The sequence below is a fragment of the Pseudomonas sp. EMN2 genome (genome assembly GCF_009650555.1).
Lineage (GTDB): Bacteria > Pseudomonadota > Gammaproteobacteria > Pseudomonadales > Pseudomonadaceae > Aquipseudomonas > Aquipseudomonas sichuanensis.
Window position 1 is genome coordinate 54,692 of record NZ_VZZR01000037.1, and the last position, 98,504, is coordinate 153,195.

At 61.7% G+C, this 98,504-nt stretch carries 83 protein-coding genes and 1 pseudogene; 21 read left to right on the forward strand and 63 right to left on the reverse strand.

Annotated elements, in window-relative coordinates; translation table 11 throughout:
• Positions 1 to 150 precede the first annotated feature (150 nt).
• Positions 151 to 1,059, reverse strand: coding sequence for a 50S ribosomal protein L3 N(5)-glutamine methyltransferase (gene prmB / locus F6X61_RS12755; RefSeq protein WP_153786913.1), 909 nt, complete (start codon positions 1,057 to 1,059; stop codon positions 151 to 153).
• Between the two features lie 179 nt (positions 1,060 to 1,238).
• On the opposite strand from prmB, the gene F6X61_RS12760 reads away from it, so the two are divergent.
• From F6X61_RS12760 to F6X61_RS12780, 5 genes are all read left to right on the forward strand, one after another.
• Positions 1,239 to 1,829, forward strand: coding sequence for a cysteine hydrolase family protein (locus F6X61_RS12760; RefSeq protein ID WP_110992556.1), 591 nt, complete (start codon positions 1,239 to 1,241; stop codon positions 1,827 to 1,829).
• A gap of 89 nt (positions 1,830 to 1,918) precedes the next feature.
• Positions 1,919 to 2,239: a hypothetical protein gene (locus tag F6X61_RS12765; RefSeq protein WP_153786914.1), complete on the forward strand. Its 321-nt coding sequence runs from the start codon at positions 1,919 to 1,921 to the stop codon at positions 2,237 to 2,239.
• A gap of 128 nt (positions 2,240 to 2,367) precedes the next feature.
• On the forward strand, positions 2,368 to 2,928 hold the full coding sequence (locus F6X61_RS12770) for a Smr/MutS family protein (RefSeq protein ID WP_153786915.1): 561 nt from the start codon (positions 2,368 to 2,370) through the stop codon (positions 2,926 to 2,928).
• A 69-nt stretch (positions 2,929 to 2,997) separates the two neighbouring features.
• Positions 2,998 to 3,543, forward strand: a complete 546-nt coding sequence (folE, locus tag F6X61_RS12775; protein ID WP_153786916.1) for a GTP cyclohydrolase I FolE — start codon at positions 2,998 to 3,000, stop codon at positions 3,541 to 3,543.
• A 76-nt stretch (positions 3,544 to 3,619) separates the two neighbouring features.
• Complete coding sequence (locus tag F6X61_RS12780) at positions 3,620 to 3,985, forward strand: glutathione S-transferase N-terminal domain-containing protein (protein ID WP_153786917.1); 366 nt, start codon at positions 3,620 to 3,622, stop codon at positions 3,983 to 3,985.
• Positions 3,986 to 4,066: 81 nt separating this feature from the next.
• Here the strand turns inward: F6X61_RS12780 and F6X61_RS12785 are convergent, their stop codons facing one another.
• Positions 4,067 to 4,669, reverse strand: coding sequence for a glutathione S-transferase family protein (locus F6X61_RS12785; RefSeq protein ID WP_153786918.1), 603 nt, complete (start codon positions 4,667 to 4,669; stop codon positions 4,067 to 4,069).
• Between the two features lie 146 nt (positions 4,670 to 4,815).
• Between F6X61_RS12785 and F6X61_RS12790 the strand changes: the two genes are divergently transcribed.
• A complete protein-coding gene (locus F6X61_RS12790; RefSeq protein ID WP_153786919.1) occupies positions 4,816 to 6,006 on the forward strand; it encodes a benzoate/H(+) symporter BenE family transporter in 1,191 nt (396 codons plus the stop codon).
• Positions 6,007 to 6,091: 85 nt separating this feature from the next.
• Here the strand turns inward: F6X61_RS12790 and F6X61_RS27585 are convergent, their stop codons facing one another.
• The 3 genes and pseudogenes from F6X61_RS27585 to F6X61_RS12800 form a co-directional block, all read right to left on the reverse strand.
• The gene (locus F6X61_RS27585; RefSeq protein ID WP_371923700.1) at positions 6,092 to 6,964 is read right to left on the reverse strand and encodes a methyl-accepting chemotaxis protein; all 873 of its coding nucleotides are present in this window, start codon (positions 6,962 to 6,964) and stop codon (positions 6,092 to 6,094) included.
• Between the two features lie 33 nt (positions 6,965 to 6,997).
• Positions 6,998 to 8,029: pseudogene (locus tag F6X61_RS27590) on the reverse strand (methyl-accepting chemotaxis protein); the annotation flags it as partial.
• A gap of 117 nt (positions 8,030 to 8,146) precedes the next feature.
• The gene (locus F6X61_RS12800) at positions 8,147 to 9,544 is read right to left on the reverse strand and encodes a PLP-dependent aminotransferase family protein (RefSeq protein ID WP_153786921.1); all 1,398 of its coding nucleotides are present in this window, start codon (positions 9,542 to 9,544) and stop codon (positions 8,147 to 8,149) included.
• A 120-nt stretch (positions 9,545 to 9,664) separates the two neighbouring features.
• Here F6X61_RS12800 and F6X61_RS12805 point away from each other — a divergent pair, with 120 nt between their 5' ends.
• Positions 9,665 to 10,840 (forward strand): MFS transporter, encoded by a 1,176-nt coding sequence (locus F6X61_RS12805; protein ID WP_153786922.1) that lies wholly within the window; start codon positions 9,665 to 9,667, stop codon positions 10,838 to 10,840.
• 8 nt (positions 10,841 to 10,848) lie between these two features.
• On the opposite strand, the gene F6X61_RS12810 is transcribed toward F6X61_RS12805, so the two are convergent.
• Entirely contained in the window at positions 10,849 to 11,610 is a 762-nt protein-coding gene (locus F6X61_RS12810; RefSeq protein ID WP_153786923.1) for an SDR family oxidoreductase, read from the reverse strand.
• A gap of 178 nt (positions 11,611 to 11,788) precedes the next feature.
• On the opposite strand from F6X61_RS12810, the gene F6X61_RS12815 reads away from it, so the two are divergent.
• Positions 11,789 to 12,790, forward strand: coding sequence for an NADP-dependent oxidoreductase (locus F6X61_RS12815; RefSeq protein WP_153786924.1), 1,002 nt, complete (start codon positions 11,789 to 11,791; stop codon positions 12,788 to 12,790).
• 37 nt (positions 12,791 to 12,827) lie between these two features.
• On the opposite strand, the gene pyrF is transcribed toward F6X61_RS12815, so the two are convergent.
• Positions 12,828 to 13,529 carry an orotidine-5'-phosphate decarboxylase gene (gene pyrF, locus F6X61_RS12820; RefSeq protein ID WP_110992544.1) on the reverse strand — a complete coding sequence of 234 codons (702 nt, stop codon included), beginning with the start codon at positions 13,527 to 13,529 and terminating at the stop codon, positions 12,828 to 12,830.
• A gap of 183 nt (positions 13,530 to 13,712) precedes the next feature.
• Here pyrF and F6X61_RS12825 point away from each other — a divergent pair, with 183 nt between their 5' ends.
• Positions 13,713 to 13,880, forward strand: a complete 168-nt coding sequence (locus tag F6X61_RS12825) for a DUF2897 family protein (protein ID WP_110992543.1) — start codon at positions 13,713 to 13,715, stop codon at positions 13,878 to 13,880.
• A gap of 56 nt (positions 13,881 to 13,936) precedes the next feature.
• On the opposite strand, the gene F6X61_RS12830 is transcribed toward F6X61_RS12825, so the two are convergent.
• From F6X61_RS12830 to mtnA, 45 genes are all read right to left on the reverse strand, one after another.
• On the reverse strand, positions 13,937 to 14,263 hold the full coding sequence (locus tag F6X61_RS12830; protein ID WP_153786925.1) for a ComEA family DNA-binding protein: 327 nt from the start codon (positions 14,261 to 14,263) through the stop codon (positions 13,937 to 13,939).
• 165 nt (positions 14,264 to 14,428) lie between these two features.
• Positions 14,429 to 16,426, reverse strand: a complete 1,998-nt coding sequence (locus F6X61_RS12835; protein WP_178125811.1) for a nucleoside-diphosphate sugar epimerase/dehydratase — start codon at positions 16,424 to 16,426, stop codon at positions 14,429 to 14,431.
• A 92-nt stretch (positions 16,427 to 16,518) separates the two neighbouring features.
• Positions 16,519 to 17,529, reverse strand: a complete 1,011-nt coding sequence (locus tag F6X61_RS12840; RefSeq protein ID WP_153786926.1) for a glycosyltransferase family 4 protein — start codon at positions 17,527 to 17,529, stop codon at positions 16,519 to 16,521.
• Positions 17,526 to 18,494, reverse strand: a complete 969-nt coding sequence (locus F6X61_RS12845) for an SDR family oxidoreductase (RefSeq protein WP_153786927.1) — start codon at positions 18,492 to 18,494, stop codon at positions 17,526 to 17,528. The genes F6X61_RS12840 and F6X61_RS12845 overlap by 4 nt, the downstream gene beginning before the upstream one ends.
• 9 nt (positions 18,495 to 18,503) lie before the next feature.
• The gene (gene wecB, locus F6X61_RS12850; protein WP_153786928.1) at positions 18,504 to 19,631 is read right to left on the reverse strand and encodes a non-hydrolyzing UDP-N-acetylglucosamine 2-epimerase; all 1,128 of its coding nucleotides are present in this window, start codon (positions 19,629 to 19,631) and stop codon (positions 18,504 to 18,506) included.
• Positions 19,624 to 20,634, reverse strand: a complete 1,011-nt coding sequence (locus F6X61_RS12855) for a nucleoside-diphosphate sugar epimerase/dehydratase (RefSeq protein ID WP_153786929.1) — start codon at positions 20,632 to 20,634, stop codon at positions 19,624 to 19,626. The genes wecB and F6X61_RS12855 overlap by 8 nt, the downstream gene beginning before the upstream one ends.
• A 253-nt stretch (positions 20,635 to 20,887) precedes the next feature.
• Positions 20,888 to 23,506: a hypothetical protein gene (locus F6X61_RS12860; protein ID WP_153786930.1), complete on the reverse strand. Its 2,619-nt coding sequence runs from the start codon at positions 23,504 to 23,506 to the stop codon at positions 20,888 to 20,890.
• An 890-nt stretch (positions 23,507 to 24,396) separates the two neighbouring features.
• Entirely contained in the window at positions 24,397 to 25,254 is an 858-nt protein-coding gene (locus F6X61_RS12865) for an SDR family oxidoreductase (protein WP_153786983.1), read from the reverse strand.
• Positions 25,255 to 25,281: 27 nt separating this feature from the next.
• Complete coding sequence (locus tag F6X61_RS12870) at positions 25,282 to 26,751, reverse strand: oligosaccharide flippase family protein (RefSeq protein ID WP_178125812.1); 1,470 nt, start codon at positions 26,749 to 26,751, stop codon at positions 25,282 to 25,284.
• 8 nt (positions 26,752 to 26,759) lie between these two features.
• Complete coding sequence (locus F6X61_RS12875) at positions 26,760 to 28,109, reverse strand: hypothetical protein (RefSeq protein WP_153786932.1); 1,350 nt, start codon at positions 28,107 to 28,109, stop codon at positions 26,760 to 26,762.
• Between the two features lie 43 nt (positions 28,110 to 28,152).
• Positions 28,153 to 29,382 carry a glycosyltransferase family 4 protein gene (locus tag F6X61_RS12880; RefSeq protein ID WP_153786933.1) on the reverse strand — a complete coding sequence of 410 codons (1,230 nt, stop codon included), beginning with the start codon at positions 29,380 to 29,382 and terminating at the stop codon, positions 28,153 to 28,155.
• A gap of 15 nt (positions 29,383 to 29,397) precedes the next feature.
• Positions 29,398 to 30,507, reverse strand: coding sequence for an NAD(P)/FAD-dependent oxidoreductase (locus F6X61_RS12885; RefSeq protein ID WP_153786934.1), 1,110 nt, complete (start codon positions 30,505 to 30,507; stop codon positions 29,398 to 29,400).
• The gene (locus F6X61_RS12890; RefSeq protein WP_153786935.1) at positions 30,504 to 31,718 is read right to left on the reverse strand and encodes a glycosyltransferase family 4 protein; all 1,215 of its coding nucleotides are present in this window, start codon (positions 31,716 to 31,718) and stop codon (positions 30,504 to 30,506) included. The genes F6X61_RS12885 and F6X61_RS12890 overlap by 4 nt, the downstream gene beginning before the upstream one ends.
• A gap of 98 nt (positions 31,719 to 31,816) precedes the next feature.
• A complete protein-coding gene (locus F6X61_RS12895) occupies positions 31,817 to 32,932 on the reverse strand; it encodes a glycosyltransferase (protein ID WP_256671360.1) in 1,116 nt (371 codons plus the stop codon).
• Positions 32,933 to 32,961: 29 nt separating this feature from the next.
• The gene (gene asnB / locus F6X61_RS12900; protein ID WP_153786937.1) at positions 32,962 to 34,848 is read right to left on the reverse strand and encodes an asparagine synthase (glutamine-hydrolyzing); all 1,887 of its coding nucleotides are present in this window, start codon (positions 34,846 to 34,848) and stop codon (positions 32,962 to 32,964) included.
• Between the two features lie 6 nt (positions 34,849 to 34,854).
• Entirely contained in the window at positions 34,855 to 35,988 is a 1,134-nt protein-coding gene (locus F6X61_RS12905; RefSeq protein WP_153786938.1) for a glycosyltransferase, read from the reverse strand.
• Between the two features lie 20 nt (positions 35,989 to 36,008).
• The gene (locus tag F6X61_RS12910; protein WP_153786939.1) at positions 36,009 to 37,157 is read right to left on the reverse strand and encodes a glycosyltransferase family 1 protein; all 1,149 of its coding nucleotides are present in this window, start codon (positions 37,155 to 37,157) and stop codon (positions 36,009 to 36,011) included.
• Entirely contained in the window at positions 37,154 to 38,029 is an 876-nt protein-coding gene (locus F6X61_RS12915) for an NAD(P)-dependent oxidoreductase (RefSeq protein ID WP_153786940.1), read from the reverse strand. The genes F6X61_RS12910 and F6X61_RS12915 overlap by 4 nt, the downstream gene beginning before the upstream one ends.
• On the reverse strand, positions 38,026 to 39,435 hold the full coding sequence (locus F6X61_RS12920) for a flippase (RefSeq protein ID WP_178125813.1): 1,410 nt from the start codon (positions 39,433 to 39,435) through the stop codon (positions 38,026 to 38,028). The genes F6X61_RS12915 and F6X61_RS12920 overlap by 4 nt, the downstream gene beginning before the upstream one ends.
• Positions 39,436 to 39,463: 28 nt before the next feature.
• Positions 39,464 to 40,753, reverse strand: coding sequence for a glycosyltransferase family 4 protein (locus tag F6X61_RS12925; RefSeq protein ID WP_153786942.1), 1,290 nt, complete (start codon positions 40,751 to 40,753; stop codon positions 39,464 to 39,466).
• Entirely contained in the window at positions 40,746 to 41,492 is a 747-nt protein-coding gene (locus tag F6X61_RS12930) for a HisA/HisF-related TIM barrel protein (RefSeq protein WP_153786943.1), read from the reverse strand. Before F6X61_RS12930 ends, F6X61_RS12925 begins: the two co-directional genes overlap by 8 nt.
• Positions 41,492 to 42,094, reverse strand: coding sequence for an imidazole glycerol phosphate synthase subunit HisH (gene hisH, locus F6X61_RS12935; protein ID WP_153786944.1), 603 nt, complete (start codon positions 42,092 to 42,094; stop codon positions 41,492 to 41,494). The genes F6X61_RS12930 and hisH overlap by 1 nt, the downstream gene beginning before the upstream one ends.
• Entirely contained in the window at positions 42,091 to 43,236 is a 1,146-nt protein-coding gene (locus F6X61_RS12940; protein WP_153786945.1) for an N-acetyl sugar amidotransferase, read from the reverse strand. Before F6X61_RS12940 ends, hisH begins: the two co-directional genes overlap by 4 nt.
• A gap of 14 nt (positions 43,237 to 43,250) precedes the next feature.
• Complete coding sequence (locus F6X61_RS12945; protein WP_153786946.1) at positions 43,251 to 43,478, reverse strand: acyl carrier protein; 228 nt, start codon at positions 43,476 to 43,478, stop codon at positions 43,251 to 43,253.
• Between the two features lie 6 nt (positions 43,479 to 43,484).
• Entirely contained in the window at positions 43,485 to 44,414 is a 930-nt protein-coding gene (locus tag F6X61_RS12950) for a ketoacyl-ACP synthase III (RefSeq protein ID WP_153786947.1), read from the reverse strand.
• The gene (locus tag F6X61_RS12955; protein WP_153786948.1) at positions 44,415 to 45,002 is read right to left on the reverse strand and encodes a hypothetical protein; all 588 of its coding nucleotides are present in this window, start codon (positions 45,000 to 45,002) and stop codon (positions 44,415 to 44,417) included. It lies immediately after the preceding gene.
• The gene (locus F6X61_RS12960) at positions 44,999 to 45,640 is read right to left on the reverse strand and encodes a hypothetical protein (RefSeq protein WP_153786949.1); all 642 of its coding nucleotides are present in this window, start codon (positions 45,638 to 45,640) and stop codon (positions 44,999 to 45,001) included. The genes F6X61_RS12955 and F6X61_RS12960 overlap by 4 nt, the downstream gene beginning before the upstream one ends.
• Complete coding sequence (gene asnB / locus F6X61_RS12965) at positions 45,637 to 47,517, reverse strand: asparagine synthase (glutamine-hydrolyzing) (RefSeq protein ID WP_153786950.1); 1,881 nt, start codon at positions 47,515 to 47,517, stop codon at positions 45,637 to 45,639. The genes F6X61_RS12960 and asnB (F6X61_RS12965) overlap by 4 nt, the downstream gene beginning before the upstream one ends.
• 112 nt (positions 47,518 to 47,629) lie before the next feature.
• Complete coding sequence (locus F6X61_RS12970) at positions 47,630 to 48,775, reverse strand: DegT/DnrJ/EryC1/StrS aminotransferase family protein (RefSeq protein WP_153786951.1); 1,146 nt, start codon at positions 48,773 to 48,775, stop codon at positions 47,630 to 47,632.
• A gap of 5 nt (positions 48,776 to 48,780) precedes the next feature.
• Positions 48,781 to 49,755, reverse strand: a complete 975-nt coding sequence (locus tag F6X61_RS12975) for an SDR family NAD(P)-dependent oxidoreductase (RefSeq protein WP_153786952.1) — start codon at positions 49,753 to 49,755, stop codon at positions 48,781 to 48,783.
• Between the two features lie 14 nt (positions 49,756 to 49,769).
• On the reverse strand, positions 49,770 to 50,861 hold the full coding sequence (locus F6X61_RS12980) for a DegT/DnrJ/EryC1/StrS aminotransferase family protein (protein ID WP_153786953.1): 1,092 nt from the start codon (positions 50,859 to 50,861) through the stop codon (positions 49,770 to 49,772).
• Positions 50,858 to 51,442, reverse strand: a complete 585-nt coding sequence (wbpD, locus tag F6X61_RS12985; RefSeq protein WP_153786954.1) for a UDP-2-acetamido-3-amino-2,3-dideoxy-D-glucuronate N-acetyltransferase — start codon at positions 51,440 to 51,442, stop codon at positions 50,858 to 50,860. The genes F6X61_RS12980 and wbpD overlap by 4 nt, the downstream gene beginning before the upstream one ends.
• Positions 51,439 to 53,334 carry an acyltransferase family protein gene (locus F6X61_RS12990; RefSeq protein ID WP_256671356.1) on the reverse strand — a complete coding sequence of 632 codons (1,896 nt, stop codon included), beginning with the start codon at positions 53,332 to 53,334 and terminating at the stop codon, positions 51,439 to 51,441. The genes wbpD and F6X61_RS12990 overlap by 4 nt, the downstream gene beginning before the upstream one ends.
• A gap of 72 nt (positions 53,335 to 53,406) precedes the next feature.
• Complete coding sequence (wbpB, locus tag F6X61_RS12995; protein WP_153786955.1) at positions 53,407 to 54,357, reverse strand: UDP-N-acetyl-2-amino-2-deoxy-D-glucuronate oxidase; 951 nt, start codon at positions 54,355 to 54,357, stop codon at positions 53,407 to 53,409.
• 16 nt (positions 54,358 to 54,373) lie between these two features.
• Entirely contained in the window at positions 54,374 to 55,687 is a 1,314-nt protein-coding gene (wbpA, locus tag F6X61_RS13000) for a UDP-N-acetyl-D-glucosamine 6-dehydrogenase (RefSeq protein WP_371923699.1), read from the reverse strand.
• A gap of 311 nt (positions 55,688 to 55,998) precedes the next feature.
• Positions 55,999 to 57,447, reverse strand: a complete 1,449-nt coding sequence (locus tag F6X61_RS13005) for an MBL fold metallo-hydrolase (protein ID WP_153786956.1) — start codon at positions 57,445 to 57,447, stop codon at positions 55,999 to 56,001.
• Between the two features lie 101 nt (positions 57,448 to 57,548).
• Complete coding sequence (locus F6X61_RS13010) at positions 57,549 to 57,812, reverse strand: lipopolysaccharide assembly protein LapA domain-containing protein (protein ID WP_153786957.1); 264 nt, start codon at positions 57,810 to 57,812, stop codon at positions 57,549 to 57,551.
• A gap of 17 nt (positions 57,813 to 57,829) precedes the next feature.
• Positions 57,830 to 58,126 (reverse strand): integration host factor subunit beta, encoded by a 297-nt coding sequence (gene ihfB, locus F6X61_RS13015; protein ID WP_110992525.1) that lies wholly within the window; start codon positions 58,124 to 58,126, stop codon positions 57,830 to 57,832.
• Between the two features lie 222 nt (positions 58,127 to 58,348).
• Complete coding sequence (rpsA, locus tag F6X61_RS13020; RefSeq protein WP_110992524.1) at positions 58,349 to 60,025, reverse strand: 30S ribosomal protein S1; 1,677 nt, start codon at positions 60,023 to 60,025, stop codon at positions 58,349 to 58,351.
• 123 nt (positions 60,026 to 60,148) lie between these two features.
• The gene (gene cmk / locus F6X61_RS13025) at positions 60,149 to 60,835 is read right to left on the reverse strand and encodes a (d)CMP kinase (protein WP_110992523.1); all 687 of its coding nucleotides are present in this window, start codon (positions 60,833 to 60,835) and stop codon (positions 60,149 to 60,151) included.
• The gene (locus F6X61_RS13030; protein ID WP_153786958.1) at positions 60,832 to 63,072 is read right to left on the reverse strand and encodes a bifunctional prephenate dehydrogenase/3-phosphoshikimate 1-carboxyvinyltransferase; all 2,241 of its coding nucleotides are present in this window, start codon (positions 63,070 to 63,072) and stop codon (positions 60,832 to 60,834) included. The genes cmk and F6X61_RS13030 overlap by 4 nt, the downstream gene beginning before the upstream one ends.
• A 135-nt stretch (positions 63,073 to 63,207) precedes the next feature.
• Positions 63,208 to 64,302 (reverse strand): prephenate dehydratase, encoded by a 1,095-nt coding sequence (pheA, locus tag F6X61_RS13035; protein WP_153786959.1) that lies wholly within the window; start codon positions 64,300 to 64,302, stop codon positions 63,208 to 63,210.
• Positions 64,302 to 65,387 (reverse strand): 3-phosphoserine/phosphohydroxythreonine transaminase, encoded by a 1,086-nt coding sequence (serC, locus tag F6X61_RS13040; protein ID WP_153786960.1) that lies wholly within the window; start codon positions 65,385 to 65,387, stop codon positions 64,302 to 64,304. Before serC ends, pheA begins: the two co-directional genes overlap by 1 nt.
• A gap of 216 nt (positions 65,388 to 65,603) precedes the next feature.
• Positions 65,604 to 68,375, reverse strand: a complete 2,772-nt coding sequence (gene gyrA, locus F6X61_RS13045) for a DNA gyrase subunit A (protein WP_153786961.1) — start codon at positions 68,373 to 68,375, stop codon at positions 65,604 to 65,606.
• Positions 68,376 to 68,645: 270 nt separating this feature from the next.
• Entirely contained in the window at positions 68,646 to 69,722 is a 1,077-nt protein-coding gene (mtnA, locus tag F6X61_RS13050) for an S-methyl-5-thioribose-1-phosphate isomerase (protein WP_153786962.1), read from the reverse strand.
• A 111-nt stretch (positions 69,723 to 69,833) separates the two neighbouring features.
• Between mtnA and F6X61_RS13055 the strand changes: the two genes are divergently transcribed.
• The 4 genes from F6X61_RS13055 (at position 69,834) to F6X61_RS13070 (ending at position 73,483) form a co-directional block, all read left to right on the forward strand.
• Positions 69,834 to 71,159, forward strand: a complete 1,326-nt coding sequence (locus tag F6X61_RS13055; RefSeq protein ID WP_153786963.1) for a TRZ/ATZ family hydrolase — start codon at positions 69,834 to 69,836, stop codon at positions 71,157 to 71,159.
• 64 nt (positions 71,160 to 71,223) lie between these two features.
• Positions 71,224 to 71,922, forward strand: coding sequence for a bifunctional 2-polyprenyl-6-hydroxyphenol methylase/3-demethylubiquinol 3-O-methyltransferase UbiG (gene ubiG, locus F6X61_RS13060; RefSeq protein WP_110992516.1), 699 nt, complete (start codon positions 71,224 to 71,226; stop codon positions 71,920 to 71,922).
• Between the two features lie 2 nt (positions 71,923 to 71,924).
• Positions 71,925 to 72,596, forward strand: coding sequence for an N-acetylmuramic acid 6-phosphate phosphatase MupP (gene mupP, locus F6X61_RS13065; RefSeq protein ID WP_153786964.1), 672 nt, complete (start codon positions 71,925 to 71,927; stop codon positions 72,594 to 72,596).
• 146 nt (positions 72,597 to 72,742) lie between these two features.
• Positions 72,743 to 73,483, forward strand: coding sequence for a YciK family oxidoreductase (locus tag F6X61_RS13070; RefSeq protein ID WP_110992514.1), 741 nt, complete (start codon positions 72,743 to 72,745; stop codon positions 73,481 to 73,483).
• A 131-nt stretch (positions 73,484 to 73,614) separates the two neighbouring features.
• Here F6X61_RS13070 and F6X61_RS13075 read toward each other — a convergent pair whose 3' ends face one another.
• From F6X61_RS13075 to F6X61_RS13105, 7 genes are all read right to left on the reverse strand, one after another.
• Positions 73,615 to 74,400: a TenA family transcriptional regulator gene (locus F6X61_RS13075; protein WP_153786965.1), complete on the reverse strand. Its 786-nt coding sequence runs from the start codon at positions 74,398 to 74,400 to the stop codon at positions 73,615 to 73,617.
• Positions 74,401 to 74,438: 38 nt separating this feature from the next.
• Complete coding sequence (locus F6X61_RS13080) at positions 74,439 to 76,895, reverse strand: EAL domain-containing protein (protein ID WP_153786966.1); 2,457 nt, start codon at positions 76,893 to 76,895, stop codon at positions 74,439 to 74,441.
• Positions 76,896 to 77,141: 246 nt separating this feature from the next.
• Complete coding sequence (locus F6X61_RS13085; protein ID WP_153786967.1) at positions 77,142 to 78,974, reverse strand: ABC transporter ATP-binding protein; 1,833 nt, start codon at positions 78,972 to 78,974, stop codon at positions 77,142 to 77,144.
• Complete coding sequence (locus F6X61_RS13090) at positions 78,967 to 79,599, reverse strand: DsbA family protein (RefSeq protein ID WP_153786968.1); 633 nt, start codon at positions 79,597 to 79,599, stop codon at positions 78,967 to 78,969. The genes F6X61_RS13085 and F6X61_RS13090 overlap by 8 nt, the downstream gene beginning before the upstream one ends.
• Positions 79,600 to 79,602: 3 nt before the next feature.
• Positions 79,603 to 80,535: a rhodanese-related sulfurtransferase gene (locus F6X61_RS13095; protein WP_153786969.1), complete on the reverse strand. Its 933-nt coding sequence runs from the start codon at positions 80,533 to 80,535 to the stop codon at positions 79,603 to 79,605.
• 184 nt (positions 80,536 to 80,719) lie between these two features.
• Positions 80,720 to 81,016, reverse strand: a complete 297-nt coding sequence (locus F6X61_RS13100; RefSeq protein ID WP_110992508.1) for a BolA family transcriptional regulator — start codon at positions 81,014 to 81,016, stop codon at positions 80,720 to 80,722.
• A 10-nt stretch (positions 81,017 to 81,026) separates the two neighbouring features.
• Positions 81,027 to 81,545, reverse strand: a complete 519-nt coding sequence (locus F6X61_RS13105) for a DUF2059 domain-containing protein (RefSeq protein WP_110992507.1) — start codon at positions 81,543 to 81,545, stop codon at positions 81,027 to 81,029.
• Positions 81,546 to 81,698: 153 nt separating this feature from the next.
• On the opposite strand from F6X61_RS13105, the gene F6X61_RS13110 reads away from it, so the two are divergent.
• The gene (locus F6X61_RS13110) at positions 81,699 to 83,093 is read left to right on the forward strand and encodes a class II fumarate hydratase (protein WP_153786970.1); all 1,395 of its coding nucleotides are present in this window, start codon (positions 81,699 to 81,701) and stop codon (positions 83,091 to 83,093) included.
• A 114-nt stretch (positions 83,094 to 83,207) separates the two neighbouring features.
• Here F6X61_RS13110 and F6X61_RS13115 read toward each other — a convergent pair whose 3' ends face one another.
• The gene (locus F6X61_RS13115; protein WP_153786971.1) at positions 83,208 to 84,161 is read right to left on the reverse strand and encodes a DMT family transporter; all 954 of its coding nucleotides are present in this window, start codon (positions 84,159 to 84,161) and stop codon (positions 83,208 to 83,210) included.
• Between the two features lie 214 nt (positions 84,162 to 84,375).
• Complete coding sequence (gene pap, locus F6X61_RS13120; protein WP_153786972.1) at positions 84,376 to 85,869, reverse strand: polyphosphate:AMP phosphotransferase; 1,494 nt, start codon at positions 85,867 to 85,869, stop codon at positions 84,376 to 84,378.
• A gap of 178 nt (positions 85,870 to 86,047) precedes the next feature.
• Between pap and mnmC the strand changes: the two genes are divergently transcribed.
• From mnmC to F6X61_RS13145, 5 genes are all read left to right on the forward strand, one after another.
• Positions 86,048 to 88,012: a bifunctional tRNA (5-methylaminomethyl-2-thiouridine)(34)-methyltransferase MnmD/FAD-dependent 5-carboxymethylaminomethyl-2-thiouridine(34) oxidoreductase MnmC gene (gene mnmC, locus F6X61_RS13125; RefSeq protein WP_153786973.1), complete on the forward strand. Its 1,965-nt coding sequence runs from the start codon at positions 86,048 to 86,050 to the stop codon at positions 88,010 to 88,012.
• A 230-nt stretch (positions 88,013 to 88,242) separates the two neighbouring features.
• Positions 88,243 to 90,030, forward strand: a complete 1,788-nt coding sequence (locus F6X61_RS13130; RefSeq protein WP_153786974.1) for an N-acetylglutaminylglutamine amidotransferase — start codon at positions 88,243 to 88,245, stop codon at positions 90,028 to 90,030.
• A 3-nt stretch (positions 90,031 to 90,033) separates the two neighbouring features.
• A complete protein-coding gene (gene ngg / locus F6X61_RS13135; RefSeq protein WP_153786975.1) occupies positions 90,034 to 91,779 on the forward strand; it encodes an N-acetylglutaminylglutamine synthetase in 1,746 nt (581 codons plus the stop codon).
• A 108-nt stretch (positions 91,780 to 91,887) separates the two neighbouring features.
• On the forward strand, positions 91,888 to 93,072 hold the full coding sequence (locus tag F6X61_RS13140) for an osmoprotectant NAGGN system M42 family peptidase (RefSeq protein WP_153786976.1): 1,185 nt from the start codon (positions 91,888 to 91,890) through the stop codon (positions 93,070 to 93,072).
• Positions 93,073 to 93,318: 246 nt separating this feature from the next.
• Complete coding sequence (locus F6X61_RS13145; protein ID WP_110992499.1) at positions 93,319 to 93,699, forward strand: hypothetical protein; 381 nt, start codon at positions 93,319 to 93,321, stop codon at positions 93,697 to 93,699.
• On the opposite strand, the gene F6X61_RS13150 is transcribed toward F6X61_RS13145, so the two are convergent.
• A complete protein-coding gene (locus tag F6X61_RS13150) occupies positions 93,700 to 94,536 on the reverse strand; it encodes a S1 RNA-binding domain-containing protein (protein WP_153786977.1) in 837 nt (278 codons plus the stop codon).
• Between the two features lie 130 nt (positions 94,537 to 94,666).
• On the opposite strand from F6X61_RS13150, the gene F6X61_RS13155 reads away from it, so the two are divergent.
• Complete coding sequence (locus F6X61_RS13155; protein WP_153786978.1) at positions 94,667 to 95,527, forward strand: DUF6279 family lipoprotein; 861 nt, start codon at positions 94,667 to 94,669, stop codon at positions 95,525 to 95,527.
• A gap of 140 nt (positions 95,528 to 95,667) precedes the next feature.
• On the opposite strand, the gene aceK is transcribed toward F6X61_RS13155, so the two are convergent.
• Positions 95,668 to 97,383 (reverse strand): bifunctional isocitrate dehydrogenase kinase/phosphatase, encoded by a 1,716-nt coding sequence (gene aceK / locus F6X61_RS13160; protein ID WP_153786979.1) that lies wholly within the window; start codon positions 97,381 to 97,383, stop codon positions 95,668 to 95,670.
• 228 nt (positions 97,384 to 97,611) lie between these two features.
• Between aceK and F6X61_RS13165 the strand changes: the two genes are divergently transcribed.
• Positions 97,612 to 98,487, forward strand: coding sequence for a DMT family transporter (locus F6X61_RS13165; RefSeq protein ID WP_153786980.1), 876 nt, complete (start codon positions 97,612 to 97,614; stop codon positions 98,485 to 98,487).
• Positions 98,488 to 98,504 lie beyond the last annotated feature (17 nt).

Sequence of the window (98,504 nt, forward strand, 5' to 3'; positions counted from 1 at the left end):
GGAGCAATTGCCTTGTGTAGCTTGCACTGACCTCATCGCCGGCAAGCCGGCTCCCACAGGAATTACGCATTGTTTGGGTTTATGCGATCGGAGTGGGAGCCGGCTTGCCGGCGATGGGCCGCAAAGCGGCCCTAACTCACCAAACGCTGATCAAACCCGCGAAGCGAACAGTTCCTGATGCTGTCGGCACTGCTCGGCAGTCAGCATGAACACCCCGTGCCCGCCGCGCTCGAACTCCAGCCAGGCAAAGTCCACCTCGGGGTACAACGCCTCGACATGCACCTGGCTGTTGCCCACTTCGACAATCAGCAAACCTTTCTCGGTCAGATGGTCTGCCGCCTCGGCAAGCATGCGCCGCACCAGGTCCAGGCCGTCGTTGCCGCAGGCCAGGCCCAGTTCGGGTTCGTGGTGGTATTCGGCCGGCATGTCGGCGAAGTCTTCCGAGTCGACGTAGGGCGGGTTCGACAGGATCAGGTCGAAGCGCTGCCCCGGCAGGCCGGCGAAGCCATCACCCTGCACGGTGTAGACCCGCGCATCCAGCCCGTGGCGCTCGATGTTCTGGTTGGCCACTTCCAGGGCCTCGAAGGACAGGTCGCCCAGCACCACCTCGGCCTCCTGGAACACCTCGGCAGCGACGATACCGATGCAGCCGGAGCCGGTGCACAGGTCGAGGATGCGCGCAGGTTCCGCCGCCAGCCACGGCTCGAAGCGTTTTTCGATCAGCTCGCCGATAGGTGAGCGCGGCACCAGCACACGCTCATCGACGATGAACGACATGCCGCAGAACCACGCCTCGCCCAGCAGGTAGGCGGTCGGTACCCGCTCCTCGATACGGCGCTTGAGCAAGTGCATCAGGCGTACCCGCTCGTCGTCTTCCAGTTGGCAGTCCAGGTAGCTGTCGGCCACCTCCCACGGCAGGTGCACGGCGCCGAGCACCAGCAGGCGGGCTTCGTCCCAGGCATTGTCGGCACCGTGGCCGAAAAACAGCTCATGCTCATGGAAGCGGCTGACCGCCCAGCGGATATGATCGCGCAGGGTGCGCAGGCGGGATGTGATCACGGAGGACTCCTTTTCAGACAGGCCAAAAGTCTAACAGCCCACACCGCATAAATGCTCTCTCCGATAGCCGAATGGATAGCCACAGGCCAGTAACCATGCCGCCTGCAATGTCAACCATTCACATTGGCGCCAAGGCAAGGGAGAATAGGCACACAAAAGCCCTATCCAAGGAGCCCTTGATGTCCGTTCCAACCACGATGTTCCGCCTCAGCGGCCGCGACTACCCGCCGGCCAAGCTGGGCCAAGCCAGCCTGATCGTCATCGACGCGCAAAAGGAGTACCTGAGCGGTCCGTTGGCGCTGTCGGGCATGGACGAGGCCGTGGCCAACATCGCCCGGTTGCTCGACGCTGCCCGCAAGGCCGGGCGCCCGATCATCCACGTTCGCCACCTGGGCACTGTCGGCGGCCTGTTCGACCCGCAGGGCGCGCGCGGCGAGTTCATCCCGGGCCTGGAGCCGCTGGCCGGTGAAACCATCATCGAAAAGCGCATGCCCAACGCCTTCAAGAACACCAAGCTGCACGAAACGCTGCAGGAACTCGGTCACCTGGACCTGATCGTCTGCGGCTTCATGAGCCACTCCAGCGTCAGCACCACCGTACGCCGCGCCAAGGACTATGGTTATCGTTGCACCCTGGTGGAAGATGCCTCGGCGACCCGTGACCTGGCCTTCAAGGACGGGGTCATTCCTGCCGCGCAGATCCACCAGTGCGAGATGGCCGTGATGGCCGACAACTTCGCCTGCGTGGCCCCTACCGCCAGCCTGGTCTGAGCCAGGCACCGCCCGGCGGACGGGCGGAACCCGAGGGCGGGCAGCAGGTCGAAACCCGGATCAGCGACACCAGATCCCGAGGAATTCGAATGAAGCTCAAAGGCAGTTTCGATGCCAGACGCCTGCGCCAGCGCGAGCCACGCAACTGGGGCGCGCGCCTGGCCGCCGCCTTCTCCGTCCTGCTGGCTACCCTGGGCATCCTGCTCGCCATGGCCGGCATCGCCGGCCTGCTGGGCAACTACCCTGCCCTCGCCGAACTCAATGCCAACCGCCCGCTCGCGGCCATACTGACCGTGGTCGGGCTGTTGCTGCTGTATGTCGGCGTGCGCTTCTGGCGGCGCAGCCGTATTCGCCTGCGCCGCGGGCGTGAGCTGAACCTGTCGCCGCATTTGATGAAGAAGCACGACTGACGCCATCGCGGGGCAAGCCCGCTCCCACGCTATAGCCTGTGGGAGCGGGCTTGCCCCGCGATGGCGTCGGCCAAGGCAACACAACCCTGCCCCACTCGCGTAAACTACGCCGCCCACGTGGAGGCACCATGCAAGACGACGATTTTTCCCTCTTCCGCAGCGAAGTGCGCGGGGTCAAGCAGATCAAGCACGACCGCGCCGAAGTCGGCAAGGCCAAGGCCGATCGCAAGCAGCTGGCCGGCCTGCGCCAGGCGGCGACCATCCGCAGCGACCAGCCACTGGTGGTCGACGGCCTGTCCGACCAGTTCGTCATCGACGTCGGTGCCGAAGACGAGCTGATGTGGCGCCGCGACGGCGTGCAGGAAGGCCAGATCCGCAAACTCAAGCTCGGCCAGATCGCCTTCGAGGGCAGCCTCGACCTGCACGGCATGAGCGTGGAGAAAGCCCGCGAGATCCTCTGGGACTTCATCGCCGAGGCCACCAAGCTCGAAGTTCGCTGCGTGCGCGTCACCCACGGCAAGGCCGCGCGTATCGACGGCAAGCGCCCGATGATCAAGAGCCACGTCAACACCTGGCTGCGCCAGCACCCGCAGGTGCTCGGCTTCACCTCGTGCCAGGCCCGCCACGGTGGTACTGGCGCGGTGTATGTCATGCTCAAGCGAACCATGCTCGAAGGGCGCGACGAGTGACATCGCGCTTGCAGCGCCGCCGCCGCCGCCGTACCCTTCGCCTTTGCGAAATTTTCCACAGGTAGATCCATGTCCCTGGAACAGAACTACACCGAGATCCTCAGCCAACTGGGTGAGGACGTCTCCCGCGAGGGCCTGCTCGACACGCCCAAGCGGGCTGCAAAGGCCATGAAGTACCTTTGCCGCGGTTATGAGCAGACCCTGGAAGAAGTCACCAACAACGCGCTGTTCAGCTCCGACAACAGCGAAATGGTGCTGGTCCGGGACATCGAGCTGTATTCGATGTGCGAACACCACATGCTGCCGTTCATCGGCAAGGCTCATGTCGCCTACCTGCCTCAGGGCAAGGTACTGGGCCTGTCGAAAGTGGCGCGCATCGTCGACATGTTCGCCCGTCGCCTGCAGATCCAGGAAAACCTCAGCCGCCAGATCGCCGAGGCCGTGCAACAGGTGACCGGTGCCGCTGGCGTGGCCGTGGTCATCGAAGCCAAGCACATGTGCATGATGATGCGCGGTGTCGAGAAGCAGAACTCCACCATGCTCACCTCGGTGATGCTCGGCGAGTTCCGTGACAACGCCGCCACCCGCAGCGAGTTCCTCAGCCTGATCAAGTGATCGGCCCGTGATCCGCAGCCGACCCCCAGGGGTCGGCTTTTTGTTTTGTGCGCCTCAACCAGATCAGGAGTCAGTCATGATCGTCAAAGCCCTGCGGGTCGGCCTCGGCCAGCTCATCGTTTTCGGCGACTGGATCAGCCGCCCGGCCAAGAAGAAGCGTGATGCCTCGGCCCAGGCGCGCGTTGAGCAGGAAGCCAAGGGCCTTGCCCTGTATCAGTTCCACGCCTGCCCGTTCTGCGTGAAAACCCGGCGCACCCTGCACCGCCTCAACGTGCCGGTGGCACTGCGTGACGCCAAGAACGATGCCCAGCACCGCCAGGCGCTGCTCGAAGGCGGTGGCCGGGTGAAGGTGCCATGCCTGCGCATCGAAGAAGGCGACAAGGTGACCTGGATGTATGAGTCCAAGGACATCATTGCCTACCTGGACAAGCGCTTCGCTTAGAGGCTACAAGCCATCGCGGGGCAAGCCCGCTCCCACGCCAGATACCGGCGTGGGAGCGGGCTTGCCCCGCGATAACTCAACTCAATCCACCATCGGCACATGCCGCGGATGGCTGGCCACGCGCGCCAACCAGGCTTGCACTGCCGGATAGGCAGAAAGATCGAACCCGCCCTGATGCGCCACATGGGTGTAGGCGTACAACGCCACGTCGGCAATCGAATACTGGTCGCCGACCAGGTACGGCGTCATCTCCAGCTGCTTGTTCATCACCTTGAGCGCCTTGTAACCGCCCTTGTGCAGCCCCTTGTATTCCTCCAGTCGCTCGTCCGGCAGCCCCAGGTAAAACTGGATGAACCGCGCCACAGCGATATACGGCTCATGGCTGTACTGCTCGAAGAACTGCCACTGCAGCACCTGGGTACGCAGGCGTGGCTCGCTGGGCAGGAACTCGCTGCCATCGGCGAGGAAGTTCAGGATGGCGTTGGACTCCCACAGGCAAGTGCCATCCTCCAGCTTGAGCACCGGCACCTTGCCATTGGGGTTCATGGTCAGGAACTCGGGGGTTTCGGTCTCGCCCTTGAGAATGTCCACCGCCTGCCACTCGTACGGGCGGCCCAGCAAGCTGAGCATCAGCTTGACCTTGTAGCAGTTGCCCGATTGGTAATCGCCATACACCTTGTACATCGCCCCTCCCCTTTCACGCAGTTGCACAACCGTGGCCAATAGTTGGCGACTGTACGGCTAAATGCAATGCCTGCTGTATGGCAAGGATCAAGCCATGGCACGGTAGCCTGAAAAAAATGCTTACACCTGTACAAGGAATTCACCCTATGACCGATGCCACCACCGTGCCCCTGCGCCCGCTGGCAGACAGCTCCCCCTCGGCGGTAGTCGCCGGTTTCATCGCCATGCTCACCGGCTACACCAGCTCGCTGGTGCTGATGTTCCAGGCCGGCCAGGCGGCGGGCCTGACCAGCGCGCAGATCTCGTCGTGGATATGGGCGCTGTCGATCGGCATGGCGGTGTGCAGCATCGGCCTGTCGCTGCGCTACCGCACGCCGATCACGGTGGCCTGGTCGACGCCCGGCGCGGCCCTGCTGATCACCAGCCTCGGCGGCGTGAGCTACGGCGAGGCCATTGGCGCCTACATCACCTGCGCCGTGCTGGTGCTGATCTGCGGGTTAACCGGCAGCTTCGAACGGCTGGTCAAGCGTATTCCCGCGTCGCTGGCCAGCGCCTTGCTGGCGGGCATCCTGTTCAAGATCGGCAGTGAGATCTTCGTCGCCGCCCAGCACCGTACCCTGCTGGTGCTGGGGATGTTCTTCAGTTACCTGCTGGTCAAGCGCCTGTCGCCGCGCTATTGCGTGCTGGCCGCGCTGCTGGTGGGCACCGCGCTGTCCGGCGCGCTGGGCCTGCTGGACTTCAGCGGCTTCCAGCTCGAGGTAGCCACCCCGGTGTGGACCACGCCCAGCTTCTCGCTGGCGGCGACCATCAGCATCGGCATCCCGTTGTTCGTGGTGGCGATGACCTCGCAGAACATGCCCGGGGTCGCCGTGCTGCGCGCCGACGGCTACCAGGTGCCGGCTTCGCCGCTGATTTCGGCCACTGGCTTGGCTTCGCTGCTGCTGGCACCGTTCGGTTCGCACGGGGTCAACCTGGCGGCCATCAGCGCGGCCATCTGCACCGGGCCGCACGCCCATGAGGACCCGCGCAAGCGCTATACCGCCGCGGTCTGGTGCGGGATTTTCTACGGTATCGCCGGTATCTTCGGCGCCACCCTGGCGGCGCTGTTCGGCGCCCTGCCCAAGGAGCTGGTGCTGTCGATCGCTGCGCTGGCGCTGTTCGGTTCGATCATGAATGGCCTGAGCGTGGCCATGGGCGAGGTTCGCGAGCGTGAGGCGGCGCTGATCACTTTCATGGTGACAGCGTCGGGGTTCACCCTGTTCTCGATCGGGTCGGCGTTCTGGGGGATTGTGGCGGGGGTGCTGACCTTGCTTATCCTCAGCCCGCGCAAGGGCTGAAAACGCTATCGCGGGGCAAGCCCGCTCCCACGCATACCTTGCACGTGGGAGCGGGCTTGCCCCGCGATTGGATCACCACGGCCAATCACAAGCGGAAGTGCCCCACCATCCCCTTCAGGTCATCCCCCAGCCGCGCCAGTTCAACGCTTGAGCGGGCATTGTCCTCCATCGCCAGCGCCGCCTGATCGGCACTGCCACGGATCTGCGTGACACTGCGGCTGATCTCCTCGGCCACCGAGCTTTGCTGCTCGGCCGCCGCGGCGATCTGCTGGTTCATCTGCTGGATCAACGACACCGCCGCGGCAATGCTGCCCAGCGCGCTTTCGGTCTGCAGCGCATCGGCCACCGCCAGGCGCACCAGCTCGGTGCTGCCACGGATCTGCGTCACCGACTGCTGGGCATTGCCACGCAGGCTGGCCACCAGGCGCTCGATCTCTTCGGTGGACTGCCGGGTACGCCGCGCCAGGGCGCGCACTTCATCGGCCACCACGGCGAAGCCACGCCCCTGCTCACCGGCGCGAGCGGCCTCGATGGCGGCATTGAGCGCCAGCAGGTTGGTCTGCTCGGCGACACTCTTGATCACCTCCAGCACGTCGCCGATGGTGTGGATCTCGGCACTCAGGCTGTCGATCCCGCAGCTGGCGGTCTCGGCGGCGGCGGCCAGCTGCTCGATGCGCTGCATGCTCTGGCGCACCACCTGCTGGCCGGACTCGACCTTGTCGTCGGCGGCCTGGGCCGCTTCGGCCGCCTGCTCGGCATTACGCGCCACATCATGCACGGTGGCGGTCATCTGTTGCATGGCGGTGGCCACCTGCTCGGTCTCGTCCTTCTGGCTGCCGACTTCGCGGTTGGTCTGCTCGGTCACGGCCGACAACGCCTGGGCGTTGCCGGCCAACTGCTCGATGCCTTGCTGCAGGCCGCTGACGACACCGGACAAACCCTCGGCCATCTGCTGCATGGCCTGCAACAACTGGCCGACCTCGTCCTTGCGCGGCGCCTCGGCCTCGATGGCCAGCTCACCGGCGGCGATGCGCCGGGCACGGATGATCACCCGCTTGAGCGGCGCGACCACCGCGCGGGTGATCAGCCAGGCCGCCAGCACCCCGACCAGCAGCGCCAGCGCGGTGGCGGCGGCAATGGCCACGGCATTGCGTGCGAGCTCGGCCTGCATCGCCTGTTCCTGTGCGCTGTAGGCCTGGTCGACCCGCGCCGTGACCTGTTCGGCGCGGGCCTGCAACTGGGCCTTGATGCCTTGCTCCTGCGCCAGCAGGTCGGTGTATTCATTGAGTTTGTCGGAGAAGCTGGCGATATGCCCGGCCACCTCGCCCAGCACGCTCTGGTAACCGGCATCGCTCACCGCGCCCTTGAGCTGCTCGACCAGGCTGGCCGCCTCCACCGTCTGCGCAATGCGCCCCTGGCCCACCTCGCCGCCCTTGCGGCTCTGCTCCAGGCGCACCCGGGCTTCATCCATGGCCTGCAGCATCAGCCGTGACACCTGCGCCACCTGGCCGGCCTGTTCGAGAAACTCGCCGCCCTGCTGGCCTTGCGACTGCTTGAGGGTGTAGGTGCCGTCATCGGCCAGGCCGGCCTGCAGCACATCGAGGTTGTTGGCCACGCTGGACACCGACCAGCTGGCCATGTCCAGCGCCAGCTCCTTGCCCTGCACCGCTTGGACGAACTGGTCGAACGCCTGGCCGTAGGCGCCGAGTTCGCCTTCGGTCGAGGCTAGCCCCGGCAGGCCACGGGCGCGCTCGAGCAGGCCCTGCAGGCCAGTGCGCAGCGCATCGGCTTCGGTGATGTCGGAGCGCAGGGCGAACGCCTGCTCGTGCTGGCGCAGGCGCAGCAGGTCGGTATTGAACTGGGCCATCTGGCGCAAGCCGTCGAAGCGCTGGCCGACGCTGAACAGCGCGTAGACGCCGATGGCTGCCACCAGCAGTGTCAGCAGCAGCACCAAGGCAAAGCCCAAACCGAGCTTGCGGGCCATGCCCAGATTGGCCAGAACACCGTGCTTGGTCACCGCCATCACCGATTCCCCTCTGCCTTGTCGGGCTTTTCCGAGAAGCAAGAGTGACAACGGCGGCAGCCACCTCACAAGAGCTTGGCGTCAGAATGGTGTCATTTAGCTATGAGCGTGTCGCTTTCAGGCCGCTGGAGGTCGCCCCGCATGTCGGAGGAACGCCTGGGCGCGGACGTCCTGCCCGTACGCGACATTGATGCGCAGCCAGTCACACGCCCGCCCCTGGGGGTCGAAGGCGCTGCCGGGCGTGAGCAGCACGGCATGTTCCAGCGCCAGACGCTCCAGAGCGGCAAAGTCGCGCCCGGGCGAGCGGGCCCAGACGAACATGCCGCCACAGGGTTCGCACAATACCTCCCACCCCCACGCCTCCAGTTGCCCGAGGAGCTTGGCCATGTGCTGCCCCAGGCGCACGCGCAGGCGCTGGATGCTCTTGCGGTAGCTGCCATTGGCAAGCATCTGGCCGATCACCTGCTCGGCAAAGCGGCAAGTGCCGATGCCGCTGACCATCTTCAACTCGGCCAGGCGGGCGATCAGCGCCGGTTCCGCGACCAGGTAGCCCACCCGCAGCGAACTGCTGAGGGTTTTCGAGAAGCTGCCCAGGTAGATCACCCGCTGCTCGCTGTCGAGGGTGGCCAGGCGGGTGGCCGGGCCTTCCTGGAAGTCGGCGTATAGGTCGTCCTCGATGATCCGCAGGTCATGCTCGCGGGCCAGTTCCAGCAGGCGATAGGCGACCTTGGGGGTCAGGCTGGTGCCGGTGGGGTTCTGGTACAGGCTGTTGGTGAACAGGCAGCGTGGCCGGTGCTCGACCAGCAGCCGCTCGAGTTCGCCAATGTCCGGCCCGGTGGGCGTGCGGGGCACTTCAAGCATGCGCACGCCGTGCTGGCGCAGCAGGTTGAACAGGTTGTAGTAGCCGGGGCGCTCCACCAGCACCGTGTCGCCCGGCGCCAGCAGGGTGCGTACCAGCAGGTCGAGGGCATGGCTGATGCCCTGGGTGGTGAGGATGCGCTCGGGCTCGGCGCTGATATCGAGCCGCGCCAGGCCCTTGTGCAGTTGCAGGCGCAGGCTGGCCAGGCCCAGGGGCGGGCAGTAGTCGAACAGCGCCTCGGGCTCGCCGCGACTGACCTGGCGCACGGCCTGCGCCAGTTCCGCCTCGGCGCGCCAGGCTACCGGCAGCCAGCCGCAGCCGAGCTTGAGCAGCGCTTCATGGCCTTCACGGAACAGGCGCCAACTGCCGTCGGTAGCCTCGCCCCAGGCGCTGCCGGCATCCACTTGTTGCCCTGGCTTGCGTTCGGCAACGAAAAAACCGGCACCGTGCCGCGCCACCAGCCAGCCGCTGGCCACCAGGCGGTCGTAGGCCTCGATCACGCAGGACGCACTTACCGCCTGGGCCTTGGCCAGGGTGCGGATCGACGGCAGGCGGGCGCCGGGGCGCAGGCGTTGCTGTTCGATCCAGGCTTGCAACTGTTCGGTCAGTTGCTGGACCAGGGGCGTTGGCTGCAGGCGATCCAGATTCAGGTGCATGGCAAGTGTTCGCTGATTTTGGGCGAACAGTTAAGCACAAATGCCTGGGGAGTGTGCCTTGTTGGGCAACCCCACAGCCGCGATGCTGCCGACAGACACTCCCCCTTTACGGATGCCCTCATGCCCACCCGCTATGCCCCGGCCCTGCTGGCCTTCGCGCTGTGTCTGATCACCCTCGCGGTGAACCTGCAGGCACCGCTGTACATCACCTATGCCGAACTCGCCGGCCGTGGCGCCGCAGCCACCGCCGTGGCCTTCTCCGGCTATGTGCTCGGCGTGCTGCCGGTGCTGCTGGCCCTTGGCGGGCTGGCCGACCGGGTCGGGCGACGCCCGCTGATCATCGCCGCCCTGGCCCTGTCGATGCTCGCCACGCTGATCATGCTGCTATTCCCAAGCCTGCAGGCACTGGGCGTCGCGCGCATGCTCCTGGGGCTGGGTACCGGGCGGGCATCGGCCACGGCCACCGCCTACATGGGCGAACTGATGGCGGGCAGCGACAGCGGCCGCGCCGCCAGTTGGGTCACGGCCAGCACCTCGCTGGGCTTCGGCCTGGGCGCGGCGCTGACCAGCCTGTGCCTGCTGCGCGGGCCCACCCTGGCACCGGCGAGCTTTCATCTGCAACTGTTGCTCGCGGGCATCGCAGTGCTGCTGGTGTGGCGACTGCCCGACCCGCGCCCGGCGCAGCGCAGCGCCATGCTGCGTCTGCCTTGCTACCCCGCCGGCAGCCTGGCCTACGGCCTGGCGATCCTGCTCGCGTGGGCCTGTGTCGGCCTGGTGATCGCCCTGCTGCCGGGGATCCTGCGCCAACACGACCTGAGTGCCTGGTCGGGGTTCTCGACCTTCTGCGTGATCAGTTGCGGGCTGCTGTTCCAGCCCATGGCCCGGCGCCTGCCAAGCGCCCAGGCCACACTGCTCGGACTGCTGATTCTGCCCTGCAGCTATGGATTGCTGGCCTGGGGCGCCGACAGCGGCCAGCTGGCCGGTGTGCTGCTGGGCGCGATTGCCGCCAGCAGTGCCTGCTACGGTTTTATCTACCTGGGTGGGTTGGCTGCGGTGAACCAGCTCGCCGGCAGCGAGAAGACCCGGGCCAGTGCCGGGTTCTTCCTGCTGGCGTATCTGGGGTTCAGCCTGCCGGTGATCTTTACTGGATTGCTCAGCGACAGGCTGGGGTCGCGCCTGGCGCTGAGCGTATTCGGCACGGTGTTGCTGCTGGGGTGTGCGGGGGTGGCGTGGCGGTTGTGGATAACCTGGCCGGCCCGTTCGCGGGTGAACCCGCTGCCACCTGCCCAGCGCTGACGGGTCAATCAGATCGCCAGCGCACCGCCATCAACGGTCAGGCTGTGCCCGGTGGTAAACGCGGCGCCATCACTGCACAGGTACAGCACCGCGCTGGCGATCTCCTCGACCTTGCCGATGCGCCCGACCGGATGCATCGCCGCGGCGAACTCGGCCTTGCGCGGGTCGGCCTCGTAAGCACGGCGGAACATGTCGGTGTCGATCACCGCCGGGCATACCGCGTTCACCCGGATGCCCTTCTTCGCATACTCGATCGCCGCCGACTTGGTCAGGCCGATCACCGCGTGCTTGGACGCGGCATAGATGCTCATCTTCGGCGCCGCCGACAGGCCCGCCACCGAGGCGGTATTGACGATCGCGCCACCACCCTGGGCCAGCAGCAAAGGCAGCTGGTACTTCATGCACAGCCACACACCCTTGACGTTGACGCCCATGATGGCGTCGAACTCGGCCTCGCTGCCCTCGGCCAGGCGGCCCTTCTCGATCTCGATACCGGCATTGTTGAAGGCGTAGTCCAGCCGGCCATAGGCCTGCACGGTCTTCTCGTGCAACTGGCGCACATCGCTGTCGCGGGTCACGTCGCAAGCAACGAAAAGGGCCTCGCCACCCGCCTCACGGATCAGCGCCACCGTGGTTTCGCCGCCGGCCGCATCCAGGTCGGCCACCACCACTTTCAGCCCCTCGGCGGCGAACGCCTGGGCCGTCGCCCGGCCGATACCCGCCGCACCGCCGGTGACCAGGGCTACCTGGCCGGAGAAGGTCATGCTCATTGCTGGCTCCTGCATGGAGAAATTGAGTCGAGGCTGAGTCTAGTCAGCCCGCCTGCCGGCTGGGCAGCATCATCAGGGGCACGGTTGGACTACTATCGTTTGCGGTGATTTTGCGTGACGCAGTACATAATCACAGCCGATCATCGACCCTCTTTTAACCTGTTCAGGAGAATCCGCCATGCCCCAGACCAACCGCCGTTTCCTGCTGGCAAAGCGTCCGGTCGGCGCCGTGCGCCGCGACGACTTTACCTTCGAGCAGGTACCGGCTGACGAACCCGGCGCGGGCCAGATTCAGGTGAAGAACCTGTACCTGTCCCTCGACCCGGCCATGCGCGGCTGGATGAATGAAGGCAAGTCGTATATCCCGCCAGTTGGCCTGGGCCAGGTGATGCGTGCCCTCGGCGTGGGCGAAGTGGTTGCCTCGCAGCACCCGGACTACAAGCCCGGTGACCACGTAAGCGGCGCCTTGGGCGTGCAGGATTACTTCACCGGCGAACCCCAGGGCCTGCACAAGATCGACCCACGGTTGGCCCCCCTGCCCCGCTACCTCTCCGCCCTGGGCATGACCGGCATGACCGCCTACTTCGCCCTGCTCGACGTCGGCCAGCCCAAGGAAGGCGAGACCGTTGTGATCTCCGGTGCGGCAGGCGCCGTGGGCAGCATCGCCGGGCAGATTGCCAAGCTCAAAGGCTGCCGCGTGGTCGGCATCGCCGGCGGCGCACAGAAATGCCAGTACCTGCTCGACGAGCTGGGCTTCGACGGCGTCATCGACTACAAGGCCGAGGACGTGCTGGCGGGCCTGAAGCGTGAATGCCCGAAGGGTGTGGACGTTTACTTCGACAACGTCGGCGGCGATATCCTCGACGCGGTGCTGTCACGCCTGAACTTCAAGGCGCGGGTGGTGATCTGCGGCGCCATCAGCCAGTACAACAACAAGGAAGCGGTCAAAGGCCCGGCCAACTACCTGGCGCTGCTGGTCAACCGTGCGCGCATGGAAGGCTTCGTGGTGATGGACTACGTCAAGGAGTACGGCAAGGCCGCACAGGAAATGGCCGGCTGGCTGGCCAGCGGCAAAGTGAAAAGCAAGGAAGATGTGGTCGAGGGGCTGGAAACCTTCCCAGAGACGCTGCTCAAGCTGTTCAGCGGGGAAAACTTCGGCAAGCTGGTGTTGAAGGTCTGATGTCCCGGGGCTGCAAGGCAGCCCCGGCAGGCTCGAATCAGCCGCGGATTTCAGCGACCACAGCGGCCAGCGCCTGCGCCGGATCCGCCGCCTGGCTGATCGGGCGACCGATCACCAGGTAGTCGGAACCTGCATCCAGCGCCTGGCGCGGGGTCAGGATCCGGCGCTGGTCGTCCTGGGCACTGCCCGCCGGGCGGATACCCGGGGTGACCAGTTGCAGCGACGGGTGCGCGGCCTTCAGCGCCGGGGCCTCCAGCGCGGAGCACACCAGGCCGTCCATCCCGGCCTTCTCGGCCAGTGCCGCCAGGCGCAATACCTGCTCCTGCGGTTCGATATCCAGGCCGATTCCCGCCAGGTCCTCACGCTCCATGCTGGTCAGCACGGTCACGCCGATCAGCAATGGCTGTGGGCCGCTGCGCTTGGCCAGCTCCTCACGGCAGGCCGACATCATGCGCAGGCCACCGGAGCAGTGCACGTTGACCATCCAGACGCCCATTTCGGCTGCAGCCTTGACCGCCATCGCCGTGGTGTTTGGGATGTCGTGGAACTTGAGGTCGAGGAACACTTCGAAACCCTTGCTGCACAGGGTTTCGACAATCCCCGAAGCGCTGCTGGTGAACAGTTCCTTGCCGACCTTGACCCGGCACAGCGCCGGATCGAGCTGGTCAGCCAGCTTCAGGGCGGCGTCACGGGTAGGGAAATCCAGGGCGACGATCAGGGGCGTCTGGCAGGCGGACATGGGCGCGGTCTCTTGGCAAGTCGTAAACGGCGCGCATTGTAAACGAAGTGGCATGGCCTTTGGGGGCCGCGGGTCATGAGAATTGGCCTGGCAGTGGGCCACTCCTATAATTGAACCATCGCACACGGCCATGGTTCGAATACCATGCAGGTGCTGTCATCTTCAGTTTGTAGGAGAACATCGATGCCTTGGTATGCCTGGTTGATACTCATCGTCGCCCTTGGCTCGATCGTTGGCGGGCTGATGATGCTGCGGGATACGGCGAAAAAACTGCCGTTGACCGAGGAGCAGTTGAAGAAAGTCCACGAGCGCAATGCCGAGGCGGATGCCAAGGATGCGCAAGACCGCTGAACAACATTGCCGTCATGAAGAGCCGACCAGCGGGTGCCGATCGGCTCCAGCCTGCTTTACTCGACCATCAGCTTGTCACGATTGCGCTCCAGCAGCGCTTTGCCTATGCCCTTTATCTCGAGCAGTTCATCCACGGAGGTGAACGGCCCGTTGGCATCACGGTAGGCGACAATGGCCTGTGCCTTGGCCTGACCGATGCCGTTCAGTGCTTTTTGCAGGGTTTGCGCATCGGCCGTGTTCAGATCTACCCGATTGTTTGCCTGCTCGGCCGGCATCACTGCTGGCACTGGCTCGGCAGGCATGCTGGTGGGGGCAGCGCTGAGCGAAAAGGAAAACCCGGCAAAAAGCGGAAGCAGCAGGTACGACAGGACAGTGTTACGCATGGGAAGTCACTCCTTGAGGCTAATTGAAAGGCAACGTTTCCTTGGTTGCCCTGCTACGGTAGATGGCCGTGCTGCCCACGGCAAACCGCTCAAGGTGCGAGTATTTTTCGAGATAATTCAAAGCGTTGAAGCAAAGAAAAGCCCGGCATCAGGCCGGGCTTTTTCCTATGGTTCCAGCCGACGCTGCTGGTAGATCCAGTCGACAATTTCGCCATCTGGTGCATAACCGCTCACCGTTTCCCGCAGCAGTTGGCGCACCCGCCCGTAGTCATCCGTCGCCACCGCCGTCAACAACTGGCCAAGGCGATCCTTGAGCGCTTCCCACGCCAGGTGGTCCTCATGGGCGCTCATGATCATCGGATGGCGAGTGGCCTCGACGTTGTCGCCGATCAGCAGCTCCTCATAGAGCTTCTCGCCAGGACGCAGGCCAGTGAACTCGATGGCGATGTCCCCAGCTGGATTACGCTCGCTGCGTACGCTCAGGCCCGAGAGATGGATCATCTTCTCCGCCAGCTCGACGATCCTCACCGGCTCGCCCATGTCCAGCACGAACACATCGCCGCCCTGCCCCATGGAGCCGGCCTGAATCACCAGTTGCGCGGCTTCCGGGATGGTCATGAAGTAGCGTGTGATCTTCGGGTGGGTCACGGTCAACGGCCCACCAGCCTTGATCTGCTGGCGGAACAACGGGATCACCGAGCCCGACGAACCCAGTACATTGCCGAAGCGCACCATGGTGAAACGGGTGGAGTTGATCTGCGAGACATTGCGATTGTCGCCCAGCAACACAGGGGAGCTCTCCCGGCTCAGCGCCTGCAGGATCATCTCGGCCAGGCGCTTGCTGCTGCCCATGACGTTGGTGGGGCGCACCGCCTTGTCGGTGGAGATCAGCACGAAGTTGGCGACACCGGCCTGCATCGCCGCCTGCGCGGCATGCAGCGTCCCCATGACGTTGTTCAGCACGCCTTCGGCGATATTGTGCTCGACCATCGGCACGTGCTTGTAGGCGGCCGCGTGGTAGACGGTCTCGACCTGCCAGGTCTGCATGATGTGCAGCAACTTGTTGGCATCGCGCACCGACCCCAGGATCGGTAGCAGTCGAACGCTCAGTGACTCGCGCTGGCAACGCTGTTCCAGCTCGGTGAGGATGCTGTAGAGGTTGAACTCACTGTGCTCGAACAACAGCAAGGTGGTCGGCCCAAGCCCCATGATCTGCCGGCACAGCTCAGAACCGATCGACCCCCCGGCACCAGTCACCATCACCACCTTGCCGGTGATGCAGCGCTGCAACAGGCCGGCCTCGGGCGGTACCGCATCGCGCCCCAGCAGGTCGGCGATATCGACCTCCTGGATATCATCGACCTTGACCCGACCACTGGCCAGGTCCATCAGCCCGGGCACACTGCGCACATGCAGCGGGAATCCTTCAAGGTAAGTGAGGATCTCACGTCTGCGCCCACGGCTCGCTGAGGGTAGCGCCATGAGGATTTCCTGGGCGCCCGTGGCATCGATCATTCGCTGGATATTGCGCGATTTGAATACTGGCAAGCCGGAGATGACCCGATCGGCAATGCCTGGGTCATCATCAATGAACGCCACGGGACGCATCGAGCGGCCCATGCGCAAGGCAGCCACCAATTGGTTGCCTGCTGCCCCGGCACCATAGACGGCCACACGCAACAGCCCATCATCGCGATTGGTGAAGGGGACGTGCTGGGCAGTGGTAAACCAGTCGCCGATGAAATACTGACGCATCACCAGGCGCAGGCCGCCGAGCATGACCAGGCTCAACCACCAGTAGTTGAAGACGATCGAGCGAGGCACGAGGGTGGCATGGTTGCTGTACCAGTAGACGACCAGCGCCAACAGCAGTGAGGAAAGCCCGACGGCCTTGAAGATGACCATGAGTGCATCGTTGCCGAAGTACCGCATCACCGCCCGGTACATGCCGAAACGGATGAAGATCGGAATGGCGATCGCGGGGGCGGCCAGGAACAGCCACGGATGGTTGAGCACCGGGCTGCCGGCGTCCTCGAACCCCAGGCGCACGATGAACGACATCCACAGCGCAACCCAGACCAGCAGCAGGTCTACAGCGACTTGAAGCGCCCTTTTGTAGCGACGCGGCAGCCCCAGCAGGGCTGCCCTCAATTTATCCATCATCAGAGTTGATCCCGCCTCCGCATCCCGCGGATATGACGTCAATATTCAGTAAACACGGTTACCGCATGATACCGGTCATGGCCGATATGCTCTTAGTTTTCTTGCTTGCCAGCGTCGAACTTGAGGGCCAATACAAGCAAAGGACTATACGCGATCAACAGCCCCAGCAAACCATCCAGTTGCCAATGAACGACCACAACAGCGATGGGCAGCAACCAGAGCAGGTTGATTGCCAGTACCGCCAAGGTCACTCGCTTGTGGCTCTTGTAACGGCGCGAGGCGAACTGATAACCATGGCTGCGATGGGCCTCGTAAACCTTCTCTCCCCGTAGCAGGCGCCGGCCCAGGGTGAACGTCGCATCAACCACGAACACACCCAGCAGGATCAGCCAGGCCCAGAACAGCTGCGACGACTGCCAGGCCGCGACAAGCGAGAGCCCGCCCAGCACGATGCCGAGAAAACCGCTGCCCGCATCGCCCATGAAGATTCGTGCCGGAGGGTAGTTCCAGAACAGGAAGCCCGCCACCGCGCCCGCCAGCAACAGTGGGGCCCAGATCAGCGAGGTCTCGCCCGCCAGCCAGTAGAGCAGGCAAGCGCTCAGGCAGGCAGTGATCGCCTCGACGCTGGCGATGCCGTCGATGCCATCCATGAAGTTGTAGAGGTTGAGCATCCAGACCAGGTAGAAAGCGGCCAGCACATGCCCGGCCCATCCCAATGACCAGCTCATGCCGAACACTTGCAGGGGGGGAAGGCCACCGAGCCAGGCCAGCGCCCAGATCGCAGCGCAAAAATGCCCGAGCAAGCGCCAGCGCGCCGCAATATGACCGTGGTCGTCCATGAAACCAATGACAGCGACCAACAGCCCGGCACCAAACAATGCGACGAGTGAAGCACTGTCCAACAGGCCAGCCCAGGCCAGCAGGGGCTGCGCCAGCAGGAACGCCACCACTATCGCCACGCCACCACCGCGAGGTGTCGGCAGTGTATGAGAGCTACGCGCGTTGGGGATGTCGATGATGCTTCTGGCCAACGCGTAACGGCGCAACAACGCCGTCATCACCAGCGAGATGACGACAATCAGGGGGAGTAACCAATAGATCATTTGCGAACTGAATCCTGATAGTGCCGGGCGGTGGCCGACAATGCGGCATCCACCTTGACCGGCGGGGTCCACCCCAGCAGTGTGCGGGTTTTGTCTATATTCACCGCCAATGAGCCACACAGGCGTTGCGACAGCGCCTTGCGCCCCAGGCAGGTGGCGCCCAGGGTCAGCACCCAGGCGGGGATGGGCAGCAACCGGGCCGGTTTGCCCAGTGCCGCCGCCATGCGCCGCAGCAGCTGTGTCGTCGACAGGTCTTCGCCATCGCTGGCCAGGAAAATCTGATTGGTAGCCGCAGGGTGTGATACGCAGGTCACGATCAGGTCGACCAGGTTGTCCAGTGCAACCAGGCTGCGCTGATTGCCGATGGCGCCAAACGGCAATACCACACCGCGGTCGAGCCAACGCATCATGGCCAGGAAGTTGGCTTTGACTCCTGGGCCATAGACCAGCACCGGTCGAATGATGACCACCTCGATCGCGCCCTCGGTCGCCAACTGAAGCAGTTGCTGCTCGGCCTCATGCTTGGATACGCCATAAGGGTCCTGAGGCGCAGCGGTATCATCGGCACGGTAGGCGCTGCCAGGGGGCGTACCTTCTCCGTTGACCTTGATTGAGCTGATGAACACGAAACGTTTGACGCCAGCAGCCGCTGCCTGGCGTGCCAGGTTGAGCGTGCCCTGGACATTGACCCGGCGAAACGCAGCCAGCGGGTCCGCTTCGGTGTCGTTCATCACATGCACGCGGGCTGCGCTGTGGATGACCACGTCCACACCGCCCAATGCAGCCTGCCAACCATCATTCTCGGCGAAGTCCTTGCATAGCACAGCCTGCGCTGGCGACGGCACATCGGCTGCTTCACTGCGCACAGCGCAGCGCAAATCGCCGCAGCCATCAGCCAGCAGACGCCGGGCGACCGCCGAACCGACGAACCCCGTTGCTCCGGTCAGGAAGACTCGTTGAGCCATGCCGGGCACTCAGGCTTTACGCCAGACAGTGCGATTGATGTAGTCGGTGTAGCTCAGCACCACGCGCACGACCTGCTGCGAAACCGGGCCGCCCTCATAATCAGGGACCACAGGGATCTGCCGCTGGCCGGCCTGGTGCTGGCTGGTGATCACCTTGACAGCTGCCAGTACCGACTCGGCCTTGAGGCCGCTCATGATCAGCGTGCCTTCGTCCATCCCCTCCGGCCGTTCGTGGGCATTGCGCAGGGTCACCGCCGGCAGGTTCAGCAACGAGGCTTCTTCGGTGATGGTGCCACTGTCGGACAGTACACAGAACGCAGACATCTGCAGCTTGATGTAGTCCAGCAGGCCGAACGGCTTGACGAAGCGGATCAGCGGATGGTCCAGGTTCTCACCCAGGCTTTCCAGGCGCTTGCGGGTACGTGGGTGGGTCGAGACGATCACCGGGTAACCGTACTGCTCCACCAGGGCACGCAGGGTGGCCAGGAAGTCGCGCAGGTTGTCCGGGCTGTCCACGTTCTCTTCACGGTGAGCGCTGACGATGAAGAACTTGCCGGCTTCCAGGCCGCTGCGCGCCAGCACGTCGGAGGCTTCGATCTTCGGCATGTAGTACTCGAGCACTTCATGCATGTGCGAGCCGGTCTTGATGATGGTTTCCGGGCGGATACCCTCGGCGATCAGGTAACGGCGGGCATGCTCGGTCAACACCATGTTGATGTCGGACAGGTGGTCGAGCACCTTGCGGTTGAGCTCTTCGGGAACACGCTGGTCAAAGCAGCGGTTGCCCGCCTCCATGTGGAACACCGGAATCTTGCGGCGCTTGGCGGCGATTACCGCCAGGCAGGTATTGGTATCCCCGTAGAGCAGCAGCGCGTCGGGCTGTTCCTGCTCGAATACTGCGTCGGCCTTGGCGATCACCTCGGCGATGGTCTGCGCGGCAGTCTCGCCAGCGGCACCGAGAAAATGATCGGGCTTGCGAATTTCCAGGTCGTCGAAGAACACCTGATTCAGTTCGAAGTCGTAATTCTGCCCGGAATGCACCAGAACATGGTTGACCTGGCGATCGAGCTCGGCGATCACCCGACTCATCTTGATAAGCTCGGGGCGGGTACCGACCAGGGTCATGACCTTAAGCATTCAGTTGCTCCTTGATGTAGTCCAGTTTCAACAGCAACTGCTTGACGCCCGCGATATCAAGGCGTTCGGTGTTGTGCGAGGTGTAGTCTTCCAGCTCGGAGATCTTCTCCTCGCCTTCGACGAAGTACTTCTTGTAGTTGAGGTCGCGATTGTCGGCGGGAATGCGGTAGTAGCGCCCCATGTCCTCGGCCTTGGCCATCTCTTCACGGGATACCAGCGACTCGTAGAGTTTCTCGCCGTGACGGGTGCCAATCACCCGCAGCGCGCTGTCGCTGGCAAACATCTCTTTCAGCGCCTGAGCCAGGTCGCCCACGGTCGAAGCCGGGGCTTTCTGTACGAAAAGATCCCCTTGCTCGCCATGCTCGAAGGCGTGCAGCACCAGGTCGACGGAGTCTTCCAGCGACATCAGGAAGCGGGTCATGGCCGGGTCGGTGACGGTCAACGGCTCGCCGTTGCGCATCTGTTCGATGAACAGCGGGATCACCGAGCCGCGTGATGCCATGACATTGCCATAGCGTGTGGAGCAGACCACCGTGCCACCCTGCGGGATCATCCGCGACTTGGCCACCACCAGCTTCTCGGCCATCGCCTTGGAAATACCCATCGCGTTGATCGGGTAGACGGCCTTGTCGGTCGACAGCACCACCACTCGCTTGACGCCAGAGGCTATGGCGGCATTGAGCACGTTCTCGGTGCCGATGACATTGGTGCGCACGGCCTCCATCGGGTAGAACTCACACGAAGGCACCTGCTTGAGGGCCGCAGCGTGGAAGATGTAGTCGACGCCTACCATGGCCTGTTTCAGGCTGTCGCTGTCGCGTACATCACCGATGTAGAACTTGACCTTGTCATTGGCCAGGGCGATGCGCATGTCTTCCTGCTTTTTCTCATCGCGAGAGAAAATGCGGATTTCACGCACGTTGGTATCGAGGAAACGCCGCAACACCGTGTGACCGAAGGAGCCGGTGCCTCCGGTGATCATCAATACCTTATTGTCGAACATAGAACCTTCCCAGCAGGTGCGTGCAGCCAACGCGGTGCACGAAATGATATGAACGCATGCCAATTATGATGCTGGCCATGCCTGAAGCGTCACCCAGGCACACGCAAAGCCATGCACATCAACCAGGCCTGGTGCACAGGACTATCAAGCGGCTTGCCATTCTGCCTGATCGTAACGGAGCTGGCCCATCGCACGGCTGACGCATCATACAGGCTACGGCACACTTTTGACGAAGGCCGCATCCACATCGACATCATTGATCACGCCCAGCATGGCAACGAGTCTCGGCCGCTGACGTTTTTGCAGCGTTTTCAAAGCGCCACAGCCAGGCGAGGAGGAAGCCCCACAGGAAGAATGAAACGATACCAGGGTAAGGCTGGCGCATCCCGACCTTGAGTGAGTTGTCAATCAGCAGGATAAACAACACGACCACTGTAACCGCCAACATTCCTGGCTCGTTAAAAATTCGATTCGCCTGCTTAAAAATACAATGGAGCGTGTGCAACATCAGCATGAGCAACGGCGCAAGCGCCAGAAAGCCAAAATTATAAACAAGATCAAGGTAGTAATTATGAGCACTTGGGAAAACGCTTCGCTCAGGGGGGCGCTCATGCCCCAGGAGGAAGGCCGTCCAACTTTCTTGTACCCCCTCAAGGTAAAAGTCCCAAAATTTCAATCGTTCGATCAAATTGAGCGGAACCGCGAGGCGCTTACCCTCCTCGCCACCAGCGCATGCTGCTGTAACGGCGGTGGTTGCCACTCGCGGAACGCCGGCGGTCGAAGCAGAAGGCTGTGCCGGCCCCGTAGTGACTGGCGATTTTTTTTGCACAGGCTGTACGACAGGCTTAGCCGCAGCAAACAGCATATTGAACTTGAGCGAGTGCAACGGACTTCCGGACGCATACACTACCCCCCCTCCCAAACCTGCCGCCAATAGAGCCGCCAGAACCAGAACCCGAACACGGTGAACGCCCGCGAACAGATTTGTCACCATGAATATCAGCCCCCCCGCCGACAAAAGGAACAGGGCAAGCACCGAGATTGAGAGCGCTGCATAGGCTCCTATCAGCCCTCCAAGCACCAGCAACCATGCATGTGTCGATTTATCACACCAAAGCGTATAAAGCGCGATCAGGTACCCGCCGACAAATATAACCGGCACATACTGCAACCCCTGATAGACCCCAAACAATAATGCTGACTCGCTTAATATCCGCTTTTCCAAAACCACCGTAGCAACCAGCTGCAGACTTATTACAACCAGCAGGACAGCAAGCACCCCTCGCGCCAGGCCACGCAGAGCATCGCATATGCTACCAGCCTGCACGCCTGCAATTAATGCAAACATCGGCAGCAAATACTGCAGCATTAAAACAAGCTTACTCATGTTAATACCGACGCCAGACTCTTGCGCAAACGCCAACAAGCTCAAGCACATCGCCACGAATGAAGAAAAAATGACGAGCAACACCCTGCGCGCACGCGCATACCCACCCATGAGCACTATACCCGCACAACAAAAAACCACAGACAGGGGAATGGGAAGCGAAGCCAGCCGCCCGCCACTGTCATAATAATTATCCGCATGATAAAGACCGAGCCCCCACTGAACAAACATGGGGGTGAACAAGCCGATCACCAACAGCAGCATTCCCCACCCCTGCTGCCCTGCACCAACACCAGCCATCCTCCGCAGGTTCGACACCATCCGACCGCCTCGATATTTTTCCATGATCACAGACCAATCTTCACTTAAATAGAAAACCAGTGATAGAACAGCACCAACCAGATACAAGCTCGCCAGGTAGGTTTCACCCATGCCAAAAAACAAGAGCGGCACACAACCAACCAGAAGCAAGTTCGCCAACACATCGGAGCCAAAAACATCGCATCCGGCACGGTTCTGCAGGAGCTGCAATCGTAATTGCTGAGCGAGAACCATTACCGTCCCTCCAACCAAAGAGCAGCTAACGGCCATCCAGAAAACATGACTCTTTGATGTCCAGGCCAACAGCTCCGGGACATGCCAAACTGAAAGCGCCAGCGTGATACCCGCCAACGTCATTGCCAGCAGAAGAATATTGAAGAGCTTTCTGAATTTACTATTTCTGAGCGACGCTTCATTGCGAACCATCGTCGCACCCAGTGCCTGGGAAAAAACTGCGCCCATGATGCCGCCAAGGGCAAACGCAGCAAACAGGTCACCCGCACTTTGTTTGCCGAGCAACAGAATCATGAAGAGCCGAATTATATATACGGAAGCACCAATCGCCAGTGTTGAACCGAAATGAGGTAACAATTTGCGCAAACCACTAAACATGCCCACACCACACACCAGCGCCTGCCGGAATAAATTACTCCCTATACAGCTCAGCAACGGCGAACATGCCCAAATAAAGGTCACTGCAATGACCGCCCTGTCAAAAATGATGGCCATCGACACGAGTATCAAGGCAGCGCATTGGATCAGGGTAAACCCAATGCATTCACCAAATCGCTGATGCCGTTCCTGCTCACTGAGAAAAACTTCAGCCAACCATTCCATGGCCCGTCTAAAAATCAACAGGGCAATGAATGCTTCCCGCCCCTGCAGACTACCAGCGCATAGCAACCAGGCTGCAATACACAATGGCACTAGCAGCAACATTCGCCAGCGCAGAATCTGGGGCGCCCACAAAGAGCTTGCGTCAGAAATAATCAGGCTGCGCGCGTTGCCTGAAAATGAATAGAACAGTGCCACTGTAGCACCATGAACCAACCCCACCTCAGCCGCCACTTCTGATTTACCAAACAAACTCAGAGCGATCATCAGAACCATCATGGCGAATAGGTTGGTCATTACCGCTACAGGAAAAGCAAATACGTGCATCATGACTCTCTGACCGGGTTATCAGTTTCTACGTGCGACTGCCTAATAGGCATACCTGTGATACGCCGAGAAAACCCACCATCAGAGACTGGTGGCCTTACGCCATCATTCGAACTTGCTTCATAAGGCGCGAGTACCGACTGCGGCCAGTTAAAACCCAACCACTTATAAAGCAATCAGACAGAGCAAAACCGAGAAATAACATCCCAGCAACGCACACTCACAACCAACCAAAATAGTGGCTGTAAATATATATGGAACGGGTGACTTCGGAAGGTGACTATACACTCACGACAAGTCAGATCAGCGTGGAGGGAAGAAAATCAGAATAATCCTACGGTCAACGCTCACAATTCCATGATTGATGGAGATTTTGCGCCTGACTGCAAGGCGAGAATATCGAGAACCTCGGAGTGGATAACACTGTCGGGATCCCAAGAGGCCCAGTTGCCGAAAAACGGCACGCCCAAGTACATGGTCGAGTGTTCAGCGCCTTGGGCTAGGCGAGGTCTATGCAATCCCTGCAATTAAACGATTGAGAGCTAAACGAGCAACTGGTAGGAACTGCCATCGCGCCAGAACCGCAGCGCATGACGCCGGATGAGGTAAACGCCATACCGGCGACAGCCCATATTCACTGCGCTTCACCAGTGACACGACATCGAACACATTGACGGCGCCGCTCGTACGCTGGACTTCCATCGTGCAGGCATAACGGGAATGTTCTGCTTGAGAACTGTGGTGCCGGGATTGTAGGCATCAAGTCTTGCTCTCGACATGATGCCTACTTGATCAGGCTTATACCCCGCGAGAGATACTCGCGGCCAGACAAGTCTCTGCTTGCCTGACACACAAAGCGCCTGGCACTTGCTGCTGGCGCTGGACTGAGCCCTTCAGCGGCCCATCTTCATACCGCGGATCAGCTCCCCCCAGGCGGGCGCTACATAACCCGTTGCCTCACGGAAACGCGCCCCATCGAGCGAACGATCAATCTCCAGCGTGGCGTCCGGTCGGATCTCGATCTGCTTGCCATATTCGGCTGCAACCAACCCCAGCAGATCGAACTTGGCGATCGGCTCTGCAGCAACATGATAAAGCCCGCAGAGTGCAGGACGGGGAATGACAAAGTCTTTCATGACCCGTGCCAGCTCAACGGTCGGCAAACCGGAAAATATGGCCTTGGTGAACCCTCTCACGCTACCTTGCTGGGACAGGAACCAGTCGACCAGCGCATGGCTGGAGCCCAGCTCATGCCCGATGATCGAGGTGCGCAGGGTGATCGCGTTGGGTGCGTCATGCAGTTCGCCGATGTACTTGGATTTACCGTACAGGTCCTCGGCATTGGAGAGATCGCTTTCCAGGTAGTTGCCCTTGCGCCCGTCGAACACGCAGTCGGTACTGACGTGGATGAGCCGTGCGCCAGCCAGATTGCACAGCCGAGCCAGACGGTGCGGCAACATGGCGTTGATGGGCAACGCAGTGAGCGGGTCCTTGGCATCGGCCAACTGCTTGATCAGGCCGACGCAGTTGATCACTACATCGGGGCGCACCTTGCCCAGCACCGCAGCCAAGGCGTCCTGGTCGAGTACATCGATACCGCTGATCAGGCGGTCGTGGCTGGCCAGGGGAAAGTGACGCAAGGCCGCCTGGCCGCGCAATGTGCCCCATGTTTCGTGCGCAGGGTCTGCACCAAACACGCGAAAAACGGCATTGCCCAGCATGCCGGTTACACCCAGAACCAGAATTTTCATCACTTCCCTCAAAAAACTGAGGCCGGCTCAGCGCCGGCCAGTAAACCGCTTCAAACGCCCCAAGGCTTGAGTGACCAGGTGCCGGGCAAAATCGCGCTCGTCTGGTTGCATGATGCTCCAACTGAACAGGCAGGCCGGAATGATCATCAGCATCGACCAGGACAGGACCTGTTGCTCATGCCAGCACAGCCAGGAGGCCAGGATGATCAATGCCAGCGCGGCAAACCACTGGCCGACCCGACGCAGTGGAAGCCTGGCGCCATGTACCCTCCACAAGCGCCAGCCAAGGAAAACCAGGTACGCGATATACGCCAGCAGATAAGCCACGCCGACCCACTCGATACCATACGGCAGCAACAGCAGCGCGACAGACACAAAGACCAGGCTCCAGAGCCCTTCGGCCAACGCGTAGCCTTTCATGTCGGCGCGGGCCATCAGCGTGGTAGACATGACCCAGCCCAGCACTCGCACAAAGTCGCCTAGCAGCACCCAGCGCAGCACGTCGAGTGCAGGCAGGAACGCCTTGCTGAACAACAGGTTCATCACCAGCGGCTTGAAAACCACCAGACTGACGACCAGCGGCAAGGATAGCATCAAAGCAAAATGGAATGCCTTGGACAGTGCGGCGTGCAAGGCGTGGCCATTCGCCGTCTTGCTCAACTCCGGCAGCAGGTAGCTTTGCAGCGAAGTCAGAAATAATGCTAGGTACATGGCACTGATGCTCCAGGCCGCATCGAACTGGCCAGCCCCTTCCAGGCCATACAAGTGCACGGCACTGGCCCGGACCACCAGGATGCATCCCATGGTCAACATCAGCGACAACAGCGACGGCAGTGCCACCTGCAGAAAACGTATCGTCGCCTCACGACTGGCACCTCTGGGCGCAAGCTCGGCGAGGCTGCCGAGGTAGCCGAGCCGACGCACATGGACAAGTGCGATCAGCAGTGCCGGCACCAGCCCCCCTCCCACCATCAGCACCAGCAGTTCCGGGTAGCCCCGACTGAAAGCCAGCCCCGCCGGCAAAGCGACCAACGCCGCCCCCAGGCCGGTGAGCAGGTTGATCATCGCCACCGAACCATACTGCATGTCTGCCGTCAGTACCCCTCGCAGGAAGAACAGCAGCGTGCCGAGCGTGATGGGGATCACCAGCCAGCGCACCGCCGAGGCATGATCCCCGGCCAGCGCAAAATCGGCGATCAGATCAGCACCGGCAAGCACCGCACCGCACATGAGCAGGCTCATGCCCAGGAACACGTAAAGCGTGGAGAGGAAAAAGCGCTGCCGTGCAGTTCCGGTATGGCTGCTCATGCCCTGCACAACGGCGTTCTGTCCGCCTACCGAGGCCACCGACGAAAGCATTTGCTGCAGTTGGCGCAGCACCGAATACAGCCCCACACCCGCCGGCCCAGTGAGGACTGCCAGCAGCTTGACAGCCAACGCGCCGAACAGCAGGCCGAAAAACTGCCCGCTTGCGGTCTTGAACGTCGAAATCGCCATCCCTGGACTCATCGCGCGGTCTCCTGGCCGGCAATACTGCGGTTTGAAGGCGTGCCTGTCAGCAGTGACAACACCACGTAGATGAACAGCCCACCACTGAGTAGTGTCGCGGTCAACGAACTGACCGAAGCAACCAGCAAACAGACAATGCTCGCCACGATCAGTTCACGCCTGCCCGAAGCAAGGATACAGGCGGCGCAGAACGTAAACAGCAGGGAATAGGCAATTGCGCCGAACCAGCCGAACGCCAGTTTCGCATCGACGAAGAACACCGTGTTCGATCCCCCCTCCCCGCCCGGAGATGCTCCGTATTCGAAGACATATACCATCTTCTCCAGGTTCATTTTCGGCTCACCGTAAAGCAGGTGTACCAGGCTGATCGAGCGCCCGTAGGTGTTGTGCCCTTGCAGAACGATTCGCTGAAACTCCAGCCAGTTGTAAGCAGTGACATAAGGCACCCAGACAATTCGGTTAAGCAGCAAGGTCGCCTTTCCGGTGACAGTCGCCGGATCGAACCTGTACTCCTCCGTGTCGTATTTCACGGACAGGTAATACGGAAGCAGTGAGCGCTCCGGGGGAGCGATAGGTTCAGTGATCAGCGTGCCGGCCGGCAACCTCATGTCGGCAGCTTCGCTACTGGCCACGGCCGCACCAGTGTCCGCCGCCGGACTACTGTTGCCACCCATGGCCAGGAACGACATCAGCAAGATACTGCCCACCAACAGCAGCAGCACACACACCGAGGCCCTCCAGTTCTTCGCAAAGGCGTAATGCAGGACCAGAGGCAACAGCACGAAAATCGGCGCGGCCTTTTCCATGGATAACAGCGAGAGCACCAGCACCACCCCGAGCAAGGCAAACCTCGCGCGAGCGCCGGCCATGAAGGCTGCCACCAGAATCAGCGGTATGATCGAGCGACCGAGGATGAATACCGCGTAACGCAGCAGGCTTTCAAAACCTGTGAGCCCGGCTAGAAACTGGCTGCGCGAATGGGCGATATCCATGAGGCTGCCGCCGTTGAGAGCAACCAACAAAGGTACTGAGGGTGCCCGCCAGGAGACGTACGCCAGCGCCATGAGATAAATCAGCAAGCAGCCGCATGCCAGCGCTTCCCAACAAGAAGATGAAACATCGCGCATCACCGCCGCGCGGCGCGCCATGGAAACATAGAGTCGGGAAAAGTAAGGAAAACTAATGCCGTAGGACAAACTGAAAAGAAGCAGCAAGATCAGAAAATCCCTAGAGGATTCATCTCTGAACAAGTAATGCCCCAAACATGCGGCAGGCAGGTAGATCGCCAATATTACAAATATTGGGAAATGCCTTTTGATTTGCGCCGCATTGATAATAGAAATCATTTAGACAAACTCATACATGACAACCTCCTGCCAAACATTACCGCTACCGTCCTGGCGCGATGTTACCTGAAAGGATGTGCACTAGCCTTTGAACTTGGGCGCTCATCTCGAAATGCTGGTCGAAGTAGGCCCGCCCGGCACTCCCCATCTGTTCGCGAGCGGATGCATCCATGGCCTTGAGCCGACGCAGGTTATCCACCAGTGCACTGGCCTGCTCGGCCGCCGACGCCATGCCGGCGCCGGCCTCGATCACCACCCGTGCACCTTCGCCATTAAGGCTGGCCGCTATCGGCCGGCCAGCGGCGAGGTATGCCTGGATCTTGCTCGGTACGGTCTGGGCAAAGATGTCCTGGTCGCTCAGCGAGACCAGCAACACCGCAGCGCGCTCAAAGATGGCCGGCATCACCTGCATGGGAAAACGCCCCGGCAGAATGAGATTATCGAGGCCCAGGGCCTGCTTGCGCTCCTGCAGCCAGGCCAGCCTGCTGCCGCTGCCCACCAGGACCAGGCGCAGGTCGGCATCGTCGCGCAGTTGCACGGCCGCCTCGACCAGGGTGTCCAGCGCCTGGGCGGTCCCCAGGTTACCGGCGAATACCACGCAGAAGTGGCCGGCTAGCACCTCAGCCAATGGCTCTGGCAATGCCGGGGCTTGCGCCATGGCGCGCGAATCCATGGAGTTGGGAAAGTAGACGATCTTGTCGCGGGCCGCGTAGCGCGATACCGGTTCGACGAAGGCGCGCGACTGCACCAGCAAGGTGTCGCAGCAGCGATAAATGCCGCGTACGAGCCAACCGACCAAACGCAGGGCATGACGGTTGCGCACGAAACCGGTGGCCGCCAGGCTCTCTGGCCACAAGTCCTGTACCCACAATGCCAACCGTGCCCCCTTGAGCCACTTCAACGGTATCGCTGGGATAGCCTGGAGAATGGGCGACGGCGCGAACACCAGGATCGCGTCGAACTGACGCTTGCGCAGCAACCAGGGGAGGCAGAACAGCCCCGACAGGACGAACGACAGGTAGTTGAGAATGAGGTTCTTCGCCCCACCCGCCCCCCGGGGCCACAGCGGTACACGTACGACATCGACACGGTCGAGGTAGCGCTCGCGCTGCGTACCTCCCGCCTGGTAGCCCTCGAAGATGTCGCCATCCGGATAGTTGGGCTTGCCGGTTGCCACGACCACTTCATGCCCCTGCTCGTCGAGGGTGCGCACGATGTCGTTGATGATGAAACTTTCAGGCCAGAAATATTGCGAGAGAACGAGGATCTTCATGGGGCGCCAGGAAACTCAGTCAAATAGCCGGGAAACATGCTGTGCAATTGCAAGGCTTGCTGTCAGCCCGGGCGATTCAATTCCGTAAAGATTAACCAACCCAGGCAAACCATGTACTTCTGGCCCCTGGATCATGAAGTCGGCAGCTGGTTGGCCTGGAGCGGAAAGTTTAGGCCTTATCCCACTGTATCCGGGACGTAGCTTCTTCTTGTCAATCGAAGGGAAATATCTCTTTATGGCGTAGGAAAATCCCTCGCAAAGAGACTCATCCACCCGGTAGTCCAGCGACTGCGTCCAGGCGACATCAGGCCCGAAGCGCACCTGCCCGCCAAGATCCAGGGTAGCGTGCACGCCGAGGCCTGCCGTGTTTGCCTCCGGCATTGGATAGACCAAGTGGTTGAATGGCGCGCGACCAGCGTAGGAAAAGTATCGCCCCTGGCACCAGTAGGTGACAGGCACATGCTCAGACGCCAGCCCTTCGATTACCTCGGCCAACTTGCTGGCGAACAGCCCGGCCGCATTGATCACCCTGCGCGCCGTGATGCTGAAGGGTTCGCCACAGCTCACCCCTTCGACAACCCACCCTTCGGTTGAGGGCGCCATGCGCGTGACCCGCGTCTCCAGCGCAAGATCCGCGCCATGGGCCTGCGCTTCGGCCAACAATGACTCCATGAAAGCATGGCTGTCGATGATGCCGGTTTGCGGCGAGAACAGCCCAGCCACGCCGGCGACGGCAGGCTCCATCTCGCGCAGGCGGGCCCGCGACACTTCTTGCAGGCTTTCCACGCCCGAACGCCGGGCATTGAGCTGCAATGCCTCGAGCGCATCGATTTCTGCTTCGCTCACCGCGACCAGCAGCTTGCCGATCCGTCGGTGGCTCACCCCGCGCTCCTCGCACCAGCGGTAAAGCAGTTCGCGCCCTTCGACACACAGGCGCGCCTTCAGCGACCCAGGTGCATAGTAGATGCCGGCGTGGATAACTTCGGAGTTGCGGCTGGAGGTGTGGTCGCCGATCCGGCACTCCTGCTCCACCAGCATCACGCTGTTGCCATCACGAGCCATCTGCGCGGCGCAGGCCAGGCCGATGACACCAGCGCCTATGACCATGCAATCGATATCTGTCATTTACTTTTGTCCGGTTCCGGGCTCGAAGGGCATGACACGAGTTGCAGGTACAACTGATGCACTCGCTCGGCATTGGGCTGTATCGCGAAGTTGTCCTGGGCCCACTGCCGAGCCTGGCGCCCCAAGGTCAGGCGAAGCGCCTCGTCTTCGACCAGGCGTTGCAAGGCATCGGCCAGTAATTCAGGGTCGGGCCGGGCAATGGCCAGGCCGGTCACTTCGTGGATGATTGCGTCCTCCACTGGGTTGGCGACCGCCACCACACTGGGTATCGAGTAGAACGCCGCCTCGAAAACCGGCCGGCCGGCCGCGTCCAGATGCGATGGGAAACACAGGATGTCGAGCTGCGGATAGAGGGTCCGCACATCCCCCACGAAGCCCAGCAGCCGGATATGCTCATGCAGCCCATGCTGCTCGACAAGACGCTCGAGGTCAGCCCGCACATCACGGGCAAAACCCAACCGCGCGAGCACCCATGCCTTGAGCCCTGACAGCTCTCGAGCATTCTCACCAGCGATGAGGCACTGCAGCCTGACGCCCCGTTGCTTGAGTATGCGCATGGCCTCCACCAGCTCGTAGACCCCCTTGAGGGCAATCAACACCCCAAGGAACCCCACGCTAACGGGCTGCGCGGCTGCGCGCGCAACAGGGCCAGCGACAGGGCCATCGATACCCAGGCCATTGTGCACCACCGTGACCGGCAAGCACGGGTCCAGCGTCGCCGCCACGGTATGGTCGATGGCAACCACAGCGTCGGCGAAGCGATGCAGCCAGTTGTTGATGACCCGGGTACGCAGATCCGACCCCGGTGCCCGTTGCAGTGAGCGTACGTGAACTACCATTGGAACCCGCAGCAAACGCTTGGCCAGCAGGGCTAGCGGCAGCAGCGTGATTTCGTTGACATGCAGCAGATCGAATCGCTCGCGGCGCAAGCGCCAGATTGCTACCAGCGAGAACGGCAGCAGTAGCAGTTCCCGCAGCAGAATGATCCAGCGCAACCGGCGATAATGACCGTAACGGGTATTGTCGAACTGGCTAAGCCCCTTGACGGTTCGAACAGACATGCCGGCCTTGGAGAATGCCGGTACGGCGCTCCCCCCCGGGGTCAGCACGGTCCCCTGAACGCCCATCGATCTCAGGCAGGTGAACAGCTCGATCAAACTTTTGGAGGCGCCACCAAAGGCGCCCGCCGGGTGCAGAAACAGCACCTTCATGCCTTCCCCCTCAAATGCCGCTCCTTCGCGAGCCTGCGCGCCGAAACCTGCAGATTTCGGCGCCTGCTTTCATTGCTTTGCCGCTCATGCACGCGGTTTCAGACCAAGCGTGCCACTTCCGACAACAGTCGTTCACCGTCGTGTTCATAATTCAACTCGGCTGCGGCGGCATGGGAAGCCTGCTTGAAGGCCGTCACAGCCTCGGTATCCAGTTGCTGCAGCGACGCGGCAAGAGACCTGGCGGCAAAGGATTCGGCGACGACCCCACACTCATAGGCCCGCAAAAGGTTCGCCATTTCTGGCGAAGGGCCGATCGCTACGCCCAGGCAAGCCTGCACGAACTCGAAGAACTTGTTGGGTAGCGCATGCTCGTAGTTGAAGTTGACGGGCGGCAGCAAGAACACCCCAATGTCATAGCCATTGAGGTGCAGGCAGATTTCAGGCATCGGCACAGGCGGGATGAATCGAATGCGCGGATCGCCCTTCGCCGCTTCGCGCAACTCCAACAGGTAGGCCGAGTCGCTGTCCATCAGCATGAAATCCAGGCTGAAACGCTGATCCAGGTAGCCCATCATCTCGATCATCACGGCGAGGTGGCGCGAGCGAATGGCGGCACCATGGTGGATAAGGCGGATTCGCCCTTCCACCACCGGAGTCGGCGCCAGGCACTGATGAACAGGCGCGTTGTGGATCACCAGGGGCCTGACCCCGTAAACACGCGAGTACTCATCGGCAATCCCACGGCAGACCGTGGTCATCGAGGCCGCACGTGGCAGGTAGCGGGCGCAGAGGTCATTGATGTAGCGACCGAACAGCATGCGCCACAAGCGCTTGTCCTCAAACTCGCGGGGGGAGTACTCGTGCGCGTCGACCATGACCGGTGCCTCGCCCGCCAGCCTGAACGCCAGTGGCGCACTGGACACATCATTGGCGATGACCAGGTCGAAGCGCTTGCCGCTCAGAAGGCGCACGGCACTCTGGACCTGCTCCTGATTCCAGTAGTAACTGTCAAAAGCACCGATCAACAATTTGCCGGCCCAGTAGGCCTTTTTCAGCAGGCTAGCAGGGCCTTTCTGCAGCTGAACGAAATCGGCCCTTACATCCGGCTTCGAGCCATAACCGGCAATTGTGACCTGGTAATCCCCCTTGAGAAGGTGCGTCTGGCGCATCACCCGAGGATCGCTCTGGATAACCGAGAAAGAGATGATCAACACGCTTTTCAAAATAAAACCTTAATCCAAACTCAAGCGATAAAGTGCTCATGCCAGCGGCAGAAGTTGATCCATCGCCAGACCTGCCAGGAAAATGGCTTCTTACCTGCCATGATCAACTCGAACTCAACAAGCGCCTCGGCCTGATTGAAGAACGGCAAGTGCAAGTCCGTCGTCAACCAACCGCGAATGGTATCGATCATTGATGCAAGCAGTACTTGCTCTGGGGTGGCGAAGCCAATCTTGTCCCGACGGTCCAGTACATCGTCGGGCACTATACCGCGCATCGCAGCTCGAAATACTGATTTCGTCTCGCCCTTGGGAGAAATCAGATAGGACTCCGGCATAGAAAGCAACAGATCGACCATATCCAAAGTAAGGAACGGCACGCGACTCTCCACCGAAAACCGCATGGAGTTACGATCGCCGTGGCGAAGAAGCCCTGGCAGTCCGCGTCGGGTCAGCGACAAGCCGAGCTCGGCCATCACCCGACGTCCGGACTGGTTCACCGTGGCGCGTTGATGCGGGAACTGCTGGATGATGCCTCGCTCGACCAGCGGTTCAGCGTTGATCCAACCCGGTAGGGCGTTCATTCCATTCAGCGAGCGCAATGCCTGGTACAAAGAGCCTTGGGTCATTTCAGCCACAGCGCGCTTGGCTCCGGCCATGCGGTCGCGCCCAGGCCATTGAGCCCATTCATTGAGGAAGCTCCAGGCTTCGCCCAGGCGCCCCTTTTCCAACAAGCTACGCAACCGCTGGCCAGGATAACCACTGTAACCAGCCAGCATCTCGTCCGCACCCTGACCGTCCAGCGTTACGGTGACACCCTGCTCGCGAGCGAGTTGGAATACCCGATATTGCGCATAGATGCTGGTGCTGCCAAAAGGCTCTCCCTGCGCAAGGATCATCGAATCGAGATCGCGAGCAAGTTCGTCGGCACTGACGACCACCTTATGTGCAACAGCACCTACATGCTCGTTGACTCGATCGACCCATACTTCCTCGCTTACCTCACTCCCGCGAGCGATGTAGCTGAAGGTATTGATTGGCAGGTCTGGCTCCACGTGCCGCATCGCGCAAACCACGGCAGAAGAGTCGATGCCTCCAGAAAGCGCCGCCCCCAGCGCCACGTCACTGCGCAGGTGCAGGCGAATGTTGGACAGGAACTGCTCTCTGACCTGTTCGGCGGCTTCGTCGAAACTCAGGTCCTTGCGCTCCGTGATTGTTGGCGTCCACCAGCATGCTGGTTCACTGAGCTCGCCAGTGCTGAGGTCGAGCGTCAAAATGTGGCCCGGCAGCAGGTGCGAGACATCTTCGAAGAAAGTAGAAGAATTGCTGTCATAGTCGCCATGCACCAGGTAGTCATAGGCTCGCTGCCAATCCAGACGTACCTTATGTGCCTTCATCGCTTTGACGGCGGTCAGTTCAGAGGCGAAAAGGAAGTTGCCATCCTCCACCGCGTAGAAAAAAGGTTTAATGCCAAATGCATCGCGCACACAGGTCAATGTGCCGCGAACGTGATCAAAGACCACAAAGGCGAACATGCCGACAAGTCGTTTCAGACAGGCCACACCCCAGGTCTTCCAGGCAGCCAGCAGCACTTCAGTGTCCGAGTCGGATCGGAACACCAGGCCCATGCCCTGCAACTCCGCACGCAATTCACGATAGTTGTAGATCTCACCATTGAAGACGATTGACATCGCGTAGTCGGGCGTGCTCATCGGTTGATGGCCGCCCGACGACAAGTCAATGATCGACAGACGCGTATGCCCCAGAGCTACCTTGGTGGTGCCATGGGAGTAGAGCTCCTTGCCATTGTCATTGGGCCCGCGAAAACGTAGTGCGTGTATCGCATCGTCTACCCGATTCAGCGGAACTTCAGAACCACCAAACCAAGCACCACCCAGAATTCCACACATAAATAGTCAACCTGCTACGGCGTCTACCAGACGCTTGAAATCACGATATACGGCCTCAGACGAATAGCGCTGGGCTGCTACGGAGGATGCTTCTTTCATCGCCATGATCTGGTCATTATCCAAGGCGTTGATCGCCCTCGCCAGCGAAATCGAGGTGAAGTCTTCGGCAATTACACCCACCCCCGTCGCACTGACCAGCGCGGCCATCTCAACGCTTGGCGAAATTGCGACAGCAAGCCGCGCCTGGATGAACTCGAATAATTTGTTAGGCAGTGCGTACTTGTAATTGACTGCCTCCGGCTCAAGAAGAAACACCCCCATGTCATAGTCTTCGTTGAGGACCTTGGCGATCTCCGTCATTGGTACCGGCTCGCGAAAGGTGATCTTCGCCCCGGAGTACTTGGCCTTGAGGCTATCACAATAGGCTTTATTCGACTCCACCAGCATAAACTCGAATGCAAAGCGCTCATCAAGTAACAATGCCGCCTCAGCCATCAACTCCAGCTTCCGGCTTGGACAACCCAATCCGTGATGAACCAATTTGATCTGCGCATGAAGTGGACGCGGACGAGCATCGATATACGACGGACAATTCATCAGCACCCCGGGCCGCTCACCCAGAAATTCAGCCTGATAAAGCTCGGCAATCGATTCGCAAACCGTAACAACCTTCTTAGCTTTTATCAGATATCGCCGGCACAAATATTCCGGATATCCTTTCCAGAAAAAATTCCACTTCCAACCCTCTAACTGTTCGCCAGGTGCAAACTCATGCATGTCGGCGAGGACGGGTGTTTGCTTACCACTAACGGAGAACGCTACGGGCAGCGAAGAGGCATCATTGGCGACAATTACATCGTATTGCCTATCTTTCAAGAGGGCCCGCGCCCTACGCTTGTCGTCGTCAAGCCAATAGACTGGCGCGTAAATCCTAAGGAACAGAAACACGGCCTTCAACAGCTTCTTGAACAGACCTGACTGGCGAGGAGAAGGAATCTCAATGTGCTCGGAAGCATAGGAAGGCGCACCTCCGTAGCCGGCCGTTACAACTCGAAACGTTTCAGCAAGGCAAACACCATGGCGATGGACCCTCGGATCTCGAATCAAATTCGAAAAACTTAGCAGCAATACAGTTTTCATATTTTTCGAATGCACCGACTTCAACGACCATTAAAAGAATCAGCGTAGTCTTGAGAAATGAGCCTGGCTATACGTTCGGGATCATGCCACTTTTCCACAAATGCACGGCTATTCTTTGCCCGTTCCAGCAACTCTTCCCGAGGTGTCAAGATCACCTCGCGCAACACCTCTTTCAACGACGCGGGTGTCACGCGAATAAATGGCAGCTCCTCGCGCATGGCATCCGGAATAAAGTGAAGGTCTTCATCCCGCAAATACACTAGCACTGGTTTTCCCAAAGCCATCAATTCAACAGCCAAGCCACCATACCAACCTGCAAAAATTTGGTCGATCAGCACATCGGCTTGTTCATAACATTTCCTGGCTTCAGCCTGAGAGAGCCCTTCAACAAGAACCAGTTCAAACTCCAGTCCCTCTTCACTCAAGCTGTTCAGCGCTTCGATAATGAGATCGGTACCCTTTACACGCCGATTGGTTGGCGCATGAACGATTCTCAAGGGTCTTTTTTCCAATATTTTTTCAAATGATGCTGGCCACTCATCGAAAAAAACGTGGGAATATGGGATAAATTTCGTCGCAGCAGGCAATACATTCAGCAGATCTGGATTGAGTGCATAGACTTGCTGGCAGCGCCGAGATAGGTAAGCAATATTTTTTTGCTTGAACGCGTCGGTTTTCGCAGAGTAGTAAGAATCGTCAACCTGCGTGGCTATGCTCACTGAGTAGTGGTCAAGACAGTATTGACCTTGCCGAGCGTCATCCCCCTGATAAGTGAGAAACAATTTTTTACGGAACAACCTAAACAGCGAAACTTCGAAATACTGCAGCCCACGCAGGTACGCGGAATAGACAAATCGCTTCAGTGACGAAACACTATTTTTTTTACCAGGCCACTCAATGATATTGGCAGTAGCGATCGTTGTACCAGCATTATAGTGAATGATGTCGTACTTGAAGAGGCACTCAAGAATAAACTTGAAACGCTTTAACTCACACTGCAGAAACCGTGCACCAGCGGGCACCAGCACCCGATCAACCTCATAGGCAAGGTAGTTCTGGCTAATGATGCAGCACTCACTGTCAATGCCCTGCTTGCGCAATGCCTTGCTCAACGCAGGCGGATTTCCACCAACGGCGGTAGGGGCGTGCAGTACTTTTATCTTTTTCATGGAATGAGGTCTTTCAATCCCTGCTCAATACTGACTTCAGGGCTCCAGCCCAACGCTTGCAAGGCACTGATATTGGCGACCAGGCGACCGGCTTCTGCCGAGCTTCGTTCGAACACGGGCTGTTTCCCAAGCGCCGCGCCAATTTGCCGGCATATTGCAGCAATCGATACCTCCTCGCCACCCGCCACGTTGAACGTGGCACTGCCCGGCGCTTGCAGTATGGTCTCCAACGCCCGCACCGCATCAGAAACATGGACGGGGTTGATCACCAGGCCATCCTCCCCCTGAAGCTGAACCGGGCGGCCTGCCATGACGTTATCCACCAACCGCGGCAACAACATTGAACGCCGTTGCTGTTCGCCATAGATGAAGAAAAACCTCAGTACCGCGACGTCCATGATGGACGAGTAGTTCTGCACCAGCACCTCACCACACAACTTGCTGGCCAGGTAATACCCCAATTCACCGTGCGAGGTGATGGGCGAATTTTCATGCACCACCGGCAAACCGCTCTGGTAGACACCGCCGGATGAGGCATAGATAAACTTCTGACAATTAGCCAGCCGCGCATAATCCAGCAGCTTCGCTAATGCCGCGACGTTCACATTGAACACATCCAGCGCTTGGGCCGGGAAATCGCGAAACTTCGATGATTGCGCCAGGTGCAGCACCGCATCGATCTGGCCCGGCAACCCGGATGCATCGAAATCGGAAGACAGGTCAACCGAGTGATAGGTCACCCCGTCGATTGGCTCAGCGACCGGGTTATGCACAATCGCGTGGACGTCATGGTTCTGACTGAAGAACCTGATAGCCTGCGAACCGAGCAAGCCGGCCGCTCCTGTGATCAGGATACGTAGCTGCTTTTTCATGAGAGCACTTTTTTAAGGGGCAAAACAAAAGCACCGACGCCGCAGAACACGGCCAGCGCGAAGAGTTTCAGCATGATAACGGAAAACTGCAGTTCAGTCTGACAGGTCACGATTGCCACATAGAACAAGGCGACTACGCCAATGCTTCCGGCAATCAACCTGCTCCAGGAAACTTCCAGCGGGTGCAGGTGCTGAGTGAATGCCAGATAGGTGGCAGTAATGAACAGGTAAGTGACCGCCGTGGCCCAAGCGGCACCCTGCGCACCAAAGGAAGGGATCAACCAGAGGTTGAGCAGCACGTTGACCACCACTGCGCACCAGGAAATCTTGGCGATCAGGTGGCTCTTGCGCTCGATTGATATACCGACAGCGGTAACCTGCTGGGTAGCCTGAAGGACAACGCCCAGGCACAGCGGAATGAGTACGATGGCACTGTCGTGATATTCGGCGGGCAACAACAGGCCGATACCTTCACCTGCGAACAGCGAGATACTTCCGCCGACCAAAGCCATCACCATGAATAAAATCAGCAACACGTTGGCGAAGATACGACGATAGCGTTCAGGATTCTCTGTCCGAATCTTCATCGCTACCGGGCTCCATGCCTGCCCGAATGCCATGGAGACGAACAGCACGATGGACGAAAAGCGAAACGCGACCGAGTACACGCCAACTTCTTCAACCGACGACATGGATGCCAGCATCCAGCGATCAATCGCCCCAAATATCCAGTAGGCAAAAGCGGCAAAAATGTACGGATAGCCGTATGAAACCAGCGCTTTGATCCATGCGCGGCTGAAGCTGAGTACAAGGTCCTTGGAGATGAGCATCAAGGCGAGCGGAAGGACCAGCACCGCCACCAGCGCCTGGGCACCCAGAATCCCATCCAGCCTTGCCCCTACCTCAATCACCAACCAGGCTGCGAGCAGCAAACCACAGACGCGGAAAAGGATGGACAGGGCAAAAAAGCGCCAAGGCTTGAAATGCAGCCGCACAACATCCAATGCAAACTGAATCCACTGCGAGGCAGCCATAAACACCAATGCGTACAGCAACACACGCCCATCGAATGGCTGCCCCTGCCAGCCAAAGCTGACACCGTACAAAAGTACAAGCGCCCCCGCTAGCACAGTGACCACGACGCCGGACAACACTTGCACCAGCAGCGCGCTGGAAACGATCACCGGACGCGCTGACTCCAAGGTGTCCTTGTCCCAGTAGAAGCGCTGCACCGCATTATTCAGCCCGATATTGACGACCACGCCCAGCAAGCCAATAACCGTGAATATCAGCTCCATTGCACCGAACTCAACCACGCTGATGTAGCGAGCGATCAACGGGAAGAACATGAAGCTGAGGACCTTTGATAAAAAGTCAGCCCCGCCATAAATGGCGGAGTCTTTCATCAATGTATTCCAGATCGAGCCCCTCATATCAATCCGGCAGCCTATTGTTTTTCAGTGGGTGCGCGATTTTTTCCTGGCGGCCATGTTCGCCGATAATCGGGTGGAACAGGTTGATCATATCTGCGTGCTCACGACGACCATAAACGTAGTCGATGACACGGCTGAACAGGTAATGCGCCGCATGATAGCTATGGTACTTTTCGACGTATTCACGCCCTGCCCGACCTAGCTCGCTGCGCAAGGCCGAGTCGTTCACCAAGCGTTTGAGCAACTGATAGATATTCTCCGGGCAACCCGAAACGATTGGGCACTCCGAGAGGTACGACCAGCGACGGAAATGCGTCAATGTCGCGTCATTCTCGAAATTCGAGATGACCGGCAACGAGCAGGCCATACCTTCCAACCCGGTCAGCCCGTAGCCGGTCATGTTGAGGTCTTCAACCAGAATATCGACCTGAGTCTGCATGAGCATGCGAACTTCTTCGTTCTGCCGCCCCTCGATCAGCAGCAACTCGACGTTGCACCCTTCAGCCTTCAATTGCTCGACGGCACTAATTAGAAACTCCGTGCCTTTCACCCCGCGGTGATTGGGCATATGGCCGATCACCACCGGGTCACCGGGCAGCTTGCGCCGCTCGCTGGAAGCCACCCATTTGTCTGTATCGATATGCAAAGCGCTGGGCGTCAGCACATCCCAGCGACCAAAGCCATCCGGCCCCATGTTGCCGATTACCACAGCATCCGCCATGCGGGTCCAGTGCCTGACCCGGGCCTCGATGGCGTCCTGCGCTTTCGCCGCAGCGGGATAGCTGATCATGAGGCAATGCAGCAGCGACAACGACCGAATATTACGATACACATAGGCATCGCCACCGTACGGCGTGACGATCGTTTTCTTGCGTGCCAAACGCATGATTGCCGATTCCAAAAACTGGAAACGTGTGCCGCCCAATAAAAAACCATCGAAGGAAATAAAGAACACATCGAAACGGCCCAACGCCCACAGAAAAGCGGCAAACTTTCTGAAGCGCGCAGGCAGATGACCGAAGCGCTCATCCAGCAAGCTATCCCAGTCGGAACGCTTGTTGATTTTTGAGTAAAAACCATTGACCAATGTATGCGTGTCATAACCATGAGCACGCAGCGCCGCAGACCAGTACATCAAGTTCAGAATCGGCGTAGTACCAAAAACCAGGCGCTCTTTACCGGGCGTTGGCGCAGGCTGCCTGCGCAACCAGAGCGCGTAGACAAATGCAACGCCGAGAAAGCAGGGCCACATGAGCAATGCAATGCATCTCGACAATGCCAACTTAATCATGAAGCAGATTCCCTTCGTAATGAACCAATACACCGCTACCCTGTTTCTGGAATACCACCATGCTGCCCAAGGCCACGGCATCTACACCCAGGTCGAATGCCTGTTGTATATGTGCGTTGCTACCGGCACCGCCGTGAGCAATCACCGGCACGCTCACATTGGCGACCAAAGATCTCAGCAGTTCCAGATCCAGACCTTGCCAGGAGCCTTCGCGCTCCACCGAGGTGAAGAGGATCTCTCCCGCGCCCAACTCACAAGCCTTTGAAGCCCATTCAATCGGTGTCTGCTGATATTTGCCACGGTGGCCCTTCCAGCGCACCTGAGGGTGGCCAAACAGGTCTTTGTTGACATCAATCGAAATGACGACCGCCTGGGTACCGAATTTTCGAGCCAGGTCGCTTATCAGTTCGGGATTCTCAAGTGCAGCGGTATTGACGGAAACTTTCTCGTAGCCCAGGTCGAAAATTCGTGCTGCCTGGTCAATATTCGTGATTCTGCCGCCGTAGCCCAGAGGCATAAAACACTCGCTGGCCAATTCTTCGAGCAGGCGATAATTAATCGGCTCTTCCACCTGACCAGTACCAATATCCAACACAATGAGTTCATCCACTTCGAACTCATTGAAAATGCGTGCCGTGTTGCACGGATCGCCAACATAGACAGGGCTCTTGAAATGCCTGGTTTTTACCAGGCTTCCGTCCTGGACCAGCAACGTTGGTATCACTCGTTTTCTAAGCATTACAACCTCATGAAGGACTCAAGAAGCCCCATGCCGAACCGATGGCTTTTCTCTGGATGGAACTGGGCGCCGTAGACGTTGCCGCACTGAACAACGGCGTCGAACTCGATGCCGTGCGTTGCCGTCATGACCGCATGCGAGCGGTCCTCGGTCTGCACATAGTAGGAGTGAACAAAGTAGAAACGTGCCTGCTCGTCGGGACAGTGCAAGTTACCGTTTCCGGTTGGATACACCCGGTTCCAGCCCATGTGCGGCACCTTCAACCCTTCCATGGGCGGAAACTTGCGTGCTCGCATATCGACCCAACCAAGCCCGGGCAACTGGCCTTCTTCGCTGCCAAGCCCAAGCAGCTGCATACCAAGGCATATGCCCAACACCGGCACCTTTTCCACCACTGCCTTGTGCTGTAGAACATCGTACAGACCACGATCATGAATGGCCTGCATGGCCGGGTCGAATGCGCCCACCCCCGGAAGCAGCAACTTGTCCGCCTGCTCGATCACCGCGATATCCTGAGAAACCACCGTGTCAGCGCCAATACGCTTGAACATATTTTTTATGGAGCGCGAGTTGCCAACACCATAATCGACGATCACAATCATTTTTTGGCACCCTTGATCGGGAAGCAATATTTCAAATAAAAACTCATGGGCACCAGGTTTTTTTCGGCCAACATCTTGAACAAGAACCGGCAACGTTCGAAGCGTTTCTTGTAGGTACGAAACTCCCACCACTGCCTTGGCGGTGCTTGCATGATTTCATCGAAGTCGCTATCGGAGAAACCCAAACGCTTTTTCACATAATCGATAAGGTCAGGGTCGTAAGCGGGCGGGCGAGCGTATATCGCCATCGCTTCTTCTCGCGGCATCTTGCCATTACGCGCCAACGCACCCAAGGTCAGATTGCGAAAATCACGCTTGTATTTCACTGGCGAGTAATACGTGTGACTGAACGAAGTAATCCTGTTTTCCAGGTGGTGACCACCGTAGTAGGTCCAACCGAACTGCTTCTGTAAGTAGTCCTGCGCCACTTCCTTGGAGTAATCCAAATACCAGAATGGCCTGACTTTCTGGATACGCGCGCAGCACACCCACCAGACGAAACGCCAGAATGTCATCAAGGGGTAGGTTTTCATCGCGCGCCGACCGAATCGCTGATGCACAGACCGGATAAGGCCACCATCAAAATAGTGGCTACCAATAGGTGAAATACCTTCAGTTACAAAGGAGTGCCCCTCGAGGATGTATTTCACTCGATACTTTGCAGCCGCGCGATACATCACCTCAGCCAGCGCCAGATCAGTAGGCGCATCAATGCTGGGAATACCTGAAACAATGAAGGAACGCAGCAAGTCGTCCGCTTCCTTGTTATCGAGAACATGCGTGTACAGATCGATATCCAAGGCACTCAAGACCTTATAGATATTCTGCGTCGCGATTGCCGAGTTCCAGGTATTGTCGTAATGCACCGCCAAAGGGCGAAGTCCAACTTTCTTTGCCCACACCAGCAAATAAGATGAATCCGTTCCGCCACTGACGCCAATGACGCAGTCATACTGCTTGCCTTTGCCATCGCGTTTGATCGCTGCCACGATGTCGTCAATCTTGCGTGCGCCTCGCTCGCCACCGGTACCGTAGTCGACTGTCAATTTCTCCAGCTGACGGCAATAGTTACACACGCCTTCGTGGTCAAAGCTTATATTGGATACTTTTTCGTCGTAAATACAGCGAGTACAAACGTTCATGGCATTCCAGCTTTTTACTTGGAAAAATATGCAACAAAATCATTGACTGTACGCAGACCCTCGATATCAGACTCCGGAACCTCACGCCCCGTGTGGGCCTGGATCTCGAGCAAAACATTAAACATGTCGAGGCTGTCCAACCCATAGACCTCACGCAACGACTGATCGTTATCAGTGATGGTCGACACATCAACACTCACACCGGCCTCTTTCAACAGCTCTTTAACTTTATCTGCGTTCATCACTTATCACTCTTTTTTTGTCAATAATGCGGTTGCCCATGACAACCCGACCCCGAAGCCAGACACCAGCACCTTCTGCCACCCTGCCTGGTCAAGGCGGTGCTCCAGCAACAGCGGAATACTTGAAGACACTGTATTTCCAACCTGTTGAATGTCTTTTACAAACCGATCCGACACTTCAGGAAAGCGCTTACTGATCGTATCGATAATTGCGTAACTGCCTTGATGCAGGCAATACGCGTCCACGTCGTCCGCCTGCCACCCGGCCTGCGTCAACAGCGCCTTGATCTCGGCAGGTATCCGTGTCGCGGCAAAGTTGAATACGGCTCGGCCATCCATATGCAGTACGTCGTTCTTGACACAGAGACTTTCCCGGCCCCGGCCATCCGTACCGAAACTCATGGCCCCCAGCTGCCAGGCAGCATCCTCTGCCAACCAGGTGGCAGTCGCAGCGTCACCAAACAGCATCGCCGTCACGGCGTCGTTATCGTCGATGATCTTCGAATAAGGGTCAGCCGTGACCAGTACACCATTGTGCAGGCCGACCTGGCGCATGAAGCCCGCGAGCATGTAGAGGCCATACACATAACCAGAGCAGCCCAGGGAAAGATCAAACGCGGCGACCCGAGTTTCCAGCCCCAGCTTCGCCTGAACGATAGCGGCTGTATGTGGCAGGCCAGCACCATCACCGTTCTGCGTGACCACGACAATCGCATCGATCTGCTCACGGCTTAGCTGCGGATTGCGCGCCAACAGTTTCTCGACCGCTTGCACGGCAAGATCGGACGTTTCCTGATCAGCCGCCTTTCTGGGAAGGCGAAGGGCGCCGACCTTGTTTTCGATGAAGTCGGCCGACTTATCGAACCGTACGGCCTGCTCGACATTGTCTAGCGCGCTTTCAGGCACATAGCTCGCAATACTCTTGATGCCGATCATTCAAGGCTTTCCAACGATGAAGCGAATAGTTCCGACCAAGGCATCGTCCAACCATACCTCGTTGAGACTCATACGCCCTGGAAGGAGGGACTTCTGCACTATACGTACCGCCCCCACAGCCACCAATGGCGTGACCAGATTCAACTGCCCGAACAACCACTTGCCGTCGATCTCAGGCGCAATCAGGTAAGTCAGGCGTTTGGTCAAAGCGATGACGCATTCGATGGCAGTGGCAGAACCATCGCAATGGAGGCTGATGGATTTGTTCTCCATCTGTACATCCGCAGCGCCAACTAGCGCATCTTCGTCAAAAGCATAGCGACCGACGACCCGCTCATCGCACTCGAACAGCCAGAATGGATGAACCGCCCCGTCGCCCGCGCAGATGTTTCCTGTAGCCACTGCACTCTTCGTCGTGATGTTCTCAAAAGACACCACACACTGTCGCCGCGCTATATTACGAAACGCAATAAGTGAAACGAAACCTTTGTTGAATTCCAGCCGGGCAATCTTGGACAAGGCATTGAAAATATCACTGCCGTGCACATAGGTCCGTTCACCCTTGAACTCAAAATTCAGGTTGATCATCGTACGCACCTGGCCGGGTTGCCCATCCATACAGAGTCTGTTTCGGTATTGCGCATCACTGCCGCGCCCGCCGCCAGGACACTGAACGCCCCCACCTGCAGCCCATCGATCACCACGCTGTTCGGCCCAGCATGAGCGCCCCGCAACAACCGCGCGCACCCACACAACGTGGCATTTGGGCCAAGGTAGGCGAAATCTTCCATCACCGTGTCATGCCCAAGATTTGCTCCCGCGCGAACCGTGGCATAACGCCCGATCTTTGTACCCGGCTGGCAGGTCACATGGGAGGCGATCAGGGCCCCTGGCTGGATGATCACATCCGAGGCAATGGTGGCGGTTGGATGAATCAGGCTCACCAGGCGCTCGTCCGGAATCGCGAACGATTCAATCAGCTCGCTGCGCTGACGCATCTGGCCGACCTTGTGCAAACACACGTGAAAGACATGCGAGTCATCCAGCGCTCGCCAATCGCGGGTACCACCGAGCACTGGTGCTCCGTGAATCAGATCACCCACCGACAGCGCGTCATTCAGATAACCAGCAAGACGGATGGCGATGCCGGCCTGAGCCATGTCATGAATGACACCCGCTGCAACCAGGCCATCACCATGCCCACCGAGAACGACTACATTGATCATGCGTGGAAACCCTTCAAATAAGCGTCGAAGCTAAGCAGCGACCAGATCAGCAAACGCCGGTTGTTCTGGCCAGACAAATGCTCGTTGAGCAACTTGGTAACCGAGCCTTTGTCCAGATACTCGTATATGCCGTGATCGGACGACAACAGGCGGTTCTTGACGAACTCGATGCTATCGCCTTTGAACCAACTGGCATCCGGCGCCGAAAAGCCTTGTTTGTCGGCCTTGGAAATATCCTGGGGAATATAACGCCCCATGACATCCCGCAAGATCTGCTTGCCGTCGTTGGTTTTCTCAAAGTACTTGCTGGCCTTGCGCCCCGGCTCGTTTTCATTCAGCCGCACGACGTCCGCGAGATTGTTGAGCTTCAGGCGCACCGGGCAACGCATGGTGAAATCCACCAGGTCGTTGTCAAGGAACGGCACCCTGCTCTCCAGGCCGTGAGCCATGCTGAGCTTGTCTTCCACCACCAGCAGGCCATGCAGGAATGTCTTGGCCTCGAAATACAGCGAGTGGTTGATGTAATCCTCGGGGGAGTAGAGGTTATCGGCATGGTGCTTGAACACATCACGGAAAATATCGCGTGTCCACACATGCTTCACATCCCCCCAGATCGGGGCGAATACCTGCTTGATTTCGCTGTTGGGGATCAGTCGCTGCCAGAACTGATAATACTTGTCGATGTAATGCTCGAAGTCGTCATTGACCACGGCACGGTAGTAACGCCAGGGATAGCCACCGAACAGCTCGTCACCACCTGCGCCAGACATCACGACCTTGACGAACTTCGAAGCCAGCTGTGCGGCATAGTAGTTGGGGTAGCTCTGACCGACCCGCGGCTCTTCCAGGTGCCAAGCCAACTTGGGCAACACCCGCTCCATGTCCCCAGCCTTGAGCACCATTTCATAATGTTCAGTCTTGAAGTGGTAAGACATGTACTCCGCTTTGCTGCGCTCATCGAAGTTCATCTCGATGCCGGAAGCCGAGTTCAGGTCGAAACCACAGGTGAACGTTTTCATGTACGGGTAGGAGCGCGCTGCCAGGGCCGTGATGGACCCCGAATCCATGCCGCCGCTGAGGTAGCTGCCAAGTTCCACATCGGTGACCAGCTGACGATTGACCGCTTGTTTGAACAGGCGGTCGAGCTCTTCGCGATACTCCTCATCGCTGATGTCATGCTCTGGCTCACGGAAGTCGAAGTCCCAGTACTGGGTCATCTCCAGTTGCGGCGACTTGCGCTTGAGATCCAGCACGGCATAGTGCCCGGCCGGCATCAGCTTCACATCGTTGAGCAGCGTCTTATCGGTGAAGATGTTCTGGAACGTGAAATATTCGAGCAGCGCTTCCTTGTCGAGGCTGCGCTTGAATTCGGGGATGGCGAGAATCGCCTTCTGCTCGGAGCCAAAGGCCAGGGTCTGGCCCTGCAACGAATAGTAGAGCGGTTTGATGCCATAACGGTCACGGGCCAGCAGCAAGGTCTGCTCCTGACGGTCCCACAAGGCCAGCCCAAACATACCGTTGAAGCGCTCGAGGGCTTTCGTGCCCCAGGCGATCAACGCATTGAGGACAACCTCGGTATCCGTGCGGGAGCGGAACTGATAGCCCAACGACTCCAGTTCTGTACGCAACTCACGGAAGTTGTAGACCTCACCGTTGTAGGCCATCACATAACGCTGGGACACCGAGGCAATCGGCTGATGCCCGGCCGGCGACAGGTCGATGATCGCCAGGCGACGATGCCCCAGCCCGACATTCCCTTCGATCCAGTGCCCTTCGCCATCCGGCCCGCGATGAGCGATTGCATCCGTCATGCGCTGCAGGACAACCGGGGAAACCGGGTTGTTGTTGAGATGAATGAGGCCGGTGATGCCACACATGCGTTTTACTGCTCCTGAAATTCGTGAAGGCGGCGGTCCGGAAGCCTCCCTGCTCCCGGACCGCCGCCTCGGATAGTGCGCCCCGGTCTACCGCCGGGGATATGCCTGACTGTCAGCCCAATTGGCGAATCGCCTCGACGACATAGGCATAGTCTTCAGCAACCATCCGGTTGTGCAGCGGAATCGCCATGCTGTGATCGTTGCAGTCACGCGCCGCCGGGAAGTCTTCCGGCTTGAGGTCGAAACGGTCACGATAGTACGCCAGCATGTGCACCGCGTGGGTGCCCGGGCGGGTAGCGATACCCTTGGCCTGGAGGATCTCCATCATCTCGTTGCGCGGCATTGGCGCCTTGGCCGGGTCGACATACAGCACGAACGCCTGCCAGCCGTGACGCCCGCCTTCCGGGACGGTCGGCAGGCGCAGCCATTCGATGCCCGCCAGCTGCTCGCAGTAGTACTGGGCCCACTGCTCACGCTCATCGATGAAGCCGTCGAGCTTAGCCAGCTGCACCAGGCCGACCGCACCCTGCAGGTCGGTCATGCGGTAGTTGAAGCCGAGCAAGTTGAACTCTGGCAGCAGGTACGGGCGCGGGCCATGGTGACGCTGCTCTTCAGAGAGCGACGCACCGTGGTTGCGCAACTGGTTCATCTGTTCGGCCAATTCGGCGTTGGCGGTGGTGACCATGCCGCCCTCGCCCGTGGTGACCGACTTGCGCGGGTGGAACGAGAATGCGGCGACATCACCCAGGCTACCGGCAGGGCGCCCTTTCCAGCTGGCACCTGCGGCGCAGGCGGCGTCTTCGACGATGGCCACCGACGGCGGCAGCGCGGCGCGCAGGGTGTCGATGTCCAGGCAACGGCCGAACAGGTGCACGGCAATCACTGCGCGGGTCTTGTCGCTGACCTTGGCCTTGACCTGCTCGAGGTCGAGGTTGAAGGTCTGCGGGTCGACGTCGATGAATACCGGCGTAGCACCGCAGTACAGCACGACGTTGGCGGTGGCGACCCAGGTGAACGCCGGGACAATTACCTCGTCACCCGGGCCAATGCCCAGGCCGGCCAGCGCCAGGTGCAGGCCGGTGGTGCAGGAGGTGACCGCCAAGGCGTGGGGCACCTGATGACGCTCGGCAAAGGCTTTTTCGAAAGCGGCGACTTTCGGCCCCTGGGTCAACCAGCCGCTCATCAGCGGTTCGCGAGTGGCCTGCCACTCTTCTTCACCAGTGCACGGCAGCGAGATGGCGATATTGCGCTTTTCCATCGAATTCACTCCGCCCCGTTCTCTGCACGCCAGTCGATCAGTTTCTGCAGGCCTTCACGCAGTTCGTACTTGTAAGTGAAGCCCAGGTCGTTGGTGGCCTTTTTCGGGCAGCCGATGCGGTTCTGCACCATGCGGCGGGCATCATCGGCACTGTAAGGACGGTATTGCACTTTCAGTTCGGACTGCTTGAGGTCGAGGATGGTGTCGCACAGTTCCTTGATGCTGGTCTGCACGCCGGTACCGACGTTATAGAACTGGTCGGTGACTTCCGATTCCAGGGCGCGGACGTTGCAGCGAGCGACGTCTTCAACATAGATGAAGTCGTAAGCCTGGGTACCGTCGCCGTTGATGACCGGGCCTTCGTTGGCGTCGATCTTGTTCAGCATGATCGGGATTACGCCAGTGTAGGCGGCGGTCTGGTCCTGGTGCGGGCCGTAGACGTTCATGTAGCGCAGGCCGACGTAGCTCAGGCCGAAGCGGTCATGGTAGGCATGGCACATGGCTTCGCCGGCGATCTTGGTGGCGCCGTAGAAGTTGCGGTTGTTGAACGGGTGGTCTTCGGTCATCGGCACCTGCACGGCGTCGCCGTACACCGAAGCCGACGAGGAGTAGACCAGGCGCTTGATGTTGTTGTTCACGCAGGCTTCGAGCACGTTGAAGGTGCCTTCGATGTTCACGTGGAACGCGGTGCGCGGGAAGTCCTTGCAGTGCAGCAGCCACATCGCGGCCAGGTGGATGACGCCATCCATGCCTTTCATGGCATCGTTGAGCAGATCGATCTCACGAATGTCGCCACCGTGCGGGTACATGGTGCAACGTGGGTCTTTCAGCTGCTCGGCGACATTGCTGAGCTTGCCGCGGGCCAGGTTGTCGTAGATGACGACCTGCTCTGCGCCTTCCTTGAGCAGCTCGGAAACCACGAAGCTGCCGATGAAACCTGCGCCACCGATGACGAGGATCTTGGAACCTTGGACTTTCACGGGGGTGTACTCCTTTAAATACGGGTGGCGGCCGCCAGTGCAGCGCAGATAGCTTGCTGGTCGGTCTCGGTAAGATAAGGGTGCATCGGCAGGCTCATGACCTTGCGGGCGATCGCATCACCGACTGGCAGGCTGGCCTGCTCGTCCTTGACCGCCGGCTGCTGATTGAGCGGGATCGGGTAATGCACGGCCGTTGGTACGCCGGCCTGCTTGAGCTGCTCCTGGACGCTGTCGCGGGCTTCGACCTGGACGGTGTACTGGGCCCATGCACAGGTGTTGCCTTCGGCGATGAATGGCGCGGCAATCCCCTGCTGCTCGAGCAGCTGCGCATAGCGCTCGGCGACCTGCTGGCGCTGTTGCAGCTCGGTCTCGAAAATTTCCAGCTTGGGCAGCAGAATCGCCGCCTGCAGGGTGTCCAGACGGCTGTTCACCCCAACACGGATGTGGTGATAACGGCGATCCTGGCCGTGTCGGGCGATCTGGCGCAGCACCTTTGCCAGCTCATCGTCATTGGTGAAGATCGCGCCGCCATCGCCGTAGCAGCCCAGGGGCTTGCTCGGGAAGAAGCTGGTGCAGGCGACGGTGGTCAGGTTGCACGAACGCTTGCCGTTGTAACTGGCGCCGAAGCTCTGCGCGGCATCCTCGATGACCGGAATACCGTGCTTGGCGGCAATGGCATTGATCCTATCGTAGTCGGCGCACTGGCCATACAGGGAAACCGGGATGATCGCCTTGGTACGGGGCGTGATGGCCGCCTCCAGCTTCGCCGGGTCGAGGTTGTAGGTACGTGGGTCGACATCCACATAGACCGGCTTGGCGCCCAGCAGCGCAACGGTCTCTGCCGTCGCGATGTAGGTGAAGCCTGGCGTGATGACTTCATCGCCCGGGCCGATGCCGAACGCCATCTGGACGATCTGCAAGGCATCGGTACCGTTGGCGCAACTGATGCAATGCTTGCTGCCGACAAATGCGGCCAGGCGCTCTTCCAGCTCGGCCACTTCCGGGCCGAGAATATATTGACCGTGGGACAGGACGCGCTGGATACCCGCGTCGATCTTGTCTTTGATGATGGCCTGCTGGGCCTTCAAATCGATGAACTCGATCATTGTTCGCTCTCCTTGGCGAGCACCTTGCCATTCAATACGTAGTTTGCACCGCTGTGCTCGCACACCGCGCGCCCCTGACCTTCGAGGGGCAGTTCCAGCTGTTCGCCATACTCGCTCATCCAGCCGATCTGACGTGCCGGCACACCCACCATCAAGGCATAGGCCGGCACGTCCTTGTTGATAACCGCACCAGCGCCCACAAAGGCGTATTCGCCAATGGTCACACCACAGACGATGGTGCAGTTGGCACCCAACGTAGCCCCTTTGCGTACCAGCGTGTTGCGGTATTCGCTTTTGCGCTCGATCAGCGAGCGCGGATTGTACACATTGGTGAACACCATGCTCGGCCCACAGAACACGCCCTCTTCGAGGGTGACGTTGTCATAGACCGAGACATTGTTCTGGACTTTGCAGTGATCGCCGATCACCACCTTGTTGCCCACGAACACGTTCTGGCCCAAGGAAACGCCAGCACCGATCCTGGCACCGCCGCAAACGTGTACGAAATGCCAAACGCGGGAATCCTTACCGATCTGCGCGCCTTCATCCACAATGGCAGTGGCATGCTGATAATGGTTCATGGCTCAGAGCTCTTGTTCGCAATTAACTGTTTGAATACCTGCCTGAACTGGCCTGCCGCAAAATGGCCGTACTCACGCGCGCCCATCTGATTGAGGTGGTGATTGTCCAGGTAAATCAAGGAACCGTTGTAATAAGGGGCCTGCTTGAACAGCTCGGCATCGGACATGTCGATGAAGCTCACGCCCGGGATGCCATTTGCAATCTGCCTGATCGTGGCGTTCGCCGACCGCCAGCTGTCATTCTCCACCACCTGCACGGGCATCCCAAGCTCATGGAAGCGCCGCAGGCGCAGCGGGTTCGAAACAAACATCGGCACCTGGGCCAACACGACAATTGCCTTGCCTTGCTGACTGGCGCTGCGCAGGAACGCTTCGAAGCCCTCGAGAAAAGCCGGGCTCTGCACCTGGAATTGCCACATGCCAGCAATGACGACATTCTGCATGTTCGGCAGATCAGCCGCGACCACGCTCATCTGCGCCTTGCACCCTGGCTGAGCCCACCCTGCCAGTCGCTCGACATCGAAGCCCGGGAATGGCACGCAGTTGCTCGAACTGATCAGGCGGTAGGCCGTGCCAAGCTCATTCCCCACTTCATCGAAGAAGAAGTTCAGCTGGGCAGCATGGCTGTCGCCTATGACCAGCGCAGAAACCGGTGCATCCGCACGGCCTCGCTTGCATTCGCCCACCAACGTACCGTGGCAGATCTGCTCATCGGGTGCGTAGGTTGTCATCTCCACCGGCAAGGGTGCCAGCATGCGCTCGTTCAGCAACCTTGCACCCATCGCCGAAAGTACCAGCACGCCGAGGGCCAGCGCCCACTTCGGCAACTGACGACGAATGCGCCCGGATGCCCGGACCGGCAACTCGATAAACCGGTACGATAGCCAGGCGAGCGATAGCGCGGCCAACAGGAACACCGCAAGCCACGTACCCGACAGGACGTACTCCCCGGTGTAGTAGCGGATGAACGCCAGAATCGGCCAATGCCACAGATACAACGAGTACGAAATACCACCGACCCAGACCAAGGGTGCGCAAGCCAGCAGGCTGCTGACTGGCCCTCGACGCGCCGCGATCAACAGCCCCGCACCCAGGCAGGGCAGCATGGACCAGAAACCGGGGAAGTAGGAGCGGTCAACCAGCCACAGGCTACTGCCCAGCACGAGCGCACCAAGCAACCCCAGCAATACCGCAACCGGCAATGGCAGTTCGCGATCACGCAGCGCCAGCATGATCACAGCGCCGACCAGGAACTCGGGCACTCGCGCAAGCAGCGAGAAGTACAGCGCGCCATCGGTGTTGTCACCTAGCACGCGAATGCCACTCCAGCCGAACAACGCCAGTGCTGCCACAAGGAACACAGGCAACCGCCAGGCACGGGGCAACAGGATGACTAACAGCGGGAAGAACAGATAGAACTGCATCTCGATGGCCAGCGACCAGGTATGCAGCAAGGGCAGTTCATGTGCCTGAGGGGCAAAGTAACTGCCAAAATCCGCGAAATAACGATTACTGGTAAACAGCAATGATGATTTCAGGCTTTTGAAGAACAGGGAAAAATCAGCGGGCAGGAAGAAAATCGCCGCCCCGACGCAGACAATCAGCAACATGGCCAGGTAAGCGGGCAGGATTCGCTTGATACGGCTGGCATAGAATGCACCGAGTTCGACCTTTGCACCGCGTTCAGTCAACAACGCCGTGATGATGAAACCCGAGATGACGAAAAATACGTCAACACCGACGAAACCGGCCTTCAGCCAGGCTGCGTTGGCGTGATAGATCAATACCGCCAGCACCGCGACCGCGCGCAAGCCCTGGATATCCAGTCTGATGCTGTTCTGCGAGCGCCCCGGGAAGCCGGCGCCTGGGATTGTCGGTTTTGCGTTTGACACGTTGACTCACGGCCCTGTAGAGGAACGTCTCTGGAATCGGGTGGCCAATGCCGGCCACCCGTCACTCATCGATCAGCGCAGCAGCGCGTGAACGAATGGATGACCTTCCTGATCCTTCGGCGCTTCAATTTTCGCCGAACGAATCGTGTTCACCGTTTCCACGCAGTGGCGGGCATCTTCGATGCCGTAACCGCGGCCGGCCAGGATTTCCTGGTAGCTGGTGGTGTGCAGATCGGTGAAGCCTTCGGAGAACTCCATTTCGTCACCGTCCACGGTGATGGAACGGTAGGTCGGTTTCTTGCCCTTGACCGACTCGGGAAGGTCATTGGCATCGATCGACAGGAACCAGCGCACACGTGCCTTCTCGTACTCCAGGTAACCGGCAGCCTTGAAGTCGTTGGCGAAGTGCACCACGTTGCGCTGCAGCTTGCCGAAGATGAAGTGCAGCATGTCGTAGAAGTGCACGCCGATATTGGTGGCAACGCCATAGGACTTGCGCGGGTCGCCTTTCCAGCTCTCCATGTACCACTTGCCACGGGAGGTGATGTAGGTCAGCTCGACGTCGTACTTGCCGTCACGCTGTTCGCGGGCGACTTTTTCCTTGAGGTCGAGAATGGCCTGGTGGTGGCGAAGCTGCAAGATGTTGTAGACACGCTTACCGGTTTCCCGCTCTACCTGTGCCAGCTCATCGAGCACTTCTGGCGTCGGCACCAGCGGCTTCTCGCAAATCACATCGCAGCCCAGGCGCAGGCCGGCAGCGATATGTGCATGGTGCAGGTAGTTGGGCGAGCACACGGACACATAGTCCAGTGCCGTGGCAGGGTCGCGCTTGAGCCGCCAGGCATGCTCGTTGAAGCGCTCGAACTCGGTGAAGAATTCGCTCTGTGGCGACAGGCTATCGATGATACCGACCGAGTCGTTGATATCGTACGCCGATACCAGCTCGTTGCCGGTGTCCTTGATGGCACGCATGTGGCGTGGCGCGATATAGCCAGCAGCACCAATGAGGGCAAAACGTTTCACTGCAACACTCCTGTCATCAGGCTTTGATGATATGGGCTTCTGGTGCACGGTATTTACCGCGGCTATCGACGACCAACTTGGCATGCTGACGGATCAGTTCGTAATCGAACTTGTCGTGGTCGGTGGCCAATACCACGGCGTCGAAGGCCGCCAGATTCTCTGCGGTCAACGCGACGCTGGAAAGGTCGAAATGATGTTCGCGCATCTTCGGGAACACCGGCACGTGCGGATCGCTGTAGGCAACCTGGCAACCCTTGGCCTCCAGCAGCTCCATGATCTCGACGGACGGCGACTCACGCATGTCATCGACGTTCTTCTTGTAGGCGATACCCAGCACCAGCACTTTGCTGCCATTGAGCGCCTTGGCCTTGTTGTTCAGGCCGTCCATCAGTTTGGTCACAACATATTCAGGCATGGCCTGGTTGACTTCACCCGACAGCTCGATGAAACGCGTGTGCAAGCCATACTCACGTGCTTTCCAGGTCAGGTAGAAGGGGTCGATCGGGATGCAGTGGCCGCCCAGGCCAGGGCCTGGATAGTAGGCGGTGAAACCGAACGGCTTGGTAGCCGCGGCATCGACCACTTCAAAGATGTCGATGCCCATGCGGTCAGCGACGACCTTCATTTCGTTGACCAGGCCGATATTGACCGCACGGTGGATGTTTTCCAGCAGCTTGGTCATCTCTGCAGCCTTGGTCGAGCTGACCGGTACGACCTGGTCGATGGCCTGCTCGTACATGGCGATACCTACTTCCAGGCACGCGGGCGTGTGGCCACCGATCACCTTGGGAATGGTACGGGTTTCGAAGTTCGGGTTACCCGGATCTTCGCGCTCGGGCGAGTAGACCAGGAAGATGCTTTCGCCCACGACCAGGCCACCTTCCTGAACACGCGGCAGCAGTTCTTCTTCGGTAGTGCCTGGATAGGTGGTGCTCTCCAACGACACGACCTGGCCAGCACGCAGGTAGGGCTTGATCGCTTCGGTCGTGTTGATGACGAAGCTCATGTCGGGTTCGCGGTACTTGTTCAGCGGCGTCGGCACGCAGAGGATCAGGGCGTCGCACTCGGCTACACGCTTGAAGTCGGTAGTGGCTTCAAAACCACTGTTTCGGGCGGCAGCGATGCTCTGGGCAGGGATGTGCTCGATATAGCTCTTACCCGCATTCAGGCTGGCAACCTTGCCTTCATCGATATCGATACCCAGCACACGATAGCCAATCGCGTTATAGCGCAGCATCAAGGGCAGGCCTACGTAACCCAGCCCGACAATCCCTATCAGCGCATCCTTGCCCTTGAATTTGGCGATGCTCGCCTGCTTGATAACCGACATATCGATGAAACTCCCCTTCTCTAACACTAATACGGTGTATGCAGTGCCAGGCATTTGCCTGGCACTGTCGATGAACTTATTGCTTGCCGCGGTCGGTATCGCTATCGGCCCACGCGCCGGAATGCACAAACTTCTCAGGCTTTAACATCGCCTTTACAGGCCCCTCAAGGCCGCAAGGTCAACTCGGCAACCTCGACAGCCCAAGACGGAAACGGCGCATTATGCCCGTTCTGAGCCGGGTTGGCTTCTGAAAATGCACTGCCGATAATCGTCTGGTCGGGTTTCCCCCGAAAAAATGAGGCAAATAGCCATCATTCTTCCTGATCACTCTGCGCAACCACGACCTCCACCGCATGACCAACCTCCGCGTGACGCGCGCTCAAGGCTCGCACCAAGGCGCGCTTGGCACCAGCCTCTCCGTGCACGAGCACCACGCGCCTGGCCGGATCGCCACGCCCCATGGCAAAGCGCACCAGCTCTTCCTGATCTGCATGCCCGGAGTACCCAGCCAAGGTCATTACCTTGGCGCGAATTTCGTACAACCGCCCATCCAGATCGATCGACACGAAACCCTCGGCCCCCTCGCTGGCCTGGATTACCGCCCCTGGCGTACCTTTGGCCTGATACCCGACGAACATGACCTCATGGCGCGCATCCCCGAGCATGGCCTTGAGGTAATTGACGATTCGGCCACCCGAACACATACCATTGCCCGCGATCACGATGGCCGGGCGACCGGTACTCTTGAGGTAATTGACGACCTGCTGATGCTGGGCATGGGAGTCGACCGTGATGAGCTGGCGAAACCCCAGCGGATCACGCCCCTGAACCAGGCGCTCCCTGGCCTCGGAACGCCAGAATTGATGCAACTCCCTGTACACACGGGTAACCCGCTGAGCCTGCGGAGAATCGAGAATCACAGGCAGATGGGACCAGCCAGGGAAGTCACCAGCGACCTCGTCAGCCGGCTTGTTCAACAGATTCTTGTGATGGAGTAGATCTTCCAGCTCATAGAGCAACTCCTGAGTCCTGCCAAGACTGAAAGCAGGGATCAGAATCGTGCCCTGATCAATCAATGCACGATCAACAGCCGCTTCCAGCTGCTGACGCCGCCCACTGCGATCCGGATGCAGGCGATCGCCATAGGTGCTTTCCAGCACCAGCACATCGGCGCGCTCGGGCGGCAGCAACGGGCGCAACAAAGGATTGCCGCAGGCCCCCAGATCACCCGAGAAGACCACTCGAGTACTGCTGCCATCCAGTTCCACCTCGCACTCGATATACGCCGAGCCAAGCAGATGCCCTGCCCGCTGAAGCCGGATACTGCAACACAGCGCCGGACGCTCGACCACCACCTGCCAGTGCTCGAACGGCACCGGGACAATATGCTGCTGCAGAAATGCCACATACCGAGCCACCTGCCCGGGCTCACTACTGACCCCAAGCCTGTACGCGTCCTCCAGGACGATCGGCAACAACCTGGCCGACGGCTCACTGCAATAGATGGGGCCACGAAAACCCGCCGCAAAAAGGGCGGGGATGCGACCGACGTGATCAAGATGAACATGGGTGACGATCAAGGCCTGGATGCCGGAGACATCGAAGCCGAGCGTGGCGCTACTCACCCCAGGTGCGACATCCACACCTTGCTCCAGCCCACAATCAATCAGCAGGCTGGTGGCAGGATCAAGATGAAGCCGATGACAGGAGCCGGTTACCCCGCGGGTACCGCCATGATGGGAGATCGAGGGAAAGTGCATTCTGCTGGGTCCTTCGGCAGCCTTGGAAGAAGTGACCCATTAATCCACCCCTTCAACAGACTACATAGAACACGAACAGGACGCCTGCTGTGAGACAAGTCTCAGTTATCGGAAAGCATTTCCCTGCGCACAGATGCACGGATCTTGCGCTTGCCGCGCATCAGGCCGTAGGCCCCGAGCAGAGGCCCCACCGCCAGCCCGAGCACCAGGGCAGCCAGCACCAGCACCGCAACCGGCATCGCCGGCGCCGACCAGCCGAACAACACCAGAGCCACCGACTGCTGGTTCTCCAGCACGAAGAACACCACCACCGCCGCCAACAGCAGCACGAACAGCACCACCAAGGCGCGCTTGAGGTTACGCATCAGAGTGTTCCTTGCATTCAGATAGGTTCGTGCTCGTCTTCATTGACGCGATCCCGCAGCTCTTTGCCCGGTTTGAAGTGCGGCACGAATTTGCCTTCGAGGCTGACCGACTGGCCGGTCTTGGGGTTGCGGCCTACACGCGGAGCGCGGTAGTGCAAAGAGAAGCTGCCGAAGCCGCGAATCTCGATGCGATCCCCGGTCGCCAGGCACTGCGACATCTGCTCAAGCATGGTCTTGATGGCCAACTCGACGTCCTTGGACGAGAGCAGCCCCTGATGGGTGACAATACGTTCGATCAGCTCCGACTTCGTCATATTTTTCCCTTCGTTATCAAGCAGCTAGATCATTGCTTAATCAGGTTGTAGCACGCTCCGGAACATTTGAACAGGGTAGTTCTTGACTAAAAGAAAAAATTCAAGATAAGGCTACAGCCCGCCTGAGTGGCGATTACCGGCAACCCAGGGCGCAAGCAGCTGAACTGCAGACATGAAAAAGGGCGACCGAAGTCGCCCTTTTTCTTACCGATCAAACAGAACTCAGTTCTGCTTGGCCATTGCTTCGCGCAGCAGCGCAGCCATGGTGGTATCGGCAGCCGCTTCCGGAGCGTTTTTCAGGCTCTGGATGGCTTCGCGCTCTTCAGCATCGTCCTTCGACTTGATGGACAGGCTGATGACGCGGGACTTGCGGTCGACGCTGATGATCTTGGCTTCGATCTCTTCGCCTTCCTTCAGCACGTTACGGGCGTCTTCAACGCGGTCACGGCTGATTTCGGAAGCCTTCAGAGTAGCTTCGATGTCGTCGGCCAGGGTCACGATAGCGCCCTTGGCGTCAACTTCCTTGACGATACCTTTGACGATAGCGCCCTTGTCGTTGATCGAAACGAAGTTGGAGAACGGATCGTCTTCCAGCTGCTTGATGCCCAGGGAGATGCGCTCGCGCTCTGGGTCGACCGACAGGATGACGGTTTCCAGCTCGTCGCCCTTCTTGAAGCGACGCACGGCTTCTTCGCCAGCTTCGTTCCAGGAGATGTCGGACAGGTGAACCAGACCGTCGATGCCGCCGTCCAGACCGATGAAGATACCGAAGTCGGTGATCGACTTGATGGTACCGGTGATCTTGTCACCCTTGTTGAACTGGCCGGAGAAGTCTTCCCATGGGTTGGACTTGCACTGCTTGATGCCCAGGGAGATACGACGACGCTCTTCGTCGATGTCCAGAACCATGACTTCCACTTCGTCGCCAACCTGAACGACTTTCGACGGGTGGATGTTCTTGTTGGTCCAGTCCATTTCGGAAACGTGTACCAGGCCTTCAACGCCTTCTTCCAGCTCAGCGAAGCAGCCGTAGTCGGTCAGGTTGGTAACGCGAGCGGTGACGCGGGTGCTCTCTGGGTAACGGGCTTTGATAGCAACCCATGGGTCTTCACCCAGTTGCTTCAGACCCAGCGAAACGCGGTTGCGCTCGCGATCGTACTTCAGGACCTTGACGTCGATCTCGTCGCCAACGTTGACGATCTCGGACGGGTGCTTGATACGCTTCCAGGCCATGTCGGTGATGTGCAGCAGACCATCGACGCCGCCCAGGTCAACGAACGCACCGTAGTCGGTGAGGTTCTTGACGATACCTTTGACCTGCTGGCCTTCCTGCAGCGATTCCAGCAGAGCTTCGCGCTCGGCGCTGTTTTCGGCTTCCAGGACGCTGCGACGGGAAACGACAACGTTGTTGCGCTTCTGGTCCAGCTTGATGACCTTGAATTCCAGCTCTTTGCCTTCGAGGTGGGTGGTGTCGCGCACTGGGCGGACATCAACCAGGGAGCCCGGCAGGAACGCACGGATGCCGTTAACGTCGACAGTGAAGCCGCCTTTAACCTTACCGTTGATAACGCCCTTGACCACTTCTTCAGCAGCGAAAGCAGCTTCCAGAACAATCCAGCACTCAGCGCGCTTGGCTTTTTCACGGGACAGCTTGGTTTCGCCGAAGCCGTCTTCGACCGCGTCCAGCGCAACGTGAACTTCGTCACCGACCTTGATGGTCAGTTCGCCAGCTTCGTTGTAGAACTGCTCGAGCGGGATGACACCCTCGGACTTCAGGCCAGCGTGTACGGTAACCCAGTCGCCGTCGATGTCGACAACGATACCGGTGATGATGGCACCCGGCTGAAGATTGAGGGTTTTCAGGCTTTCTTCAAAGAGTTCTGCAAAGCTTTCGCTCATTTTAATTCCTGTAGATTCGGGCGAAAAAGACGCCCATAGCCACATTCCAGACAATGTGGGTTTCGTTAAGTTAAGAAGTGCTGACAGGACGTTGACTGGTGCCCCTGCCCGCTCTCCTCTCCATCAGACCAAGTCGCGCAGGGCGAGCTCGCTTCTGATGCGTTGCAGCACCTGCTCGATGGACAACTCCGTGGAATCCAGCTGGATCGCATCGGCCGCCGGCTTGAGCGGGGCCACTGCGCGCTGGGTGTCGCGCTCATCGCGCGCACGGATCTCATCTAGCAGACTCGACAGACTAACATCTTCGCCCTTGCCCTTCAACTGCAGGTAACGGCGACGGGCACGCTCCTCGGCACTGGCGGTGAGGAACACCTTCAACGGCGCGTCCGGGAACACCACCGTGCCCATGTCACGGCCATCGGCGATCAGCCCGGGCGCTTCGCGGAAAGCCCGCTGGCGCTGCAGCAGCGCCTCACGCACCGCCGGCAGCGAGGCGACCATCGAGGCGCCAGCACCAACCGTTTCGGTACGGATGACGTTGCTGACATCCTCACCTTCGAGAATGATCTGCTGCAGCTTGCCAGGCTCGGCGGCGATGAACTGTACGTCCAGATGGGCCGCCAGCGCCTTGAGCAGCTCTTCATTGGTCAGGTCGACACCATGGTTGCTGGCATTGAATGCCAGCAGGCGATACAAGGCGCCGGAGTCGAGCAGACGCCAGCCCAGCTCACGGGCCAGCAGCCCTGCGACCGTACCCTTGCCCGAGCCGCTCGGCCCGTCGATGGTGATGACCGGCGCTTGCGAATTCACGACTTGCCCTCTTCTGCGACGCGAATACCGACTTCCTTGCACAGTGCCAGGAAGTTGGGGAACGACGTGGCGACGTTGGCGCAGTCATGAATGACGATCGGTGCAGTGGCGCGCAGCGATGCGACGCTGAAAGCCATGGCGATGCGGTGGTCACCGTGACCGTGCACTTCACCGCCGCCGATCTGGCCGCCGTCGATGATAATGCCATCAGGGGTAGGCTCGCACTTCACGCCCAGCGTGATCAGGCCGTCGGCCATCACCTGGATGCGATCCGATTCCTTGACCCGCAGCTCTTCGGCACCGCGCAGCACGGTACGCCCTTCGGCGCAGGCAGCAGCAACGAACAGCACCGGGAACTCGTCGATGGCCAGCGGCACCAACTCTTCAGGGATGTCGATGCCCTTGAGCTTGGCGCCACGCACACGCAGGTCGGCCACCGGTTCGCCGCCGACTTCACGCTGGTTTTCCAGGGTGATGTCGCCGCCCATCAGGCGCAGGATGTCGATCACGCCGGTACGGGTGGGGTTGATGCCGACATGCTCCAGAACCAGCTCGGAACCTTCGGCGATCGAAGCGGCCACCAGGAAGAACGCTGCGGAAGAGATGTCCGCCGGCACCTCGATGCGGGTCGCGGTGAGCTTGCCACCCGACTGCAGCGAGGCGACCGGGCCGTTCGACGCAACCGAGTAGCCGAAGCCACGCAGCATGCGCTCGGTGTGGTCACGAGTCGGGGCCGGCTCGGTGACGGTGGTGGTGCCTTCGGCGTACAGGCCCGCCAGCAGCAGGCAGGACTTAACCTGGGCACTCGCCATCGGCAGCGTGTAGGTCAGGGCCTTGAGCTTGGCGCCGCCACGGATGGTCAGCGGCGGACGCCCTTCCGGGCCGGTTTCGACCACGGCGCCCATTTCGCGCAGCGGGTTGGCCACGCGGTTCATCGGGCGCTTGGACAGCGAGGCATCGCCGGTCATGGTCACGTCGAACGGCTGGCCGGCCAGCAGGCCCGAGAGCAGGCGCATCGAGGTACCAGAGTTACCGACATAGAGCGGGCCAGGTGGCGGCTTCAGGCCGTGCAGCCCGACTCCGTGAATGGTCACGCGGCCATGTTGCGGGCCCTCGATGACCACACCCATGTCACGGAACGCCTGCAGGGTGGCAAGCGCGTCTTCACCTTCGAGGAAGCCTTCGACTTCGGTGGTGCCTTCGGCCAGGGAGCCGAGCATGATCGAACGGTGGGAAATCGATTTGTCGCCCGGTACGCGAATCCGTCCGGATACGCGGCCACCAGGTTGGGCCAGGAAAATCAGGTCGTTGGCGTTCATAGCGTCCACATAGGCCCGGCGGGCAAGGATTTTACTGAAATGCTCGCGGGCAACCCGGGCGCGGGTGAATACACCCAGCAGTTGGTGCCCGTCTCCAGCATCGACCGCGTCGCGCAAGGCGTCGAGGTCGCTGCGAAATGTATCGAGGGTACGCAGGACCGCTTCCCGGTTGGCGAGGAAGATGTCATGCCACATGATCGGGTCGCTGCCGGCGATTCTCGTGAAATCGCGGAAGCCCCCCGCAGCGTACCGGAAGATGTCCAGGTTTTCATTGCGCTTGGCCAGCGAGTCGACCAGGCCGAATGCCAGCAGGTGCGGCAGGTGACTGGTGGCAGCCAGCACTTCGTCGTGACGCTCCACCGGCATGTGCTCGACATCGGCGTCCAGCGCGCGCCACAGCCGATCGACCAGGACCAAGGCCGCGGGGTCGGTTTCAGCCAATGGCGTGAGGATGACCTTGTGCCGGCGGAACAGCGCGGCATTGGAAGCCTCCACCCCGCTCTGCTCGGAACCGGCAATCGGGTGGCCCGGGACAAAGCGCGACAGCCCAGCGGCGAAAGCCTCACGGGCGGCGCGCACCACATTGCCCTTGGCGCTGCCGACATCGGTGATGACCGCATCGCCAAGGTCGAGCTGCGCCAAGCGCGCCAGAACCTTCTCCATGGCCAGGATCGGTACGGCCAGCTGAATCACGTCGGCACCGACACAGGCCGCAGCCAGGTCGGCTTCACAGCGATCGACCACACCCAGCACTACCGCCTGCTTGCGCGATTCGGCATCCAGATCGACACCGACCACTTCGCGGCACAGGCCGCTTTCACGCAGGCCTTTGGCGAAAGAGCCACCGATCAGGCCGAGGCCGACGACGACCAGGCGACCGATAAGCGGGGTGGATTTATTTGTTACGGCATCTACCACGAGTGCGAACCCTGTTCAGAAATCAAGACAGTCTGTGAGGCCCATCGCGGGGCAAGTCGCATCGGCGCACCGCCGCCCCCACGCTTCAAACGTGGGAGCGGCCGACTTGCCCCGCGATGGGCGCTCAAGCAACCCTCAGAGCACCGCTTTCGGATAAGAGCCCAACACCTTCAGCGCCACAGCCTCCTGGCTGATCTTCTCGAGCACCGCCTTGATCAGCGGATCGCGGTGATGGCCGACGAAGTCGATGAAGAACACGTAGGTCCACTTGCCACTGCGCGACGGACGGGTCTCGATGCGCGTCAGGTCGATGCCGTTCTCATGGAAGGGCACCAGCAGCTCGTGCAGCGCGCCCGGCTTGTTGCTCATGGAAACGATGATCGACGTCTTGTCGTCGCCGGTCGGCGGCACTTCCTGGTTACCGATCATCAGGAAGCGCGTGGAGTTGTCCGGGCGATCCTCGATCTTCTCGGCCAGACGGGTCAGGCCATACAGGTTCGCCGCCATGTCGCCGGCGATCGCCGCCGAGTTCCACTCACCCTTGACCCGCTTGGCCGCCTCAGCGTTGCTCGAAACCGCCACGCGCTCGACATTCGGGTAATGCGCATCCAGCCACTTGCGGCACTGGGCCAGCGACTGGGCGTGGGAGTAGATGCGGGTGATGCTGTCGGTCTTGGTGTTCTCGCCCACCAGCAGGTGATGGTGGATGCGCAGCTCGACCTCACCGCAGATCACCATGTCGTGCTCGAGGAAGCTGTCCAGGGTATGGCTGACCGCACCCTCGGTGGAGTTCTCCACGGGCACCACGCCGAAGTTGACGGCACCGGCCGCCACTTCGCGGAACACTTCGTCGATGGCCGCCATCGGGCGGCTGACCACGGCATGGCCGAAGTGCTTCATGGCCGCAGCCTGGGTGAAGGTCCCCTCGGGGCCGAGGTAGGCAATCTTCAACGGCTCTTCAAGCGCCAGGCACGACGACATGATCTCGCGGAACAACCGCGCCATCTCTTCGTTGCCCAGCGGGCCCTTGTTGCGCTCCATCACGCGCTTGAGCACGGCGGCTTCGCGCTCAGGGCGATAGAACACCGGCTTCTCGCCTTCGGCCAGCGAGGCGGTCTTGACCCGCGCCACTTCTTCGGCGCAGCGCGCGCGGTCACTGATCAGCTCGAGGATCTTCTCGTCGAGGCTGTCGATGCGTACGCGCAGGGCCTTGAGTTCCTGTTCGGACATCAGCCGTGCTCCTTCTCGAATTCAGCCATGTAACCCACCAGCGCCTCGACCGCTTCCAGGCCCAGGGCGTTATAGATCGAGGCGCGCATGCCGCCAACCGACCGATGGCCTTTGAGGTTCAGCAGGCCACGGGCGTCGGCGCCGGCCAGGAAGGCCTTGTCCAGACGCTCGTCGGCCAGGCGGAACGGCACGTTCATCCAGGAACGGGCATTGACGCTGATCGGGTTGGTGTAGAACTCGCTGGAATCGATGAAGCCGTAGAGACGGTCCTTCTTCGCCCGGTTGCGCTGTTCCATGGCTTCGACACCACCCTGCTCCTTGAGCCACTCGAACACAAGGCCCGAGAGGTACCAGGAATAGGTGGCCGGGGTGTTGTACATCGAGCCGTTGTCGGCCGAGACCTTGTAGTCGAGCATGGTCGGGCAGCTGCTGCGGGCACGCCCCAACAGGTCTTCACGCACGATCACCACCACCAGGCCGCTCGGGCCGATATTCTTCTGCGCGCCGGCGTAGATCAGGCCGAACTGCGACACGTCGATCGGGCGCGAAAGGATGTCGGAGGACATGTCGACCACCAGCGGCACGTCACCGGCCTCGGGTACCCAGTCGAACTGCAGGCCGCCGATTGTCTCGTTGGAGGCGTAGTGCAGGTAGGCGGCGTTCTTGCTCAGCTGCCACTCGTTCTGGCCCGGGATGGCCAGGTAGTCGTAGGGCTTGGCACTGGCAGCGACATTGACGTGACCGAAACGACGCGCTTCCTCGATGGCCTTTTTCGACCAGATACCGGTCTCGACATAGTCCGCAGTGCCGTTTTCCGGCAGCAGGTTCAGCGGGATCTCGGCGAACTGCTGGCTGGCGCCCCCCTGCAGGAACAGCACCTTGTAGTTGGAGGGGACGGACAGCAGGTCACGCAGGTCCTGCTCGGCCTTCTCGGCGATGGCCACGTAGTCGTCGCTGCGATGGCTCATTTCCATCACCGACAGACCCTTGCCGCGCCAGTCCAGCATTTCTGCCTGGGCACGCTGCAGGACGGCATCAGGAAGCGCGGCAGGGCCTGCGCAGAAGTTAAAGGCTCGTTTGCTCACATCCACTCTCGCTCTGCCAAATAGTACAAATCTGCAATCTTCGATACTGCCGGAACCCCCGTGGGAGCGGGTTTACCCGCGAATCTTGCACCGCGGTGTCTTCATTCGCGGGTAAACCCGCTCCCATAGGGTATTGCACCGCCCTTCAGGACGATGCCTGCTCTAATCAGTCAAACGGGGCGACCTTGGTCGCCCCGTTCGGGTTGTTGCACTTGCTTACTCTTGCGGCGCCTCTTCAGCGCCGGCGCTGTCCTCGTCAGCGGCATCCACCGCGTCGAGCGTTGCGCCCTCCTCGCCCGTCTCGATGACATCATCGAGTTCGTCCTCGGACGGCTCCTGGATACGCTCCAGGCCCACCAGCGTCTCGTCGGCAGCCAGCTTGATCAGCGTCACGCCTTGAGTGTTACGACTCAGGCTGGACACCTCGCCAACCCGCGTGCGCACCAGCGTGCCCTGGTCGGAGATCAGCATGATCTCTTCGCCTTCCTGCACCTGGATAGCGCCGACCAGCAGGCCGTTGCGCCCCTTGGTACCCATGGCGATCACGCCCTGGCCACCACGGCCGCGACGCGGGAACTTGGACAGCGGGGTACGCTTGCCGAAGCCACGCTCGGAGGCGGTGAGAATCTGCGCGCCGGACTCCGGAATCAGCATCGAGATGATCTGCTGCCCTTTGCCCAGCTTCATGCCACGCACGCCACGGGCGGTACGGCCCATTTCACGCACGACGCTCTCGGCGAAACGGATCACCTTGCCGGCGTCGGAGAACATCATGACTTCCTTGGCGCCGTCGGTGATGGCCGCCGCGATCAGGGTGTCACCCTCTTTGAGCTTCAGGGCGATCAGGCCATTGGAGCGCGGACGGGCGAACTGCACCAGCGGGGTCTTCTTGACGGTACCGGAGGCGGTGGCCATGAAGATGTAGGCGCCAGTCGCTTCGGCAACCCACTCCGGCGTGTCGCCGTCTTCTTCGTCGATCTCCTCGACTTCCACCAGCTCGCCTTCGATCACGCTGTCGTCGCTGTCCTCCAGCTCTTCCTCAGGGTCTGCGTGCTGCTGCAGCGCCTCCAGGTCGATCTGCAGCATGGCGGTGATGCGCTCACCTTCTTCCAGCGGCAGCAGGTTGACCAGCGGACGGCCACGGGCGGCGCGGGAAGCCTCGGGGATTTCGTAGGTTTTCTTCCAGTACACCTTGCCCTTGCTGGAGAACAGCAACAGGGTGGCGTGGCTGTTGGCGACCAGCAGGTGTTCGACGTAGTCCTCGTCCTTGACGCCGGTAGCCGACTTGCCCTTGCCGCCACGGCGCTGAGCCTGGTAGGCGGACAGCGGCTGGGTCTTGGCATAACCACCGTGGGAGATGGTCACCACGCGCTCTTCTTCCGGGATCATGTCGCCGTAGTTGAGGTCGTGGCTGGCATTGAGGATCTCGGTGCGACGGGCATCGCCGTACTCGGCGCGAATCGCTTCGAGCTCTTCGCGGATCACTTCCATCAGGCGCTCGGCACTGCTGAGGATGCGGATCAGCTCGCCGATCTGCTCGAGAATCTCCTGGTACTCGGCCAGCAGTTTCTCGTGCTCCAGGCCGGTCAGGCGGTGCAGGCGCAGGTCGAGAATGGCCTGGGCCTGCTCCGGCGACAGGTAGTACTTGCCTTCGCGCAGGCCGTATTGCTCCGGCAGGTCTTCCGGACGGCACGACTCGGCGCCGGCACGCTCGACCATCACCTGCACGGCGCTGGATTCCCAGGCCATGGCAACCAATGCTTCCTTGGCCTCGGAAGGCGTCGGCGAAGCCTTGATCAGGGCGATGACCGGGTCGATGTTGGACAGTGCAACGGCCTGGCCTTCAAGGATATGGCCACGCTCGCGGGCCTTGCGCAGCTCGAACACGGTACGACGGGTCACCACTTCGCGGCGGTGACGGACGAAGGCTTCGAGCAGGTCCTTGAGGTTGAGCAGGCGCGGACGACCGTCGATCAGGGCAACGATGTTGATGCCGAACACGCTCTGCAGCTGGGTCTGCTGGTAGAGGTTGTTGAGCACCACTTCCGGCACCTCGCCGCGACGCAGCTCGATGACGATGCGCATGCCGTCCTTGTCGGACTCGTCGCGCAGCTCGGTGATGCCTTCGATCTTCTTCTCTTTAACCAGCTCGGCGATCTTTTCGATCAGACGCGCCTTGTTCAGCTGGTAAGGCAGCTCGGTGATGACGATCTGCTGACGGCCACCGACCTTGTCGATGTCTTCGATCTCGGAGCGGGCGCGCATATAAATGCGGCCACGGCCGGTGCGATAGGCCTCGATGATGCCCTGGCGACCGTTGATCTGGCCGGCCGTCGGGAAGTCCGGACCCGGGATGAACTGCATCAGCTCATCGACCGTGATATCGGAGTTGTCGATCAGTGCCAGGCAGCCATCGATCACTTCGCCCAGGTTATGCGGCGGAATGTTGGTGGCCATGCCCACGGCGATACCGCTGGAGCCGTTGACCAGCAGGTTGGGGATACGAGTTGGCATGACCGCCGGGATCTGCTCGGTGCCGTCGTAGTTGGGCACCCAGTCGACGGTTTCTTTATGCAGGTCGGCCAGCAGTTCGTGGGCCAGCTTGGACATGCGCACTTCGGTGTATCGCATGGCCGCGGCGTTGTCGCCGTCCACCGAACCGAAGTTGCCCTGGCCATCGACCAGCAGGTAGCGCAGCGAGAACGGCTGCGCCATACGCACGATGGTGTCGTACACGGCAGTGTCGCCGTGGGGGTGGTACTTACCGATCACGTCACCGACCACACGGGCGGATTTCTTGTACGGCTTGTTCCAGTCGTTGCCCAGTTCGCTCATCGCATACAGAACGCGACGATGCACGGGCTTCAAGCCGTCACGCGCATCGGGCAGCGCTCGCCCGACAATCACGCTCATCGCGTAGTCGAGGTAAGACTGTCTCAGTTCGTCTTCGATATTGACCGGGAGGATTTCTTTGGCCAGTTCGCCCATGAGAAGCCTGATTCCTTTTTCTGGTGAAACTTCGCCTGATCCCTCGAAGGACGAACGAAGCTCGCCGCCGCAGCGCATAGGGGTGCGACGACATACGACAAATCAATGAGTTGTGCCATGGATCTGCGCAATGAAGGCCGCCTCAACGAGCGGCCTTGGAAACTGCCGGATGTTACCACAAAGGCTGGGCGCATGGGAGATATGGCAGGATGCCGCCGCGCCCTGCAACAGCCCCATCCATTTGGACAGGGCCAAGCCACTGAAAACCCCTCAATGCAGGCGTTTGCGACACATCAGCTGGGCGATTTTCGCGGTATCCGGGCGCTCGACGACGCCTCTTTCGGTAACGATCACATCGATCAGGTCGGCCGGCGTGACATCCACCACCGGGTTGTAGGCCTCCACATCGGCCGTCACCTGGATGCCTTCCACCTCCAGCAGTTCTTCTTCACCGCGCACTTCCAGCGGGATGTCTTCGCCCGTGGCCAGGTTCAGGTCGATGCTGGTGCTCGGCGCCACCACCATGAAGCGCAAGCCATGGTGCATCGCCGTTACCGCCATCTGATAGGTGCCGATCTTCGCCGCCACGTCGCCATTGGCGGCGATACAGTCGGCGCCGACCACCACCCAGGTAATGCCCTTGACCTTCATCAAGTGCCCGGCGGCAGAATCGGCGACCACGGTCACCGGCACGCCATCGGCGGCCAGCTCCCAGGCCGTCAGGCGCGAGCCCTGCAACCACGGGCGCGACTCACAGGCGTAGACCCGCTCGACCATGCCTTCCAGCGCCGCCGCCCGGATCACCCCCAGCGCAGTACCGAAACCACCGCTGGCCAGCGCCCCGGCATTGCCATGGGTCAGCAGCACCTGCTCGCTGCCCTGGTGCTTGCGGATCTGCTCGACGCCGAACTGGGCCATGGTCAGGTTGGCCTCCCGATCGCTTTCATGGATGGCGACCGCCTCGGCCTCCAACGCCGCCAGCACGTCCTCTTCAGGGCGAAGGCGCTGCAGGCGTTCACGCATGCGGTTGAGCGCCCAGAACAGGTTGGCCGGCGTGGGGCGCGCCTCGCCCAGCATCATGAAATCTTCTTCCAGGGCCTCTTCCCAGCCGTCGCCTTCGGCCAGCCGCTGACGCAAGGCCAGCACCAGCCCGTAGGCGGCGCAGATGCCGATTGCCGAAGCGCCGCGCACGGCCATGTCGCCGATCGCCTCGACCACCGCCGCAACGTCGGTACAGGCCAGCCAATGCTGCTCGAGCGGCAGCAGGCGCTGGTCGAGCAGGTGCAACGCGCCGTCGCGCCACTCGATGCCCGTCACCGTCTCCGCCGCCAAAAGTTGCTCGCGCATCGCCTCTCCCCGTCGCCCTGGCATCAAAAGCCGGCGATTATAGCGACCCTCAGCCCCGGACGCTCGGGTATACTGCGCGTTTCGCCGAACCGACCCAGGTATATGCCGCGCATGCCCACCGCCACTCCCCCTCTCGACCTGCTGCTCGTACCGCAATGGCTGGTGCCCGTGGAGCCGGCGGGGGTGGTACTGACGGGGCACGCGCTGGGCATTCGCGACGGCCTGATCGCCTGGCTCGGCCCGCGTGAGCGGGCACCCCAGGCGAACGCGGTACGCGAACTGCCCGACTGCCTGCTCAGCCCCGGGCTGGTCAACGCCCATGGCCATGCCGCCATGAGCCTGTTCCGCGGGCTGGCCGATGACCTGCCGCTTATGACCTGGCTACAAGAGCATATCTGGCCTGCGGAGGGGCGTTGGGTCGACGAAGCCTTCGTGCGCGACGGCACCGACCTGGCCATCGCCGAGCAGCTCAAGGGCGGCATCACCTGTTTCGCCGACATGTATTTCTTCCCCCGCGAAGCCTGCGACCGCGTGCACCGCAGCGGCATCCGCGCACAGATCGCCGTGCCCCTGCTGGACTTCCCGATCCCCGGCGCACGCAGCCCGGAGGAAGGCCTGCAACTGGCCATCGAGCTGTTCGGCGACCTGCGTCACCACCCGCGCATCAGCATCGCCCTCGGCCCGCACGCGCCCTACACGGTCAGTGACCAGAACCTGGAAAAGATCCGCATCATCGCCGACCAGCTCGACGCGCCGCTGCACATGCACATCCACGAGACCGCCAGCGAAGTCGAGCAGGCGCTCAACGACACTGGCGAACGCCCGCTGGCGCGCCTTGCCCGCCTGGGCCTGCTCGGCCCCAACCTGCAGGCGGTACACATGACCCAGGTCAGCGACGAGGACTTGGCGCTGCTGGTAGAAAGCAACACCAGCGTGGTCCACTGCCCGGAGTCCAACCTCAAGCTGGCCAGCGGCTTCTGCCCGGTGGAGCGCCTGTGGCAGGCCGGTGTGAACGTGGCCGTCGGTACCGATGGCGCGGCCAGCAACAACGACCTCGACCTGCTCGGCGAAACCCGCACCGCCGCCCTGCTGGCCAAGGCCGTCGCCGGCAGCGCCACCGCCCTGGATGCCCACCGCGCACTGCGCATGGCCACGCTCAATGGCGCACGGGCGCTGGGCCTTGAGGACGTGACCGGCTCATTGGAACCGGGCAAGGCCGCCGACCTGACCGTGTTCGACCTGTCCGGCCTGGCCCAGCAACCGGTGCACGACCCGGTTTCGCAACTGATCTATGCCACCGGCCGCGACTGCGTCAAGGACGTCTGGGTCGCCGGCCACCCCCTGGTGCAGGACCGCCGCCTGACGCGGATGGACGAGCAGGCCCTGGCCGCCACCGCCCGCGCCTGGGGAGCCCGCATCGGCGGGCACAACGAATGACTGGCCGGCAGCCACGGCTGCCGCCCCGTGACACTCTTTATCGAAGCTTCAGAGGACTGTTCAGATGAGCAACGTCGACCACGCCGAAATCGCCAAATTCGAAGCCCTGGCCCACCGCTGGTGGGACCGCGAAAGCGAGTTCAAGCCGCTGCACGACATCAACCCGTTGCGCGTCAACTGGATCGACGAGCGGGTCAGCCTGGCTGGCAAGAAAGTGCTCGACGTCGGCTGTGGCGGCGGCATCCTCAGTGAAGCGATGGCCCAGCGCGGCGCCACCGTCACCGGCATCGACATGGGCGAGGCACCGCTGGCGGTGGCCCAACTGCACCAGCTGGAGTCCGGCGTCGAAGTCGAATACCGGCAGATCACCGCCGAGGCCCTGGCCGAGGAAATGCCCCAGCAGTTCGACGTGGTCACCTGCCTTGAAATGCTCGAGCACGTGCCCGACCCATCCTCGGTGATCCGCGCCTGCTACCGCATGGTCAAGCCCGGCGGCCAGGTGTTCTTCTCGACCATCAACCGCAACCCGAAGGCCTACCTGCTGGCCATCGTCGGCGCCGAGTACATCCTCAAGATGCTCCCGCGCGGCACCCACGACTTCAAGAAGTTCATCCGCCCCTCCGAACTGGGTGCCTGGAGCCGCGCTGCGGGCCTTGAAGTGAAGGACATCATCGGCCTCACCTACAACCCGCTGACCAAGCACTACAAGCTGAACAACGACGTCGACGTCAACTACATGATCCAGACCCTGCGCGAGGAATGAGCATGCGCCTGCGAGCAGTACTCTTCGACATGGATGGCACCCTGCTGGACACGGCGCCGGACTTCATCGCCATCTGCCAGGCGATGCTCGCCGAACGCGGCCTGCCGGCCATCGATGACGCGCGCATCCGCGACGAGATCTCCGGCGGCGCCCGCGCCATGGTTGCCGCGACCTTCGCCATGGACCCGGACGCCGACGGCTTCGAGGCCCTGCGCCTGGAATTCCTCGAGCGCTACCAGCGCGACTGCGCAGTGCACAGCAAGCTGTTCGACGGCATGGCCGAGCTTTTGGCCGATATCGAGCGCGGCAACCTGCTGTGGGGCGTGGTCACCAACAAGCCGGTGCGTTTCGCCGAACCGATCATGCAGCGCCTGGGCCTGGCCGAGCGCTCGGCACTGCTGATCTGCCCCGAGCACGTCAAGCGCAGCAAGCCCGACCCGGAGCCGATGATCCTCGCCTGCAAGACGCTGAACCTGGACCCGGCCAGCGTGCTGTTCGTCGGCGACGACCTGCGCGATATCGAGTCTGGCCGCGATGCCGGCACCCGCACCGCCGCCGTGCGCTATGGCTATATTCATCCACAGGACAACCCCAACAACTGGGGCGCCGACGTGGTGGTGGACCACCCGCTGGAGCTGCGCAAGGTGATCGACAGCGCGCTGTGCGGCTGCTGATTTCCGTTTGACAGCGCCTGTCTGTGGGAGCGGGTTTACCCGCGAAGAATCCACCGCGGTGCAAGACCCCGGCGATGCCGGGGTTCGCGGGTAAACCCGCTCCCACAGGGACTGTGTCGCATCACCGAACCCGAAGGACAAATCACATGTTCGACTACACCGCCCGCCCCGACCTGCTCAAAGGCCGGATCATCCTGGTCACCGGCGCCGGCCGCGGCATCGGCGCCGCCGCCGCCAAGGCCTATGCCGCCCTGGGCGCCACGGTCCTGTTGCTGGGCAAGACCGAAGCCAACCTCAACGAGGTCTACGACCAGATCGAAGCCGCCGGTCATCCGCAGCCAGCGGTCATACCGTTCAACCTGGAAACCGCCCTGCCGCACCAGTACGACGAACTGGCGGTGATGATCGAGGAGCAGTTCGGCCGCCTCGACGGCCTGCTCAACAACGCCTCGATCATCGGCCCGCGCACGCCGATGGAGCAGTTGTCGGGCGACAACTTCATGCGTGTGATGCACATCAACGTCAACGCCACCTTCATGCTCACCAGCACCCTGCTGCCGCTGCTCAAGCTGTCGGACGATGCCTCGGTGGTGTTCACTTCCAGCAGCGTCGGGCGCAAGGGCCGGGCCTACTGGGGCGCCTACGGTGTGTCGAAGTTCGCCACCGAAGGGCTGATGCAGACCCTGGCCGACGAGCTGGAAGGCGTGGCGCCGGTACGCGCCAACAGCATCAACCCGGGCGCCACGCGCACGGCGATGCGGGCACAGGCCTACCCGAGCGAGAACCCGCAGAACAATCCGCTGCCTGAAGAGATCATGCCGGTGTATCTGTACCTGATGGGGCCAGATAGCAAGGAAGTGAATGGCCAGGCACTGAACGCGCAGTAAAACCCATCGCGGGGCAAGCCCGCTCCCACGCTTCGGACTACCCCCCTAGGGTTGGATTAGTGTCCAACTTCTTGAGGCAGTCCAAAGCGTGGGAGCGGCGGTGCGCCGATGCGACTTGCCCCGCGATTGTTTCAGCCCGCCGCCAGCGCCGGGCGCAGACGCCCTTGCTGGCGCCCTTCCAGCTGCATGCAACGCTCCAGGAACAGGAACATGCAGTCATAGCTCTTGCAGATCGCCCGACGCAGTTCGGTGCGCAGCCCCAACGTAGGGTTCTCGCCCGCCAGCGTGCAGATGATCTCCAGCGCTTCCCACGGGTGCGCATCGTCGTATTGGGCGTGCATCTTCAGCCACTTCATCGCGCGCTTGCGGGTTTCGTCGGGGAACCCCTGGGCGTAAGTGTCATTCGCGCAGACCACCGCCGACCACTCGCCCGTGGCGCCTTCGATGGCGTAGTTGGTGGCAGCCATGGCGATGGCCAGTGACTCGGTGGCGCAGACCCGCCAGCACCAGTCGTTGAGGCCGTTGAGCTCTGGCGGCACTTCCTGCGCCTGCAATTCGTGCAGGTGAATACCGTGTGCCTGGCACCAGTGCACCCAGTAGTCGGCATGATTGAGTTCGACGCGGATATTGCGCATCAGCCAGCGCCGCGCCATGTCTTCACCGGCGTGGCGCCCGTAGCGGGTCTTGGTGAGGTTGTGGGCCATGTACAGCGAAAACTGCTCGACCACCGGCCAACCGCCGATCAGGTACTGGCGCACGGTCGCCGGGCGCAACTGACCATCGCGCAGGCGCTGGTAGAACTCGTGCTCGACCACCCTGCGCTTGCTTTCGCGGCAATCCTCGATCAGTTGCTGGGCCCAATCCGGATAACTGGCCGGATCCATCAAGGGTCCGATCCTTATGAATGCATCAATCACTGTCAGCTCCTTGATTCCCTGTGATTTCCGGGCTGTATTCAGCGAAAGGTCCCCGGCGCCCGGTGCAACAGGGGTCTCGCGGCAATCCTTTGGCGCTGCAGGCTGTCGCAGGTGAAGACCTGCGGCCGCTCGATGAGATAACCCTGGGCGTAATCCACGCCGATTTCCTGCAAAGCCTGTTCGATCAACGGCGTCTCGACGAACTCGGCGATGGTGCGCTTGCCCATCACATGACCGATATGATTGATGACCTCAACCATAGCCCGATTGATCGGATCATCGAGCATGTCTTTGACAAAACTTCCGTCGATCTTCAGGAAGTCTACCGGTAAATGTTTCAAATAGGCGAATGACGACATCCCGGCGCAGAAGTCATCGAGGGAGAACTTGCAACCCAGCCCTTTCAATTCATTGATGAATCGAATAGCGCTCCCAAGATTGGCTATTGCACTGGTTTCGGTTATTTCAAAACAAATGAGCCGTGGCGGGATATCGAACTCGCCAAACAGCCGTTGCAGGTATTCGAGGAAGTTGTCGTCACCGATGCTCGCCCCCGAGAGGTTGATCGCGCATAGGGCCAAGGGCCCTTCGCGTCCCTCGTCCAGGCATTGGCGGATCACCTGGAACACACTGCGCACCACCCAACGATCGAGGGCCGTCATCAACCCGTAACGCTCGGCCGCCGGAATGAAGCTGTTGGGCAGGATAGTGCGGCCACTTTCATCGTGCAGGCGCAACAGGATCTCGATATGGCCGGGGCCTTCCTGCCCTTGCAGCGGAGCGATCTCCTGGGCGTACAGGCAGAAGCGGTTCTCCTCCAGCGCCACATGCAGGCGCTGGATCCAGGCCATCTCGCCGAAGCGCATGGACAGTTCGCTGTCGTCGGCGTGATACACCTGGACCCGGTTGCGGCCTTTCTCCTTGGCCATGTAGCAGGCCATGTCGGCCGCCCGCAGCGAGGCCTCCAGGGTGCTCGGCGCCTGGGCGATATGCACCAGGCCAATACTCACGGTGGTGACGAATGGCCGGCCCTTCCACACGAAATGCAGGCTCTGCACCACCTGGCGCAGTTGCTCGGCAATTCGCTCGGCCTGCTCCGGCGGGCAGTTCTCCAGCAGCACGCCAAATTCGTCGCCGCCCAGGCGCGCCAGGGTGTCGCCCTCGCGCAGGCCCGACTGCAGCACCGCGCAGATATGCCGCAGCAACTCGTCGCCGGCGGCATGGCCACAGGTGTCGTTGACCAGCTTGAACTGGTCGAGGTCGAGGAACATCAACGAGTGCCGCCCGGCCTGGCGCGCCAGAGTGTTGAGCGCCTGTTCCAGGCGATATTCGAATTCGCGGCGGTTGGCCAGCCCGGTGAGGGCGTCATGGGTCGCCTGCCATGACAGGTTGGCGATGTATTGACGCTCCTGGGTCATGTCGTGGAGCACCACGACGATGCCGCTGACCTGGCCGTCGGTGAGGATCGGCGAACCCACCAGGTTGATGGAGACCGTGCTGCCATCCAGACGCTGGATCAACCGGGCATGTTCGTCGCTGCCCTTGAGGCTGCCGCTGAGCACCTGCTCGACCAGGGTCCGGCTGTCCTTCTCGGCGTTCTCGTCGAGCAGGCTGAACAACGCCGCCAGTGGCAGGCCCTCGGCCTGGGCTGCCTGCCAGTGAGTCAGCTGCTCGGCAGCAGGGTTCATGAAGGTGATACAGCCATCGACGTCGGTGGTGATCACCGCATCGCCGATCGACTCGAGGGTGACCTGCGCCCGCTCCCGCTCTTCCTGCAAGGCACTGGCGAACGCCTGGCGCTGGGCCAGCAGCTTGCTTGAGCGCAGCCAGGCCATGGCGATGAGGAACAGCGCGGTGACCAGGTTGGTCAGCATCAGCACCTTGAGCAGCGCCCGCGAGCCCTCGCCCAGGGCATCGCTGAAGGCCTTGGCCGCCGGGGTCACGCCATCGTTGATGGCGACGATGCGGGCCTTCCATTGCGCCACCTGGCCTGCGTCGACGGTACCGCCGACAAAGCCCTCACGCATCTCACCGGCCAGCACGTCGAGCTGGCGCAAGTAGTCGTCGCCGATATCCCAATAGTCGATGGCGGTCTGCATGTAGCTGATGTTGCGAAAGTTGCGGTAGAACCAGATGATCCGGGCGACATCGTCCGGGTGGTTGCCGCCCTGCAGGATGCCCTTGCGCGCGGCCTCGATGTCCGGCTCCGGCCGGTCGAGCGCCAGGCGCAGGTTGTGATCGCCCTGGGGCACCAGAATGGCCTGGCGATAGCGTTGGTAGGTCAGCGGATGCCGGTCGTCGGCGTACAGGCTCAGGTAGTAGATGGCGTCTTTCTGTGCCTTGGACCAGAGACTTTCCCCCGCCACGTAGGCACGCACCGAGGACAGCGCATAAAGGCTGAGGCTGCCCAGCAGCACCTGGAAAACCACAACGGCAACGAAAGGCCAGATGATGCCCAGCAGCCTTGGCGCCTCGAGAGTCCGATTTCCCTTCATGTAGTCCCTGTCACGGCGGCAGATAAGGCACGAATCGACCTAGACACAGCACAGCGTAGGCCATTTGCCATGCCTGCGGCGTGCTTTTTGAAAGCGGGATTTCATGCCTTGGTCAAGCAGGGACCGTGGGAGCGGGCTTGACCCGCGATTAGCGTGACACCTGTATCGCGGGACAAGCCCGCTCCCACGTAGCCCCCACAGCCAGGCCATTCTTCACAGGCATGAAAAGCCCCGCACGGAACGGGCTCAGGTCTGCTGCAGATGCCCGTACAGCTTGGCGTACAAGCCACCTTCGGCGATCAATTGCTGGTGATCGCCATCCTCGGCCACATGCCCACCATCGAACACCAGCACCCGGTCGGCCTGCTTCACCGCCGACAGCCGGTGGGCGATGATCAGCGTGGTGCGCCCGCTGAGGAAACGCGCCAAAGCCTGGTGCAGGTTGTACTCGGTGGCGGCATCCAAGGCCGAGGTGGCCTCGTCGAGAATCACCACCTTGGGCTCGGCCAAAACCATGCGCGCAATCGCCAGGCGCTGGCGCTGGCCGCCGGACAAGCGCACCCCGGAGCGGCCGACCACGCTGTCCAGGCCCTGGGGCAGTGCCGCGATGGTGGCATCCAGCTGGGCGATACGCAGCGCTTGCCAGCAAGCGTCGTCGCTGCAGTCGCGGCCCATGGTCAAGTTGGCACGCACGCTGTCGTTGAACAGCGACGGGTGCTGCAGCACCACCGCGACGTGCTCGCGCAGGGTCTCCAGGCCGATTTCCTGAAGGCTCGCAGCACCAAAGCGGATGGTCCCGGCCTGGGCGCTGTACAGCCCCAGCAACAGTTGCACCAGGGTGCTCTTGCCACCCCCACTGGCGCCGACGATCGCCACCTTCTCACCCGGGGCGATGGACAGGTTCAACTGGTCCAGCACCGGTTCTTCGGCATAGGCGAAACGCAGGTCACGCACTTCGATCCCCACCGTCTCACGCCCGGCGAACGGGTCGCTGGCCGCCGGGTACTGCGGCTCGTCAGCGCGCGCCAGCAGCTCGTTGAGCCGGCTCAGGGCACCGCCTGCGGCGTAGTAGGCGTATTGCAGGTTGAGCAGTTGCTCCACCGGCCCGATCATGAACCACAGGTAGCTGAACACCGCCAGCATCTGGCCTATGGACAGGTCGGAGAACAGCACGGTGAGCATGGCGGCGGCGCGGAAGATATCGATGCCGAACTGGAACAACAGCCCGCTGGCCCGGCCACTGGCATCGCTTTTCCACTGCGACGCAACGGCATAGTCGCGCACCTCGCGGGCCCGCAGGCCAAGGCGGCCGAGGAAATAGCCCTGGCGGTTTCCGGCGCGGATCTCCTGGATGGCATCGAGGGTTTCGGTCAGTGCCTGGGTGAAGCGTGCAGTGCTGTCGTTCTCGAGCTTTTTCAGGTGCTTGACGCGTTTGCCCAACTGCACGGTGAAGTAGATCACCAGCGGGTTGAACAGCAGGATCAGCAGCGCCAGCTGCCAGTGCATCCAGATCAGGATCGCCGCCGTGCCGGTGAGTGTCAGCACCGCCACCAGAAAGCGGCTGAGGGTTTCGCCGACGAACTTGTCGAGGGTATCCAGGTCGGTGACCAGGTGCGTCGTCACCGTGCCGCTGCCCAGGCTTTCATACTCCTGCAGCGAGATGCGCTTGAGCCGCTCGATCAGGCGGATGCGCAGGCGGTAGACGATATCCTTGGCAAGGCCGGCGAACAGCTTGGCCTGGACCACGTTGAAGGCCAGCGCGGCCAGACGCAGGGTCAGCGTGGCAAAGAGCATCAGGCCGATATAACCGGCGGCCACCTGCCAGCCGCTGGGCAGCAGGTGGTTCATCCATTTGAGCGCGGCATCGCCATGCCCCAGCAGCACTTCGTCCACCAGCAGCGGCAGCAGCAAGGGGATCGGCACACTGCACAGGGCGGCGAACACGGCCACCAGGTTGGCGCTCCACAGGGCTTTCTTGTGGTGCAGGGCCAGGCGGCGGATTTCCGCCCAGCTCAGGCGATCGGGCACAGCGGGGGGCTTCCCAGGGACAGGGTCTGGCGACCCGGGCAGATCAAGCACAAACGGCCTGCTGCAGCCAGCGGCCGAGCAAGGGTTGCAGGCTCTGCAGCGGCTGATAGCCGTTGGTCAGCAGGGCCAGCTGGCCATTGCGCTCGGCCAGCAGCGTGGGGAAGCCGGCGATGCCCAGGTCCTGCACCCAGGCGAAATCGGCCGTGGTGGCGGCGCGGGTGTCATGGCTGGCGAAGCGCAGGGAGAATGCCTCGCGATCGAACCCGGCCTGTTCGGCCAGCTCGACCAATTGCGGGGCGCGGGTGACATCCACGCCCTGCTCGTAGAACGACGACTGGATCAGCTTGAGCAGATTCCAGGCGCGCTGCTCGTCCAGTTCACGCGCCGCAACCAGGGCGCGGCAGGCGGGCTCGGTGTCGTAGACGAAACCGTCCGGCATCGCGCCTTCAAACTGGAAAGGTTGCCCGGTGGCGTCATGCACCGCCTGCCAATGCTCGAGGATGTACTTGCGGGTCGAGGCGTCCAGGGCGCTGCCACCGCTACGCAACCCGCCCGGTACCAGGCGGGTGCTGACACCGGCCTCGCGCGCCTGGGCGATCAGCGCTTCGGCCACCGGGGCGAAGCCCCAGCACCAGGAGCACATCGGGTCCATCACATAGAGCAGGCGTGCGGACATGCATCAGGCCTCGGCTTTGTAGTTGAAACCGATCGGGTGCGGCTGGTTACGCGCCTTGGCCAGCTCGATCTGCTTCTGGCGGTCGATGGCGCTGCGCCGGGTCTTCTCGCTCAGGTTGTCCCAGCAATGCGGGCAGCTCACGCCTGGCGAATAGTGCTCGGACTCGCGGTCCTTCGCATCGATCGGGTGGCGGCAAGCGTGGCACTGGTCGTACTCGCCCTCGCTCAGGTCATGACGCACGGTGACCCGGTTGTCGAAGACGAAGCAGTCGCCGTCCCACAGGCTTTCTTCCTGAGGTACTTCCTCGAAGTATTTCAGGATGCCGCCCTTGAGATGATAGACCGCTTCATAGCCCTCACCGAGCATGTAGCTCGAGGCTTTTTCGCAACGGATGCCACCGGTGCAGAACATGGCCACTTTCTTGTGCTTGCTGGGGTCGAAGTTGGCCTTGATGTATTCGGGGAACTCGCGGAAGGTCTCGGTCTTCGGGTCGATGGCGCCCTTGAAGGTGCCGATGGCTACTTCATAGTCGTTGCGGGTGTCGATCAGCAGCACTTCAGGGTCGCTGATCAGGGCGTTCCAGTCTTTCGGTTCGACGTAGGTGCCCACAGCTTTGTTAGGGTCCACGCCCGGCACGCCGAGGGTGACGATCTCTTTCTTGAGCTTGACCTTGGTGCGGTAGAACGGCTGCTCGTCGCAGTACGACTCTTTATGGTCGACGTCCACCAGGCGCGGGTCGTTGCGCAACCAGGCCAGCAGCCCGTCGATGCCTTCACGGGTGGCCGACACGGTGCCGTTGATGCCTTCATGGGCCAGCAGCAAGGTGCCTTTGACGCCGTTTTCCAGCATGGCGTTGAGCAGCGGCTCGCGCAGCTCGAGGTAGTCTTCCAGGGTGACGAACTTGTACAGCGCCGCCACGACGATCGGTTGGCTCATTGCGTTGAATCTCCAGGTGGTTGCCCTCGTAAGGGGCGGACCGGAATGACAAAAACGACTGTACCGACGCCATCGCGGGGCAAGCCCGCTCCCACGGGCTATAGCGTGGGAGCGGGCTTGCCCCGCGATGGCGTCGGTACGATATCTACAGGGGGCGGCAGTCTACCAGAATCCCAGGGAGGATTCAGTGCCCGCCGCCGGCACACACCGGCGAAGCCGGCGCACTGCCCACCTGCGCCCACTCGTCGGGGGTGTAGGTGTGAATCGCCAGGGCGTGAATCTCGCCCATCAGCTCACCCATGGTGGCGTAGACCTTCTGGTGACGCTTGACGCTGTTCAGCCCGGCGAACTGCTCGCTGACCAGCACCGCCTTGTAGTGCGTTTCCTGGCCACGGCTGTGCATGTGGCTTTCGTTGAGCACTTCAAGGTGCGCGGTGCCCAGCGGCGCCAGTTGCTGTTCGATGCGTTGCTGCATGCTCATCGCGCTGGGCTCACTTCTTGGCCGGGGCCTTGCCGGCGTTCGGGTCGAGTTCCTTGGTCATGTCGTCGAGCAGCTTGTTGACCACCGGTACCGCAGGCTCGAGGCTCTGCTGGGTGAGCTGGGCCGACTGCTGGGTGACCTTGGGCATTTCGCGCAGGACTTTCTTGCCCAGCGGCGACTCGTAGAACTTGACCAGGTCGTTCAGCTCGCCTTCGGTGAAGGTGGCGGTGTACAGGTCGACCATCTTCGGCTTGAGCTTCTTCCAGCCGATGGCGTTGTCCAGGGCGGCGTTGGCCTTGGCCTGGTAGCTGTCGAGTACGGTTTTCTTGGAGGCCGGCGCCTTGGTCTGCTCGAAGCGCTGGGCGAACATCTGCTGGACCTGCATGTACACCGGGGTGCCCAGCTTGTCGGCGTTGGCCAGGGTCAGGAATTTCTCGGCGGCGGCATTGTGGCTGGGGGTGGCAGCGAGTACCTGGCCGCTGGCACAGACCAGGGCTACGGCGGCACAGAGGACACGGAGACGGGTCATTGCATTTCCTTCAAGAAAGGGAGGCGGGTACCTCAGAGTAGAGCATTCTGCGCCGTGATGGCGAAGTGCTCAAGGGCTACGACGAGCGTGGGAACCGCTTGGTCGAATCAGGGCCTAAACTGCGAATTCGGACTACAAAGGAGTGAGCGCAGCATGAGCCGTATCGAGACAGACAGCCTGGGCCCGGTGGAAGTTCCGGAGGGCGCCTACTGGGGCGCGCAGACCCAGCGCTCGCTGATCAACTTCGCCATAGGCAAGGAACGCATGCCCCTCGCGGTACTGCACGCCCTGGCGCTGATCAAGAAAGCCGCGGCGCGGGTCAACGATCGCAACGGCGACCTGCCCGCCGATATCGCCCGGCTGATCGAACAAGCTGCCGACGAAGTGCTCGACGGCGAACACGACGATCAGTTCCCGCTCGTGGTCTGGCAGACCGGCAGCGGCACCCAGAGCAACATGAACATCAACGAGGTGATCGCCGGGCGCGCCAACGAACTGGCCGGCAAAGGCCGTGGCGGCAAGGTGCCGGTCCACCCCAACGATCACGTCAACCGTTCGCAAAGCTCCAACGACTGCTTCCCCACCGCCATGCACATCGCCGCCGCCCAGGCCGTGCACCACAAACTGCTGCCGGCCATCGCCGAGCTGTCATCCGGGCTGGCCGAGCTGTCGGCGCGCCACCAGAAGCTGGTCAAGACCGGCCGCACGCACATGATGGACGCCACGCCGATCACCTTCGGCCAGGAAGTCTCGGCCTTCGTCGCCCAGCTCGACTACGCCCAGCGCGCCATCCGCGCCACCCTGCCGGCGGTCTGCGAGCTGGCCCAGGGCGGTACGGCGGTGGGCACCGGGCTCAATGCACCGCATGGTTTTGCCGAGGCGATCGCCGCAGAGCTTGCGGCCCTTTCCGGCCTGCCCTTCATCACCGCACCGAACAAGTTCGCCGCCCTCGCCGGCCACGAGCCGCTGACCAGCCTGGCCGGCGCGCTGAAAACCCTCGCGGTGGCGCTGATGAAGATCGCCAACGATCTGCGCCTGCTCGGTTCAGGCCCGCGCGCGGGGCTGGCCGAAGTACGCCTGCCGGCCAACGAGCCCGGCAGTTCGATCATGCCCGGCAAGGTCAACCCGACCCAGTGCGAGGCGCTGTCGATGCTGGCCTGCCAGGTACTGGGCAACGACGCGGCAATCGGCTTTGCCGCAAGCCAGGGGCACCTGCAGTTGAATGTTTTCAAGCCGGTGATCATCCACAACCTGCTGCAGTCGATCGAACTGCTGGCCGATGGCTGCAGCAACTTCCAGCAGCACTGCGTAGCCGGTATCGAGCCCGACGCCGAGCAGATGGCCGAACACCTGGAACGCGGGCTGATGCTGGTGACGGCGCTCAACCCGCACATCGGTTATGACAAGGCCGCGGAAATCGCCAAGAAGGCCTACAGCGAAGGCAAGACCCTGCGCGAGGCGGCACTGGAGTTGAAGTACCTGACCAACGAGCAGTTCGACCAGTGGGTAAGGCCGGAGAACATGCTGGCGCCAGGCGGCAAGGGCTGAAAACCATCGCGGGGCAAGCCCGCTCCCACGCCGGACTCCCCCCAAAAAAGTTGGAAACCAATCCAACTCTTGAGGAGGTCCAACGTGGGAGCGGGCTTGCCCCGCGATGGGTTTTCAGCCGAGCTGCGCCCGCCTCGCCTTCCACCCCGCCACCAACGATGGCCCCAACGCCACCAGCGCCGACCCCAGCACCACCGTCACCGCCCCAAGATACCCCAGCGCATTGATATCCTCGGCATGCACGTAATCCGGCCAGAGCCAGGCCGCGATCGCCACCGCAATGAAAGTAACCAAAGGCGTCAACGCCAAGGTCGCGCTCACCCGCGACGCCTCCCAGTGCGCCAGGGCTTCGGCGAAAGCGCCATAGGCCACCAACGTGTTGAGGCAACAGGCCAGCAGCAACCAGCCCTGCAACGGGCTCAACTGCAGGGCCTCCAGCGGGTGCACCCAGGGCGTCAGTAGCATGGCGCAGCCCAGGTACATCACCATCATCACCTGCTGCGAACCCCACACCGTCAGCAGTTGCTTCTGGCTCAGGGCGTAGAACACCCAGATGCTGGTGGCCAACAGGATGGTCAACACCCCGGTGGTGTAGGCACCCAACGAGGTCAGCAGTTCTTCCAGGCGCTGGTTGAAGAACAGCCCGAAGCCCGCCAGCAGCACCACCAGGCCAAGGCCTTGCCCCAGGCTGAAGCGCTCCTTGAACACGAACACACTGGCCACCAGCAACAACACCGGCCCCAGTTGTACCACCAGTTGCGCGGTGCCGGGGCTGAGCAGCTTGAGGCCGATCAGGTACAGCACATAGTTGCCCAGCAACCCACCAATGGCGACCAGCATCAGCAGTTTGCCCTTGCCGCCCAGCCGGCCGAACGATGGCAGGCGTCGACGGGCCGCCAGCCAGGCGAACAGCAGCCCACCGGACACCGCAAGGCGGTACCAGGTGACGGTCACCGGGTCCATCACTTGCAGTACCTGCTTGAGCTTGATGGGCAAGATGCCCCATAGCAGCGCGGTCAACAGGGCGAGCAGCAGGCCGAAAATCCAACGGCCGGAAGTGATGTGCATGGTGTCCTCGATCAGGCCCGTGGTGGGGGAAACTGGATTCTAAGGTGTTGCAGCGCCGGGCCGAGGACGGGTTGCGGGAAAAGAATTCATCAGGTCATTCCGGTGGGGCATGCCCGATGCATTTGCGTGAATTTCTTCGCGGGTAAACCCGCTCCCACAGGGTCGGCGCATGACCTGTGGGAGCGGGTTTACCCGCGAAGAGGCCCACACAAACCTACTTCTTGTGCCGGGCAAACGCCGCTTCCAGCGCCTCGTTGATGGTGCGCAGCACCTTCACCCGGGCCCAGCGCTTGTCGTTGGCCTCCACCAGCGTCCACGGCGCGATCTCGGTGCTGGTACGGTCGACCATATCGCCCACCGCCTCGCTGTAGACATCCCACTTGTCGCGGTTGCGCCAGTCTTCCTCGGTGATCTTGTAGCGCTTGAACGGGATCTGCTCGCGCTCCTCGAAACGCTCCAGCTGAGTCTGCTGGTCGATGGCCAGCCAGAACTTGACCACCACCACCCCGGCGTTGCGCAGTTGCTCCTCGAAGTCGTTGATCTCGCCATAGGCGCGCATCCAGTCGGCCGGGCTGCAGAAGCCCTCGACCCGCTCCACCAGCACCCGCCCGTACCAGGAGCGGTCGAAGATGGTGAACTTGCCGCGTGCCGGAATGTGCCGCCAGAAGCGCCACAGGTAAGGCTGGGCGCGCTCCTCCTCGGTGGGCGCGGCCACCGGCACGATCCGGTACTGTCGCGGGTCAAGCGCCGCCGCCACCCGGCGGATCGCCCCGCCCTTGCCCGCGGCGTCATTGCCTTCGAACACCGCCACCAGCGCGTGACGGCGCATGTGCTTGTTGCGTAGCAGGCCGGCCAGGCGCGCCTGCTCGGTGACCAGCTGTTCTTCGTAGTCGCGCTTGTCCAGGCGCAAGCTCAGGTCCAACGCGCCAAGCAGGCTTTTCTGGTCGATGCTGCGCCCGAGCGGCGCCACATTGCCCTGATGCTTGCCCTTGGGATTGTTGGCCAGCGCAGCCTGCAGGCTCTCCAGCAGGATGCGCCCCACCGCGAGGCTGCGGTAATGCGGGTCGAAGCCCTCGACCACGTGCCAGGGCGCATAGTCGCGGCTGGTGCGGCGCAGCACGCGCTCGCCAAAGCGCACGAAGCGGTCGTAGGTTTCCGATTGCTGCCAGTCCAGCGGGCTGATGCGCCAGTTGTGCAACGGGTCGTCCTTCAGTGCCTTGAGCCGCGCCTTCATCTGCTTCCTGGACAGGTGGAACCAGAACTTGATGATCAGCGCGCCTTCGTCACACAGCATCTGCTCCAGGCGCTCGGCCCCGGCGATGGCCTGGTCGAGCACGGCGTCCTTGAACTGGCCGTGGACCCGGCCTTCGAGCATCTGGCTGTACCAGTTGCCGAAGAACACGCCCATGCGCCCTTTCGGCGGCAGGGCCCGCCAGTAACGCCAGGCCGGCGGGCGCGCCAGTTCTTCGTCGGTCTGCTGGTCGAAGGTGCGCACCTCGATCAGGCGCGGGTCCATCCACTCGTTGAGCAGCTTGACCGTCTCGCCCTTGCCGGCGCCCTCGATACCGTTGATCAGCACGATCACCGGGAAACGCCCCTGCTGCTTGAGGTCGTACTGGGCTTCGAGCAACGCCTCGCGCAGTGCGGGCACTTCGGCGTCGTAGGTGTCCTTGTCGATGCTGTGACCGATTTCCGCGGATTCGAACATGCTGGGCTCCTTCATTGGATTAGCAAGACTAGCGGATTGCGCGCCAGGCTTCAGGCCCTATCGCGGGGCAAGTCGCATCGGCGCACCGCCGCCCCCACGCCATGTATCGTGGGAGCGGGCTTGCCCCGCGATAGGGCCAATGCCTTAAAATCGGCCATCCGCCGCAACCGAGCCCCCCATGCCCAGCTTCCAGCAACATGCCCAGATCGACTGGGACGACCAGGGCCGCCCCCACTCGCGCCAATACGACGATGTGTATTTCTCCAGGGAAGAAGGCATCGACGAAACCGTGCATGTGTTCATCGAGCAGAACCGCCTGCGTCAACGCTTCGCCGAACTGGCGCCACACGCCTGCCTGGTGATCGGCGAGACCGGCTTCGGCACTGGCATGAATTTTTTCTGCGCCTGGCAACTGTTCGACGAGCTGGCTAATGCCGATGCCCGCCTGCATTTCGTCAGCGTCGAGAAGTACCCGCTGACCCGTGACGACCTGGCGCGGGCCATGCAGCTGTGGCCACAGTTCGCCGCGTTCACCGGCCCGCTGCTCGAGCAGTACGTGGCCATCCACCCAGGCTTCCAGCAGTTCAGCCTCGATGGCGGCCGGGTGACCCTGACGCTGATGATCGGCGATGCCCTGGAGCAGCTGCCGCAACTCGATGCGCGCATCGATGCCTGGTTCCTCGACGGTTTCGCCCCGGCGAAAAACCCCGACATGTGGACCCCCGAGCTGTTCGCCCAGCTGGCACGCCTGTCGCACGCCGGCACCACTCTCGGCACCTTCACCACCACCGGCTGGGTTCGCCGGTCGCTGGTCGAGGCCGGCTTCACCATGAAGAAGGTGCCGGGGCTGGGCAAAAAATGGGAGGTGATGCATGGCCACTTCAGCGGCGAACCTGCCGCCCCGCCCGCCCCCTGGTACGCCCGCCCGGCCGCACTACCCGGCCCGCGCGAAGCCCTGGTGATCGGTGCCGGCCTGGCCGGCAGTGCCACGGCCGCCAGCCTGGCCGCACGCGGCTGGCAGGTCAGCGTGCTGGAACGCCACGACGGCCCGGCGCAGGAAGCCTCGGGCAACCCGCAAGGCGTGCTCTACCTCAAGCTGTCTGCCCATGGCACGGCGCTGTCGCAGATGATCCTTGCCGGCTTTGGCTACACCCGCCGCTGGCTGGAGCGCCTGCAACGCGGCCAGGCCTGGGATGGCTGCGGGGTACTGCAACTGGCCTTCGACGACAAAGAGGCCGAGCGCCAGGCCAAACTCGCGGCGGCGTTCGACAGCAGCCTGCTGCGGGTGCTGGACCGCGACCAGGCCCAGGCCATCGCCGGCGTTGCCCTGCCCGCTGGCGGTCTGTTCTACCCCGAAGGTGGCTGGGTGCATCCGCCCGCGCTGTGCCAGGCGCAGCTGGGCCATCCGCGTATCCGCCTGCTGAGCCACGCCAATGTGCTCGAACTGCGCAAGGCCGATGGCCTGTGGCAGGCCTGGGTCGGCGAACGCCTGCTGGCCAGCGCGCCGCTGGTGGTGCTGGCCGGCGCCGCCGAGGTGCGCAACTTCCCGGCCTGCGCCGGGCTGCCGCTCAAGCGCATTCGCGGGCAGATCACCCGCTTGCCGGCCACCAAGGCCAGCCGGGCATTGCAAACGGTGGTGTGTGCCGAAGGCTATGTGGCGCCGCCCCGTGGCGATGAGCACACCCTGGGCGCCAGCTTCGACTTCCACAGCCAGGACACCACACCGACCGTAGCCGAGCACCTGGGCAACCTGGCGCTGCTGGACGAGATTTCCACTGACCTGGCCGAGCGGCTGGCCGTCGGCACGCTCGATGTCGAGCAACTGCAAGGGCGCGCGGCGTTCCGTTGCACCAGCCCGGACTACCTGCCCATCGTCGGGCCGGTGGCGGACACCGAGGCGTTCAATGATGCCTATGCCGCGCTGGCCAAGGATGCGCGGCAGGTGCCGGATATCGCCTGCCCGTGGCTTGAGGGGCTGTATGTGAACAGCGGGCATGGCTCGCGTGGGTTGATTACCGCGCCGCTGTCCGGGGAGCTGATTGCAGCGTGGGTCAGTGGTGAGCCGTTGCCGGTGGCACGAGCCGTGGCCGAGGCCTGCCACCCGAACAGGTTCGCGTTGCGCCGATTGATTCGCGGTAAATAATCAAAGCATCGCGGGGCAAGCCCGCTCCTACGATAGTGCACTGCCCCCCAAGGGTTGGATTGATGTCCAACTTCTTGAGGGCAGTCCAAAAGCGTGGGAGCGGGCTTGCCCCGCGATGGCCTCCCAGGCCATATAACAGATTGATCTAAAACTCTCACAACCCACCCCGGTCCCTACCTAAGTGCCCTCATTCTGGGCACCTTCCCCAACGGCAAAACCGGTAAGGACTTATGTGCGGATTAGCAGGAGAGTTACGTTTCACCCCCTTCGACCAAGCCCCTCGCCCGGCGGACCTCGCCGCGGTGGAGCGCATCACCCACCACCTGGCGCCCCGCGGCCCGGACGCCTGGGGCTTCCATAGCCAGGGCCCGGTCGCCCTCGGCCACCGCCGGCTGAAGATCATGGACCTGTCCGACGGCTCGGCGCAGCCGATGGTCGACAACCCCCTCGGCCTGGCCCTGGCCTTCAACGGCGCCATCTACAACTTCCCCGAACTGCGCGAGGAACTGCAGGCGCTGGGATACCGCTTCCACTCCGACGGCGACACCGAGGTGCTGCTCAAGGGCTACCACGCCTGGGGCGCAGCGCTGCTGCCCAAGCTCAACGGCATGTTCGCCCTGGCCATCTGGGAACGCGACAACCAGCGCCTGTTCCTGGCCCGCGACCGCCTCGGCGTCAAGCCGCTGTACCTGTCGCGCAACGGCGAACGCCTGCGCTTCGCCTCGACGCTGCCGGCGCTGCTCAAGGGCGGCGACATCGACCCGATGCTCGACCCGGTGGCGCTCAACCACTACCTCAACTTCCACGCCGTGGTGCCGGCGCCGCGCACCCTGCTGGCCAACGTGCAGAAGCTCGAGCCCGGCACCTGGATGCGCATCGACCGCCACGGCGAAGTCGAGCGCCAGACCTGGTGGCAACTGCACTACGGGGCCAACCCCGACGAGCAGGAACTGGACCTGGAAGGCTGGACCACCCGCGTGCTCGACGCCGCCCGCGACGCCGTGGCGATCCGCCAGCGCGCGGCGGTGGACGTGGGTGTGCTGCTGTCCGGCGGGGTCGATTCGAGCCTGCTGGTCGGCCTGCTGCGTGAAGCCGGGGTCGACGACCTGTCGACCTTTTCCATCGGCTTCGAGGACGCAGGTGGCGAGCGCGGCGACGAGTTCCAGTACTCCGACCTGATCGCCCGCCATTACGGCACCCGCCACCACCAGTTGCGCATCGCCGAGCACGAGGTCATCGAACAGTTGCCGGCGGCGTTCCGCGCCATGAGCGAGCCGATGGTCAGCCATGACTGCATCGCCTTCTACCTGTTGTCGCGGGAAGTGGCCAAGCACTGCAAGGGCGTGCAGAGCGGCCAGGGCGCCGACGAACTGTTCGCCGGCTACCACTGGTACCCGCAGGTGGATGGCGCGCAGGACCCATTTGCGGCCTACCGCGAGGCCTTCTTCGACCGCAGCCACGATGAATACCGCGACACCGTGCAGGCCCCCTGGCTGCTGGAAAACGACGCCGCCGGCGACTTCGTCCGCGAGCACTTCGCCCGCCCAGGTGCGCCGGACGCGGTGGACAAGGCGCTGCGCCTGGACAGCACGGTGATGCTGGTCGACGACCCGGTCAAACGGGTGGACAACATGACCATGGCCTGGGGCCTGGAGGCGCGCACCCCGTTCCTCGACTACCGCCTAGTCGAGCTGTCGGCGCGCATCCCGGCGCGCTTCAAGCTGCCCGATGGCGGCAAACAGGTGCTCAAGCAGGCAGCGCGACGGGTCATCCCCCACGAGGTGATCGACCGCAAGAAGGGCTACTTCCCGGTGCCCGGGCTCAAGCACCTGGAGGGCGCGACCCTGGGCTGGGTGCGCGAGCTGCTGACCGACCCCAGCCAGGACCGTGGCCTGTTCAACCCGGCGATGCTCGACCGCCTGCTGAGCAACCCCCACGGCCAGCTCACCCCGTTGCGCGGCTCCAAGCTGTGGCAGCTGGCAGCGCTGAACCTGTGGCTCAGCGAACAAGGAATCTGATCGATGAAAGCCCACGAAATCGCCTACGGCCAGCGCCTGTTGCGCGGCCAGGCGCCGTCCTACGAACGCCTGCAGGCGCGTCTGGCCGGTGACGGCAGCGAGCCCCACGACCAACCCCGCGCGGTGCACTGTGGCTGGGGCCGCCTGCTGATCGGGCACACCTACCCCGACCCGGCCAGCCTGGCCGACGCCCTGCTGCAAGAGCGGGCCGGCGAGCGCGACATCGCCCTGTACGTGGCCGCACCGCAGCAGGTGCTGGCCCGAGCACCACAGCAGTTGTTCCTCGACCCGTCCGACACACTGCGCCTGTGGTTCACCGACTACCGCCCGGCGCAGCGGGTGTTCCGCGGCTTTCGCATTCGCCGTGCGCAGAGCCCGGCGGACTGGCTGGCGGTCAACGCGCTGTACCAGGCCCGCGGCATGCTGCCGCTCGACCCCGACCTGCTGACCCCGCGCCACCTCGGTGGCCCGGTGTACTGGCTGGCCGAGGACGAAGACAGCCACGCCGTAATCGGCAGTGTCATGGGCCTGAACCACAGCAAGGCTTTCGACGACCCCGAACACGGCAGCAGCCTGTGGTGCCTGGCGGTCGATCCGCACTGCACCCGCCCCGGCGTCGGCGAGGTGCTGGTGCGCCACCTGATCGAGCACTTCATGAGCCGCGGGCTGGCCTGTCTCGACCTGTCGGTGCTGCACGACAACCGCCAGGCCAAGCGCCTGTACCAGAAGCTGGGGTTTCGCAACCTGCCGACCTTCGCGGTCAAGCGCAGGAACGGCATCAACCAGCCGTTGTTCCTGGGCCCCGGCCCCGAGGCCGGGCTCAACCCCTATGCGCGGATCATCGTCGACGAAGCGTTGCGCCGCGGCATCGAGGTGCAGGTGAACGACGCCGCCGCCGGGCTGTTCACCCTGGGCCTGGGCGGCCGGCGCATCCGCTGCCGCGAGTCGCTCAGCGACCTGACCAGCGCCGTGAGCATGACCCTGTGCCAGGACAAGCGCCTGACCCGCCAGGTGCTGCACGACGCCGGCCTGCAGGTGCCGGCGCAGCAGCTGGCGGGCAACGCCGACGACAACCTGGCATTTCTCGACGAGCATGGCGCGGTGGTGGTCAAGCCGGTGGACGGTGAGCAAGGCCAGGGCGTGGCAGTGAACCTGACCGGCATCGACGATATCGGCCAGGCGGTCGAACAAGCCCGGCGCTTCGACAGCCGCGTGCTGCTGGAAAGCTTCCACCCGGGCAGCGACCTGCGCATCCTGGTGATCGGCTACGAGGTGGTGGCCGCGGCCATCCGCCACCCGGCCCAGGTGATCGGCGACGGCAAGCACAGCCTGCGCGCGCTGATCGAGGCCCAGAGCCGCCGGCGCCAGGCTGCTACTGGCGGCGAGAGCCGCATTCCGCTCGATGACGAGACCGAACGCACGCTCAAGGCGGCGGGCGTTGGCTACGACCATGTGTTGCCGGCCGGCCAGCGCCTGGCCGTGCGACGCACCGCCAACCTGCACACCGGGGGCACCTTGGAAGACGTGACCGAACGCCTGCACCCGGTGCTGGCCGATGCCGCCGTGCGGGCTGCGCGGGCGCTGGAAATCCCGGTGGTGGGGCTCGACTTCATGGTGCGCGATGCCGAACAGCCCGATTACGTGATCATTGAGGCCAATGAACGCGCTGGGCTGGCCAACCATGAACCGCAGCCGACCGCCGAGCGCTTTGTCGATTTGCTGTTTCCCCATAGCCGGCCTTTGGCGTGAATCAGTGCCGGCCTCTTCGCGGGTAAACCCGCTCCCACAAGATGCGCGCGGTACCTGTGGGAGCGGGTTTACCCGCGAAGAGGCTGGCACAGGAACCAAGGAGCACCCATGACTGAACGACACCCCGAACCCGATCTCGACTACCTGAAGAAAACCCTGCTGGAAATGCTCGCCATCCCCAGCCCCACCGGTTTCACCGACACCATCGTGCGCTATGTCGCCGAACGCCTGGACGAACTGGGCATCCCCTTCGAACTGACCCGCCGCGGCACCATCCGCGCCACGCTCAAGGGCCGGCAGAGCTCGCCGGACCGAGCCGTATCCGCGCATCTGGATACCATCGGCGCCAGCGTGCGCCAGTTGCAGGACAACGGCCGGCTGGCGCTGGCGGCCGTGGGCTGCTGGTCAAGCCGCTTTGCCGAAGGCAGCCGGGTCAGCGTATTCACCGATACCGGCGTGTACCGTGGCAGCGTGCTGCCGCTAATGGCCAGCGGGCACGCCTTCAACACCGCCATCGACCAGATGCCAATCAGTTGGGAACATGTGGAAGTGCGCCTGGACGCCTACTGCACCACCCGCGCCGACTGCGAGGCGCTGGGCATAGCCATCGGTGATTTCGTCGCCTTCGACCCGCTGCCGGAGTTCACCGAAAGCGGCCATATCAGCGCCCGTCACCTCGACGACAAAGCCGGCGTGGCGGCGCTGCTGGCAGCGCTCAAGGCCGTGGTGGAAAGCGGCCAGCAGCCATTGATCGACTGCCACCCGCTGTTCACCATCACCGAGGAAACCGGCTCGGGCGCTGCCGCCGCCCTGCCCTGGGATGTCAGCGAATTCGTCGGTATCGACATCGCGCCGGTGGCCCCCGGCCAGGCCTCCAGCGAACATGCGGTGAGCGTGGCCATGCAGGACTCGTCCGGGCCCTACGACTATCACTTGTCGCGCCACCTGCTGAAGCTGGCGGGCGACCAGGGCCTGCCGGTGCGCCGCGACCTGTTCCGCTACTACTTCAGCGACGCCCATTCGGCGGTGACCGCCGGTCACGACATCCGCACCGCCCTGGTGGCCTTCGGTTGCGATGCCACCCATGGCTACGAGCGCACCCATATCGACAGCCTGGCGGCCCTCAGCCGGTTGCTCTGCGGCTACCTGTTGAGCCCGCCGGTGTTCGCCAGCGATTCGCAGCCGGCCAACGCCTCGCTGGAGCGCTTCAGCCACCAGCTTGAGCACGATGCCCAGATGGAGAGCGACACCCGGGTGCCGGCGGTGGACAGCCTGGTGGGTAACAAGGGGTAAGGCCTTGTGATGTCTGCACGGGCCTCATCGCCGGCAAGCCGGCTCCCACATGGACCGCGCCATCCTTAATGTGGGAGCTGGCTTGCCAGCGATGAGGCCAGTGCAGGCAATACAAGACAGTTGCGCCCACTAAGTGGACTTGCACATCCACTGCAGGAGCCGCCAATGCACATCGCACAGCTTGCCCCGCCCTGCGCCACCCCGCACAATGTCAGGCCTTTCTGGCGTCAATCCGCAGGACCCTGCATGAAAATCAACAAACCCACCGCCATCGCCCGCCGCAACGAAGCGCTGGCCCGCCCGGTACTCGACAGCGACAACACCCTGTTCGCCATCCTCGACACCAAGCGCAACCTGTGGTGGTTCGACGTGCCGGTGGCACTGCTGCGCAAAGGCCAGCCCGACTGGGTCAACCTGTTGCTGCACACCCCGGAAACCGACGAACTGCAGCACCTGAAGGTGCCGGTCAACTTCCTGCGTGCTCACCAGGAGCAGATGGAAGTGCGCCACCCCGGCAAGCGCCGCTCCACCATCAGCCTGGCGCTGAGCGCCGACCGCGATTCGCTGCTGCGCGACACCCGCCCGGGTGGCGAGCAACTGGATTTCCGCACCTTCGTACAGGCCTGATCAGGCCCGCTCGATCCGGTCGTCATGGATGACGATCTTGCCCTGCTTGAACAACGCGCCAATGGCCTTCTTGAAGTTGCCCTTGCTGACGTTGAACATCTGGCTGATCACCGCCGGGTCGCTCTTGTCGCACACCGCCAGCACGCCGCCGGCCGCTTCCAGGCGCTGCATGATCTGCTCTTGCAGGCCGTCGGCCAGTGCTTCGCTCACCGGCTGCAGGCTCAGGGCGATCTTGCCGTCGTGGCGCACTTCCTTGATGAAACCCTTCTCGTGCATGCCAGAACGCAGGAACTTGAATACCTCGTTCTTGTGGATCAGGCCCCAGTGGCGGTTGTTGATGATCGCCTTGAAGCCCATCGGCGTCTCGCCGGCCACCAGCAGCTCGACCGGCTGGCCGACCTTGTAGTCGACCGGGGCGTTGTCCAGATAGCGATCCAGCTTGGCGGTGGCGGTGATGCGGCGGGTGCGCTTGTCCAGGTAGGCGTGGACCACGCAGTAGTCGCCGATCTTCAGCGGCCGCGACTCTTCCGAGTACGGCATCAGCAGGTCCTTGGACAGACCCCAGTCGAGGAAGATGCCGGCGCCGTTGATGTCCTTGACCTTGAGGCTGGCGAACTCGCCCACCTGCATTTTCGGCTTCTCGGTGGTGGCGATCAGCTGGTCTTCGCTGTCCAGGTAGATGAACACGTTGAGCCAGTCATCGAGCTCCAGCTCTGCACCCTTGGGGAAGTAACGACGTGGCAGCAGGATTTCGCCATCGGCGCCGCCGTCCAGGTACAGGCCGAATTCCACGTGTTTCACGATTTGCAAACTGTTGTAGCGCCCAAGCAGAGCCATTTGTGAAGATCCTCAAGACAAGGCGGCTATTCTAACACCTGACCCGCCCGGCCGCCCGAGCGCTCATGCACCGGAACCGCCGCGCGCCCTTCGCGTCTACCGCCTGGCCAGTCCCTGCAAGGATTCGCTCATGCCTGTACGCCTGACCAAAGCCCTGCTCATGGTCGTTGCCCTGGCCCTGTTGCTTGTGGCCTGCAACCGCATCGACCTGGCCTACCGCAACCTCGACCGCCTGGTGCCATGGTCGCTGGGCGACTACCTGGACATGAACCGCGAGCAGAAGCGCCTGCTCGACGAACGGCTCAAGGAGCAACTGGCCTGGCACTGCAGGACCCAATTGCCCGGCTACCTAGACTGGCTTGACCGGGTGCAAGGGATGGTCGCCAGCGATACCGTCACCGATGCGGCCCTGCAACAGCGCACTGCCGAGGCACGCCAGGCGATCGGCCGGGTCGCCGAGCAGATCACCCCCTCCGCCAGCGAGCTGTTGCGCGGCATGAGCGACGCCCAGGTGGCCGAGATGCGCCAGGCGTTTCGCCAGGACATCGAAAAGCGCCGGCAAGCCTACGCCGAGACGCCGCTGCCCAAACAGGTCGCACAACGCGCCACGCGCATGGAGAAACGCCTTGAGCCCTGGCTTGGCGAACTGACCCGCGAGCAGCGCCTGCGGGTGATGAGCTGGTCGCAGGCGTTAGGTGACCAGAACCGCAGCGCAATCGCCAACCGCGCCCACTGGCAACAGCAACTGGCACTGGCGATGGAGCAACGCGCCTCCCCCGGTTTCGAGCCACGCCTTGCGCAGTTGCTGCAGCGCAAGGAGAGCCTGTGGACGCCGGAGTACCGTCAGGCCTTCCAGAACAGCGAGCAGCAGGCACGCAGCCTGCTGGTGGACCTGATGAAACAGAGCAGCCCGGCGCAGCGGCAGTTCCTGCAGCAGAAACTGAACAAGGTGCGCACGGATTTCAGTGAGTTGAAGTGCCTGAAAGGCTAAATCAGCCGCATGGGCATTGTGGGAGCGGGCTTGCCCCGCGATAGCGTCCGACCAAGCAATGGATGTGGCCCGACTGGCGCTATCGCGGGGCAAGCCCGCTCCCACGAGCCCCCTGTCAGAGCCTCATGTAGCGCATCCCGTCAGCGCACCTTGCGCCGGTACGGGAACACATCGATCACCTTCCCCGCCCGGATGGCCTCCTGCAACCCCTTCCAGTAATCGGCGTCATACAGCTCGCCATGCAAGCGGCTGAACAAGCGCCGCTGCCCCATGTCGGCGAACAGGAACGGTGGGAACTCCTCGGGGAACACGTCGTGCGGGCCGATCGAATACCACGGCTCGCCGGACATTTCGTCCTCCGGATAGCGCGGTGGCGGGATATGGCGGAAGTTGACCTCGGTAAGGAAACAGATTTCGTCGTAGTCGTAGAACACCACCCGGCCATGGCGGGTGACACCGAAGTTCTTCAACAGCATGTCGCCAGGGAAAATATTGGCCGCCGCCAGTTGCTTGATGGCCAGCCCGTAATCTTCCAGCGCCTCCAGCACCTGCGCCTCACTGGCGTGCTCCAGGTACAGGTTGAGCGGGGTCATGCGCCGCTCGGTCCAGCAGTGGCGGATAAGCACGGTGTCGCCTTCCAGCGTTACGGTGGAGGGCGCCACCTCCAGCAGCTCGGCCAGGCACTCGGGGTCGAACTTGGCCTGCGGGAAGCGAAAATCGGCGAATTCCTGGGTATCGGCCATGCGCCCGACGCGATCGACACTTTTCACCAGCCGGTACTTGTCGATCACCGTGGCACGGTCAACGGTCTTGGATGGCGAAAAGCGGTCCTTGATGATCTTGAACACCGTGTTGAAGCCCGGCAGGGTGAACACGCTCATCACCATCCCCCGTACCCCTGGGGCCATGATGAAGCGGTCATCGCTGCGCGCCAGGTGACCGATCAGCGCGCGGTAGAACTCCGACTTGCCGTGCTTGTAGAAGCCGATCGAGGTGTACAGCTCGGCGATATGCTTGCCCGGCAGGATGCGCTTGAGAAAGTTGACGAACTCCGCCGGCACCGGCACATCGACCATGAAGTACGAGCGGGTGAAGGAGAAGATGATCGATACCTCGGCCTCGTCGGTGATCAGCGCGTCGGCCTCGATGCCATGCCCTTCGCGGTGCAGCAGCGGGATCACCAGCGGCCATTGCTCGTCGACCGTGTGCAGGCGCCCGACCAGGTAGGCGCCCTTGTTGCGGTACAGCACCGGGGTGAACAGCTCCACGGCCAGCGCCGGGTCCTTGCACACCCAGTCAGGCAGGCTCTCGCGCAGTTGCTGCTCCAGCCGTGCCAGGTCGCCCTCCAGGTCGCCGTAGGCCTCGTTGAATGCATAATCGGCGAAGATCGCTCGCAACAAGCCCTTCAGCCCGCCTTCGAGCGGGTAAGTGCAGGTTTGCGCCGCGCGCTCGTGGCTGCGCATCGAAGGCCGGGTGGTGTGGATGAACATGCAGCCGTCGCTGATCTGGTCATGGCTGAACAGGCTGCAGAACAGCGAGTTGTACCAGGTCTCCGACAGTTCATCGTCCAGCCGCGGGTCGATCAGGCGGATGTAGGCGTTCTTCACCAACGGCCACTGCTCCACGTCCAGCAGCACTGGCGCCGCGAACCCTTGGCGCAAGCGGCCGTTGGCTTCGGCGACCTTTTCTTCGTAGAGGTTGATACGCGCCGCAGCCGCCTGCTGGATGTCCTGCCAGCGCGCCTGCTCGAAACGTTCGCGGGCGCCCAGGGTGATGCGGCGAAAATGCTCGCGGTAGTCGTCGAAGCCCTCGAGGATCACGCGGGCGATGTCGGCAGCGGGCCAGGGTTGGGTCATGCGCGGGGCCTCGAATCAGGGTGAGTTAAAGAGCTTAGTCGCCTGCGAGTTTTACGGAAGACCGTAAGGCCTATCGCGGGGCAAGCCCGCTCCCACGCCTTGAACTGGCAGCGTGGGAGCGGGCTTGCCCCGCGATAGGGCCGAACACAATGACTGAGCAAGAAAGCACAAGAATCACCCAACCCGGTGACGTACACTCGCGCCCCTGCCCCACTGCCGGAGACACCTGTGAGCCCCATCGCCCTCGCCCGCCTGCTGACCCTTGCCGCTGTCTGGGGAGCGAGCTTCCTGTTCATGCGCATCATCGCCCCGGAACTCGGCACCGTGCCGACCGCGTTCTTCCGGGTGTCGATCGCCTGCCTGGGGCTGATCGCGATCCTCGCCGCTACCCGGGTGCGCTGGGACTTCAACGGCAAGCTGGGCGCCTGCCTGGTGCTGGGCATGATCAACTCCGGCATCCCCGCCACCTTTTATTCGGTGGCGGCGCAGGTGCTGCCGGCCGGCTATTCGGCGATCTTCAACGCCACCACCCCGCTGATGGGCGTGCTGATTGGCGCGCTGTGCTTCCGTGAACCGATGACCCTGGCCAAGCTGTGCGGGATATTCCTCGGCCTGTTCGGCGTCGGTATCCTCAGCGGCGCAGGGCCTGCGGCGCTGGACCTGGCCCTGCTGCAAGGCGCTCTGGCGTGCCTTGCGGCAACCACTTGCTATGGCTTCGCCGGCTTCCTCGCCCGGCGCTGGATCAGTGGCCTGGACAGCCGCCTGTCGGCCCTGGGCAGCATGCTCGGCGCCACCCTGTTGCTCAGCCCGCTGTTCGCCTGGAGCGCCCTCACCCAACCGCCAGCCAGCTGGGGCGGCTGGCAGGTGTGGCTGTCACTGCTGGGCCTGGGCCTGCTGTGCACGGCGTTTGCCTACATCCTGTACTTCCGCCTGCTGGACGAGATCGGGCCAGTCAAGGCCAGTACCGTGACCTTCCTGATTCCGGTGTTCGGCGTGCTGTGGGGGGCATGGCTGCTGGACGAGCCACTGTCGATGGCACACCTGTACGGCGGCGTGCTGATTGGCGCGGCACTCTGGCTGGTGCTGCGCCCTACCCGGCAGTGAGCCGGATGGCGTGAGAG

Bases quoted from the DNA above. Each gene is read 5' to 3' on its own strand.
- F6X61_RS12760 (WP_110992556.1), top strand. From the start codon at position 1,239: ATGTCCGTTCCAACCACGATGTTCCGCCTCAGCGGCCGCGACTACCCG.
- F6X61_RS12765 (WP_153786914.1), top strand. From the start codon at position 1,919: ATGAAGCTCAAAGGCAGTTTCGATGCCAGACGCCTGCGCCAGCGCGAG.
- F6X61_RS12770 (WP_153786915.1), top strand. From the start codon at position 2,368: ATGCAAGACGACGATTTTTCCCTCTTCCGCAGCGAAGTGCGCGGGGTC.
- folE (WP_153786916.1), top strand. From the start codon at position 2,998: ATGTCCCTGGAACAGAACTACACCGAGATCCTCAGCCAACTGGGTGAG.
- F6X61_RS12780 (WP_153786917.1), top strand. From the start codon at position 3,620: ATGATCGTCAAAGCCCTGCGGGTCGGCCTCGGCCAGCTCATCGTTTTC.
- F6X61_RS12785 (WP_153786918.1), bottom strand. From the start codon at position 4,669: ATGTACAAGGTGTATGGCGATTACCAATCGGGCAACTGCTACAAGGTC.
- F6X61_RS12790 (WP_153786919.1), top strand. From the start codon at position 4,816: ATGACCGATGCCACCACCGTGCCCCTGCGCCCGCTGGCAGACAGCTCC.
- F6X61_RS27585 (WP_371923700.1), bottom strand. From the start codon at position 6,964: ATGCAGCAGATGGCCGAGGGTTTGTCCGGTGTCGTCAGCGGCCTGCAG.
- F6X61_RS12800 (WP_153786921.1), bottom strand. From the start codon at position 9,544: ATGCACCTGAATCTGGATCGCCTGCAGCCAACGCCCCTGGTCCAGCAA.
- F6X61_RS12805 (WP_153786922.1), top strand. From the start codon at position 9,665: ATGCCCACCCGCTATGCCCCGGCCCTGCTGGCCTTCGCGCTGTGTCTG.
- F6X61_RS12810 (WP_153786923.1), bottom strand. From the start codon at position 11,610: ATGAGCATGACCTTCTCCGGCCAGGTAGCCCTGGTCACCGGCGGTGCG.
- F6X61_RS12815 (WP_153786924.1), top strand. From the start codon at position 11,789: ATGCCCCAGACCAACCGCCGTTTCCTGCTGGCAAAGCGTCCGGTCGGC.
- pyrF (WP_110992544.1), bottom strand. From the start codon at position 13,529: ATGTCCGCCTGCCAGACGCCCCTGATCGTCGCCCTGGATTTCCCTACC.
- F6X61_RS12825 (WP_110992543.1), top strand. From the start codon at position 13,713: ATGCCTTGGTATGCCTGGTTGATACTCATCGTCGCCCTTGGCTCGATC.
- F6X61_RS12830 (WP_153786925.1), bottom strand. From the start codon at position 14,263: ATGCGTAACACTGTCCTGTCGTACCTGCTGCTTCCGCTTTTTGCCGGG.
- F6X61_RS12835 (WP_178125811.1), bottom strand. From the start codon at position 16,426: ATGATGGATAAATTGAGGGCAGCCCTGCTGGGGCTGCCGCGTCGCTAC.
- F6X61_RS12840 (WP_153786926.1), bottom strand. From the start codon at position 17,529: ATGATCTATTGGTTACTCCCCCTGATTGTCGTCATCTCGCTGGTGATG.
- F6X61_RS12845 (WP_153786927.1), bottom strand. From the start codon at position 18,494: ATGGCTCAACGAGTCTTCCTGACCGGAGCAACGGGGTTCGTCGGTTCG.
- wecB (WP_153786928.1), bottom strand. From the start codon at position 19,631: ATGCTTAAGGTCATGACCCTGGTCGGTACCCGCCCCGAGCTTATCAAG.
- F6X61_RS12855 (WP_153786929.1), bottom strand. From the start codon at position 20,634: ATGTTCGACAATAAGGTATTGATGATCACCGGAGGCACCGGCTCCTTC.
- F6X61_RS12860 (WP_153786930.1), bottom strand. From the start codon at position 23,506: ATGATGCACGTATTTGCTTTTCCTGTAGCGGTAATGACCAACCTATTC.
- F6X61_RS12865 (WP_153786983.1), bottom strand. From the start codon at position 25,254: ATGAAAATTCTGGTTCTGGGTGTAACCGGCATGCTGGGCAATGCCGTT.
- F6X61_RS12870 (WP_178125812.1), bottom strand. From the start codon at position 26,751: ATGGCGATTTCGACGTTCAAGACCGCAAGCGGGCAGTTTTTCGGCCTG.
- F6X61_RS12875 (WP_153786932.1), bottom strand. From the start codon at position 28,109: ATGATTTCTATTATCAATGCGGCGCAAATCAAAAGGCATTTCCCAATA.
- F6X61_RS12880 (WP_153786933.1), bottom strand. From the start codon at position 29,382: ATGAAGATCCTCGTTCTCTCGCAATATTTCTGGCCTGAAAGTTTCATC.
- F6X61_RS12885 (WP_153786934.1), bottom strand. From the start codon at position 30,507: ATGACAGATATCGATTGCATGGTCATAGGCGCTGGTGTCATCGGCCTG.
- F6X61_RS12890 (WP_153786935.1), bottom strand. From the start codon at position 31,718: ATGAAGGTGCTGTTTCTGCACCCGGCGGGCGCCTTTGGTGGCGCCTCC.
- asnB (WP_153786937.1), bottom strand. From the start codon at position 34,848: ATGTGTGGAATTCTGGGTGGTGCTTGGTTTGGTGGTTCTGAAGTTCCG.
- F6X61_RS12905 (WP_153786938.1), bottom strand. From the start codon at position 35,988: ATGAAAACTGTATTGCTGCTAAGTTTTTCGAATTTGATTCGAGATCCG.
- F6X61_RS12910 (WP_153786939.1), bottom strand. From the start codon at position 37,157: ATGAAAAAGATAAAAGTACTGCACGCCCCTACCGCCGTTGGTGGAAAT.
- F6X61_RS12915 (WP_153786940.1), bottom strand. From the start codon at position 38,029: ATGAAAAAGCAGCTACGTATCCTGATCACAGGAGCGGCCGGCTTGCTC.
- F6X61_RS12920 (WP_178125813.1), bottom strand. From the start codon at position 39,435: ATGAAAGACTCCGCCATTTATGGCGGGGCTGACTTTTTATCAAAGGTC.
- F6X61_RS12925 (WP_153786942.1), bottom strand. From the start codon at position 40,753: ATGATTAAGTTGGCATTGTCGAGATGCATTGCATTGCTCATGTGGCCC.
- F6X61_RS12930 (WP_153786943.1), bottom strand. From the start codon at position 41,492: ATGCTTAGAAAACGAGTGATACCAACGTTGCTGGTCCAGGACGGAAGC.
- hisH (WP_153786944.1), bottom strand. From the start codon at position 42,094: ATGATTGTGATCGTCGATTATGGTGTTGGCAACTCGCGCTCCATAAAA.
- F6X61_RS12940 (WP_153786945.1), bottom strand. From the start codon at position 43,236: ATGAACGTTTGTACTCGCTGTATTTACGACGAAAAAGTATCCAATATA.
- F6X61_RS12945 (WP_153786946.1), bottom strand. From the start codon at position 43,478: ATGAACGCAGATAAAGTTAAAGAGCTGTTGAAAGAGGCCGGTGTGAGT.
- F6X61_RS12950 (WP_153786947.1), bottom strand. From the start codon at position 44,414: ATGATCGGCATCAAGAGTATTGCGAGCTATGTGCCTGAAAGCGCGCTA.
- F6X61_RS12955 (WP_153786948.1), bottom strand. From the start codon at position 45,002: ATGATCAACCTGAATTTTGAGTTCAAGGGTGAACGGACCTATGTGCAC.
- F6X61_RS12960 (WP_153786949.1), bottom strand. From the start codon at position 45,640: ATGATCAATGTAGTCGTTCTCGGTGGGCATGGTGATGGCCTGGTTGCA.
- asnB (WP_153786950.1), bottom strand. From the start codon at position 47,517: ATGTGTGGCATCACCGGCCTCATTCATCTCAACAACAACCCGGTTTCC.
- F6X61_RS12970 (WP_153786951.1), bottom strand. From the start codon at position 48,775: ATGGAAAAGCGCAATATCGCCATCTCGCTGCCGTGCACTGGTGAAGAA.
- F6X61_RS12980 (WP_153786953.1), bottom strand. From the start codon at position 50,861: ATGATCGAGTTCATCGATTTGAAGGCCCAGCAGGCCATCATCAAAGAC.
- wbpD (WP_153786954.1), bottom strand. From the start codon at position 51,442: ATGAACCATTATCAGCATGCCACTGCCATTGTGGATGAAGGCGCGCAG.
- wbpA (WP_371923699.1), bottom strand. From the start codon at position 55,687: ATGTCGGTTATCAAGCAGGCGAGCATCGCCAAATTCAAGGGCAAGGAT.
- F6X61_RS13005 (WP_153786956.1), bottom strand. From the start codon at position 57,447: ATGCACTTTCCCTCGATCTCCCATCATGGCGGTACCCGCGGGGTAACC.
- F6X61_RS13010 (WP_153786957.1), bottom strand. From the start codon at position 57,812: ATGCGTAACCTCAAGCGCGCCTTGGTGGTGCTGTTCGTGCTGCTGTTG.
- ihfB (WP_110992525.1), bottom strand. From the start codon at position 58,126: ATGACGAAGTCGGAGCTGATCGAACGTATTGTCACCCATCAGGGGCTG.
- rpsA (WP_110992524.1), bottom strand. From the start codon at position 60,025: ATGAGCGAAAGCTTTGCAGAACTCTTTGAAGAAAGCCTGAAAACCCTC.
- pheA (WP_153786959.1), bottom strand. From the start codon at position 64,302: ATGTCCGAACAGGAACTCAAGGCCCTGCGCGTACGCATCGACAGCCTC.
- gyrA (WP_153786961.1), bottom strand. From the start codon at position 68,375: ATGGGCGAACTGGCCAAAGAAATCCTCCCGGTCAATATCGAAGACGAA.
- mtnA (WP_153786962.1), bottom strand. From the start codon at position 69,722: ATGCGCGAGCAACTTTTGGCGGCGGAGACGGTGACGGGCATCGAGTGG.
- F6X61_RS13055 (WP_153786963.1), top strand. From the start codon at position 69,834: ATGCCCACCGCCACTCCCCCTCTCGACCTGCTGCTCGTACCGCAATGG.
- ubiG (WP_110992516.1), top strand. From the start codon at position 71,224: ATGAGCAACGTCGACCACGCCGAAATCGCCAAATTCGAAGCCCTGGCC.
- mupP (WP_153786964.1), top strand. From the start codon at position 71,925: ATGCGCCTGCGAGCAGTACTCTTCGACATGGATGGCACCCTGCTGGAC.
- F6X61_RS13070 (WP_110992514.1), top strand. From the start codon at position 72,743: ATGTTCGACTACACCGCCCGCCCCGACCTGCTCAAAGGCCGGATCATC.
- F6X61_RS13080 (WP_153786966.1), bottom strand. From the start codon at position 76,895: ATGAAGGGAAATCGGACTCTCGAGGCGCCAAGGCTGCTGGGCATCATC.
- F6X61_RS13090 (WP_153786968.1), bottom strand. From the start codon at position 79,599: ATGTCCGCACGCCTGCTCTATGTGATGGACCCGATGTGCTCCTGGTGC.
- F6X61_RS13095 (WP_153786969.1), bottom strand. From the start codon at position 80,535: ATGAGCCAACCGATCGTCGTGGCGGCGCTGTACAAGTTCGTCACCCTG.
- F6X61_RS13100 (WP_110992508.1), bottom strand. From the start codon at position 81,016: ATGAGCATGCAGCAACGCATCGAACAGCAACTGGCGCCGCTGGGCACC.
- F6X61_RS13105 (WP_110992507.1), bottom strand. From the start codon at position 81,545: ATGACCCGTCTCCGTGTCCTCTGTGCCGCCGTAGCCCTGGTCTGTGCC.
- F6X61_RS13110 (WP_153786970.1), top strand. From the start codon at position 81,699: ATGAGCCGTATCGAGACAGACAGCCTGGGCCCGGTGGAAGTTCCGGAG.
- F6X61_RS13115 (WP_153786971.1), bottom strand. From the start codon at position 84,161: ATGCACATCACTTCCGGCCGTTGGATTTTCGGCCTGCTGCTCGCCCTG.
- pap (WP_153786972.1), bottom strand. From the start codon at position 85,869: ATGTTCGAATCCGCGGAAATCGGTCACAGCATCGACAAGGACACCTAC.
- mnmC (WP_153786973.1), top strand. From the start codon at position 86,048: ATGCCCAGCTTCCAGCAACATGCCCAGATCGACTGGGACGACCAGGGC.
- F6X61_RS13130 (WP_153786974.1), top strand. From the start codon at position 88,243: ATGTGCGGATTAGCAGGAGAGTTACGTTTCACCCCCTTCGACCAAGCC.
- ngg (WP_153786975.1), top strand. From the start codon at position 90,034: ATGAAAGCCCACGAAATCGCCTACGGCCAGCGCCTGTTGCGCGGCCAG.
- F6X61_RS13140 (WP_153786976.1), top strand. From the start codon at position 91,888: ATGACTGAACGACACCCCGAACCCGATCTCGACTACCTGAAGAAAACC.
- F6X61_RS13145 (WP_110992499.1), top strand. From the start codon at position 93,319: ATGAAAATCAACAAACCCACCGCCATCGCCCGCCGCAACGAAGCGCTG.
- F6X61_RS13150 (WP_153786977.1), bottom strand. From the start codon at position 94,536: ATGGCTCTGCTTGGGCGCTACAACAGTTTGCAAATCGTGAAACACGTG.
- F6X61_RS13155 (WP_153786978.1), top strand. From the start codon at position 94,667: ATGCCTGTACGCCTGACCAAAGCCCTGCTCATGGTCGTTGCCCTGGCC.
- aceK (WP_153786979.1), bottom strand. From the start codon at position 97,383: ATGACCCAACCCTGGCCCGCTGCCGACATCGCCCGCGTGATCCTCGAG.